A 115,343-nucleotide genomic window follows, 5' to 3' on the forward strand; every position below is an offset into this window, starting at 1 on the left:
TCTGGAAATTCTTGCGGGCAGAAGTGCCGGTGACGCGAGTGTGGAGTATCCGTCGATGGATAAACTTGTGTCGTGACCATGCACAAATACCGTGAAGTCGATGTCTTTTCCCCGGCACCCAATCCGAGCTATGGCGCCAGCAAGTGATGGGCCTCTACAACGTCATCGAGAATTACAACGCCCTGTTCCGGAGTAACTAGTGCATACATTAATTGGCAACAAGGGTGCCCCGTTTTTGTCGATAGCAGCAGTAAACGTGCTGCTAGGGATACCCGGTGTGGTTTTCTATTGGATCATATATTTCCTCATGGCTACGTGGCCGCTGGCCCACCTGGGGATAACAGTCGGGGATGCAACCGAGGATGATGGCTTCCTCTCGGCGCTAGTTATTTGTAGCCCCATACTGCTAGCTTGCCTCATTCTGTGGATCCTAGTGAACAGGCACTATGTCGACAAGGAGAGCTCGCACCGTTTCTTGAAATGGGCGTGTGCGTTTGCCTGCACCTTAGTTCCGACTTTGATCCTAATTTCCTACAGTTACGTTTGCTGATTTCATGAGTTCAGGCCCGCCGCTAGGCAGAAACCAATGTCCCTTGACAAAAAAATTTGGGCCGTCTGCATCGGCAATACTTGATTGGCCAGTTGGGTGATGCCAGAAAGCACTGGTCCTGTCACAGTATTCCCGCAGAGGGTTCCGGAAACGGAACGGTCGCCGCAGGGGCTTCTTACCTGGCACTCAACTTTGCCGATCCGGCACCAACCGCAGTGCGAGTTTCGACAGCTTCACGCGGAATCACCCTTCCAGGCGTTCAATAGTTTTTCAGCCGCAAGTCTTTCCTCGATCGTGTGCACTGCTCTTAGCCTGGCGTCGAAAATATTGATCAGGCTTTGAATGAACTCGCCTTCAAGTCCTTCGGCTTCGGGGCCATAGCTGATCGTGGTACCGGACGCATCCAGTTCACAGTCGACGTCAACGGCTCGGAGGAATGCAAATAGCCTCGACATTGCTTCACGGCCGCTGACGTCTCGCAGCCTTGGAACCTTTACCGTAATTCCATCCGAAATTGGTTCTTCGCTCTGCATCCGGGCTCCTAATAAGAGACACGAGATATGGATTCGATGCCACGCCTCAAGATCAGCATACTTCTGCTCGAAATAGAGAACCTCAACGCAGCGAGCGGCGAGAAGTACCGGGATAACCACGCAGACCCCCTAGCACCACGATGGAGCAGCCGAACCGTCCCGCTGCAGGTTCCCCTTACTGACGTTTCTCTAGAAGTTCGACTACCGAAATACACCGAGTTCTGACCTGGATGGTAGAAGCTTTATGGATTCGCAGGAAAGTCGAGCGTTCCGTTAGCCCCGTCCGGTGAAGTGACCGATGCCGGGGCGTGAAACGGAACGACCTTGTCCTGCTTTGGAAGGCTAAATGCTTGGACCGAAAGCGACTCTTCGTGAGCATGAGAACTTATGGAAAATAGCCTTGGCGAATGCTGAGCTATTTTCTGAAAGAAGAGCCGGAACACTTTTAGGCGGAAAGCTAGGCGAACTATTCAAGGTCATTAAAATATACGGGTCAGAAAATGAGTACCAATAAGGTTCCTAGGATTACAGGAAGGATTAGGATCAATGAAATCAACATCGCAAACTCAGATAAACGATAGTTCCGGGGAAGTGAATCCTTGAAATCTCGTGAAACCAAAAATGATACAAGAAGTCCGATCGGGGGCATTGTGATGGCGAGGAAAAATAGAATAACAGTGCGGAATCTTACAAATTCCACTGGAACGAATGAGTCAATGACAAGCCCCTTTCATGATGAATGTTGAGCATATCTTGTAAATATGTGATAGTTCGCGACTATAGCATCAGTTCGAATTCTAGTACTTGCTCGATATTTGATCACTGGAAAGAGCAGAACTCTTGACTAAAGAAGCTAGCCAATAAAACCTAGAATACCTCCTAACACGGGATGCACGATTGATTAGGAAAGCCGCAGTTGTATCAGACGATCATAAACGATCGTTTTTGTCGTCCGCATAAGGCACCTTCACCGGGCGGGGCATACGGGACGCTCGCCTTGCCCGTGAATATAGGAATCGATTGCAAGCTATGTCAGTAGCGCGAATGTCCTGGCGAGCGACCGGCTTACGGGACACCAGTAGGTAAAAAGTTTCTTCTAGCGGGTGGGCCGCTGCAAAATACGTTCAACGATTTGCTCGGGAGTTTCATCAGCAACAATTCGCATCTCTGATACGAACGGAAGAGGCTGCCATCCGTGGTACCAACCTCGCATATCTTTGTCGCTGAATTCAGTGGCTTGCGGTCTCGTCGAATGTCGATTGACAGTCTCTTCGAAAGCGAGATCGAATGAATAAAATCTGGCATCAGCAGTATGCGCTGCCACGCGCTCTAACATCCCCCCGTATCTGGAGGCGTTAAAGATCCCTTCCAGGATTACGTTGTGTCCACGGTTTAGACAATGCATGGCAGCAATTTCGAGTAGGTCTGCGTGAGCTAGGCTTTCCTGCTCTCGCTCATGGTAAATAACTCTGCGAAAGTGGTCCTGCTGAAGCACCGCTGTAAGTTTCCCGAGTTTGGTTTGCAGCATGCGCGCGATCGTGCTTTTCCCTGAGCCTGAATTTCCACGAATCACTATCAACATACACATCACCCGCATTCCTTAAGATCCAAATATCAAACCGTTACGCATCGCTGCACGCAGATGACCTCATTCTAGCTCTGGAATAGATGACGGTGACCCACAGAGCGTTCCTCTAACGGTGCCCACGCACTATCTAATTTGGGCCATGTAGCTCGCCTGCATCACGACTTGATGACGGTGGGTGCCCCGACGCTGGCGATGTGGGAGACTCTGCAAATGAGACATCGAATCGCCTTCACCGCCATCCTCATTGGGTCGATGGCAGTTTCAGGGTGTGTCGCATCGATTCCGGGAGATCAGAAGCTGCCTCAGGACCTGTTCAAAGCGGCTCGCCAGTCAGAACGAGCACCAGATGGATTCCATGACGATGTACGGCGAAAATCGTGTGGACAGGTGACGCCCGTTCAGGGCGAACAGATTCCTTCTGATGCGGTCGACTGCATGGATTCCGCCATCGGCCGTCTGGATGCTGAGCTCGCCGTCGTTTCTTTCACCATCGAAGGAGATCCGATTGTGGACTTCTATCGCACCTCGACAGGTACGCCAGGGGTAGAAGTATTCACCGATGGTGAATTTGACAGGTATGGGTCGAAGGAGTGGGTCCACCAGGATTGCCCAAAAACGACTACTCTCACGTCGCTGCAGGGCTGCCTTGAGAACTAGTTCTGCCGGCCTCGTTTCGTACGCTATTCGTGTCCCGTAGGGCGCTCCCCCTGCGGCCCCTATATGGAACAGCCAGGAATGCCACGCCGGACGAACCCTACCGGGCTTATACGGTTGTTCAGAAGTTCGCGAAGCGCTCTTACTAGTTGCCTCTCTGGCCTTTCGAGGGCATCAGCATCTAGACTCCGTTATAACAGCAAACGATGGAGGAATCGCATCTCAACGCACAGAGTATCGTCACACACTGATACGGAACCGCTGAACAAGTTCTCCGTTGTAGCCCTAGCCCTCGCGGCCTTAGCCATTTTGGGCCTGTGGTTCCTTGGCACTTCAGGTCTGGCAATCTTTGCAGTGGGCGCAGGTCATGTCGCGCTGAGCCAGATCGCTTTGCGGGGCGGACGCGGCCGCTGGCTGGCAATCGTTGCGCTCGTGATTGGATACGCCATTGCCGCTTTCGCGCTCTTCTCGATGTTAACTGCCATCCCGGCATTGATTCAGCAATACACCGCATAACACCGCATTTCACGAGTTAGGTTTCCTGACCCGCGCTGAGGCCAACCCACCGGGGTGCCGCCTCATTTTTTGAAGCGGCCTACCTCAACGTGTGCCCCAGCATTGGGGCGCTTCCCATAAGGCGGACAAGCCCGGCCGCAACATACATCTTGGGTACGATTTACACCAAGGCTGATTATCAAGGGAGTTCGTTGCAATTCACTGGTTCAACGGACTGTGATACGAATTCAGATGTTGACTACTCGCGTTCTGTGATGCCGACCGGCTGGAACGATGTAGTCAGCTCCTTCAAGTCTTACGGGCAGTGCGCCACCAAGATCTATGAAAATGGATCATTCGGTGGTGCCTCGTATGGCTACTATGTGAACTCACCGTACGTCGGCTCTGCGATGAACGATCTAACATCGTCCATCAGCTGGAACTAGAGAAACTACCCTCGCCCTGATAATAGGTCGAGGGCAGTTCTTTAATTTAAATCAGAAACCCTCTCTTGAAGCATACATATATTCACAACATTCAATCGCGATAAGATGTACGATCTTATGCATTACTATCAGCGCAAACATCCTCTAAATTCTGCAAATTAAAGGATGTTTGCGCTGAACGTTGATCAAGAATTACGGCGCGGAGATAACGACCTCACTTTCAATCACAGAGGTGCTTACCATCTCATTTTTTCCAAAGCCGGCAAACGACGTGGTGGAAAAACTTCGTCCGCCAATCACGTCACCCGTCTCAGACGAAACAATGATCTCTTGTCGTATTCCGTGCCTCAGCAACTCAGTCCGACCAATCGCGATGCCGATTTCCCCATCATGGGTTTCCACGCCTTGCTCGACGCTCACTCCCGAGACGTGGGTCAGCGCCTCGTAGAATGCAGGCCTCTTGTCTGCAGGCACGAAACCGGATTGCAGAGCATCTGTGAGCCGTACGAAATTGCTCTCAGCACGCGAGCCTGACGATCCCGAATAGGTCTCATCCACATACATATAAAGGGCTTCGCCTGACGACGCATTGTCGAAGAGATCCTGGTAGTTGGGGCGTGGCATTCCATCGAAGTTACCATCCTTCGCCCGGCTGTATCCGTTGGATAGCGGATACTTCTCGTTTTCGTTCACGAGCACCCATTCCCTTGATGGGTCACCGGGAACGTAAAGGATTCCGGAGTTCCTAGCCTCACTGTCGCATGATTCTTCACTAGTAACCAGATTGAAAGTACACTGGTCGCCCCACGTGTGATGGGAGATTTTCAAGTATTCACCGGAGTCAGGTTGATCCTGCGCTGCGTACGTCATTGGAATCGCAGCCAGCTGATTCAGTGTTTCCTTGGCCTGGGCAACTGTGGCATTCAGCTGCACCGCTGTTGCTGCGATAGCGACAGCCGCGATTCCCGACACAGCCCATGAGGTGCGCTTGAGTGCTTGATGCTTCTTAGTCGGTTGCTTCCCAGCATCAGCTTGGACCATGTGAACGAGCTGATGGTGGACTTCTTGGGATCGTCTGGGATCCATGGACCTGAAGGTCATTGTGCTCTCCGTTCGGACAACGTGGAGTGTCGTTCTTGTACGGTGCTGTCTGCGACAGAACCGTAGTGCTTCCGTAAGTTTTGCTTAGCTCGAGAGAGTCGGGACTTAATAGTTCCCTCAGAAACCCGGAGAGCCGTTGCAGCATCCTTGACACTAATATCCTCGAGTACACAAAGCGTGAGAACGTTTCGGTGCACGGGTTTCAAAAGCTCGAAAGCCACCTGAACCATAGTCTTCTCACCTTCTAAGTAATCAGCGTCGACAACGTCCTGCGCGATATCGCCAGCAAGTTCAGGCTCAGGCAGATGAGCCAGAAAAACCGCATGGCGACGTTGCTGCCGCGACACATTCTTGATGGTGTAGTTCGCCGTAATCAGGAGCCAAGCGATGATGGATCCATCAACGATGCGTATTGACCGATTCCGGCGCCAGGCTTCGTAAAAGACCATGGCGGTGATTTCATCGGCTGTATCCGGATTGCGAACCACGTGGACAACATGCCTGAAGACCCGTGCCTTATGGCGCTCAAAGAGAACTGCGAAACTCTCGCCATGCCCTCCTCGGGCCGCTTCTAGTAGTGCACTATCACTACCCAACTCAAAGCTGCTCATACTAGGTAATGTCCGCTCACCATCGAAGGTTCCATTAATTCGAGAACTTTCTTGATTTTCTTTTCAGCTCCACGCACATCGGCACATACCTTCCGCTGTCCCAGAGTAGTGTTCTGCTTTAAGGATCGGGTAGACCTGACATGCTAGCCCCAATGCTATTTACTTAACATCTTTCGGGACTTGCTTCAACAACCAATTAGACATCTTCCGCTTCACCACCCGCGGACACACCCGGTCCCGCCGCTCCGGCAATAGCTCATACAGCAGCTCCGAACAGAACACGACGAACAGCTGCCGCAGATTTTCAGGGGGAAAAACCGGGCTGCCCGGCCATGGAACGCCGCGCAGCCCGTAACGTACGAGTGAAGGAAACCCGCAGAGGATCCTCACCGAACTCCAGAGCAACCTCGCCAATCAACGTGCGCAACCCGTAGTGAGTACAAAGATATCCATAGATTTCCTGCAACACTCCCTCGGGAGTTTTCGAACGCAACACCACCGAAAAGCCTCGCTGATGGGTTTTCATTTCTTTGAAGCACAATTCGATTTCCCACCGCTTCGCGTAGGCCTCGGCAAGCTCCTGAGCACTCACTACACCGGGATCCAGCAGCGTGGTGAGCAACCGGAAGTCACTGGTATCCGCACCATTGCTGACCGAGTACTCGACCACGCGCACCGGCACCGGATCCACCCTGTTCCGGCGTTGCTTCGTCCCCTCGTATACGGCTGAGAGATACGACCCGTCCTCCAGTTCCTCCACCACCGGAAGAACCATGTTCCCGCGCACCCGCCACAGCAGCTGCGCCCCGGTTGCGGCACTGTCTTTGAAAGATCGGTAGCTGAAGAACCCGCGGTCAGCCATCAACAGCATGCTCGGATCAAGCTTGTGCTGCAATCCCAGAAACATGTCGTTTTCCGACGTGGAATAGGAGCCGGTCACCGCGCCGATGATGGCGGGCGTGCCGCACTCCACCAGCCCAAGGATCCGCGCTTGCGGGTAGGCGCTTTTGAAGCTGGTGCTCGTTCCCGGCCGCCCATAGGCCTGCTCGTTTGCGGGAGTGTCTGCGATATCCATCGTGGTCCCGTCCACGCTGACCAGGCGCAAGCCGGCGAGGAATCCTCGCCGCGCTTGAGGGCCGAAAGGCTTAGCGACCTGGCCGAACAGCTCAATCATCACTGCGGATCCCAGCCGGGTTCGCGCCTTGAAAATTGCCGCTTTGGTGGGCATGGTCCATTGGCTGGTTCGGTGCGAAATCCGCTGAAGCCCACCGAGCAGGCTGCGCATGACTTCCTCGTAGGAGGCCGCGGCATGCATGGCCAGAGCCATCACGTAGTACACCATCATCCACGAGGGCAGCAGGCGTGAGCGCTGCTCGCCGGCACCCACTTTGGTGTTCACCTCGTTAACCAGTGACGGCGGGAAAACCTTCGCGAGGACGCCTAAAGAGACGTGGTCTGAAAGTCGTTCTGGTCTTTCGGGTTTCGCCCATCCGCTCCGTGCCATGAGAAAAGTTCAACACATCAGAGTGCTAAGTAAACGGCATTGGGGCTAACCATAGCGGTCCAGCTGAAAGCCCCATCTCACTACCGCCCGCTCCGTCCCAGCTAAGGTTCCTCAATTAAAGTGCGTGGGTCTCTGATGAATGCCGGGCCACGCACGTAGAGTGCGCTCATGGGCACGAAAAACATGAAGGTTACTGGTGTTGACCCACGATATGTCAACGAGGAAGAGCACCACCCCGTATATCGGGTGGATTTCTGGGACGAAACCCGCGCCAACGACGAGAACCGTCTGGACAATGCGGAAAGCATAGACGACGTGCTTGCATGGGCAGAAGCTAACCGGCGCGGTCGCTACGTCGTGATCTGGGTCGAGTACAGCTACGAAGGCGGTACCGGTATGGCTCGGCTGCGCGGGTGGGAACCAACACAGGAGGGCTCACCCTCGGCCGAGGACCCCTACTTCCGGCAATGACTTCACAGTCATACTGACCTATGGCAAACAAAACACGTTCAGACCACTATAGCGCCCGCTCAGCGTTCCGCTTGCGGGCGCGCAACGCAGACGACATCGGGCTGTCAGCGCAATCGCTATAAAGCGAAATAACAAGTAGAAGCATTCAAGTTTCTTTGAAAAGCCCAATAATCTATCGACCCACCTGTAGATTCGGGGCATGGAAGACCTTTCGATTCGCGTTGCGAACCTTGATGATGTGCAAGCCATTCGGTCAATTGGGCTCGTTACGTGGCCAGCTACGTATCTGAGTTTCACCAGTCCGGATTTCGTCATGGAAAATCTCAATACATGGTGGTCTCACGGCTCGGTGAGCGCATCCATCACGGATGACACGACGTTCATTGCTTTTCAGGATGGTCAGGCAGTTGGCACGCTAACCTTCGGGTTGTTTGAGGGCGAACCTGTGATCTGGAAAATTTATGTCGTGCCCGAAGCCCACGGACGCGGTATTGGCACTGCTCTTATGGACGTAGCCTTTACTGCTATTGGCCCAGCCTATGATGTAAGGATCGAATTTGTGAAAGGAAACTCTGCTGCCCAGATATTTTATGAACGACGTGGCTTCGAGTTCGATTTCGAAGAAGACATGGCAGAGGGATTCACGACAGTTTGGCTTCGTAGACCTGCCGGCCCAATTATTTCAGCAACCTAAATTGTGTCCCGCAGAAGATTCTCCAAAGGACATCTGTTTGTTGCCCCTCAGCAGACGATCACCGTCTCCAATAATGCTTGGAACAGGAACGACATTGGGGATCACGGGCGCCAACGGACACCGTTATTCGTGCAGGCCGCCGTGTCGATTGCACGGCCTTCCAAACATGCTGCATCGACGAGCTCGCGTTTCCCGACCGGTTGATCCAAATGGACGGTCACTGGCACCGCGTTGTTTTCCTGGCAGTCGTGCGCACCTGGTGGCAAAGCCTCGACATCGGCCCGGATCACGATCCGATCCTGTTCGGACTTCACCAGCGGATCAAGCACAGCCCCGGTGACGCCTCCCGCACAATCCAGCCGGGTCACGCCCAGCTGGAGCATGGTGGAATTAGATGTGACCTCCGACGAGTTGCGTAGCGCCCACGTTGCGATCTCACCCGCCTCCGGCGTTATAGCTCCCCTGTCACTCGCCTTCGGAGTTTGTGGTCCGGCGCCACCGACGTCGGGTGCGGAAGCACCACAGCCGCTCAACAAAAGGACCGAGCAAGCTAGTGCTCCGATCAAGAAACGTCGTCCTGAATACGGGTGCTCCACGTCAAACCTCCATGCGAATCAGCCCGAATGAGGACAAGTCGATCAGTTGGAACCGCTGCTTCCCGAAGTATCGCATACCTGGTGTTCCTCCAACAGGGCATTCTATGTTTGCCCGAACCAGATGCCCAGTTCGCCATCTGCACACGCCTGGTTGGCGTCTACTCTCCCTCCCGCCGCGAGGCCTGTCCATGGAGGGGAAACGGGTATCCGTCTTTTCCCGTTGTGGTTCGGCTTACGCGGCGGATTTTCGAGGCCCATGAACGTTGAGCGCATCCGCGTGACTAAATGTCGCGAGAATCGAAAATGGTCCTCTTACGAGACTGGGTAACGGACAACCAGGTCCGGTGCCAGAATGACCAAACTAACCATTCGTGGTTGTTAGGCTCCGCGCAGAATTCGAGTCAAGATTCGGACCATAGAGCGCGTAAAATCCGGATAGTTTCATCTAGATCAACAGTTTCACTTTTGCTCGCCTTGACAAGGTGCGTAGCTGCCGCGAGAACTGCGCTAGGTGTGGCTGAGGCCTTTACGCTGACTCGTGTTCCACTTCCGGTACGGGTGACGAGGAAGCCTTCGCGCTCAAGGGCGGAATAAGCTTTGGCGACCGTGCCGGGTGCTACACCTAAGTCGCTGGCCAGTTGCCGGACGGAAGGGAGCTTCTGGTCTGCAGCAAGCAGACCAGAGGTGATAAGGCCAAGAATTTGGTCCTGAATCTGATCGACAAGTGGGGTGCCAGATTCAGTGAGAGTGATGATCATGCCTGTGCTACCTTGCTGGTTTCGCGTGCACGCGAGGGGAATGCTATCAGTAGAACGGACCACCACAGCACCATGCCAACGGTCAGCGAGAGGAACGCAGCTACCTGCAGTGCGGGCCCAAGTGCTGCGAAGGAGGTGCCGAATTCCGACCAGCCTGTTTGAGAGTAGCTGAGTTCGGCAGTACTGGAGAGGGTTCGCAGAGTAACGCTGAGGTGAAGAAGTATCCCTCCTGTGGCGACCGACAAGATGTTGCTAATGCGTACAGCCCTTAAGCCTGCATCCCGCTGTGGGTCGTGGGCTAATGCTGGACGTGAAATCACAGTAAGGGCGATCAGAATAATCACGGAAATTATTCCGATCAAGACTAAGCAGGGCACCGAAAACCACCAGCCGTAAATAGTGGTGCTTGCGCTTGCGTCTGAGGAAGGGCGGACCGTGTACATCACATATCTACCTTGTTCGTCAGGGCGCGAAGCTAGTCCAGCGAAAATTGCGATTACGAGTGCGCCAGCCGTTACACCTGCCGTGCAAGCAAGTCTGGCACGAGAAGTGAAAGTCATGGAAGTTCGCGGGGTGAGCGCGGCGGAGCCACTTGGGCCGGATATAGGCACAGGGAAAACCATGAAGATCAGCGCAACAACAGTCAACAGCAGTGGGGCTAGATAACGAACCAACTGCGGTATTAGGAATGAGTCTTCATTGAAGTTTGGAAACGACCATAGGTAAAAGGGCCAAATTGTTAATGCGATCAGGCTTCCAAGCGCGAGAACCATCCCGACCATAGTGCATCGACTTACGACCTTTGGCAGGGTCAGGCGCGTTCTCCGACCAGAAAAAGCCATGCCTAACGCAATAAGCAGAGCGACAACAGTAGGTCCGAACGTGTACAGAAACATGATCATTGGATTTTCCCTCCGAAAGTGTACCAATGGTGTGACACATAGTGTGTCATATGATTAGTACACTTGCTAGGGCTACTTCTAACTTGTTCCGGGTATACCTGCCCTATTGAAAGTCTTCCGCTTACGGTACTTCGCGCTAGGCTCATGCATAAACACGAACCGAATACGGAGACACGGAGGAACATAATGCCTACCGATGAGGAAGCGCTTCATGCAGAGGTGGAGAGTCTAAACAAGCTATCGGTGGCGTCCTTAGTGTTGGCCGTGGTGGCTCTCGTAGGCCTTCGGTTCTTTGGACTTTCAGGATTGGCGATCTTCGCGGTCGGTGCTGGGCATATTGCGTTGAACCAGATTGCGCAATCCGGTGGGCAGGGGCGCTGGCTGGCGATCGTCGCATTGGTAATCGGGTATGGGATTGGTGTACTCGCGTTGGTCTCTGCCGTGACCGCAATTCCGGCCATGAGCCAGTCTTACGTAGCTTAGCGTCGCTGCCTATCCAGAGGTTGCGGGACAGGATCGAAGTAGCCTTTCATACGTACCTGTGCCAGCCATTTTACTTTGTTGACCTGCCTCAAGAATTATCCTTAACCCCTGTTTGTCTTAGTTCCAGGTGAACAGGTTGGGGAAGTGGAATCCGGCATGTTGAAGGTTCTCGGCATTGCGCTCGTTATCTTAGCTATCATTGACACGTTTACCAGTTGGTCAGCGATGCAGATTGGTGATGAGTGTTATGCGTGCATCATCGCAATTGCCTTCTTGGTCGTAGGGGAACAATTTCACTATTCCTCGGGTGACTGAGCGAGCGGTTACAAAATAATCGCACGATGAACGATTGACTTGAACGATTCATATCGGGGAACACTGATCTAAGGCTCGGTGTCCCGTAGAGGGTTCCCGTGCGGTCACGTAATCGCAATGCATTCGACTTCTGATATTCAGTGCAGTCCGCTTGTTCAAATGACACCGGTGAGAGATCGACTTAGGGACAGCGAATGATGTCCATCAAAAATGATGAATTTCAGCTCGCTACTTGAGCTGCCGTGCTTCGTATTTTCTGCTTGACCCAACCTCGTAAAGTCATAGCCCCAATCACGGCGCCCAGAACGGCCCAAATGACATCGTCGACGCTACTAATTCTGTCAATTCCTAGGGTAAACTGCCCCGTTTCAACGAGTACTGCGAATAAGCCAAGATGGAGAACGGCACATCCCACCGTAGGCTTCAGCGCGAGCATGTAGATCGCTCCGCCGACCGCAAACAATAAGATGTTCGCGAGGCCTTCTTTGATAACTGCGTAGCCAATTCCGGGCCCATTCAAAATGAGCTCTTGGAAAGGCACTAGTGACAGAGTGCTTTTAGGTTCATTGCCAAACGATGCAGGCATCAGAGTAATCAAACCTGTGCCAAGAACCCACCCGAGGAGTATCCAGAGTAGGAACAATTTTGAGAGCTGTGTTTGTCCTGACTTGACCCGCTTCCAATTAGTGATGATGAGGACTACCGCAATGAGCACAACACCAATGAGGAAGAACGGAATAAGGTAACTGAGAAGTCTGTAGTACATATCGTGCTTTCGTGTCTGAATAAGGTGTACATCAAGATTCACCGGCATCGCGCTCAGGGCGGCTGAAATACGCGATACTGAAAGGTACCGATCTTGGATGTGACCTGCCCCTTTGCTGTTTCGATTGTATCGTCCCGTAGAACGTTCCACTTATGGGAAACAAAACAGCCATCCATAACTGCAGCTAACGCCGGATTAAATAACAGCCACACGCCGGAGTCCTGGTAAGCATGTCAGCCATTTCAAAACGACCAATTAAACAGAACATGCAGTTCCAAATTCCCATGGAACTGCACACTTCACCATCCGAGGTAACTCTTAGCTATGACTTCCGATCGACAGAAAGTATGGCTCAAACCCTTCTGCCTCATGATGTCTACTCGTGATAGTTGCCCTTGAGCCCTAGCGAATGGCGCTGGTCGTGATGTGGTTTTTTAGAACTGAACATAGCTGGATCTAACATAAACAGCCCTCCGGCCACTGGTAGGAACATCAATGCCGGTAACCAATTTGCGAAAACCAGCAAACCGAGAGCAGCCAGTAGGACCACTAGTGCGGAGATCTTAGTTAGGTCCTTCATCTGTCTGTGCTCCCAACAATGCATAGCCTGGGGAATTCTCGAACCATATTCTTTATGGTTCGGAGTCTAACTCGACAGCTAGTGGGAAGCAATAGTTAGTAAATTGGCCTACCAAATTGAGCCAGTCAATTTTCATAGATACAACCAAGCTCCGAATCGGTGACCGACAGTAGTACCTCGGGCTATGGACAAGCATAATCCCCGCTCTATCTCCATCGAATCCCCTTCGGAGAAGTCGACGCGCTGCAGCGGTTACACACGAAAGCGCAATGTCGTCCCGCATAGAGTTCCTCCAACGGGCAGGCTTATAGTCGATCGGCCTGCGGGACAAGTAGGTTCCAAGGCCTACTTGCTAGAGAGCTTGTGGTTATCTTACGCTGCCCACACGTAGGTCGAGAGTGAATCCAGGGCATTCCGGGAAATCTCCGACGAAATCAGCTTCGAATCCCAATGATTCATAGAAGGAGACAGACTGAGGCGTTGCCTGCCAATCCAAAATCATTGGAGAAGGACATTCTTTTGCCCATGCGAAGGCTGATTCCACAAGTGAACGACCGGTTCCACTCCGGCGGGCACTCTGAGTGACAAACAGGTCATGTATTCGTCCAACCGAAAACGAACCTCGTAGCGCACGTCCGTAGTCTTGAGCTGCGACATATCCGGTTGGAGAGTTGTGTTCAATAGCAACAGCCACGAACCAATTTGGGTCCTGTAGCAGGGCACGCAAGTGAACTTCGAATTCCTGAAAACTTGTTTCCAGCCCCGGTGTAAACATGTTCGTCAGCTCGTAAAGGCTAGCTGCGTCCGCCTCTGTAGCTGCTCTAACCCGAGTGTTGTTAGTTGTCATCTTCGTAGCCTACTGCTTTGTTCTCGTTGATTCCTGGAATGAAATTTCTGAACCTATGGTCAGTTTTCTCCGTTAATACCGGACTCCGTTTAACGACCGAAGCTCGCTGTGCCGTAGAACGTTCGGCATACGGGCGTCTGAGAATTTAGCGTTGCTGCGTTCAAATGAATCGTGAAAGCTTCCATGAACACTGTTTACATGACGTTGGGACTCCTGCTGACTATTGCAGGACCGCTGTTCTGGTTGATCTATGAGCTATACAATGACTTGAAATGAAACCGTTGAACATGAACCGTGCGGAAATTGGAGCCAATTCGAAGACATCGAATTTGGGTACACGTTTATTTGCGTGGGTGACTACAGCAATTTTAACAGTTCTACTGTTTTTTGTACCAGTAGTAGTATCTGGCAACCGCATTGGCAGCCTGGAATGGGCTATTTGGGTAAGCTCACTCGTAATCGCATCGACTCTCTTCTGCGCGATTCTTCCTACTTGGATCACGAGGAAGAAATCACTGCTTCGCGAAACATCACTGTTATTCATCGGACTTAGCATTTTCGAGCTTTGCTGGAATTTTCTGGACGGTACGGACTTGCCTGCTACGAATGAACTTCTGCTGGGCTGGCTTGTTTTGACAGTCCCTTTTTTCTTTATCTATGCATTGGTTGGGGCTGGAGTTACAGCATTAGCTGAATTCTGCATAGGTCGCTTTTTTGCTTCGCCTAACCGGGCGAAATCATAAATGTCGAAAAGTTAAGGTTGCGGCCAGAATTGACTATGCAAGTCATGCTCAGCAGTCCTGCCCAGTAGAGGGTTCCCCTACTGGGACTGTACGAACCGCCATTTAAAGCTGCAACTTAACCGCCAAATAAAGTTAAGAATCACACCCGGAGATTTTCATCTGAGGCAACGAATCATAACTCCCGGAAGCGGCGGCAAGTCATTGCGGGGCGCAGCGTGGAAACCGGCGAGCGCTAATCATTGGTCTTCAGCGTCGCGGTCCAGCGCGCCAGTGCCTGGGCGAAAATCTCTGGCTGGTCAATATGCGCGTTGTGCCCGGCACGGTCCAATTCGAGAAATGATGCATTGGGATAGCGGACCAGCAGCGCCTTGGCATCCTCGAACCCGACAATATGGTCTTGCCGCCCGCAGGCGATGAGCACCGGAATCTGCGAGATCCGTTCGCGGTCCACCGGCAGCGTCTCCAGGAAGTAGCGGGTGGAAAGGTGCGCCATGGCTCGCAGGTCAGCGGCGAGCACCCCCGGAAGCACATGGCGCTCGAATTGTTCCCAATTCGCACGGGTCTGGATCACCGACATCTGCGCATAGTGCCCCGCATTGACCGGACCCAGCTCTTCGAGCAGCAGTTCGTCCTCGTGCACTACGCTGCGCGCTGGCACGGTGCGTTCCTCGGCCACCGGGCGGGTCACCGGCGCCAGCAGCACCATGCCGCGCACCTGGGATTCAAAGCGGTCAGCCATCTCCTGAGCCAGCAGACCGCCGAGGGAATTGCCGATCAGGGCGAATGGCCGTGCCCCCAAGTGGCTCTGCAACAGGCTCTCGAGCCAGGCGGCGAATTCGGGCAGACCCGCGCGGCCCTCCAACGCTGGAGTCCCGCCGAATCCGGGCAGGTCGATGTAGATGCGCTGCAGGTTGCCCGCGGCTTCCAATTGCTCGTCAAGCGCGAAGAGGATCCGGTGGTCCACCCCGTTGCCGTGCACCAGGACTACCGGAAATCCGGTGCCGTGGACCGCGGCGATGCCCTCGGGCAGCGGTTGGGCCGGCTGTTGCTCTCTCACGATGATTCCTTGCCTTTGCTGATTGACGCCGATGGAGTCGAGACTAATCGCTCGTGCCGTGCCGGGCAATGAAGACGAACTGCCGCCCGGGCCTGTCGGGGGCCTCCTGCACCGACTGCACCATGAACCCCGCAGTTTCCAGGGAGCGTGTCAGCTCCTCGCGGGTGCGATAGCGCAAGGTGGAATGCGAAACCAGCTCGCTGCCGTCCTGCTCGAAGTGAAAGGTTTCACGGAAGCTGAGCAGCTCATCGGCATAGTCCAGCACTTCAATCCAGGTGGTGACCGGCCCCAGTTGGTCGATCACGGTTCTTTCGCGGGTCAGCTCCGGCGTCCAACTCAGCCAGGCACGAGCCTCGGGCCGGCGCGCCTCGAAAATCAGCCGCCCACCAGGTTTCAGCAGCTGCGCGATGCGCTCAAGGGTCCGCTGCCACTGCGCGTCGTCGGTGAAGACCATCGCGACGTTTGCGGTCATCACCGCCGCGTCAAAATCCCCTGTCGGCACGTCTTCCACCGTCCCATGGATCCATTGCACCCCCGCTGCCTGCAGCTTGGCGCCGGCCACCGCCAGACTGGCGCGCGCAGGATCGACCCCGGTGACCTGCAGTCCGCGCGCGGCCAGCAGGCAGGCGAAGGTTCCGGTTCCGCATCCCACGTCCAAGATCTTGCGTGCACCTACCGAATCGATGATCTGCGCATAGGGCTCCAGGTCGCTGCGGTCGGGATCAAGCGGGTCATAGAGTTCGGCCAGACGCGCATCGGCGAAGCAAGCGTCTGCTTCGAGCTCCTGGCTCATAGTTCGTTTCCCGGAGCTGGCAGGACGCAGAATTCGTTGCCCGACGGGTCCTGATAGACGCGCCAAGGCAATTCGCCCCAGTTCGGATGCAGTTCCGTGCCACCGCGGCGAACGATCTCTTTTGCGATCGCGTCGGCATCATCCGAGGCTTCCAGACGGATGTCCAGGTGCACACGATTCTTTTCCTGCCCCTTGGCTTCCGGTTCGGCGCACACTTCCAGCACCGGCCCGCGATGGCTTGGATGGCGCAGCGTTCCGGGCCGGCCAAGGGCTGTCTGCTCCCATCCGGTGAGCCAGGCCCAGAAGGCGGCATCGCGGAACACGTCGGCAGAGTCCAAGGGCAGACCCGCGATGGGACCGGTATTGCTATAGCTCGCGCGGCCCTCCATCACGCAGAAGGCGTTGCCTTCCGGATCTCCGAGCACCACCCAGGGAACGTCGCGCTGCCCGATGTCCTTGGGCCGTGCGCCCAACGCGAGCGCGTGAGCGACCACCTCGTCTTGCTCCTCGCCTCCGAGCAGGTCCAGATGCAGCCGGACCGGATCGCGTGGCGCTTCGGGAACTCGTTGAAAGCACAGGTCCAGGGCTGGCCCGTCGGGGATCTGAAGACGCGTTTCGAATCCGCTGGAGTCCTCACTCAAAAATTCGCAGCCGAGCAGATCTTGCCAGAAGCGACCGAGACGTTGTGGATCGACCGAATCAAAAACGATGTTTTCCAGGTACATGGGCTCAGCCTATCCTGCCATGAGCCGCTGGATAGTGCGCCCCGAAATCCACCGCGGGACCTGACGCTGGTATTGGCCATAACGCTGGCCGAAGGCCTTTGCGAGGGCCGCTTCTTCGGCAGGAATCTGCACCTTGTCCAGCAGCAGCACAAATCCCGCGGCCGGAAGCAAGGCCAGCGCGCTGCGCCGCCACAGGGCATGCGCTATGAGCAATCCGGCCAAGCTCAGATACATCGGATTGCGGGTCAGGGCGTTCGCCGAGTCCGTTACCAGCTCGCTCACCGAATCCAACCGGATCGGGTTGATGGTCGTTTGCTGACGGCCAAATGCCCGGATGCTGGAAAAATCCAGGGCCAGGCAGATCGGCACGAGTAATCCCGCGAGGAATCGTGAGCCGGGCGAGCTGTGGCGGCTGTGCGACAGAAGCACCTGCAGCGCTCCGGCACCAAGCGCTAATACCGGCGGTGGAATGCGCGGCACGGACATAGCTCCTCCATTTCGCGGCGCGATCTAATGCTTCAGATGCTACGCGCGCACCGACTACTTCGCGACCCCTCACCGCCTGATCTGGCATCTGCAGAACGCGGGACAAGCACAACCCGCTAGCCTGAACCATCGGTGGATCCCGCCTCAGGCTCGAGGACGGATACTAGCGGTTCGGCAGCCATCCCTAGCCAGCCACCGGCAACAGAATTAGGCTAAGAGCCACCGGGCCACGATTCGGACTCCGAACCGGCTCAACTCGCCGCACCTTGAGGATACGAGCATGTCGAGTTCCAACATCCCGACCGCCGATTCCACCGCATCGGATTCACCGCCGCGGGCCAAGCGCAAGATCCTCGCTTGGGATCCAGGCCGCGACACCGTCATTGCTTTGGGCACGCTGTTGGCGTTCTGGGGCTTCTACTGGGCTGGCAGCGCTTTCAGTGGCTGGTTCTTGATTGTCGGCATCCTGCTTGTCGGCACATTCATTCCGGCGCATACTGTGCTCAGGCAGCGCCGGGAAGGCTGGGCCGGGCTCGGCATAACCCGCCGATTCCTGATTTGGTCCCTCATCATCTCCGCGGTTTTAGGGGCCGGCTCCGCCTATCAGCTCATCATCACGGCCGCCGCGCAGCAGGTCGAGCTCCTGCCCCACCTGCTTGCCAACCTATTGGTGTTTTGGGAGCCATTCTTCGTCTTCGGATGGCTCTATCTACGTTGGGAACGCGCCTTCGGCTGGCTGCCTGCAATCCTGCTCACCGGGCTGGGTTTCGCCCTGCAGCATGTGGGATCTGTTCCGCTGCCGGTGGCGCTGAGCTTCGGACTGTTCGCTCTTGCCTTCGCCATAGTCTTTGCCTGGGTGCGCAACCTCGCGATCCTCTGGCCGCTGTTCTACCCCGTCGCCAGCGGCATCGGAACCCTGCAGTCGGGTTTGGCGATGAGTTGGGACAGTGTCAGCTCCGGTGCGTTCCTGCTTGCCGCGCAGGCAGTGATCCTCTTCTTCGTGGCCCGCGGCCTCCGCACGAAACTCACCTTCTAGAGCTCGAAGTGTCCAGCACGGGGCAACCACGGAGTCTGGCCTCCGCGCAATGCCGAGCTTGCGAGTGGCTTACCCGCTCCAATGGCCCGATCAGAGACAGTGCGCCGAATTTTGACCGGCTGTCCCACGTTCGCACCGAAACCCGCTAAGCGAGGCTGAAGATGATCAAAGGGACCCAACAAATACTCATCGAGCGCATTCGCGAGAAATTAGCCGGCGAGCCGGTCCTGCGCGAGGTATCGATGTTCGGTGGCTACTCGTTTATGGTCAATGAGAAACTACTGGTCGTCGCGCTCAAGGACGGGGCGTTATTGGTTCATGTTGCGCCGGCGAATCACGCCGAGCTGTTGCTGCGCCCCGGAGCCGCCCACGCGGAAATGGACACCGGGCGGCGCATGGGGCCGGGCTGGATCCAGGTCGTCGCCTCGAGTATCGAGAAGGATGCAGCTTTGGCCTACTGGATGCGCACAGCTCTGGAATACAACCGTGCGGCAACCGGTGACGGCCACTGAACCCAGCGATCGGCTACTCCTGCGGAACGGTGCCCACCTGCTTGGCAGGTACCCCCACGACGATGACCCCGGCCGGTACATCCTTGGTCACCACCGCTCCGGCACCTACCACCGCGCCATCGCCAATGCGCACCCCGGGCAGCACCGTCACATTCGCGCCAAACCAGACTCCCTTGCCAATCACCACTCGCGCCGGGTGCATATCCGCGCGTCGACTCGGCACGATGTCACGGTTCAACGTGGTGATCACCGCGTTGTGTCCGATCAGCGATCCAGCGCCGATCTCAATCCCACCCTGGTCTTGGAATCTGGCGCCGCTGTTGACGAACACGTTCTCGCCGAAGTGGATATTCTTGCCGAAGTCGGCGGTAAATGGCGGAAACAGCGCGAAGGTTTCCGGCACCTTTGTCCCGGTCAGCTCGCTGATCAGCTCACGGACCTCCGCGGGCGTGTGGTAGCTTCCATTCAGTTCCGCGGCGATGCGCAACGCCTCCTGGCTGGCGGCGTGCATGGCCAGGTGATGTTCGGATCCTCCGATGATGCTCTGCCCCGCGTTCAGTGCGGCTAATAGTTCTTCGAGTCCGGCAATTTCGCTCATGGTTTTACGCTAGCGCACCGCACCCGAATTTGCGCCGCAGAATTCCGTCGAGGGTTCTATGCTGGGTTGACGAAACGTCGTCAGGAGCCGCCCGTGCTGATCACCGATCCGAACGCACCAATTCCCGTCGAGTTGCGCAACAAGGAATTCCTGCTGCGCCCGCTCACCGCCGACGATGCCGCCTTGGATTATGCGGCGGTGATGGAAACCCGTGAGTCCTTACGGCTCTGGGAGCAGGATTCATGGCCGGCCGATGACTTCACCGTGGAGGAAAACCGCCAAGACCTCATCGATCATGAGCGCTATCATCACGAACGCCGGGCCTACACCTACACGATGCTCGATCCCGCCGAAACCGAATGCCTGGGCTGCGTGTACGTCTACCCGCCCGGCGCCGCGTTCTTAGCGAAATCCACGGTGAGCGCCGTGGGCCCCGGGAAATGGGCTGACCTGCAAGCTGTCATCTATTTCTGGGTTCGTGAATCGCGGCTGGGCTCCGGACTCGATGAAAGGCTTTTGGGTGCACTGCGCCAATGGTTCAGCGAACAATGGCAGCTGAGCGACACCGTCTACGTCGTCAGCGAGCCCTACGCGCATCAGCTGCGACTGATCAACCAGAGCGGCCTGAAACTGCGCTTCACGGTGCGCGAGCCTGCTAAGTCCGCTCCCTATCTCGCATTCGGCTAGGAGCCTGCGCGGCCTTTTCAAGGAGGAGGGTACTAGAGAGCCCCGGTCATGCGTATGCGTATTTCGCCGGTGTTAAGCGAGGTTGAGATTCGTCCTTGTTTTTGGAATGGTGGCACCCACGTGCCCTGATCTTGGCATGTCCGCAACCGGAAGGAGAGCCTCGTGCTCACACTGACCGACCAGGCAGACACGATCGTTACCGCGATCGTCACCAACCAGTCCGAGGCAGCCGATGCCGGACTCCGAATCCATCAGTCCGAAGGTGCCGGAGCGCCGAACGAAGCAGCCTTCGCGGTGCAGATCGTTCCCGCACCGGAACCAGCCGACGTGGTAGTTCGCGGCGAAGGCAGCCCTGTCTACCTCGACGAGCTGATCACCGATGAGCTCGACGACAAGGTGCTCGACGCCGCCGTAGACGAACAAGGCGCCGTCAGCTTCCAGATCCTCCCCCAAAGCTAACCCCCGGTTGGCTCCTTGAAGCTTCCCGCGAGGGCCTCCCATCCGGGTGGCCCTCGCAGGCTTTTTGGGCATCCATCCCAGCGAACTCTGCTGGATCTCCGCCCGCGGAATTCACAGATCCCGGCGATGCGGTAAACAATGGCACTATGCCTTTCGCTGATCAACTCATCGGTACCGACGTCGCCGAGCAGCTCGTCCACGAGATCCAGGCCGTCGTCCCCGAGCACCCATTGCAATTCCTGCCGGCAGCCAGTGCCGCGCTGGCACCGCTGAGCCTGCGCGAACGCGCCGATGCCTTGCGCGACGCCCTCCTGGCTGAATTCCCCGAGGACTACTCCCAGCTGGCCACGGTCATTCGAGGAGCCAGCGAGCAATCCGCAGCCTTCACCGGCTGGATGATCTGGCCGGTGACCAGCGCGTTGGCAACCCGGGCGGTGCAGGAGAATACCGCCGCGGCATTCAACGACGCCATGACGCTGCTGGCTTCGCTCACCCCGAGGTTGACCTCGGAATTTGCCATTCGGCTGCTACTCAAGCACGATCTGGACAACGCCCTGTCCATCGCCGAAGAATGGACCCGATCCACCGACGAACACGTTCGCAGGCTGGCCAGCGAAGGCACCCGCTCCTACCTGCCATGGGCGGTGCGCGTTCCGCAGATCATCGCCACCCCCGGCTGCACCATTCCAATTCTTGATGCCCTGTACCGCGATGAAAGCCAGTATGTGCGCCGTTCCGTCGCGAACCACCTGAACGACCTGAGCCGCGACGCACCGCAGCTGGTCACCCAGACCGCTCGGCGCTGGCTGCAGGCTCCGGAAGTAACCACGCTGCCGCTGGTGAAGCACGCGCTGCGCACCTTGATCAAGCGCGGGGATCCCGAGGCCTTGGCGGTACTCGGCTTCGGTCCCCCGACGGTGGAGATCGACGGACCGCAGGTGGCTCAGCGGCAGGTGCCATTCGGTGGAAGCGTGAATTTCACCGCGGCCATCCGCAATACCGGCACCGAACCGACGCCGCTGGCCATCGATTACCTCGTCCACCATCTCAAGGCCAACGGGACCACCAGCGCCAAGGTCTTCAAACTCGCCACGCGCACCTTGGCACCGGGCGAAGTCATGGATATCGACCGTTCGCATTCGTTCCGGGCGATCACCACCCGCCGGTACTATCCGGGGATCCATGGGATCGCACTGCAAATCAATGGTGTTCCCACGGACACCGTGCACTTTGAGCTCTTGGCCGAGCCCAGGCTGCGCGCTGACTAACCTATTCGCACGACGGGTGCGGGGCGTGTGCCCCGTGGCTGGTTCGTGGTGGCCCTGCTGACATAACGCGGTGAGCGGGGCACAATGTGAGATATGGACTCCAAAGAGATTCTCATCCGGCTCGCTTCGCTGCCGCTATCTGCCGCCCAAAACCTTCCAGCGCTGAGCGCAGAACAGCTCAATGCGCACCCTGCGGGTCACCCAAATTCAATTGCATGGCTGCTGTGGCATAGCGCCCGGGAAATCGATGTGCAGCTGGCCCAGCTCAACGGCCAGCACCAGCTCTGGGAAGAGTTCAGCGAGCGATTTGATCTCGGGGAAATCGGGATGGACCTCGGCTACGGGCATAGCGCCGAGCAAGCCCACCTCATCATTGTTGACGATCAGCAGCTGCTGCTGGATTACCTCGAGGCAACGCTCTCCGCGCTGAGCACGTACGCAGGAACCCTGAGCGAAGCTGAGCTCGATGACATCGTTGATCGTTCTTGGGAACCTCCGGTGACGCGCGGAGTCCGGTTGATCTCCATCCTCGACGATGCAATCCAACATGTCGGGCAGGCAGCCTACGCGGCCGGCACCCTGGCCTAGTCCTTGGAGCTGAGCCTCGAATTTTCGGAACTGATGACACAGAGGACGTGCATCCTCGATCGGGAAGCTATCCGTCCCGATCGAGGACTGCACGCCAACGCAAATTAGTTTCCGCGACCGGCTACTTGACCCATTTGGCGAGTTCCGTTGCGGAGAGCTCTGCCAACCACATTTGCCATAGCGGGCCGAAAGTCACGCGGCGCACCCCGAGCGAGCCGAGCTCCGCAAGGTTCCCTGCTGCGTGGGCTTTGACCGGATGGGCGGTGACGTTGACCGGGATCTGCACGGCATCGACAAAGCGCCGGACCTGTTCAGCATTGCTGAGCCCCACCGGGTATACGGACCGGGCGCCGGCTTGTTCCATGAGTTTCACCCGCGTGATCGCTTCTTCTACGGGATCCGCGAAAACATCGCTGCCGAACTTCAGGGCGTCGGTACGCCCGTTGATGACGAAGGAGACACCCGCTTCATCGGCGCTCTGCCGCGCGGCGGCAATATAGTCTGCATGCTCTTGGCTCTCGCGCACGCGCTTGCCTTCGGAGTGCACAACATCTTCGATGTTCGCACCGGCGGCGCCTACATCGAGGAGCCGTCCGATAAGTTCTGCTGGTTCGAGTCCGTAGCCGGATTCAACATCTACGCTGACGGGGATGCTGACCGAATCCATAATTACCTGGCAGTGGCGCAAGTACTCTTTGAAGTCCATCTTTTCGCCATCGGCACTTCCCGTGGCATCCGCTACGGGGTGGCTTCCGATGCTGAGACCTTCAAATCCTGCGCTGACCGCGACATTTGCGCTCCAGGTATCCCAAACGGTGGGAAGGACCAGAATACGGCCAGATTCGTGTAGATCGGTGAGCTGCTGAGCAAGCTGGGTGACATCAGACATGTGGGTTCTCCTTCGGAGTCGCTGAACAAGGCTCAGCGTACCAGTGACAGTATCTGCGCTCTAGGAGGGGAACCCACCAGAGGATTTTAAACCGTGCGGAGCTTGCCGAGCTCTTGTAATTTTCTCCACAGTAAGCAATCGTTCAACGTAGGAGAAAAGGAGAAAGCGGTGTCTATGCAATCGGCACGTAAACATGAGTGGGCTACGATCCCCAACGCCATTACGGTGCTCCGCTTCCTGCTGGTCCTGCCCATCTGCGGCTACCTGATAACAGACACTCGACCGGTAGTCACTGCCATCCTGCTGCTGGCATTCGGCCTGAGCGATTGGATCGACGGTTTCATCGCACGCAGGTTCAACCAGATTTCACGGCTGGGAGTCTTGCTCGATCCCATCGCCGATCGCCTCGGAATCGTAGCCATCGCGGTCGCATTCGTCCTCAACGGCTCGGTACCGTTGTGGATCGGCTTGGCCATCTTCATCACCGATCTGATCTTGCTGTGCACCTACTTCTTCTTGCGCCTGTCTTCCCCGCCGGATTCAACATGGCTTGGAAAGATCAGAACTGCGATCATGATGCTGGGCTTGGCCTGCGTTGCCCTTGGACGCATTGACCAGCTTTCGGCGCTCTTCACCCCGGGAATCTACATCCTGGCCGCCGGTGCCCTGCTTCACCTTTTTGTCGGTTTCGGCTACCTGCGCATCATGCGAAACGTCGCCAAAGGACAGCACAAGACGCTGTAATTACTCCCCTGGCTTCGCTTGGGTTTTACGTTTCCTTAAGCCCGTCTCTTAGAACAGCCAGCCTCGGAGTGCACCCCTCTAGGGCAGAATAGAAACATGGGTTTCCTTAATCGACGCACACCAAAGACAGTTGAGCGAAATTCAGAGAGCTCCGATGGCGCTTCGACTAAGCCGCCGAGCTGGACTTCGGTTCTGCGTACGATGTTCTACAAAGCGATCTTCGTCGCAGTATTGGGAACCGTCTTGGTACTGCTATCGGCGACCGGGATGCTGACCACAAACAGCACCAATGAAATCCAACGAGATGGCGCATGGTCCGGCAGTACCGTCGCCATCTGCGCAATGCTCTGGACCATCCTGAACATCGACTTCAAGCGCACGGATTCAGGCTTACCTGCCAAGTCCCTGCCCCAACTGTTATTGCTCTCCACGCTGGTTGCGATCATCCTCATGCTGGTCTTCATGATCAGTTGGCCAATTGCCGTTGACCAGAACATCTCTGGCACTAGCGTTGCCGCTTGGTATCTCTCAGACCCATTGGCTTTTGGGCTGTCGGCACTATTTACCGTCGCTGCGTTCTTCTGGTCGTCGTTCGCTTTCCTGGGGCTGACGGCCGGCAATATGGTGCGTAAACTTTGCGGCTTTGTGTACCTCTTTGCCATAGCCGGACTCTGCATCTGGCTCGGTTCCGGCATGTTCATGTCTCCGCCTTCGGAGGCGAATCTGTCCCTGTGGATCGTGCTCGCGGTTCTCGGCTTCGCGTTGCAACCGATCGTGGGATTCTTCACCGGACGCCAGATCCAGCGGCAGCTAGAGTCCGATTAGCGTTAGTAGCGATTTGGCAGGGCCGCTTCCCCAAGAAGTGACTGCTGCTGCACTGAACTACCAATGGCTATTCTCGTCGCGGGCGAACTCCCCACTGGGGTGAACGCCATCCGGCGCCGACAATGACTGCGGCTCGAGATCGGAAACCGGTGCCAGACCGGTTTGAGCGGGACGATTATATAAACCCAGCCGAGCAATGAAACGCATTGTGTCAATGACGCCAAACGTTACATCTGAGATCCAGTGCCTTAACTCGGCTACCAGCATCGACTATCTGCTTAGCGCAAGTCAGCCAGCCCAATCTCTTTTCAACAAGCCGTATACCCAAGAATCGGACACCACACCATTGACGATGCAGTCCTCGCGCAAGGTCCCCTCCAGGATGAAGCCCAGCTTTTCGAGCACACGAGCCGATGCAACATTGCGCGTATCAGCCTCGGACTGAACCCTGTTGAGGTCTAGCGCGCCGAACGCCCAACGCAGCAGGACATCCGCAGCTTCCGTCGCGTAACCGTTGCCCCAAGCCGCCTCGTTGAGGCAATACCCCAGAGATGCACTTCGAAAGTCAGGATTCCAGCTATTAAGCGTGCACCAGCCGATGAATGCCTGATCCGCGGCGCGTTCAATGGCCACTCGGGCTCCGCTGCCTTCCTCCGCCATTTTCCGACACTCCTCCATGAATCTCTTGATCGACGAACGATCTGTCCACGGCGGGGAATCCCAATAGCACAGCACCTCAGCGTTGCTTTGCAATGCGAAAAGGTCTTCCGCGTCGGCATCCGCGAAAGGACGTAGCCGGAGACGTTCGGTGTCCAATGTCGGGGTCGGCAGAATCATGAAATCATTCTGGCACAATCTCAAAGCGGTGGGCCGGGAGCCTATTGTCAAAGACCTAGACGCCGATGCAAAGGATCTACCCCGGGATCAACGCGAACCTGCCCCGCAACTCTGCGGCGAGATACGAGGGCCGCAACACTCACCGACGTGGTCTACGAATTCCAGTTGCTGAGTGATCAGCCAAGAACTCCGGATAGCCCGGCTGGAATTCCGAAAAGCAACGCAACTGCCCATGTATAGTTTCAGACATGTCGAGTCCTGAGTCAGACAAGTCAGGGACTGCCGGTCACACCGCCAGTCCCCTGAACCGCTAAGCACGACGTCCGTAGCCTGTGCGCACGCGCGTCTGACATATCCGGGCCACTGGCCGTGGTGACGAGAAGGAACCCCTTTTTGATCTCTCACCTCGGAGTCCTCGATGCCTTTTGCTCTCTACATTCTTGCCCTGGCGGTTTTCGTCATGGGTACCTCAGAATTCATGCTCGCGGGTCTGCTGCCCGCTATCGCAACCGAACTTGACGTCCCCCTCGGCACTGCCGGGTTGCTGACCTCTGCCTTCGCGATCGGCATGGTCCTCGGCGCGCCAATTATGGCGGCTTTCGCCCGCCGCTGGCCACCGCGGCTCACGCTGCTGATCTGTCTTTTACTCTTTGCCGGAAGCCACGTCATCGGAGCTATGACACCCCAATTCTCGATCTTGCTCATCACCCGCGTGCTCAGTGCCCTCGCCAACGCCGGATTCCTCGCCGTCGCGTTAAGCGCTGCCACCACGCTCGTGCCAGCGAATCAAAAGGGACGCGCGCTGTCGATCCTGCTCTCTGGAACGACGCTCGCAACCATCGCGGGCGTCCCAGCGGGGGCGCTGCTTGGCAGTGCTCTGGGCTGGCGCGCGACCTTCTGGGCAATCGTCCTCCTTTGCGTTCCAGCGCTCCTTGGCGTCCTGCGCGGTTTCACGCCCGTTACCGGGCGGTTGGTGCCCGGTTCGAGTGCTCCGAGGCTGCGCGTCGAACTCGGCGAGTTGGCCAAGCCGCGGCTTATCCTCGCCATGGCGCTCGGCGCCCTTGTCAATGGCGGCACTTTTACCGCGTTCACCTTTCTGGCACCGGTCGTGACCGAAAGCGCGGGCCTGGCCGACGGGTGGATATCCGTCGCCCTGGTGACGTTCGGCATTGGATCGTTCCTCGGCGTCACGGTCGCAGGACGGCTATCGGATCAGCATTCGGGTCTTGTGCTCGGCGTTGGCGGGCCGCTGCTGCTTGCAGGCTGGATTGCTTTGTCCTTGGTCGCGTCCCATCCACTTGCCCTCATGATCTTGGTTTTCATTCAGGGAGTCTTGTCGTTCGGCGTGGGCAGCACCTTGATAACGCGTGTGCTGTATGCAGCTTCGAGAGCGCCGACGATAGGTGGTTCGTACGCAACGGCGGCGCTGAACGTCGGGGCCGCTGCCGGTCCTGCAATTGGTGGGTACGGTCTTGCAACCAGCGTGGGTCTGCTCGCGCCTATCTGGGTCGCGTCCGTGCTGGCGGCTATCGCCCTGCTCATCATGCTTTTAGCGGGGCGCACTCATGCGGAGAGTCCCTCGACTGCTCCGAGCCGAAAACATCGACGGTCAGCCCTTCGAAACGGTTGAGCATTGCACCCTAGGTCTGAAATCCATAGAATGAACATCAGTTCATTCTATGGAGGTGTTCGTGCGTGTAGCAGAACAGAATCAGGCTTTGCGCGAGACTACGCGCCAGGCGATCGAGCGGGCCGCCATCCGCATTTTTGCACGGCATGGATTCGCCGCGTCGAGCATCCGGCACATCGCGGAAGAAGCTGGGCTCAGCATCGGATCCATCTACCGGCATTATGCGAGCAAGGAAGCCCTCTTCGACGACCTGCTCAAGCAAGCCGCGGCCGGCCTAGAAGCGGCCTCCGATACTCTTTCGGGCGACGGCGATCCGCTCGCCTTAGCGCGCCGCTTCACAGATGACTTTCTCTCCGACCTTGCGGATGATCAAGAGGCAGCCGAGTTCTATCTCGTGATCAACCAAGGATTCCTGAGCGACACCCCGGCAGGAACGGCGGCACGACTCGCGGCCGATCAGGGCTCGCTCTGGGCAGCCTTCGCCGAGCTCATCCGTCGGGGACAAACCTCCGGAGCATTCGCAGAAGGCGATCCGGAGCAGCTGACCGCCTATTATTTCGCAATGCTATCGGGTATAGCGAGCATGCGCCTGGTCATCCAGGACGCGTTGACCGACTCAGGCGCAGACGTTGTGCTTCGTCTACTTACCGGAAAGGGAAACCCATGATCGAGATCAAACGTGGCAACGAGCTTGGCGAGAACTTCCGCCGGGACATCACCGCGGTGCTAATCCACGGATTTGCCGACGACTTCGAGTACTTCTCGAAAGACCCGCAGGTTCTGGCGGACGCCTTCGAACACATGATCATCCTAGAGCGCTTCTATGTTGCACTGGTCGATGGGGAACCGGCGGCGGTTGCGACCCTGACGGAAGGAGATCAGGAGTGCTTCAAGCCCAGTGGACGTGAATTTCGGCGTGCGTTGGGAAACTGGCACGGAGCGATCAGCTACTTTATCGTTCGGAGCCAGTTCCTCGGGGCCTACGCCGGGGCACGGCCTGATCTGGCCGAGATCGGCTTCGTGACCACCGCGCCCCATCATCAAGGCCAGGGCGTCGCAACCGCTCTAATGAAGCATTTGCTGCGATTGCCATACCAGGAATTCGTGCTCCGCGATATCAAGAATACGAACACCGCCGCGTTGACGCTATACCGCAAGCTCGGATTCCGTGAATCGCACTCGCGCCCGGTGAAGTTTTCCAAGCGTGCCGGCTTCACGACCTATCTGTCGATGAGAATCCGGAGCCCTGAATAACGCGGAGAACAATGGACTTGATGGAACCACAGCTTTGCGACTTTTCAAGTTGCTACACCATTGCCACCGTGCTCCGTAGCAATTGAATGGCCCGTTGGATCCTGTGCTGAAGCCCCCGAGCTCGTCTCGAATTGAGCGTGCTCGCAATTTTTGTGGATACCGCTATTCCCGTACGGTGTAGCTGCTTGCAATAAGTCATCCGATCCCAACAGAAACATTCAATAGCCACGGGCGGGGCACCGCAGCCATCGGCGACCCGGCCCGGGATTTCGTCTTCCACCAGGCAAGCGTTTCTCCGCAGGCGTTCGATGCCACCGTTGCCCGGTACGTAGCTCAAGGAGGGGTGATTGGTCACCTTTTGGCGGAGCACTGCGCCGAACTTTTCAGTATCACCGCCGTTGACTATGGCCTCTTCGCATTTCAGACCGGAGCCGACGAACACCTCAAGGCCGCAGCGGCCCAGCTCAATTCCTAGGCCGACTGCCCAGAGAGTCGCACATATCCATCCGCGGCGGCTCGGTGCAGGAATCCCGCTGGCCAGAAACCTTGCAGCTGCGCTGCATACTGGACTTCGCCCATGGCTACCCCGCCGGCATAAGCGACATCCAGCGTTAGGGCCAACTGCGCGAACTTAGCCCGTTGCCCGATGGCAATCGACCGATCCATCCGTTGGCCAACCGCGGGATCTACCATGCGGGACGGTCCCAACAGCGTGGGCTAGGACCGCAGCACGCCAGGCCACCCCGTGGGAAAGGCCGGACTCGATTATCAGCGGGCCCGATTCGTTCGCTAGGTACTTGTGCAACCGAAGCGGACTAGCCCGCTCAGGTTCTTGTCTCGTGAGAGTTGCTCGCGTCGGCAAGTACGGTGAGCTCACCGCTGAGTGGTTTCCACAGTGCCGCCCGAATAGCGGTGAGCCGCTCCAAATGTCGTGGAGTCAGCTCATCCAACGCACGAATATAGTCCGGGACGACCTCTCGTGGCAGCCGCAGGCCCATCGTCAGATGCGGAGTCCACTTCGCTCCTCGACCATCCGGGTTCAGCGCGCTAATCTTGCGTGCAGCGGATTCCAGCTCTTCGGAGGTTTCAAGCAACCAAGCGACGGTTTGCTTTCGCTTCGTTCCAAAAACAACGGTGCCCACGCGTTCCAGCCGTGCCGGGATCAGCGCGGGAAGCAACCGCGCAGCGCTTTGCGCGACCTCATCGGCCATTGCAGGCGAAAAGGTGATGGTGATATGCGGTGTCTGCTGTTGCGCCGGAAACCCACGCTCGGAAAGACGCGCGAACACCTCGCGGATCTGTTGCTCCTCGGCATCCGCCAAGCGCAGCAAGATGTTTTCTGGCGAGTTTCTCATCAGCGACTCCTTATCCTGCGCTTCATGACTTGATGGCGTCAGTTTACCGAGTGGGCATCCACACCATATCGCTCATCGAGCAGGTCGATGAACAAGTCAGGCTCCGCTGGCGGGCCGCACGTCGAACGAGGCAAACGCATTTCCCATTAAGGCCAGGGAGATCGCGCCCACTGAAATGCTCCAGCGGATTGCAACCGCCGTACCGCTCACCCCAATTACCTAGCATGAGCGGGTTGACCGCGCTACGCGCCAAGTCTGCGGCCTGGTGCAGGTCCCGAATGATGAATTAGTAAAAAGTGCTTTTCGCTCAAAGGAAGTTCGGTACGGGTCACGACCGCGGGCAGCTGCGAGCTGAGCTCCCAGTCGAGGTCCACGCCTTGCGGGCCGGAATACTGTCATCGTGCTTGCCGAGTCGGTCCTTAAATTTCCGGGAACCCCGGATTGCAGTGCAGTGCGGATCTGACTCGAGAATATTCGGTTCAGCCGCGACGCCTAGTCGCAAGGTTCGGGCACAGCGGCTTCACCATAATCAGACAAGGCGTATCTTCGCCCCACATCCTGGTCTCTTCCAATGCAAGGAAACCGCACTTTTCATAAAAGTGGCGCGTGCGTCGATATCCTTCGTCCGGATGCGATGCTCCGAGCGTCTTCACTTCCAGCATCTTGACCCCGCTGTCGATCGCCTCGGCTTCGAGCGCCTCAACCATCGCACTACCCACGCCGGATCCGTGGAATTCACGATCGACAACTGTCAGATGGATTTCCGCGACGTGCGGGAAGTGCCGGTCAACCAGCGTGAGTCCGATGACTTTCCCCGCGTTGTCCCGAACCGTCCAGGTTTCTTTGGTGCGCGCGGCATCGATGTACTCCTCGTTGGATTCAGGCTGCCCAAACCATTCGGGAACGGTTGACAACAATCGTGCGGTGTCTTCCGGGAGCTGAGCATCGCGTCCCGCCGTCCAAGGAGCACTAGTCTTCGTCACGACCACATCGACCTTTCGCAAAGCGCGCTAACCGTTCTATCTGAGCGTAGTCCAGCACATGGATTGGCAGATCAACAGCCGCCGCAAACTTCGTGGTTCAAATATCTAGATACAAGTTATACTTAGATACATGAACGACGATGAGGTGAAGCCGGGATGGCCAGCAACGTGGACCCGCGCCGCCCTGGGAACGGCTGTTCTCGCCAGTCTTGAGTACGGGCCATTGCACGGGTATGGAATCGCGCAAGCAGTTGACGAGCTTGGCTTCGGGCGCCCGAAAGGCGGATCCCTCTACCCGCTGCTCACCGGCTTGGAAAACGATGGCGCCGTGATCGCGCAATGGGAACAAGGGCAGAGTGGACCCGGAAAACGCAACTATGCACTGACTCCGCACGGGTATACAAGGCTCCAAGAAGAACGCCGAGCCTGGCATGCTCTAGCCGAATCGCTAGGCGCGCCAATACCAAATACTGATAACGACTCGGACCCCAAAGGAAAGAAGCCATGACTCAGCATTCACCTCAATCACTCACCGAGCTTGATCTCACCGGGCTCATTGAAGAATTCCGTGGGGCCCGCGGAGCGGAAAGCGACGTCAAATGGCTGCGAGCCGTTGCAGGCCGGCTCATGATCGACGGCGTCAAGCTCTCCACCGCGAAAGAAGCATTCAGCGAGCTTCTGCCGGTACTCAGAGATGCGCAGGAACCGGCGGAAGACCTGTTTGGGGATCCAAAGGTCTGGGCCAAGGAACAGCAGGAGCGCTGGCAGCAGTCCGGAACCCCCGCCTACGGCCGGCACGAAATGCTCTCGACCGCGCAGTTCGCCCAAGCCGTCTGCTTCAGTGCGGCTTTGCTCGCCGTAGCAGTAACCATTGTTGCGCTGATCGACGATGGGTTGACTACGCGCTTGAGCTGGATGATGTTCGCCCTTCCCTTCTTCTTGGCCGCAGCAACCATAGGCCTAGTGCAGGTTTGGAATCTGGCGGTGCGCAAATTTACGCGCCTGATGGCGATGGTCTGGACCGCCGTGACTTTAATCGTTGGCACTCTCGCCCTCAGCGGTCTCACCGTACTTATGCAAGGTTCGGCTGGGACAGGAAGCACTTTTTGGTATCTGGCACCGGCACCGCTGTACGTGCTCTTTCACTACGCAATCGGCGTCGTCCTGAAACGCAAGCCAAAGACCGTTATGCACCTCGCACCAGTAGCAGTAGCAACTCAAGACGAATGGGTGGGTGAGCTTCAGGCGAATCTCCGGCTTCGTGGTGATCTCAGTGACCGGCGGATTCGCGTGATCGTGAACGAAACCCGCGCCTACGCTGCCGAGGCCGAGGCCTCTCTGCACGAGGAATTCGGTACTCCTGCCAGTTACGCGGCCAGCTTCACACCGAATGCGTCCTATCGCGCACGCCGTGCGGCGTGGGCTTGGACAGCCGGCAGCACGCTCATCGCGGCACTCATCCTAGTTTCGATCCTCAACGCGCAATCATTCTTGACCTGGCAGACAGCGATTTTCGCAGCATTGCTGATCGGCACTGCCTGCTATGCAGTTCAGAGCTGGCGGGCATCTTTCAAGAATCATTAGCCTCGAGCAATGAAGCGGAGTTCGCATTCGACATAGAAGCTCAGCTTTCGCCAATCCTTGCAGTTACATGATTTCGTCCCGGGCAACAACGGAACGGTCGCTGTGTTTGCCAACGGCAAATGGATAGGCTGGGTGGATGGCAACAGTTCTTCTCGTGCGGCACGGCCGCACCACCGCCAACGCCACGGGCCTGTTGGCCGGCCGGGCGTCCGGCGTCAATCTGGATCAGACCGGGATGGATCAGGCGGCACTGGCCGGGGAGCGGCTCGCCCGAGTGCCCTTAGCCGGGTTGGTCTCAAGCCCTCTTGAGCGTTGTCAGCAAACCGCACGGTACATTCTGGACCGCCAGGCTGGCGCTCCCTACGCGCCCACCGAGCTTGATCTCATCGAATGCGACTACGGCCAGTGGCAAGGCCGCACGCTCAGCGAGCTGGCAACCGAAGACCTCTGGCCCGTGGTGCAGTCGCAACCCTCAGCAGTCACCTTTCCCGGCGGTGAATCCATGGCACAGATGCAGGCGCGATCAGTCGCGGCGATCCGGCGCCACGATGCGGCTTTTGAAGCTGAGCACGGGCCTGAGGCCGTGTGGGCGGCGGTCAGCCACGGGGATATCATCAAGTCAGTTCTCGCTGACGCGCTCGGCATGCACCTCGACCTGTTCCAGCGCATCAACGTGGGCCCCGCCTCCATATCGATCGTGCGCTACGGCGCTGGTCGGCCAAGCGTCTACGCGATGAACACCGATGCGGGTGATCTGTCGTGGCTGGCCAAGGGCATCCATTCGGCCGATGCCCCGGTGGGCGGCGGCGCAGGGCAACAGACACCACGGACTTCAGGAGCCTAGAATATTCATATGCCTACACGTATTCACGAATTTTCCTGGCCCGATCGGGTCGTCGTTGGCGTCACCGGCCTTCCAGGGTCGCGTACGTTCTACCTTCAGGTGCGCGCGGGCAAGCAGCTTGTGAGCATCGTACTGGAAAAGCAGCAGTCGGCTCAGCTCGCGGAGAATATCGATGACATTCTCGACCAGCTCCTCACCGTAGACGGCAACCCCTTCAGCATACCCACCGGCACTCCCCCTGAACTTGTCGACAATGACCCGATTGAAGAGGACCAAGAGCAGTTCCGCGCTGGCGCAATGAGCCTGGGCTGGGACCCATCCACGTCCCAGATCGTGATCGAGGCCCATCCCCTCCCCGATGAAGATCCCGATGCGCAGATCGGCGAGGAGTCGCTTCACCCCGACGAGGCTGAGGAGACCGAAATGCTGCGCGTCCGGATGCCGGTGGGCACAGCCCGCGCATTCGCCAAGCGCACCCGCGAGATCGTCGATGCCGGGCGTCCGATGTGCCTGCTGTGCGGCTATCCGGTGGATGCCGATGGACACACCTGCACCCTTCCCGAGAACTAATGCCAATTCCAGACCTTAAGACCACCGAGCTGACGCTCACCGGCCGGATCACCACCGCGTCAAACGCGACTTTTCTTGGCAACATCGGCGAGACGGTGGTCGTTTATAAGCCGATCGCCGGCGAAAGCCCGCTGTGGGATTTCCCCGACGGAGCACTGGCTCACCGAGAGGTCGCCTCCTATCTGGTCTCCGAAGCCTTGGGGTGGAATATCGTGCCCCACACCTGGCTGCGTGATGGTCAGTTCGGAGAAGGAATGGTGCAACTTTGGCAGGAGCAAGATCGCGATGAAAACGCTATTGATCTGGTTCCTGCCGGTAGTGGTCCCCAGTCTGGTTGGAAGCAGGTTTTTCAAGGACGCGGCGAGAATGGAGAACTGCTCGCCCTCGTTCATGAGGACTCCCCCGCGTTGCGACGCATGGCGGTATTCGATGTCATCATTAACAACGCCGACCGCAAAGGCAACCACATCCTGGCGATGACCGGTGGCCACCGGTACGGAGTGGACCATGGACTCACCTTTCACCGCGAGCACAAGTTGCGCACGGTGTTGTGGGGCTGGATAGGCGAAGCACTTACCGACGAGGAGCACGAGGGCGTCACTCGCATTAGCGAAGGACTACACGGTGAGCTAGGGCAAAAGCTGGGGGAACTACTCACCGCCAACGAACTCACATCACTTGCGCAGCGCTGCGAAAAGTTGCTTTCCGCAGGTCAGTTCCCGCGTCCGAGCGGCGAGATGCCAGCAGTGCCTTGGCCGTTGTTCTAAACGAACTAGGCTAAGCGAACAACTGTTCCGACTTCGCAAGTTCACGCTTCGTATCGTTGTTGTGGCACCCGCGGCCGATGCCCTCGGAGACCCCCGGACTCAGGGCGTAGGGCAGTTACATTATGACCAAGTAGATGTCAGCGGCTAGCAGTTCAACATCAGTCGTTCGAAGCCAAACAACTGATGTTAAAAATTCTCCGCCACGATCGCTGAGTTACCAACTGGTGAGCCTGTCGCGGCAATTTTTGCAGGTCTAGGTGTCGGCGTATTTGCCGTGCAATTGCACCATGACATAGCCTGCCCATATGCGCCCCCGTACTAGCCGCAGCAACGGCGAAGAACTCAGCCAAGCCGAACGCGGCATCCTCGCATTGCTCTGCAGTGGCACCGACGCTGAATCAGCAAAAGCACGTCAACAGTTGCAGTTTGCCCGCTGGGACGGGTTCCAATTCGATGAGTGCGAATGCTTCCTTATCGCAGTCACCAATAGGACCAATTGCAGCCGTATCAGCCACGTCGGCGGACCGTTCTCCTCTGCAACCGTGATGCAAAACGAAATAGCTTTGGGACACTTAGATCTTTGGATTGTCGACGGTTACCTTCAGTCCCTGGACTACATGCCATTCGAAAATCACCCCGGCTACATGCCGTTGACTACTGAGTACACCTTCAATTTCATCGGCAGACAGTAACAACTAATTCCCGCTGCTTAATGCCATCGGTCCGCGCTCTGTCGTCAGTTTCGCCCACCCCTGTAGAGCTATAAAAAATCACCGCTTCACTCGCTGCTTGTTTCTTGAGAACTAACGGTGCACTCGTCCCTCTGATCGCGCAACGCAGTCACCACAGCCGTTCCGAAAGCGATCAACAATGCAATCCAAAGATTCCCTAAAGCTTCTAGCGGCGTTCTGCCCGATATCAAGCAATAGACCCCAACCAGCAAGGCCATGCCAAAAACGGAGATAGCGAGATATAGCGCCACGCGTTGTATGGCAACCCGTGAAATTTTTCTCACCAAGAATTCCTCCCAAATATAGAACCGTTGAGTACCTCAACAACGGTAGGGGTGTTCCTTAGCGGAGCAAGGACTACGACTTTCTTCTGTCGGAACGTCCTTTGCGATTCAGCTGATGAAGCGGAAGCAGACCGAAGGCATTGAGCTAAGAATATCTAGACTTTGAATATGAGCTCCATCTGGTTACAGCACAGACCACCATGAGGATGGTCGCTGCCCTCCACCGCGTAGATCGACCTCACCTTTGGTACTTAGTCAATAATTCCGTGTCCAGATGGCAGGAATCCTCAGGGAAACGCGCGAGCCGATCCTGATGCTCTTCGGCGCTTCGCACATGATTGGCAAGTGGCAGCACCTCGACGGCGATGCGCTCAGCATCATCCCTTGCCGCGATGAAGGCCCGAGCCTTTTCGAGGTGGACCGGCGTAGTGGAATACACGCCAGTGCGATACTTCTGGCCGAGGTCCGGTCCCTGTTTGTTCACACTGTAGGGGTCGATGATCTCGAAGAGGTAGGCCATCAGCTGCTCGACACTCACAACCATTGGATCGAATCTTGTTCGTACGCATTCGGCATACCCGTCGTAGTCGCTGTCGATGCGCTGGCTGGTGCCGTTGGCCCTTCCAGCCTCGGTGAACGTCACGCCGGTCAGCGTCGTGATAAATGCCTGCACACCCCAGAGGCAGCCGCCCGCGAGATAAAGCTCCTCAACCTCATGCTCCACATCCATATACCGATCCTACTGCCGCCAGCGCACTGGTCCGGCAGAAGTTGAAACGCAACTCGATGAGACCTCGGATCGGAACTCAGCCATGGTTCGGCTCCCTTGACCAGCGCTCCTCCACGCACAAGTCGGCGCGCCCGCTACCGCCGTGTACTCCACGCGTGCAGATGCGGTACACCACCTTAGAAATGCAAAACAGAAACCTCTGCGACCGTAGCTCTGGTCACACGGGCTCTTGAATGATTCGGTTCTGTTCTTGACGACCATCACCGGCTATTTCGAAGTGCTGGCCTTCGTGTCGATTCGATAATTGCTGATCGCAAGCACAAGTGCCCCTATCAGCAGTGCTCCTCCAACAGCCCAGCCGACCACGGTGTAGTCGACGAGTTGAGGGACGCGAGGCAGGTTGATCGCGGCCACTGCCAGGAAGAGAAACATCACGACGGCCCTCTTCCTTGCGGTGGACGACTTGTTCCGATTCGTTGTCATTTAATCGACCCTTTCTCGTAACTAGCTGATACCACTCAAACACCGTCCGACGGATCTGCCGGCAACAGCAGTGAAGCCAGCCACGCAGATGATGCAATCTGTTCTCACGGTAACAGTGCAGAAGGCTGCACTGGTGGAGATCATGATCATGGCAGCCATAGGCGTGATTCCAAGTGCGTTGAGAAACTTGATCACGCCGCCATCCGCGGCGGGCTGCGCTACAGACCGGCGTTGGTCGTCGAGATATCGTTCATCGCTTTGGCAGCCTGTGACACGGTCTCAGGAGTCGCTTCGACGGTCCATTGCTTGACGAGGCCCCCGTCGACCCATTGGTTCACGTCAGCTGTGGTGTCGCTGGTGTAGGTGGCCTGCACTTGCGCGAAGTTCTGGACGCTCCCCCTCGGAAGGACAATCAGATGCTCAACAACCCCGCCCTCGTACCGGGAGACGACATGAAACCCATGTGGAGCTCAATCATTACGCGAGCCCAGATACCGACCCTCATAGCGCGCAAGCAGTATATTGTTTGGATCACACGATGCACTCGGCAAGGAGCTGCCATGACTCAATACATGATTTACTTCAACCAGCAGTGGGTCGGAAACCACAGCGAGAAATGGTTTGCTTCGCGTGGACCCTTGGCCAACGATGTGGTGAACGAGATCAAAGACGCAGGTGCGTACGTGTTCGCCGCCGGCGTGGATGAAGACATCAACGCCGCGTTCAGTGCCGACGCGACGAGCGGAACATTGTTGATCACCGACGGCCCAGTTGCCCCCACCGAGGCGTACATCGGCGGTTTAACAATCATCGATGTCGCCGACGATGCTGTTGCAAAAATGTGGGCCGGGAAGATCGCCGCGGCTTGCGGCTGGCCCCAGGAGGTTCGGCGGGTCTATTAACCGGGCTTCCCCTCATTTATCAGCATTCTCCGCGAAGAACTGAGCTTAACGTGACGGATTGCGTCGCACAGGATGCGCTTAGTGCCCAATGAGCCGGCACAATCTTTGATCCATCGACAAGAAATGCCGCCCTCATTCGTTTTCACGGAGGGCGGCACTTCCACTGAGTGCAGGCGAAGAATCTAGACGTTGAAGCGGAACTCCACCAAGTTCCGGTACGTAGCAACCTCTGAAATGTAACTAGTCAGAGAGCCCGGATTCTTTGAGCTACCGCGTGCGCACGCTGACTCCGGCGGGCAGAAGCATCTGGCGACTACGCGTAACTCGGACGCGATCATAAGTCACACAATGAAGCGGGGCGGCTCGACTCTGATGAACGCGAAAGTACGGAGTCCTGCGGAAAACGGGCGCGGTTCAAAAGCTCTAGATGCGAGGCTACCGTCGCGGCCACATACTGTCGTACAAATGCGTCACAATAAGGTTGTTTGAGTTGCGATAACTGGAGTGAGGTCAGCAAGTGAGTGAAGAGAACACAGCCCCGCGGCGAGTTAAGTTCTATGGTGTACATGATATGGCAGCGGGATTCCATATGCCACGTCTGGCTGAGATCGTCGAGCGGTTCGACTCTAAGGATGTCCCAACGAGCACTGAGGACATCCTAGAACTCCACAACGTGCAGCAGTACCTCGAACATGGGCTCTTGCCGATCGCTTACAACGACGAGGAGCGAAACAAGGCAAAGAACCAGATTCCCCAGATGCGAAGCACGATAGCGCGGTTCTTCTCGGCGGTCAACAACACGAATTTTGCATCCGTAGTGGTTGGTATCGGCCTCGAATATCACGCAGACTTTCTGGACTTACTAGGTAGAAACAAAGCCTTCGCACGTAGCGACGCCAAGACAGTTCTTCCCGTGTTGGCCACGGCAGGCATAGGTCTAGGCAAATTGCTCACCAGCAAAAGACTGGTTGAAGCCTACGACGCCGAAATGCGAAAGGAAATACTTGAATCACCTCGAAATGCCGAGCACCTTGTACGAAAGTATCTGCAAGCGGACGTTCGAGAAGAAATACATCTTCCACGAAGCCTCACGTCGGTCGACGCTCGAAAACTGCTGCAGCGTTATGTCGACAGCACAGACGTGAACTCAAACTATCTAGGTCTGATTGCAACCGCCAAAGAAAACACCCGGGCAGGAATCAACGCCAAACTCAAGCTGCGAGCGAAGCGGCGCAACGATGAGATGACGGCGAAGTTCTTCCGTGAGAACAAAGGACTAAGGACTGGATGCGAAATGAGCATCTCCGAAACCCAAGATGAACCGGTCGTGTTCGAGATGGACGACTCAGAGGGCTTGGTTTCCCGGTACACATTCAGCAGACAGTGGCTGGAAAACACCAGCGACAATCCGAGTATCCTCAACAACTTTCAACATCTGTTCGAATTTGTGAACCATCAAGTTCTGCTGACTCTTCCTGCATACCCGGCGAATCTGGGTGTCATGGAACGGATCATGGGTACCACGGGAAAGACCGAGTACAAGATCGGTGCTGCGTTTCAATCTATCGACGTGAGGACGCTACTCCAGACTCGTCTGTATCTCCATTTCCTGGAGTCGAAGGACATTGACCTCGAACAGATCATTTCCTGGTTCTTCGGGGAGTACCTTGTCGAAGAGTTCGGGGCCCCGAACTTCTCATTCATGCCGTCAGCTAAAGTGACCTCTTACCTTCAGAAGGCGAGGCACCTGTTCATTGAAATGGAAAGCATCGCAAACCAGTTCGATCTGTTCGTCCAAGACGGTGAGCTCGACCGAGATCTCCTCACTATGGGGTCCGAACTGGTCCGATACAAGGAGCTACCAAGCCTACTCGACGGCAAGTACCTGTATCCATCCGACGGAGATGAGATTACAGGTATCCTTCATCTTTTGTTCTCTGACCAGTCGCCACTGAACTACATCAACGAGAACCTAAACGCAGACAACGTAGCTAGACTTCTCGTGGAAAATCGGGTCAAGTACAGCGACTTCGAAGATCATCAGAGGCCACGCGTCGACTTCCTCATCAAGCAGGGAATTCTTGAGGACACTGGAATGGAGGTTCAGCTCATGAATATGGAGCAATTCCTGATCCTCAAGGCGCTGTTCGACACCCAAGCAGCCAGCTATTACCACCTCTCTGGAGCCGGGCGATCAGAGGCGGACGCTATGGTCGCAAAGGGCTGGGCAACTAGGTCTTCCTCATTGTTGACAAATGCCGAAGCGATGTACTTCAACTACTTTCTCAACGAGGTGGAGTTCGGCAATGGGCCCAAACTGCGAAACAAGTACCTACACGGGTCGCAGTCCAACGCGGACGGTGAGGATGCTCACTTTCACACTTATATCATCGCGCTGCGTCTGAGCGTGGCTCTCGTCATCAAGATAAACGACGACTTTTGTCTCTCAGCACGAGAATCACACCCGGAGTCCAACGCCTAGATAGAAAACGCTTCGTCCATGCTTGTTCCGCGTATGCCCAAGACGCGCGCAAAAAGCGCTGCATAGAAACTAGGAAAAATCCGAACGGAAATGGTCGACGCACTTACGCTTCAGAAAGCGTAGTAAGAAGCGCCTCTAGATTTGTGAGCGCCTGTCGCAGTAGCTCGCATTGGAGATGGCAACTCGTCGTCCCGGTGACGCTGACAGCAGTCACCCGCCGCATATACAGTGATGACATGAGTGGCAGAAGATCGAAGAAAGACCGACGGGCACAGCATGCGCGCCCCAAGTACCTGATAAATGCCGACTTCGCGCTTCGTTCAGCGGATGCCGTTCTTGCGGTTGACCTCAGTGAGGTGCCACTGTCCCGTGTCAACCAATTCGCGGTCGGGTGGATGCGTGCGGCCTTTGAACAGAGCAGGGTCATCGCTATCCTTACGAAAGGGGGGATGGGGCACGCCACTGCTCCGAACCGGCGCGCGTTCTGGGAACTGGCTGTGCGGTTGCTCTGGTTGGCGGGCATAGATCGGTCAGAACGCGCGAAGGCTGCAGACACGATGCTTGCCAATGGACGCTCGACGGAAAAGACGACGCACACCCATATGCAATCGATGGGCATCCCCTCGGACATTGACATCGCCGCGATGGAGGAATTCGTTCTGGACACTTCAAGTGAGAAGGCCATGCGAGAGCAGGCGAAGAATCTGACTGAAGCCGTCAAGGCCACGGAACTAAACCTCGGGGTGATTTACCGTTTGTGGCGTGAAGACTCGACTTGGGCACACGCATCGGGGTTCTTGGCAGGTCGCTACGCCCCCGCCGAGAGTGATGACACGATGGGCGTGGGCAAGCCTCCTCACATCGACAATGACTTGGAGGCACACCGTCTCGCCACCATGGCCATTGTGTTCTGCGCTGGCTATATTCTCACTGACGAGGGGGTCCCGAGCGAGTTGGCCAGCGCTTCCACAGTGGCCTTCTACCAAGCGCGCTAGTTCGGATCCAGATCCCTCAGCCAGCGTACCGCCGACGACTCAGATGCTTTCGCGAGCAGTGCTGCGCGTCATGGTTCTACGATCCTTCAACTTCTGTGAGAACGCATCCATTCTTCCGTCAATGTTGAGGGCTCAAGTTGCATGCAGAAGCATCTCGTCCTCAACAGCCCACGGCTTCTGGTTCTCCACCCATGCCAGACGAGCGTTGGCGTTGATCCAATCAGTCAGCCGAGCTTCGCCATCCCTCCCCTAGTTCAAGCGTCCATCGTGAAGACCGAGAGAAAGGTCTAGTTCCTCGGCCAGCAGGACGACGAGGGTGAGCCGCAATGTAGACCAAGATGCGTCGTCTCTGGAAAGATTCCTTTGGCGGGAGCGAAGCCGACTGGCGCTTTCCTACCCCTTGGTGCTTGGCTCTCTTGGAGCAATGCCGATACACAAAAGCTCGTACCCGCAGGTACAAGCGTATGGCGCGTCCGGGACCGGAAGGCTACCAGGCGAAAACAGCCAACCGTAGATTCCTTTCTCGGACGGCACCTGATTCACGGCCATTGGGCTATGGATAGAACGAGGATGCGAAACGAGGTCCGTTGCAGGTGAGAAGTCGTATATGGTGTCATGGTATCGAGAGGATGATTGTGGTCGTGGAACCGGACCCCTGGATCTTCGGGTGTAGCTGGCCCAACCGTCAGGAGACCTTGATCTGTCAACTTATGATGACCGAATTTCGCATTTCGAACCAAGTTGCATAGCAGGGCTGGGAGCCGTAACTGCAAGCGGCCACGCTCGTCGTCAGAAGGAGAACGCAGTCAGGATTCCAGATGGAATTCAAGCCGGTACACCATGAACCGGATGTTCCGGGCGATGGACAGGTCCCTATGGATTTTCAGGTCGTCCTCCTGGGCGATGATGACATCCACAACGCTCTGTCCGGCTTCGAGCAAGGCTTCCGGTTCGAACCCCATGTAGCGCTGCATCTGGCCGAAGACGTCGTCGCTGGACCTTCCCTGTTTCAGTTCGACGAGGAGGAGTCAGATCTTGTCCTTGCTGATGGCGAGGGCGTCCATGGGCCGAGTGTCGGTCGGGTACTGCTGGCCGACCGGCTGGCCGTACTCCTCGTAGAGGTCGCATTCCCGGCCTAGGACGGTGCCGTGCCTATTGTGGACTAGGAAGTCTACGAGCTGCTTCTCCAAATGGAACACGACCTGGTCCTCGACCTGGGCGGAGATCACTTGGGCGATCGGTTGATCACCTAGTATGCCAGCTGCGCGAGGGCGGCCAGCTCGGCGGGGTGCGCGGTCAATTGGAATACCGTCTTCAGCGAACCGGCCGGAGAGGCCAAGGCGAAGCTCATTTCTTCCCTGTTCAGGGATCCCTTCCAGTTGACGCGGCGACGGTGGGTAAGTTCAGTACCAATGTGGTATTTATAGTCCCCGGTGATAATCCTAAACTGGTAAGTTCGGCCCGGTTACGGAGCACCGTAGCAGTCGAATAGTCGAGTTTGATCACGGCTGCTGAGCGTTGAGCTTCGTCCCCCGCCAATCCTGTCAACGACGGCTATGACGGCATGTCTGGTTGCGAGCCATATGGCGAAGCCCACGTGGTGTTCGGGTTCCATCCTCAAATGATTGTCGCGCCAGTACCAAGACGCACGAATCGATCGCGCCCTAATGACGTTGAACTAGGCCTCAGCCAGCCACGCGGGCGTGAAGATCTCACGGTTGTCCGTCACGCGCCGCTTCGGCCAGATAAGCGACCCAGTCTATTTAATCTCAGCATCACTCTTCCCGCTTCTTCGGAATGGCGAAGCCGACGCTACCTTCTTCTAGACACCACGACCGCCCCTAAGTTCGGCATTGGACTCCATTGATGCCTCGCTACGGCGACGGAGCTCGCGAACAGGTTCACCGTTGATTCGCTCCCAATAACGCCCATTCGCGTCTCGGAAATGGAGACGCACTCGCATGTGGCCGGAGATTTCTCCTGGATAAAAGTAGTTAGTAGAGTTTTTCTCCTCATGCGGCACAACCGCGCTAAAACTTAGGGAGAATTTGACTTCAAACCCATCTTCGAGGATAAGCGCGGCACGTAAGTCCGAGAATGTTTCGTCGCTCGCTGAAACCAGTCGCACTTTAGCCATGTAGGCTTCGGAAGTCACGACTGCCCGTCGATCGGTACCCACACCAAGGAGGCCCACCGGCCCACTACATTCTTTCTCCACCGGTGCTCCTGGTAGCACTTGAACCGGTACTGCGCCTCCAACCGGAGCGACAAGGCGCGCCTGCGCTTGCCTGCGGTCCCTAAGGCTACCCGAATAGAGAAAAACGGCGCAGAAGACTGCCCCGAGAGTACCGATGGCACCAATCCACGTCGGCACATCTCCCCACGCGATTGTCCAGCTATACATATCGGTTTAGTAGGCCACAGCTGCGCAGTGACCATGCGAGAATAACTCGATCAGACATTAAATCTAAACTCCACGACGTCGCCGCGGTTAGCAACCTTTGCGTGCGGTATTGCGAGTGGTTGTCGTTAGCGTCCTCGCTTACCCTTCTTCTTCGGCTTCCGTCTCGGATTCAGCCTGGCGGTCGCACTTCGCGCCGATGGTGGGATCGGACGCCTCATGTCGGCCAGAGGGATGAGGCCCATTTCCGCAATTAAGCCGTCAAGCTGTTTGTTCTCCACCGGAGGCGAGTTTTCATAACGGATCGATCCGATGCGCTGCTCCTCATCGAAGACCACCATGAGCGCACGATCCGACTGAATCTGGTGCTTCTTCGCGAATCCGTAGGCCGCGAGCCGGGTGCTGGCCTCTTGGATAGACATCTTTCGAGGTTTCGAGCCCATGAACAACGTCGGGTAGCCCCACGCTCCGGCGAACGCCATCATCGAGTTATGGTGGAGACCGTCATGCCGAGTCATCAATGCCAAGCGTTCGACCATGTCCCCCAGCGACTCCTGCGACTCCTCCGCAAGGTTCAACAGGTCAGCGCTGAAGCGGAACCACCCTGGCTTGTGCCCATCCTGAAGGAAGTCTACAATCCGGGCGATGCCCGGCAGAACGTCGAAGGAAGGCTTCTCGGCTTCTACATCGCTCGAGCCTTCCTGAAAGTAGACCCAAGCGTCCAGCTCATCGGTTTGAGTCATCACTCGCGTCGGAACAGCCGACTCCTGATACCGGCGACGCTTTTTGCCCGTAGAAGGCGCGACGCCAAGGAACTCTTCGCTTACCCGATCAGGGTCCGGTTCAACCCACAAGCCGCCCGAAAGAAACAGCATAAAGAGATCGAGCTCGTCGACGGCTGAGAACTTCAGCGACACTTCTGACTCTGTGCGACGTCGCAGATAGAGCAGGAACTCCGCGGGCCTATCGATGACCTCGGCAATGACGCTCAGGTCGTGCAACGTCACGAGCCAAGGGAAACGGTCACTTCCCACCACCTTGGCACGCACGAGTTCGTCCAAGGCAGTGGAAAGCGGGCCGAAGTCGTCGAGGAAGACGGTCACCGAGCGAATCTCGCGGATTTCCGAGAGATCCAGCCATTCGCGATTCTCAAGCCACAGCCCGTGATTGGTTCGGATATGGTTCTCAAGCCTGAGCGCCTGGTCGGTCGCGCTCCCGACCGTTTCCCGCAGGTCAGCAGACAACCTCTGGACATGCCCACGCCGCGCGTGACTGGAGATGCTCTTTGCCTTCACTTCTACGCAAATCGCGACATCCTCGATGATGAACAGCCCGTCTGCTTCAGTCTGCTCGGCGATCGAATTGATGTCCTGCGCATCGGGTCCGAGCTCAGAAATGTCGATGCCCGGATTGGCGCGGAAGTATTTGAGGTTCGCGTGGGCTGCGTCTGAGCCCAGAAGGGCGGCCAGGCGCTTCAGAGCGAGCCCCTCGCTCACGAACATGCGGCGCTTCTCATAACGGCGAAACTTTGCGGGGACCGCCTTGAGCGCCTGTTCGACGACCTGACGGAAGCAGTCGGTGCCGATCGGCTTGCCTGTCAGGATGTAGTTACCGTCGGCGTCCTTGACCAACGACGCGGAGCGGAACGGGTTATCGCCGCCCAGAAACTTCGTCACTACGGCAAGCGCATCGTCAGCGCCGTTGAACGACAGGCTGAACCGATCCAGAACGGACTGGGTCCGATTTGCCGGCACGCACGACGCTTCGGCAATCTCTTGAACAGTGAGGGTTGCGCGCTCTCCAGGGAGCTCCAGCATGCTCACCAGAGCGGAGCGCGCGTCCGTTTCAAACGCAGGATCGTTCTTCTTCTCGGCACGCTGCTCGAACATCTCGCCGACGGTGTCGCGGATGGCGAAGAACTTCTCCCCGTGGACGCGAACGATTGCCTCACGCACAGCGCAGAGGTCCTCGTAGCTGAACCCAAGCGTCTCGAGGAGCAATTCACCGAGGTGGCGCGATGAGAACAGCTCTTCGTTGATCTCGTCATGGATATGCGCGTACTGCATGAACTGCACTGTCAGATCGTGGCTGACGAATTGGGCGGACAACATGGTCAGTGGCCCGAATTCGTTTCGCTCACCCGAACTGAATAGGGCGAAGGAGCCCAAAGTCAGCATTTCCCGCGCCCGTTCGTGCAGGTCGGGAATGAATCCCGCAGGGCGGGTCTTGCTCGTCGGCGTCGACAAAGGCGCGCGCTGCCCCCTGGCGAGCAGAATGAGCGCAACGAGTTCGACCGCTGTCGGCATCTGATCAGCAAGGCTTTCGCGGTAGCCCTCGAGGATCATCGGCATCTCGCGCATCCGCATGAGCTCGATCACGTCGAAGGCGTCAGCGTCCTTCAACGACTCCGCGATCATTTGGGCATGCTCGGCGATTATCGCCGGGCCACGAAGCACGTAATCCCTCGGGTTCTCCCCCTCGTTCATTCGACCAAGTATCTCCCCTATGCGCTCAGAAGCCACGGCAAGGCCCTCATCATCGGCCGTGACCATCCGTCTCGAAGGCAAATCGCGACCCTGCTTCTTCTCCATGGCACTCCCCTTCTGTCCATACAAACCGCAGCTATTGGATTTCTACCCCACTACGCGACCCTCCGGGCCGCCTGGGAGTTCTATTCCTCTGCCAGGAGGGTGTGGTGTTGAGTGGCGCAGGAGGTAAATGTGAAGGCACGCTCGGGGTGACCCTTTACCGCCTCACACAGGATCTCATCACTCAACGGTCCTGTCAGCGTACACAACCAGGCCTAGAGTATCCAGCCGCCCATACCAGTACCTGTCAGAGTCTTCACCATGGCAGACACGCCAGGACCGATCTGGCCGTCCTTGATAAACGTCATGGACGGGCTGAACACCTCCCATCACCGCAGGACTCCTTCACCGCGCGCTCAGCAACAGAATAGGATCGAGACTGTTCCTCTGTCGATGGGCACAGCACTTCCGATTGATCAAATCATTGATCCTGAATCTGAAGACGAGTCACGGATTCAATACCCCGATTGCGGAGACAAATGCGCCGGACCCGACAATCGGATCCGACGCATTCGCAAGAGGTTCAAGAGGACGGGTGCTAAACGTTGAAGCGGAACTCCACCACGTCGCCGTCCTTCATGATGTATTCCTTGCCTTCGATGCGCGCCTTGCCCGCAGACTTGGCGTTGGCGATCGAGCCGACCTCAACCAGGTCCTCGAAGCCGACAACCTCGGCCTTGATGAAGCCGCGCTGGAAGTCGGTGTGGATGACGCCGGCAGCCTCGGGAGCGGTAGCGCCCTTGTTGATGGTCCAGGCGCGGGTTTCCTTCGGGCCAGCGGTCAGGTAGGTCTGCAGACCCAGGGTGTCGAAGCCGACGCGAGCCAGCTTGCCCAGACCGGACTCGACGATGCCCGCATCTTCCATCATCTCTGCCGCTTCGTCTTCTTCCAGCTCGGCGAGTTCGGATTCGAACTGCGCGTCCAGGAAGATCGCCTCGGCCGGTGCAACCAGCGCCGAGAGCTTAGCCTGCATCTCGGTGTCGGCCAGGCCAGCCTCATCGGTGTTGAACACGTAGATGAATGGCTTGGTGGTCATCAGCTGCATTGGTGCGAGCTCTTCGAGGTCCACCCCGTCGGTCTTGGCCGCGGAGTACAGGGTCTTGCCCTCTTCGAGGATCTTCTGCGCGTTGAGCACCGCGTCCACGAAGGACTTCTCGATCTTCTTGGTACGCAGCTCCTTCTCCAGGCGCGGCAGCTGGTTCTCGATGGTCTGCATGTCGGCGAGGATCAGCTCGGTGGCGATCGTCTCGATATCCGAGGCTGGATCAACCTTGCCGTTCACGTGGATCACGTCGTCGTTGACGAACGCGCGGGTGACCTGGCAGATCGCGTCGGCTTCGCGGATGGTGGCGAGGAACTTATTGCCCAGGCCTTCACCTTCCGAAGCGCCCTTCACGATGCCGGCGATGTCCACGAAGGACACCGTAGCTGGCAGGATGCGCTCGGAACCGAAGATTCCGGAGAGCACCTTCAGCCGCGCGTCCGGCAGCGGGACGACGCCCACGTTAGGTTCGATGGTCGCGAACGGGTAGTTGGCCGCCAGTACCTGGGCACGAGTCAGCGCGTTGAACATGGTGGACTTGCCGACATTGGGCAGTCCGACGATTCCGATAGTAAGAGCCACGGGAGGAAATTCTACCTTTGCTTAGAAGATGCGAGAAATGAAGTGCTTAGCGGGTTTCTGTGGAGGAGCGCCGGCCGCCCAGGGCCCGGGCGTCATCGCCGGATTCCTTGAGCTTGCCGCGGATTTCCTTAGGCAGCGAGAAGATGATGTCTTCCTGGGCGGTGGTGATCTCCTCGACGTCGGTGAAACCGTAGTCGGCGAGCAGGGCCAGCACCTCCTGGACGAGCACATCTGGCACCGAAGCGCCGGAGGTCACGCCCACGCTGGAGACGCCTTCGAACCAGGTCTCGTCCACCTCGTTGGCGAAGTCCACCCGGTAGGCCGCCTTCGCTCCGTGGTCCAGCGCAACCTCGACCAGGCGCACCGAGTTCGACGAGTTGGCCGAACCAACCACGATCACAAGTTCCGAGCTCGGGGCGATCTCCTTGATCGCCGCCTGCCGGTTGGTGGTCGCGTAGCAGATGTCATCGCTGGGCGGATCCTGCAGGTTCGGGAAGCGCTTGCGCAGGCGGCGCACGATCTCCATGGTCTCGTCCACGCTCAGCGTGGTCTGCGAGAGCCAGATGAGCTTGTCCGGGTCCTTCACCTGCACGGTGTCGGCTTCTTCCGGGTTGTTCACGATGGTGGTGACTTCCGGCGCTTCGCCGTAGGTGCCCTCGACCTCTTCGTGCCCTTCGTGGCCGATCAGCAGGATTTCGTAGTCGTTCTTCGCGAAGCGCACGGCCTCGCGGTGCACCTTGGTGACCAGCGGGCAGGTCGCGTCGATGGTGCGCAGGCCGCGGTCCTCGGCGGACTGCACTACCGCCGGGGAGACGCCGTGGGCGGAGAACACCACGAGCGCGCCGGTGGGCACCTCTTCGTTCTCCTCCACGAAGATCGCGCCGCGGGATTCAAGTTCGGAGACCACATGCACGTTGTGCACGATCTGCTTGCGCACGTACACCGGGGCACCGTAGTGCTCCAGGGCTTTCTCGACCGCGATGACCGCGCGGTCTACGCCGGCGCAGTAGCCGCGCGGGGCGGCGAGCAGAACCTTGCGTTCGGTGACCTGCGAGGAGGCGGCTGCGATCTGCTCGGGAGTGCGGCGAATACGCGGAATCCGAGGGATCGGCAACGAGACCGGGACAGAAGTGGAAGTAGCCATACCTCTAGTCTACGAACCCGGCGCAAGTTAGCGCATGCTCATATGATGCGTGCCACCCCGTGAGGGCTGTGAGTTTAGCCTCCACGTGCTCTTTTCGCGCTAGCACGGCAGCGAACTGGGCAGCTTTACCGGGGTCCGCACCACGGCACCCACGCCATCGGTGCCGTGATAGGCCCGGCACACATTCACCCCGCGTTGCGCCAGCTTGGCCTTGATCTGCTTCAACGCATCGGCTGAGAATCCGTACCATTGCATATGCATCAACACCGTGTCCCCGGGATTGGCCGCCGCGGCCCGCGCCACGGTGATCGACTTGGATTTCACTTCCCAATCTCTGGTGTCTCTGGACCAGGTCCAAATTTTCATGCCGCGGCTGTCGTAGCCGCAGCGCACGCTGGAATCTATGGCACCGTAGGGTGGCCGGCCGAAGTTCGTATGCACTCCGCTGCCGCCCAACTGGGCGCCCACCTGCAGGCAGCTGAGCGGACGCAGATCAGGATGGCTGATCGAATGGTTGATGACCCACTGGCCCTTGGCCCGGGCCAAGGCCGCGAGATCCACTCCAGCGCTGGACTTGTACGAGTTGAGGCAATTACCCGTTGGGGCGAGCACTAAACCGAAGTTATTGGTTGCAGCGTAGGCGATGACCGATTTGAAGGAGCTCAAACTGCTCGGGCAATCGTCGAAGGTCAGCACCACCCGCCCGGTTCGATTCGGGCCGGTGGATTGCGGGGCCGATGGGGGTTTCGGGTAGGTCGTGACGTAGCTGCCACTGACCCAACCGGTTCGCCCTGCATAGCTGACCTTGTACCACCCGTTGCTCGCTCTCGCATAAGCGGCAACGGTGGTTCCGCTCGGAATTGTCACCAAAATATTGTATGAGGCCGATGCGCCGCTGCGCATGTTCAAGCTGTCCAAGGTGCGCACGGTGGCAGCGACCACGTATGAGCCGCTGACGTAACCCGTATGCCCTGCGTAACTGACCTTGTACCAACCGTTGGAGGCTCGACCGGACACCGGTACGGCGGTGCCTTTGGGAATCGAAACCAGGACCCGATAGGCCGTGGAGGAACCGGAGCGCAGATTGAGATTGTCTGTGGTGCGGACCTTGGCGGGAAGGTCAATTGATAGCTCTGCAGCTACCGCTATCGCCGAGTTCACGGTAACCGGAGCCGCGGCGGCTAAGGGCGCCGCGCCCACCATCACGCCCAAGGCCAAACAGGCCACGGCGGAGGAACCTACGAGATTTTTCTTCCCCAATTGCCACCGCATGATCATGCATCCTTCTATGAAACTTTCCCCAGTTAACGCACACTGTCCTCCCCTGTCCCCTTGCGCACAACGGCTTCACTCAGGATTATCCCAATCGTTAGAAAACACGCCGCACTCCCCTAACTGCCCACGAAACTTGGACAATTTTCACCCGAAACGAGATCTGCACTTCAACCGTCACGCACTGCGCCCGGCGACCGGCAATCCGGCGAACGGTCTGTAATATGCGATAGTCTCTCTTGAGCCACCGGCACGTTTAATCACAGCCGTGCCCCGGCTTTGCAGGAGAGGACCCATGTCACCAGAAGCGCCGCGCACCATGCCGGCAACGGCCGCGGAGACCAGTGCCGAAAACCCCTGGCCGCTGCGCATACTGACCGAAAAACTGAAAATCCACATCGAGAACTCTCCCTTCACCTGGGTCGAGGGTCAGCTGTTGGAAGCGAATGTGCGCAATGGCCACGGCTACCTGACGCTGCGCGATGTGGACGTGGACAACTCCTTCTCGGTAACCGTCTGGTCCTCGGTGATGCGCAAGCTGGAGACCACTCCGGAAGTCGGCTCGCGCGTGGTCGCCCGGGTCAAGCCGAGCCTCTACGCGAAAACCGGGCGGCTCTCGCTGAACGCCACGGACCTGCGACCGGTGGGCTTGGGCGAGCTGCTTCTGCGCCTGGAACGCCTGCGCCAGGCGCTGGGCGCAGAGGGTCTTTTTGATCCCGAGCATAAAATGCCGCTTCCGGTCCTGCCGCGCACCATCGGATTGATCACCGGCCGCGACTCGGACGCCGAAAAAGACGTGGTGCGCAACGCGACGCTGCGCTGGCCGGCCGTGCGCTTTCGCATTATCAACACCGCGGTGCAGGGAAACGACGCGGTCCCCCAGGTGCGTGCAGCACTATCCGCCCTGGATGCAGACCCGGATGTCGATGTCATCGTGATCGCCCGCGGCGGCGGCGCACTGGAAGACCTGCTGCCTTTTTCCAACGAGGAACTCATTCGCGATGTCTTCGCCGCCACTACCCCGGTGGTTTCGGCCATCGGGCACGAGGCGGACCGGCCCATCCTCGACGACGTGGCCGATCTGCGCGCTTCGACGCCGACGGACGCAGCCAAGCGCATCGTCCCGGATTTGAATGAGGAGTTCGCCGGCATCGAGCTCTCACGCCAGCGACTGGACCGGGCGATCAACAACTTGCTGCAACGCGAGGCGCAGACGATTACGGCGTTGCGCCAGCGTCCGGTGCTGGCCAACCCGCAGGCAATGATCGACGCGCGGGCCGAGGATCTGGGGCGCTGGCGGGAACGCTCGATGGCGCTGATCCGGCATCGCGTGCAACGCGCCCACGATGAAATCGGCCATCTGCGCGCGCAGATGCGCACCCTCTCCCCGCAGCAGACGCTGGACCGCGGATATTCAGTCACCCAGCGCGAGGATGGCACGGTGGTGCGCACCGCCGATCAACTGCACCCCGGCGAGCCGCTGCGCATCCGCGTGGCTTCCGGCAAGCTGAGCGCCACCGTCGACGAAATTTTCCCGGCCGCACAGGCCACCGAGGCACTTTAAGGAATGACCATGACCGAGCAAATCCCCGAAGATATCGCAAAGCTCTCCTACGAGCAGGCCCGTGAGGAACTGATGACGGTGGTCAATCAGCTGGAAACCGGCGGCGTCCCGCTGGAAGCCTCGCTGGCCCTGTGGGAACGCGGCGAAGCGCTGGCCGCGCATTGCGAAAATTGGCTCAACGGCGTCTCCGAACGCCTGGACCAGGCCCGTCGCCGAGTGGAGAACTCAGCCGACTAGTACTCTCACCCTGCCCAGCAGCCAGCTTCTTGGCTACGCTGGGCACTATGGGCATGGCATGGTGGGCACTGATCTGGGGTCTGGTTTCCGGGGCCTCGCTGCTACTGGGCGCCGCGGCAGGCTGGTGGCTGAAACTTCCGCGGGTTGCCGTTGCCGGGATCATGGCCTTCGGCGCGGGCGTCTTGATCTGCGCGCTGGCCTTCGAGCTGGTCGCCGAGTCCTTCGAGACCGGCGGGCTGCTGATTACTGCCCTCGGGCTGATCTGCGGCGCGTTGCTCTACTTTTTCGCGAACCGGATCGTGGCCAAGCGTTCCCGCACTCCGGGTTCGGATTCGGGCAATTCGCTGGCCGTCGGCGCCTTGATCGACGGGATCCCCGAATCGGTGGCGCTGGGCGTCGGGCTGGTCGCCGGCGGCGCGGTGAATCCGGCCATGCTCGTCGCCATCTTCATCTCCAACATTCCCGAGGCGCTGGCCAGCACCGCCGCGCAAAAGCAGTCGGGCAAGAAGGCCGGCGGCATCTTCCTGCTTTGGGGCTCGGTGACGGTAGTCGCAGGGGTGGCCTCCTGGGCTGGTTTCGCGTTGCTTTCGCTCACCGATCCGGGGTGGACCGCTTTCGCGATCGCGCTGGCCGCCGGCGGCATCCTGACCATGGTGGCCGATACGATGATTCCCGAGGCCTGGGCCGTGGAGCACGACTTCACCGGCTTGATCGCCACCGCCGGCTTCCTCACCGCCTTTGCGGTGCACACCATCGCCTGAGCTCCTACTTGGTCGCGTCCAAGCGCTTGCGTTCGGCCGCGACGTCGAAGCCGGCCTTCGGCCACTGCGGATCGATGCCGCGCAGCGTGTGCAGCAACAGTTCGGCCACGCACAATCGCGCCCGCCATTTCTGATCCGCCGGAATCACGTACCACGGCGCACTTTCGCTCGCGGTGCGTGAGATCGCCACCTCATAGGCACGCTGATACTCGTCGAACAGCAACCTGTCATCCACATCGCTCGGCGCGTACTTCCAATGCTTATCGACCCGCTCCAGCCGTTCGCGCAGCCGTTCGTACTGTTCGTCGCGGCTAATATGCAGCATCACCTTGTGCAGGTGGATGGAGCGTGCCTGCAGCCGGCGCTCAAAATCGAGAATCTGCGGGTAGCGCCCGTTTATCTCCTGTGCGCTGCTGAGCTTCTGCACCTTATGGATCAGCACGTCCTCATAGTGCGAACGGTCAAATACACCGATGACCCCGTGCGCTGGCAGTTGCTTCTCGACCCGCCACAAGAAGTCGTGGGCCAGCTCATCGGCGGTGGGCGTCTTGAACGCGTGGTGCTGAACTCCTTGCGGGTCGAACATGCCCATCACATGGCGTACGATCCCGCCTTTGCCGGAGGTATCCATCCCCTGCAAGACCAGCAGCAGGGAATCGGTCAGTTCCTCGTGCAGCGCGCCGGCGAAGAGCTTCTCCTGCAGTTCGCCCGCCTCGTCGGCCATCTGGGCCATCCGCTGCGCGGCAGTCGTTTTATCTTGCGGTGCATCCTTCGGCCACCAGTCCGGCTGTTTGGTGGCGCGGGTGGATAAGTCCACCTCACCCACCACGCGCAAGGCGTCAACGAGGTTCTGCGGGTAATCGCTCATTAGGTTCCCAACTCACGGCACGGTCGTTGGTTGTTAGCCTACTGGGCTGCTGTGCCCATTGAGAAGCATTTTGTCTGGACTGGGCCAACTCGTGGCGTCGGACAGTTCACTGGGTAGAAAGTCAACTATCGCTGACTATGGCCACCGCGCGCCGAAGGTACTCTTCGCGGTCGTACTCACCACATATGAAGTCCGTAAAATTCTCGACGTCTTCGCGATTTGCTTCCCAGCCTTCATGCCACGAAGAGGCCAATACTTGGACGATGGCATTGCGGATTCTACTGTCGAGACCTTCGAACAACTCGGGCCACCATAGTTGAAGATCAAGTATTTTGGACATTTCTGCACTCCCTCTGCCTGCGGTTCAATTTTACCGTCTTTACGCAGGTGAATGGTGGTTTTACAGCTGGTCAACCGGTCCGCGGAGGTGAAAAATTTGCGGAACCAACGTAAAAACCCGTGCACCACAGGTTTGCGGCACACGGGTTGTGAACGACGTCGGTTAAGCGCGGGCACGCCAATCTTCAAGGAACGTCGAAATGCGGCCCACCGCGTCTTTCAAGTCCCGCACCGCCGGCAGGGTAACCAGCCGGAAGTGGTCCGGGGCCGGCCAGTTGAAGGCGGTGCCCTGGGTGATCAGAATCTTCTGCGCCTTGAGCAATTCCAGCGCGAACTTCTCATCGTCGTGCATTGGGTAGACCTCGGGGTCCAGCTTCGGGAACATGTACAGCGCGCCCTTGGCCTTCTGCACACTCACCCCGGGGATGGCTTGGAGCAGGTCGTAGGCGGCGTCGCGCTGTTCGCGCAGCCGGCCGCCGGGCAGGATCAGGTCCTCGATCGACTGGTAGCCGCCCAGAGCGGTCTGGATCGCGTGCTGCCCGGGCACATTGGCGCACAGGCGCATATTGGTGAGCAGGTTGATGCCCTCGATATAGTCCTTCGCCTTATGCTTGGGACCGGAGATGGCCATCCAGCCGGCGCGGAAGCCGCAGACCCGGTAGGCCTTGGACAGCCCGGAGAAGGTCAGCACCAGCACGTCGTCGGCCAGCGCCGCGGTGTTGATATGCACCGCATCGTCGTAGAGGATCTTCTCGTAGATCTCGTCGGAGAACACGATCAGCCCGTGCTTGCGCGCCAGCTCCAGGATCCCGTCCAAGGTCTGCTTCGGGTAGACCGCGCCGGTGGGGTTGTTCGGGTTGATGATCACGATGCCCTTGGTGCGATCGGTGATCTTCGCTTCCATGTCTGCCAGGTCCGGCAGCCAGCCCTCCTCCTCGGTGTTGAGGTAGTGCACCGGGGTGCCGCCGGCCAGCGAGACCGAGGCGGTCCACAGCGGGTAGTCCGGCGCCGGGATCAGCACCTCGTCGCCGTTGTTCAGCAGCGCGTTCAGGCTGAGCGTGATCAGCTCGGAGACGCCGTTGCCCAGGTAGACGTCGTCCACCCCGATGGTCTGGATGCCGCGGGTCTGGTAGTACTGCGAGACGGCGGTGCGCGCCGAGAGGATGCCGCGCGAATCGGAGTAGCCCTGCGCATTGGGCAGGTTGCGGATCATGTCTACCAGCACCGCGTCGGGCGCTTCGAAGCCGAAGGGCGCCGGGTTGCCGATATTCAGCTTCAGGATGCGGTGCCCCTCGGACTCCATCCGCTGGGCGTGCTCAAGAAGTGGCCCGCGAATGTCGTAGAGGACGTTGTGGAGCTTCGAGGACTGCTTGAATTCTGCCATGGGTCAACTTTCTCATAATTGGGGCGCCCGAGGCGCCTTCTGGTCCGCTCGTGAACGGCAGCCGCTGCTTAGTTGTTCAGCAGCTTGTACCGGGTGGCGGCGGTTTCCGGGTCCAGCGCGTCGGCGCCGCTGACCATCCGGTTGATGCCGATCAGCGCCTCTTGGTCCAGCTGATCGCTCACCTCGTCGACGATCTTCTGCGCCTGCTCATCCAGGTTCTCCCCGGCCAGCGGCACCACCGGCTCGTCTTCGAAGATCTCGCCGCTTCCCGGGACGGTGTAGAACCCTTCGTCGCCGATGATCGCCTCGGCGGAGCCGAGCACCAGCACCCGATCCAGCGAGGCGCGCAGCTGCCCGACTAGCTGCTGTTCATCCACGGTCTTGACCTCGGGCTTGGCGCATCCGGCATCGGCCAGGGAAACCAGCAGGGCTTGGCTTGGCTCCTGCGTTCCGATGAAGCTCAGCTCTGCGCACGCCGCGGCGAGGCTGTCCACCGAATCCACCGAGTGGTGCTTCGCCTCGGCGGCGCTCATCACCAGCACCGCGGAGCCATTGGCGCCGCTGGGGGCCAGGCTGCGCGCGTTGGCTCCCGCGTTGTCCGCGGCCTCGACCTCTGCGGCGGTGGATTCCGCGATAGCCACATCGGCCGCCCCGTCGAGCACCTGCTGGTAGGGATCTTCGCTTCCCTGGAGCTCGGTGACCTGGTAGCCGGCGGCACGCAGCTGATCGGCATAAATTTTGCCCAGCGCACGCTGGGTGGGATTCGTCCCGGCGGCCAGGGAAAGCTCGATGCCCTTGGACTCTTCCGCGGGCGCCGGAGTTTGGCTCGTGCAGGAGGCCAAGGCCAGCGTTGCGGCGAGGGCCAGCGCGCCGGCGGCGGTGATTTTAGGTAAGTTCATCTCCCCTAGATTCTAGGCCAGCGGGCACCGGATTCGCGCTAGCGCACGCCGGAAGAGGTCAAACGCAGGATGCTGTCCACGCGCTCGATGCGGTTCAGCCCCAGGATTTCCTCCCGGGTGAACCAGGCCGCTTCACTGGTGGATCCGCCGAGCTCGTGGCGCAGTTCCCCGCCGGCCAGCCGCGCCCGATAGGTCACGGCCACGGTCTGCATCGGGTGCGCATCCCCGGAGTAGCGCTTCGCGGCCGGGATGATTCCGGTGCTGACATCGAGCAGGCTGAGCTGCCCCACGTGGTAGCCGGTCTCTTCGTAAACCTCGCGGATCACCCCGTCGGTGACTTGTTCGCCGAGGTCGATCCCGCCGCCGGGCAACGACCAGCGCGGGGTGAATTTGGCATCGCGATGACGCATGTCCCACAGCGTGAGCAAAACCTTGGACTCGTGCTCCACCAGGGCGTAGGCCGCCAGTCGGGTGTCGTAGGGTTCACCGGTGGTTTCGGAACGTCGTGTCATATGCCCCAATATATCGGCCGGCGGGGCCCGGTGCGGGATCCGCGGCCTGAGGCAGCGAAGAAAACCGCCAAACATTTCAACGAACGGCAACGGGTATGGTGAAATATTCTTATGTCATCGCACGCAGAGTCTCCCTTCGGAACCGATCTCGACGAGATTGATCGAATCATCATCGACGAGCTGGTCAGCAATGCCCGCATCTCCAATGCGACCTTGGCGCAGCGCGCGGGCATCGCCCCGTCCACCGCCTTGCTGCGCACCCGCTCGCTGGTGGACCGCGGGATCCTCACCGGCTACCACGCGGAAGTTTCGCTGGCCGCGGTGGGACGCACCGTGCAGGCGCTGATCTCGGTCAAGCTGCGCGCCCACGACCGGGAGAAGATCGACACCTTCCGACAGCGCATCCCCGAATTGCCCGAGGTGCTCTCGATGTTCCACGTCTCCGGCGGCACCGACTACCTGCTGCATATCGCGGTGGGCTCCACCGAGGAACTGCGCGACTGGGTGCTGGACAACCTGGCCACCGACGAATCGGTCGGGCACACCGAAACCACGCTCGTCTTCGACCACCAGCTTGGAAACCGCGGGCCGCTGCCCTTCGGCGACCGCTAGGCCCGCAGGTACGCCAAAGGCCCGCATCCAGCTTGGATGCGGGCCTTTGCTGTCTTTGTGCTTAGGCGCGGCGGCGCTGCATGACCGCGTCCAGATTCAGCTTCGGCTTAGCCGCTGGCGCCGGGGCTTCAACTGGCTTTTCCACCGGAGCCGGAGCCGGGGCTTCGGTCTTGGCAACGACGCTGGCGATCGAGGCGCGCTCTTCGGCGGAAACCTCGGCGGCCAGGCGCTTGGCGCCTTCGGAGGCCTTGAGGCTGATCTGCTTGGTGGGGCGCAGCGGCTCGGAAATCGGGATCGGCTCCGGACGCACCCGGGCGACGATTTCACGCTGCGTCGCCTCGCGCACCTCCACGTAGGTTGGCTTGGGCACGTTGGTCGGCTCCCAGGTGGCCGGCTGCTTCACGCCGCCGTCGCCACGGGCCACGCGGACCGCTTCGTCGCGCAATTCCTCGGCGGTGATCGCCGGGGCGCGGCGGGCGGAACCCGGGCGTGCGTCGAAAACCTCATCCGCGGCCAGCTTGCGGGCGATGACCTGGTTGGCCTCGTCGGCGAAGGCAGGAGTCTGCATGGCTTGCTCGCGGGTGGCCTGCAGATGCGCCAGCAGCTTGCGGTTGCGATCACGCACCGCCAAGGCGCGCAGCGTGGCCACGGCGCTCAGGCCGATGATGAAGAAGATGCCCACGGTGGAGAAGCTCAGCGCGGTGAATGGCGCCAGCACCAGGCCCAGAAGCGTGGCCAGCACGGCCAGCAGGCCGAGCATCGCCACCGCCAACCGCCCGTAGCGCACACGAATTTTGAGTCCTGTCGCGGCAGACTGCGCTCGCGATACGCTCTGTGACGTGCCAGCCATAGGGGGTCCTCCAACACCGTTTGAACGGTCAAATCAGGTGGAAGCCGAATAGTTAGCTTCCTCCGTCAACACTATGCAACGCCGGACACATCGACGGGCAGATTTCTCGGTGTGTCCGCAAGAATTCGCAAGTGATTGGCACTTCTTGGCCCGCGGCGGGGTTTCGGCCTGCGGGCGGAGCGCTTTATTAGCAAATGCGTTCTAACATGCTGGAGTGAAGCTCCTCGCGGTTTAGTGCAAATGTTCGATGATCGCGCCACTGCCCGTCGATATGCAGAAAGCCCTTGCGCAGCCCCTCGTCGCGGAAACCGAGCTTTTCCACCACGCGCAGGCTCGCGGCGTTCTCCGGACGGATGTTGATCTCCAGCCGATGCAGCGCCAGGGATTGGAAGCAGTGGTCGATCACCAGCGCGCAGGCCTCCGGGACCAGGCCGAAACCCGCATGCGCGCCATCCACCCAATAGCCGATCGAGGCGGTGCGCGCCGCCCCATACTGGATCCCGCTGACCGAAATCTGCCCGATGATCGGCGGATGGGAGCGGTTCAGCAGCGGCAAGGTCATAATCCAGGAGTAGCCGCTGCCCTCATGGGCCGCCGCCCGCTTGCCGATGAGCATCTGCCGGAAGCTCATCGGCTCCGGGGCGCCCAAGGGATTGGTCGGATCCCAGGGTTTGAGCCAGATCGCGTTCGCCGAACGCAATTCAAGCCATTCGCTCTGATCGCGCAGCGCCAGCTCGCGCAGCACCAATCGCGAGGAGGACAACTCGGGCAACGCAGCTTTTCCGCGCAGAAAACTCACCATGGACATATCGTATCCCCGCGGAGCTCACCTGCACTTTTGCGACCCACGCCCGGGGCGCAACGTAGAGTTGAAACCATGAACCCCGCCACTTCCCCGACGCCGGGCGAGAACAAGAAGGCACGGCGCGCCAGCGTACGGGCCGCCCGCCGGATGATCGAGCCGCGCAGCTCGGCGCTGCTGGCCGAGCTGCTCGCGGACCGCGTGCTCGACTACCTGGATTCCTCCACCGACACCGTCACCAGGGTCGGGCTCTACCTCTCCATGCCCGATGAACCGGACACCACGGTGCTCATGCACAAGCTGGTGCAGGGCGGCATCGAGGTGTACCTGCCGGTGTGCGAACCGCAGTACGCGCTTTCCTGGACCCAATGGACCCCCGAGGTCCAGCTGGTGCCCAGCGCGCTGGCCCCGGTGCGCGAACCGGTTGGCGAACGCCACGACGCGCGGCTCTTCGAGACGGTGCACACGCTGTTCATCCCCGCGCTGCTGGTCGATGAGCACGGCATCAGGCTCGGCCAGGGCGGCGGCTACTACGACCGGTTCCTGCCGCAGGTTGCGCAGCTGGCCACCCGGATCGCCGCGCTGGTGTACCCGGGCGAATTCGTGCCCGCCGGGCATTTCCCGATCGACGCGCACGACCGCCCGGTGGATCTGGTGATCACCCCGGAGATGGTGCACACCATCGAGCCCTAGCCGGTTTCCCACAGTTCGCTGCTTCGGGGCCTGCACGGGTGGCGGGCGGGGCTTTGCTGGGGGTATGAGCAACTTATCTCGACGCCGCACCCCGGTGATTCCGCGGCCCCGGATCCGTGCGGCGCGCAACCGCAGCGACCTGTTCCGGCGCTATCGCAGACCGCTGGCACTGGGCTTCGCGCTGCTGGCGCTGGCCGCGGCGCTCAATGTGCTGTCCGCCGGGCAGCTGGCCCAGCGGCAGGTGGTGATTTCGCTGGCGGATATCGCCGCCGGGCGCACGGTGAGCGCGAATCAGATCGAAGTGGCCAGCGTTCCGGTAGCTCCCGATGACCATCAGGTGATCACCGATCCGGCCGCGGTGCTCGGCCAGCGCCTGGCGGTGGCGGTGCCCGCGGGCACTGTGCTGCGCGAGCATCTGCTGGTGGGGCCGAATCTGCTCACCGGTTCGGCCGCCGGAACCGTGGCGGTCCCCCTGCGGCTCAGCGATCCGGCGACGGTGACGCTCATCCACCCGGGGCAGCTGGTGGATATCGTCTTGACCACCGGGGACGGCTTCGAGCAGCAAATCAGCTCGCGCACCATCGCCCGCGCGGTGCCGGTGCTCTGGGTGCCCAGCAGTTCCGCGGGCGGCGAGCTGGGGATGTTCAGCGCCGCGGGCACCCCGGGTGAAGGGATCATCGTGGTGGCCGCCTCGAATCAAGGCTCCGATGAGCTGGCCGGGGCGGTCTCGCGGGGCAAGGTGTCGGCGGTGCTGGTGAACTAGCCCCAGTGCGGCGGCTTTTCCCGCTTCATCGCTTCGGCCAGATCCTCGGCCGCCTCTCCCCACATCCGCGGGTCATCCTCTTTCGCGCGCAGCTCCTCCAGCGGGTTGCGCGGCTCTTTGGCCGCTGGCGCGCCGCCGCGGCTTGCAGCCAGGGCACGATCCACCGATTCCCCGGCAGGAACCGGGGCATAGCTGCCGGTCAGCTCGGCTTTGACGCTCAGCTGCTGGGGAGGTGCGACCACGCGCGGGCGCTTCACCCGGCCGGCGGGTTTCGCGCCTGCCGCCGGGTTGGTGCCTCGTTGCTCGCTCACTTGCCTTCGGGCTTCGACTCTGCACCCTCGGTGCGCGCCGGGATCGGTGCGGGAGTGGGCACGGCTTCCTCGGTGGCAGGCTTGGCCGCTGGCTTTTCCGCTGGCTTAGCCGCCGGTTTCGCGGCGGCCGGTTGATCTGCGGTGACGGAGCTTGCAGAGACCGGCGGGGCCATCGGCACGCGGGTGCGCGGTCCGGTGTGCATCCGCTCGGATTCGGCGGGGCGCAATTCCAGGCTGCGGGCCAGCCGGTCGGTGACCGACGCTGGGTCGGTGAACACGTCGATGGTCCACAATGGCACGTAGCGCCAGCCGTGGTTCTCGAAGAATTCAGGGCGCAGCCGGCTGCGTTCGCGCACGGTCAGCCCGGCGTAGTGCTCGGTTCCGTCGTACACCACTGCGAGCGGACGCACGGCGCCCTCGCCATCCATGTCCAGCGCGTGAGCCGAGAGATCGAGCACCCCGCGGTAGTCTTCGGCCACGATCGCGCCGCGTTCGCGCAGCCGTCGAGCCAAATCGGAGACGAGCGCATCAAAACGCGGACTGCGCATGGAGCTGACCCCGGAATCTCCGGCCTGCACGCGGCCGAAGAGCCCGAAGAACTGCCGCGCCCCGCGGTAGACCCGGTCCAGATCCACATCGGTGGGCAGCAGCCCGGAAACCAGGGTCATCCGCTTGCGCGAACGGGTCATCGCGGAGACGAACAGCTGCTCCCCGCCCGGGCGGGAAAGCGCGCCGAATTCATGCAGCGTCTTGCCATGCGGCGTCCGTCCGTAGCCCCAGGCGAAGATGACAGCGTCGCGGCGCACCCCGATCAGCCGGTCCATGGTGGTCACCACGAAGGGTTCGATCTTGGAGCGCAGCGCGTTCATCGCGTACTTGTGGTTGGGCAGCTGCACGCGGATGGCCTCGGCGATGGCGGCCGCATGGGCGCGGTTCGAGGCGATCACCGCGAGCGACTCGGTGGAGTGCGCGGCGAAGTGCCCGAAGACCAGGTCCACGACCTTGGCCACTTCCGCGGCGGTGGTCTGCACGCCCTCTTCGCTGCTGGTCAGCGTTCCGGTGGCATCGGGCACGTACACCCCGGTGAGCAGCGGGCTGCTTCCGGTGATCGTCACGGCCACCGGCAGGCGCGAAATGGCCGAATCGTAGTAGGTGTTCGACAGCTGTTCGACCAGGCCCTCGTCAATGCCGCGGTACACGGTGGACAGGGTGCCGGTGACCAGCACCTTGTTCAGCGCGGTGAGCGCGGAGAGCCCGGGCTTGCGTTCCTTCAGCCGGGCGGTGGGGTCCACCGACACCTCGAAGGTCTTCGGCCCGCCGAGCATTTCGTCGCCGATCGCGATGACCTGCTTGGAGCGGCGCACCGCATCGAGCACCTCGCGCAGCGTCAGGTAGTTGGCCTCCAGCAGGATCACCGCATCAAATTCGGTGTCCGCCGGCAGCGCGCTGCCCAGCAGCAGCGGAGCCGAAACGAAGACCGGGGTCAGCGAGCTGACCAGCGCCGGACCGAATTCGAGCAGGCCCGCAACGGTGGGGGTGCCGTCCTTCAGGATGCCGCGCAGCTGGCGCGAAGCGGCGCGGTGGTCCGCCAGCGCTGCCTTCCAGTTGCGGGACAGCGCCCAGCGGATCCGGGAGGGGCCCGAGGCGATATGCGCGCCATCGGACAGGCGGTAGTCCGCCTCGATCTTTTCCAGCTTGGCGCCGTCGTTCATCGCCAGGAAGTCGTCCCCGGAGATCATTGCCTCCAGCGCGGACTGCCACCAGGCGAGTTCGAGCTCGGCGTCCACCGCGTCCGCGTCGATTTCCCGTTCGGCGAAGTCGGCCAGCAGATCCGCGAGTCCGCCTTCGGCCAGCTGCTCGGCAATCAGCGTGCGTTCGGGCAGCTCGGCCAGGTCTTCCTTGCGGTCAACCAGCGCAGCTATGGTGTCCAGCAGCGTGGCGATCGGCATTTCACGCAGGCGCGAACCGAGGTGAGCTGGCAGCACCGCTGCAAGCTTGTCGATGCGCGCGCCGGCGTCGTGGTATCCGGCTTCCACATCCAGCAGCCCGCCGGGAACCGCGGGGTTGCGCTGGCTGGTGGCGTAGATCCGCCACGCGTCGCGCTGGATGGATACCGCCTGCAGGGCAGCCTGCAGATCGGAGACATGCATGCCGGGGCGCACATACTCCTTGGCGATCTTGCGCAGCCGGGAGCGGACGATGGAGCCCATCTCCACCCCGTGTTCGCGGCGCCACTGGCTGGAGGCGGTTGCGGCGATCAGATCGTCGATCTCGCCTTCGAAGATGTCTGCCTCGAATTTGTCCAGCGAACCGCGCACGGCGACCAGCAGCTGCAGCTGGTCCCCCCACTTGTCGTAGCTGTCTTCCAGGCGGATCTGCGACTGCCCGGCGATCTTCTGCATGTGCTCGTGCAGGATCGGCAGGTCGCGGCCCAGCCCTCCGGCCAGGGTCAGTGCCTGCTCGGTCTGCTCCTGGTTGCGCAGCGGCGCGCCGAACCAGGGGCTGGTGGTGTGCGCCTTGGAGAAGGCGCCGAGCTGCGCGGCGCGCTTGAGCTGCGCGGCGACATGTCCGCGCTGGCCCATGGAATCGAGCACCGAGCGCTTGAGCCGCACGGTGGTGGAGGGGGCCGGATCCAGCGAGGTGAGCCGGGCCAGCTCCTGCATCGCCTGGTAGGGCGAGCAGCCCCAGCGGCTGCGCACCGAATGCAGCGACTTGACGTGCTCGTGCAATGCGTTGCGGCTTTCGCGCAGCTTCGCCAGCAGGCTGCCCAGCTGCGGTTCGGTGGCCCGCTCATTGCGCAGGATCGCGCGGATCAGCAGATTGCGCAGTGCTTCGGGATCTTCGTTCGGCTCCAGCAGCAGGCTGCCGGCGTCGAGCTGTTCGTTGAAGCGGCGCACGAATTCTTCGGCGGCCGAACGCTGCTCGGCGACCACCAGCACGCGCTTGCCCTGGGCTGCGAGCAGGCCGGCGGCGTTCAGCGCGGTCTGCGTGGCCCCGGTGCCCGCGGCGGCGTTGATGCTCACCGATTCGCCCGAGGAGATGTAGTCCAGCATGCGCGCCTGGGATTCGTCGGCGTCCAGCAGGTAGAGCTCGTCCGCAGGATCGCGTTCGTCGCTGTTTTTGGCCAGCACGCTGGTGCCGGTGTGCACCTTGCGGGTGGAGCCCCCGGGTGCCGGGACGCTCGGTTCACCGGAGCGGCGGGTTTTGGAGGAGTCTTTGATCAAGCTGGCAACGCGGCGCAGACGCGAGCCCGATGGCTCTTCGGCTTTGCCTTCGCCCTGCTCCTCGGCTGGGGCCTCGGAGGGCGCCTCGGCCGGCGCAGCTGGCTTCGTTTCGGCCGGCTTCGTTTCGGCTGACGCGCTGGCGTTTTCTTCGGCGCGGATCAGCGCCTCGATCACCGGGTGCGAGCCGGTGAGCTTCGCCGGGTCAGCGGGGTCGATCAGGTCGGAGAAGGTGGAGACCAGCAGGCGGTGGCCGACAACCACCCCGGGGACCTCGGAGAGCTGCTGGCGCAGTGCGTCCATGCCGCGGACCGGGTCGAAGCGCGCGATGGAGTAGGCAGCGGCGTCCACCGCTTCCACATCGATCCGGGCATCGTGGTCGGACTCGAATTGCCGCACGAAGGCCGGGGAGATTTCGGCGCGGCCTACCAGCTGCACGTCGTAGTCGTCGTGGTCCATATGCTTGGTCAGGGTGATCCGGCCGAGCATGATCGGGGCGGAGACCGGTTCGCTTTTGCCCTCGTGCACGGCACGCCAATTGGCGACACCTGCGGCCAGGTAACCCACGTCGATGCCGCGCTCTTCCCACAATTCGGCGGTTTTGGCGCTCAGCGCCCGCGCGGTGCGACGCGCGGCGGCAAACTGCTCCGCGTCGTGCAGCAAGGTGGACAGGCGGGTGCGCCGACCTGCAAGAAACTGGGCCAAACCAGATGGATTTGCGTGAGTGATGTCGATGCTGTTCGACATCGACGGTGCAAATCGCAAGGTGGTGTCGGCGCCGGCACTCTGGCCCAGGGATTTCACCCAGGCGGCGACGCGCTCGGCAGCAGCATTTTGGCCACTAGTCACGACAGTTATTCCCTTCACTGAACCGACCATCACGGCGCGCCACAATGACAGCGCGCCTCCTTCCTAACGTAGTGCACTCAGGGCTTGGAACCGGGGCGCGAAACACGTTTTAAACCCGACAAGCGGAACCGTCCCTCACCCAAGCTCCGCCGGAGGGGCGCTGTAGGTGAGGTGGTTCCGCTTGGCGGCCACGGGCGAGCCCGTGCCAGCTAGTGCTGTGGGATTACTCCCACTCAATGGTTCCCGGTGGCTTGGAGGTGACATCGAGCACCACGCGGTTGACCCCGTCCACCTCGTTGGTGATGCGGTTCGAGATCTTCGCGAGCAGATCGTAAGGCAGGCGCGACCAGTCTGCGGTCATCGCATCCTCGGAAGAAACCGGACGCAGCACGATCGGGTGGCCGTAGGTACGGTGATCGCCCTGCACACCCACCGAGCGCACGTCGGCAAGCAGCACCACAGGCATCTGCCATACTTCTTCGTCCAGGCCGGCTGCGGTCAGCTCGGCGCGGGCGATGGCGTCGGCCTTGCGCAGCAGCGTCAGGCGCTCCTCGTTGACCGCACCGATGATGCGGATGCCAAGGCCCGGGCCGGGGAACGGCTGGCGTCCCACGATTTCCTCGGGCAGGCCGAGCTCGCGGCCTACGGCGCGGACCTCGTCCTTGAACAGGGTGCGTAGTGGCTCGACCAGCTCGAAGTCCAGGTCCTCGGGCAGGCCGCCGACGTTGTGGTGGCTCTTGATGTTGCTCGCGCCCTCACCGCCGCCGGATTCCACGACGTCCGGGTACAGGGTGCCCTGGACGAGGAACTTGACCGGTTCGCCCTTGCCGGCTTCCTGCTTCAGGATCGCGATCTCCGCGGCCTCGAAGGCGCGGATGAATTCGCGGCCGATGATCTTGCGCTTGGTCTCCGGGTCGGTGACCCCGTCCAGCGCGGTCAAGAAGCGTTCGCGTTCATCGGCGATGTAGAGCTTCGCGCCGGTGGCGGCGACGAAGTCCTTCTCCACCTGTTCCGCTTCGCCTTCGCGCAGCAGACCGTGGTTGACGAAAACGCAGGTGAGGTTGTCCCCGATGGCGCGCTGCACGAGGGCTGCGGCCACTGCCGAGTCAACGCCGCCGGAGAGGCCGCAGATGGCCTTGCCGTCGCCGACCTGGTTGCGGATGAGCTCGATCTGCTCCTCGGCGATATTGCCGGCGGTCCAGTCGGCTTTCAGGCCTGCACCGTTGTAGAGGAAGTTCTCCAGGATGTCCTGGCCGAACTCGCAGTGCTTGACCTCCGGGTGCCACTGCACGCCGTAGAGGCGCTTGGCCTCGTTGGCGAAGGCGGCGACGGGGGCGCCTGCCGTGGTGGCGAGCACCTCGAAGCCTGCAGGTGCCTCGGAGACGGAGTCGCCGTGGCTCATCCACACGTTCGGTGCCTTTTCGGCACCGGCGAGCAGCGAACGGGCATCGCCGTTGAAAGTTGATTGAGTCGAACCGTATTCGCGCAGGCCGGTCTCCGCGACGGTGCCGCCCAAAGCGTTTGCCATGGCCTGGAAGCCATAGCAAATACCGAGGACCGGGATACCGGCTTCGAAGAGGTCTGCACCAACACTTGGCGCACCCTCGGCGTAAACGCTGGAGGGACCACCGGAGAGGATGATCGCTGCAGGGTTCTTGGCCAGGATGGCTTCGGTGGACAGGGTGTGCGGAACGATCTCCGAGTACACACGGGCCTCACGTACGCGGCGAGCGATGAGCTGCGCGTATTGGGCCCCGTAGTCGACGACCAGAACCGGCTTATGTTCTGGGGTGAGGGGAGCAGTAGTCACGAGCTCTAGTCTACGCGGTTCGCCGGGCGCGAAATAGCGCATGACGTGTCATCAGCGTCACCCGGGGCGCGGTGCGGCGCGCATCCGTCGGGGGCGGGAGGCAAAAATCCCCGCCACGATGATGCGTGGCGGGGATGATGCGGTCTCTAGTACCGCTTGGCGGCCTTGGGGTGGGCTGCCAGCTCGGCGTCCACTTCGGCGTGCACCGTGCGTTCGGTGAAGAAGGAGAGGAACGGGATGACCCCGCCCAGGGCGATGGTGATGAAGCGGCTAAATGGCCAGCGCATCAGCGACCAGAGGCGGAAGTCGGCGAACAGGTAGACCACGTACATCCAGCCGTGCACGATCAGGATGCCCAGCGAGATGTTCACTCCCCCGCTGATTTCGGCGCGGTTGAGCATCGAAATGGTGTTGGCGGTACCGTCCAGCAGTTCGCCGCCGACAAACAGCTCCAGCTGCCAGAAATACTTGAAGATCATTTCCGCCACCAGCAGCAGCAGCATCACGCCGGTGGCGTAGGCGAACACCTTGTAGAAGGTAGCGGCCGAGCGGATCTGGGCCGGGGTGCCGCCGAATTTGCGGGGGCGGGCGGCGGGAGTGGTGCTGGACATCTGCGGGAAGTCCTTTCCGAAGGTGGGAGGTGGGTGCTAGTTCTCTAGGTGCTTGTCGCGGGCGGCTGAGTGCGCGGCGGCCTCGGCGATCTCGTCCATGCCGCGCTGGTAATCATCGCGCACCAGCCGGTACCAGAGGAAGAATGCGAAGCCGGCGAAGACTACCCATTCGATGCCGTAGAAGACGTTGAGCCAGTTGATCTGCGCCTCTTGGGGCTGCGGGCCGACGTAGATCGCATCGATGCCCGGCTGGGCGGCAGGTTGGCCGTCGAGGGTTAATGCATGCGCGGTGACGAACCCGGAGTACAGGTCCTGGTCCCAGGTGTTGGCCAGCTGCGCTGTGGAGAGAGTGGCCAGTGCCGGGTTGCGCACATCGTAGTTCAGCTCCGGGCCTTCCGGCGGCAGCAAGCGGCCGGTGATCTCGATTGTGCCTTCGGGAGCCGCGGAGGGGGTGCTGGTTTCCGGCTGCCAACCACGGACCACGGCCATGGCTTCTTCATTGGGTGCGCCGTCGACGGCGAAGGCCGAAACAACCCAGGCGCCGAGGCGGTCATCGTCGACGCGATCCTTGATCAACACGTCGGTGCCGGTGATGAATTCACCGGAGAAAGTGACGATCTGATCCGATTTGGTGCCCAGCATCTCCACACCCGGGGTGTAGTGCTCGGTCAGCGGGACCGATACCTCAGTTTGGTCGATCTTGACGGCCGGTTCGGTGGAGGAAGCACCAAATTGCCAGCCCGACAGGGCCACAAATCCGGTGGCCACAAGCAACGCACCGAGCAATGCGGCGATCCATTTAGGTTTGAGAGCGGTTTTCAGCACACTCTAACCGTACTTCGATTGCTTGTAGAAGTTCCACTGCGCGCAGGGTGAGATTGGCCTAAGCCGATAGCTTGCGCACTTTGGGAACCATCTGTGTGCCCCGATCGTTAAGCGCCGGGTTAAACGCAGCAGTCCCGCCGCACCAGTGACTGGTGCGGCGGGACTGCGGTGCAGCTATTTAGAAGCGGTCCGACTCGTAGGGCGAGAGAACCACGTCGACGCGCTGGAATTCCTTGAGCGTCGAGTAACCGGTGGTGGCCATCGAGCGGCGCAGCGCACCGACCAGGTTGGAGGTGCCGTTGGTCTCGTGGGACGGGCCGAAGAGCACGTTCTCCAACGTGCCGACGGTGCCGATCTGGGCGCGGTCGCCACGCGGGCTGGCCTCGTGCACGGCCTCCATGCCCCAGTGGAATCCTGCGCCGGGAGCTTCCTCGGCCCGGGCCAGGGCGGTGCCGAGCATTACCGCGTCGGCGCCCATGGCGACAGCCTTGACGATATCCCCGGAGTTGCCCAGGCCACCGTCGGCGATGACGTGGACGTAGCGTCCACCGGTCTCTTCGATGTAGTCGCGGCGGGCCGCTGCCACATCGGCGATGGCGGTGGCCATCGGCGCGTGGATGCCCAGAGTGCGGCGGGTGGTCGAGGAGGCGCCGCCGCCGAAGCCGACAAGTACGCCGGCCGCGCCGGTGCGCATAAGGTGCATCGCAGGGGTGTAGCCGGCCGCGCCGCCAACGATGACCGGGACGTCGAGCTCGTAGATGAACTGCTTGAGGTTCAGCGGTTCGGTGGTCTGCGAGACATGCTCGGCGGAGACCGTGGTGCCGCGGATGACGAAGATGTCAACGCCTGCATCGAGCACGGTCTTGTAGTGCTCTTGGGTGCGCTGCGGGGTCAGCGAGCCTGCCACGACCACGCCGGCGTCGCGGATCTCCGAGATCCGGGAGCTGATTAGCTCGGGCTGGATCGGTGCCGCGTAGAGCTCCTGCAGCTTTGCGGTGATTTTCGAATCGTTGCGGACCGCTGCCTCGGACTTCAGTCCCGCGATTTCGGCGAGCACCGATTCGGGGTTTTCGTAGCGTGTCCACAGCCCTTCGAGGTTCAGCACGCCCAGGCCGCCGAGCTTGCCCAACGCGATGGCGGTGGCCGGGGAGGTCACCGAGTCCATCGGTGCGCCCAGGATGGGGGTCTTGAACTGGAAGGCGTCGATCTGCCAGGACACCGAAACGTCCTTGGGATCACGGGTGCGGCGATTCGGTACGATCGCTACGTCGTCCAGGGAATATGCCTTCGTGGCCCGCTTGCCACGGCCGATCTCAATCTCGTTACTCACCAGACAAGGTTACCAAGTTCCGCGCAGATTCCCGCTTTGTCTCACGCGGCACGCCCCGCACCAATACAGGTACGGGGCGTGATTCCGCGAAATACCGGTGAGCAAGCTCACCGCGATCCGCGCGCCGGGTCCGGCGGATTCTGCCTTAGACCGCCGGTTTAAGCGTGGCCAGGGTGCTGGCAAGGGCGGTGGCGGCGCGTTCTTCGGAGTTCGCGATGCGTTCCATCTGATCGGCCATGCGCGCAAAGAGCTCACTGCGCTTTTCCGGATCCACGTCCGGATCCACCATTTCACTGAGGTCGATCCAGTCGGCGCTGAGCTGCAAGTAATCCGCGGCGTGTTCAGCCAGCGGTTCCAAACCGGGAAGTTCCGCGCATTCGTCGAGGAAGTCCGCGTAGAGCCCGCGCAGGCCGCCGAATCCGCCGAAGCGGGTGTCGGTCATGAAACCGTGCAGCTGGGCCAGCCCCGCGCTCAAGCGCTGCGGATCTGCGAAGATCTGCGTCCAGCCCTTTTTGGTGCTGGTGTCGCGCAGGCGTTCGGCCCAGGCGTGCATGCCGGCGATGCCGAAGCGGTTGGCGAAATGCACCGGAATCCCCTTCAGCTCGGTGGTGCCCAGCAGGCGGCCGTTGGTTTCGGTGATCGCCTCGAGCACGTTGGCGGTGAGGGTTTCCAGCGACGGTGAAATACGCGAAGGAATCCACGCTTGCCAGTGCTTTTCCTTCTTGCGCTTGGCACGGGCTGCGGCCAGATCGCTCGGGCTGATCGGCATCAGCGAACCTGATCCGTCATCGACCAGCAGGTCATCCTCGTGTTCGCCGACGACGACCAGGTCGATGGTTTCGGCCTCGTCAACCTCGCTGGATTCGATCCATGGCAGAGCTCCGACGGCCACGCGCACGACTACCGCACGTCCGGCGTCCAGCGCGGCATCCAGGTATTCTGCCGCGCGCTCGGCCGAACCGGTGGTGCGTTCGTTGACCTTCGCCCCGCAGCGGGTGAGCAGGTTCTGCGTGTACGGTTCCGGGTGCGCTCGGGTCACGATCGTTGCGGTGGTCACCTCTTCGTACTCGAAGGTGAAGACCATGAAGCCGATGCCTCCGGCAAGCCCTGCCAGCAGGGCCTCGCTCATCGGTTCGCCGGTGGCAGGATTGGTCACTCCGGCCTGGGTGAGGACTCGATGCCAGAGGCCCGCGTCGTACTGCACGACCTCGGTCGGGGCCGGGTATTCGGGAAGATCATCGGCCGGGCTCGGCGCTGGTGCTGGCGCCGGCTTAGGCTTAGGCTTCTTGCCAGGTGTCTTGGCTGCTTCGCGAGCGTCCCGTGCTTCCTTGGCGTAATTTCGAGCGGCAGCAGCTCGCACAGCCTTGGGACCTTCGGGCTTGTCGATCAGGATGTTCTTGCGCGCGGTCGTGTAGCTCTCCCCGGTTCGTTCCATACGTTCGCGGGCGAGCTTCTTCAGATTCGCGGGTTGTGCCAAGATCATGTCCTTTGCTGCCGGTGACGCGCACCGTTGCGTGGCGTCGTGCCTTCATTCTACGTGGGGCAAGCACGCGGTTTCTTCTCCCCGGGCGCAGCGCACTGGCTAAACTATGACGGTCCTGACACATGCAGCCGGGCGTAGCTGGTCATTTTTCGAGATTCGCTCTCCAAAGATCGCGCTGGCTATCTCATTTCGGCTCTTTGCCCGTGACCTCTAGCCGTTGCCTGCGCTGAAACTATTCGGACCGACCTGCAGTGCGTTATGGCCAAACCCGGTGGACAGCTCTGTACGGGGCACCTTGGATACCTTGCTGGACTGGTTGCATGTGCTGGGTGTGCCAAGCTTTGTTCGCTACGACTTTGTGCAGTTCAGTGCGAGCCAAGCCCTATTTACTCCCCCAGCTGTTTGCGTCAAGTATCGATATTCTCGCGAATTCCTTGGGCGCGGTGCTTGGAACACTGGGTTGGTCGTTCTTGATCCGCAGGCGGCATGGCGGACACAGTGATGCCCCGGGCGGAACTCAATTCCAGTACGTATTTCGCCGCGGCAACTGCAGCGGATCGATATGCTTGGGCATGATCACGTGCGGCAACCCGTCGACCATCACGACCTTGATCCGCCCCGAATCAGCATCCATATGCGCACCACGGCAGAGGCCACCCAGATTGATCAACTTCGTTTCCCCGCCCAACCACCACGGATCAATATGATGGAACTCAATCTTCTCCGGCGGCTCGGTGCATCCAGGCACAATACACCCCCGATCACGCGCCAGCACGGCGCGTTTAAGTTTCTCCGGGACCAGCCGTTGAGCTCGGCCGTAATCGAGCAGTTCGCTCTTCGAATTGAACACCGCCGGAATGATGTCCGCTTGGCATAAGAGCCGTCTCAAATCCCCGGGTGGCAAATGCACCCCGTGCGCGGTGCGGGCATCGCCTGCGGCGAGATCTTGCAAGTCCTCGAGCTTCAAATACACCAGAATCTCGGGTCTGATCCGCTGGCTGCCCTCCCCGGTGCCGTTGGGGATCATCGTGAGGATGTCCAGCAGGGCGTTCAGTGCGCGTTCGGGGACGGTGGCCACGGCTTCTGGGGTTTCTGGTTCCCATTTCGCTTCGTTGCCCACTCCATCGGGTAGGAAGTCCGGGAACCCCGGCTCGGGTGTTGCAGTCTGTTCAGGTGCTTGCGCTTCGGTTTCTGGTTCGGCTGCAAGCTCGGGTTCATTGGATGCAGAATCCGGGCTGGCAGCCTGCTCGGGGGCCGTAGTGTCTACCGGTGGCCGGTTGAGCCGAGCCTGCGCGCCGGCCCGTGTGCGTGAATTATTGGACTTGGCAATCAACGAATCAAATACTTCACCTTCCACGGTGGATACCCGGAGCAAGTATTCGCGGCTCAACGAGTTTTTCACCGGCAACGCAAAGAACCCACGCTGCAGTGAGGAGGCGGTCGAGGTGCCATTAGATGTGCTCGCGCTGACGATCAGGTCGTTGACATGCTTATTCGTTTCAGCGACGTTTTGCCCTGCGGAGAGCAGGTTGGCTGCGTGTTCTTCGACCGCCCGCCCATCGGCATGGAACAGAGTCGGTTCGGTGGCCGCCCCGTCAAAGGTCAGGTCCTTGGGCTCGCGTCTCGCGAGTTTCTGGCTGGTCTCCCGGATCGTGGCCGGATGCAAAGTTGGGGACTGAGCGGGGTCTGGAGTGGTGAACAGGGCAGCGAGGTGCGCAAAGCGCGGTGGGACTTGGTTGCCGGCCATATCGCGACGGCCGATCAAATCGCTGGCATCCTGGACGAGCTTATTAGCCTCACCGAACGGAATATGCGTCCACGAAGCCAGCAACGCAGCAGGGGTTTGGAAGCTCGCTTTCCCTGAGCAACGGTGCGCTTCGAAAGTGGTGTCCGGTGGCGTGCTGCGCAAGGCGTCGAGTTCAGCTTCATCCAGGGTGTGCGCGTTGGTGGCAGCCAGCCGGTCGGCACCGGTGACTTTGATCCGCGCTGCTTCATCCTCTAATGCCTGGCCCGCAGTGGCTAGTTCCAGAGCGAGGCGTGGATCGGTGGTGGAGCAGAGGTATTCGCGCAAGGTAGGTCAAGATGGCGGTGCCACCGGTGGCAAGCGTGCGCAATTCTTCGCCGGTGAGGTCGATGGGCTCACCGGCGGCTGCGGTGACCTTAGTCAGCGTCGCATGCAGCTCGGTGAGGGGTACCTCGGTGGCGGTGGTGTTCATGCCATCGAGTATGCGCTCAGTTATGGGCTGTGCCAGTGGGGTGGGACCAAATGTGGATAAGTGCGCAGCAATTTTTTGGCGGGTATGGAAAACGCCCCGTTCCTGGCAGAAACGGGGCGTTTGCCGGTGAAGCGTTTAGCGTGAACGGTAGTTCGGCGCTTCGACGGTCATCATGATGTCGTGCGGGTGCGACTCCTTCAGACCAGCTGCGGTGATGCGCACGAACTTGCCGCGGGCCTTCAGCTCGGGGATGGTGCGCCCCCCGACGTAGAACATCGTCTGGCGCAAGCCGCCGGCGAGCTGGTGGACCACTGCGGAGAGCGGGCCGCGGTATGGAACCTGGCCCTCGATGCCCTCGGGGATCAGCTTCTCGTTCGAGGGTGCGTCGGCCTGGAAGTAGCGGTCCTTGGAGTAGGAGGTGTTCTTGCCGCGGGTTTCCATCGCGCCCATCGAACCCATGCCGCGGTAGGCCTTGAACTGCTTGCCGCCCATGAAGACCAGGTCGCCCGGGGATTCAGCGGTGCCTGCAAGCAGCGAGCCGAGCATCACCGAGTCGGCGCCGGCAACCAGGGCCTTGCCGATGTCACCGGAGTGCTGCAGGCCGCCGTCGGCGATCAGCGGCACGCCGGCCGGGATGGCTGCCTTGGCTGCCTCGTAGATGGCGGTGACCTGTGGCACGCCCACGCCGGCGACGATGCGGGTGGTGCAGATGGAGCCCGGGCCAACCCCGACCTTGATGGCGTCGGCGCCCGCGTCGATGAGCGCCTGAGCGCCCTCGCGGGTGGCTGCCTGGCCGCCGATGATGTCAACGTGCGCGGCGGCCGGGTCGCGCTTGAGCCGGGCGATCATATCCAGCACGCCTTGGGAGTGGCCGTTGGCGGTGTCGACCACCAGCGCGTCCACGCCGGCGTCGATCAGCGTCATCGCGCGGTCATAGCCTTCGCCGAAGAAGCCCACGGCAGCCGCGACGCGCAGCCGGCCATCGTCGTCCTTGGTGGCCAGCGGGTACTGCTCGGCCTTGTCGAAGTCCTTGACGGTGATCAGCCCGGTGAGCACGCCGGAGTCGTCGACCAGCGGAAGCTTCTCGATGCGGTTCTTGGAAAGCAGCTCGATCACGGTGTCCCGGGCGACGCCTTCCTTGGCGGTCACCAGCGGCATGCCGGTCATCACTTCGTAGACCTTGGTGGTCATGTAGTTCTCGCGCGGCACAAAACGGGTGTCGCGGTTGGTGATGATGCCCAGCAGCTTGCGGTTCTCATCGATGACCGGAAGGCCGGAGACGCGGTACTGGGCGCACAGGTCATCCCATTCGGCCAGGGTGGCCCCGGGGTGCACGGTGACCGGGTCGGTGATCATGCCCGACTCGCTGCGCTTGACCTGGTCCACCTGCTTGGCCTGGTTCTCGATGGACAGGTTGCGGTGGATCACGCCGATGCCGCCCTGGCGAGCCAACGCGATTGCCATGGAAGCCTCGGTTACGGTGTCCATCGCCGCCGAGCTGATCGGGGTCTGGATATTGATGCGCTTGGTGAAGCGGGTGGTGGTGTCCGCGTCGGAGGGGATCACATCCGTCGGGCCAGGCAACAACAAGACGTCGTCGTAGGTGAGTCCTTCAAAGGCAAAGGGGTTGAACTCAGTCACGTAAGAACCTTTCGGAGCGAAAGCGGAGGTTGCTTAAATGGTAGATCTCTTTTGGGGTGCTGACGATTCCCGTCGAAGATCTGTGTCTAAGCTAACGTCATTCAGGCGCTTATTTATTCCTTATTCCAGCCGGTGGCCTGCGTGAAGTACTTTGCGAAGCGATCCGCGGCGCTGTTCACAAAAGTCTTGGACAGATGCGAATCATCCAGATACACCAGCACGTTGCCGATCACCGCCTTGCAGGTGCCCGCCGGGCAGAGCAGCTCGCTCATGTCCAGGGAGACCACCCGGGATCCGTAGTCGTGCGTGTCAAGGAACTGGTCCACCGGGTTGGCCTCGGCCAGTTTGCTGCCACGCGGCGCATCGCAGGCCTCGGGCGCTGCCCGGTTGCGGTCCACGCATTCGGGGATTGAATATTCATAGCGCGGGGTGTCGCGCATCGCGATGACCTGGCTGCCTGCCTGCACAAAGGGCTCGATGGCGTCGGCGTAGTCCTCGACCATGGTTTCCTGGGCTCCGGCGCTGCGCCCTTGCGCGTCGGCGCCGGGCACGGTGTGCGTGGCGACGGTGAGCACCATTTGCGGGGCCAGCTGCTCCACGTAGTCCCGGGCGGCGGGCTGGAAGGCGGCGCATTCGGGGTCAGCCAGGTTGTCGCTGGAGCCGTAGCGGCAGCCTGGCTGGTAGATCATCACCCAGCTGCCGCCGGCCTCTTCGATGGCCCGCGCTGCGGCCTCGGACCAGTGCTGCACATGGGAGTCGCCGAGCAGCACCAGATCGGGTTTGCGCCAGATGTCCCCGCCCTGGTTGCAGAACAGGATCGCCGGATCCTGCGGGGTGTATTCGGTATCGCAGCTCTGGCCCGGGGTCTGCCATTCGGTGTCCAGCTCGGTGCGCAGCGGCAGGGTGAGCGCGGCCGGGGACGGATCCCAGGCATCGGGAGCTTGGGCTCCGGGGTTCTCCTCGGGTGCCTGCGCGGCGGCTTGGGCGCGGCGCTTTTCGACATTTGATTCCCAAGCGGCGATCGGCACGGAGGCCACCGAGAGGGCCACCACGATCACCAGCGCCTGGCTGACCAATTGTGGTTTGCCCAAGAAGCGCAGGACCGGCAGCACCTCGGCCCGCTGCACCGCCAGCAGCGGTTTCTCCACCCAGCGGGTGCTCGCCCAGGACAGCGCGATGGAGGCACCGATCAGCAATGCTCCGGCCAGCGGCGAGGCATGGTCCACCGGTGCCAAGTGCAGGTAGAACACCAGCAGCGGCCAGTGCCACAGGTACATGCCGTAGGACAGCGCGCCGAGCTTCACCAGCACCGCGGCGCCCAGCCAGCCTGCGGGGTTGATCCGGCGCTTGGTTCCCGGGGAAATGACCAGCAGGGCGGCGCCCAGGGTGGGTACCAGCGCGAGGTAGCCGGGGAACTGGCCCTGTACGTCGAGCAGCGCGCCGCAGCCGATGATGACCACCAGTCCGGCCCAGCCTCCAGCCCGGCGCAGCGCCTCGGGCAGCCGGGACAAAGCGGGCAGACCCAAGGCCAGCAGCGAGCCGAGCGCGAACTCCCACAGCCGGGCGCCGGTGTGGAAGTAGGCCAGCCGCTGGTTGGCCTCGGTGAGGTAGATGGAGTAGCTCAGCGAACCGGCGAAGATGGCGGCGAACATGATGGACGCGACAAGCGCGAAGCTCTGCCGGGAGAAATAGCGCCGCCAGAGCAGCGCGCAGCCGATGAGCAGCAGTGGCCAGAGCAGGAAGATCTGCCCTTGAACCGAAAGCGACCAGAAGTGCTGCAGCGGGCTGGCGGCGGAGGTGTTGAACGCGTAGTAGTCCACCTCGGCGGTGGCCAGCGTCCAGTTCTGCGTGAAGAACAGGGAGGAGAAGGCCTCCCGGATGAGCGCCAGCCAGCGCGTTCCAGGCAGCACCAGCCAGGCGGTGAGCGCGGTGGCCACGATGATCAGCGCCGCCTGCGGCAGCAATCGGGAGAAGCGGTGCAGCCAGTTGCCTAGCAGCGAGGGTTTGTCCCCCGCCTGGAGCTTGCGCACCAGCGAGCCGGTGAGGAAAAAGGCCGAGAGCATCAAGAAGATGTCCACGCCGCCGGAGACGCGTTGGAACCAGATGTGATAGCACATCACCAATAGCACGGCGAGCGCCCGCAGTCCCTGCAAATCGGCACGGAATTCCGCGCGCTGCACGGTGCTCCGTGGGCTGGGGATCGCTGGTGACACTTGGCGCGGCTCTCCTCGTCGTTTGGCGGGCGGTTGTCCAAGATGGCAGGGATCGGCACCGGACAACCAAAGATTCTACCAAGGGCAGTTGGCCATCTGCTTTGCCTAAGCTGTGCGACCGGGCCATTGAACGGATATGAGCATCGAGGTAACCGTTCTGACTTGCATAATTTACGTGCCCCGCAAGGGCGAACTGCTTAGGTCACAGCGGGCGTGCCTTGAGCGGCGTCCGGGGTCGGGATGGAGGCGAGTCCACGCGCTATTGACTAGACTCATGACTGACTCTATTCGTGTTTGGCCCAGGAGATTGCCCGATGCCACCAACAGCCCCACCGCCAGGGCGGCGTGAACGCAACAAGCAAGCAAAGCTTGAACGGATCATCGCCGCGGCCAGCGAGCTATTTGCCGCGCGCGGTGTTGACGAGGTCACCACCCAGCAGATCGCCGAAGCGGCGGACATCGGCACCGGCACCCTCTTCCTCTATGCCAGGACGAAGGGCGAGCTGCTGCTGCTTGTGCAGAACCACCACTATGCAAGCTCCCTGGAGCGGGGCATCGCTGCGGCAGCTGCGTCCTCGAATGCACTGGACGGCATCATGGAGCTGCTGCTGCCCATCATCGAGTGCAACCGGGTGCAGGTTGAGAACGGGCGCACCTACCTGCGCGAGATGCTCTTTGGCGATCCCACCGAACCGCATCATGGCGAAGCGCTGAAAATCGTCGGGCAGACCGAGCACGCCATCGCAGAAATACTCATCAAGCATCGCAGCCTGGACGCAGCGAAGGCCGAAACGCTGGCGCGAGCCATCTCCTCGATCCAGTTCGTGGCCATGGCTTCAGCAATCAGCCCGGAGATCTCCAATGCGCAGCTAGCGGCGGGCATGCGCGCCCAGATCGACGCCATCCTCCCGGACTAGCCGAAGCAAGGGGAGGACGAGATTTCCGGTTGCGTCTTTCCTCACGCTACGGCACGGTGATGACGACCTTTCCCCGCAGGCCGCCTTCGGCCAGAGCACCAAGGGCTTCGGAAGTCTGCTCAAAGGCATAGGTCTTGCCGACTACGGGTTTGATGGCTCCGGCGTCCACCAGTTCGGCGATGCGGCGCAGCTGGCTGCCACTGGGCTTCATGAAGAGGAACTCGTATTCCACGCCCAGGATTTTGGCTTGCTTGCGTATTTTTGAGCTGAGCGCTCGGGTCACCAGCCCCATGACGGGGTTCAAGCCGTTCTCTGCGGCAAATTCCGGGGTGGGAGGACCGGTTATTCCAATGGCCTTGCCTCCGGCGCGAAGGACCGTCAACGACTTGGACAGGTTCTCACCACCCAGGCTGTCCAGCACCAGGTCGAAATCAGATAGCTCAGCCGCGAAGTCCTGGGTCCGGTAGTCGATAACTTGGTCGGCGCCGAGCCCACGCAGGAATTCGGCGTTCTTTGCGGAGGCAGTGGTCGCCACATGGGCTCCCAAGTGCTTGGCCAGCTGGATGGCAATGGTGCCTACGCCGCCGGCGCCGGCATGGATGAGGACCTTTTGCCCCGCCTGCAGGTTTCCACGCTCGACCAGCGCTTGCCAGGCGGTGAGTGCAACCAAGGGAAGGGATGCGGCTTGCGCCAGGTCGATCGTCTTCGGCGCCAGGGCAACCTCCGACTCGTCGACGGCGATGCGCTGGGCAAAGGTTCCGATCCGGTGATCGCGCGGGCGGGCATAGACCCGGTCCCCGAGGGCGAAGCCCTGGACGCCCGACCCGACACCAATGACGGTTCCGGCGACATCGTGGCCAAGAGCCAGCGGCAGCTTGTAGGGCAGGATCGCCTTGAATTCACCGGCGCGGATCTTCGCATCCAGCTGGTTTGCGCCGGCCGCCGCGACCTCGATGAGCACATCCCGCTCCCCCACGCTAGGCTCCGGGACTTCAGCTTCGCGCAGGACGCCCTTGTATTTCTCAATAATGAATGCGCGCATTGGTGAACTCCTGATGCAAGGTGGCTGGCAACCGCCAATTAATTGATTCAAATCAATTATGAGCGCACTCATTAATCATGTCAACGGTGCCGATAATCACAAAAGGGCAGCAAAAAGCCGCCACCTCCCCACAAGACTTAAGGGGAAGCGGCGGCCTTAGGTACTGCTAGTGTGCGTGAGCCTGTTCCTCGGGAGCCTTCTCGGCAACCAAGGTTTCGGTGGTCAGCACCAGGGCCGCGATCGAGGCTGCGTTATGCAGCGCCGAACGGGTGACCTTGACCGGGTCGATGACACCTGCGTTGAGCAGGTTCTCGTAGACGCCGGTCTTGGCGTTGAAGCCCTCGTTCGGACCGGTTTCGGCCACCTTGGAAGCTACTACAGCGCCGTCGTAGCCGGCGTTGGTAGCGATCCAGAACAGTGGCTGAACCAGTGCGCGGCGCACAATGCCCACGCCGGCTGCCAGATCGCCGGTCGCAGCGGCGACGCGTGCGTCTTCGTCCAGTGCCGAGAGCGCGTCAACCAGTGCGGTACCGCCACCGGCGACAATGCCCTCTTCGAGCGCCGCACGGGTCGAGGACACTGCGTCCTCGATGCGGTGCTTGCGTTCCTTGAGCTCAACCTCGGTGGAGGCGCCGACCTTGATGACACCGATGCCACCGGAGAGCTTGGCCAGGCGTTCGGCAAGCTTTTCGCGGTCCCATTCGGAGTCGGTGCGGGCGTGCTCTGCACGCAGCTGGGCTACGCGCTCGGCGACATCTTCCTCGGTTCCGGCGCCATCAACGATGGTGGTCGAATCCTTGGTGATGGTCACGCGGCGGGCGGAACCGAGAACCTCGGTTCCGACCTGGTCCAGCTGCAGGCCGAGTTCGGCCGAGACAACCTGGGCGCCGGTGAGGATCGCGAGATCCTGCATCATTGCCTTGCGGCGGTCGCCGAAGCCCGGAGCCTTGACTGCAACCACGTTCAGCAGGCCGCGCAGCTTGTTGACCACCAGCGTGGACAGGGCTTCGCCCTCGACGTCCTCGGCGATGATCAGCAGTGGCTTCTTGGTCTCCAGCACCTTTTCCAGCAGTGGCAGGAATTCTGCCACGGTGGAGATCTTGGATGGGTTGATCAGGACGACGGCGTCTTCGAGGACGACTTCCTGACGTTCCTGATCGGTGATGAACTGCGGGGACAGGTAGCCCTTGTCGAACTGCATGCCCTCGGTAAGGACCAATTCGGTGGCGGTGGTCGAGGACTCTTCGATGGTGATTACACCATCGGTGCCCACGGTCTTGAAGGCCTCGGCGAGCAGTGCGCCGATTTCCTCATCCTGTGCCGAGATGGCTGCCACGTTGGCGACCTTGTCTTCGACTGCCACGGCGTTAGCCTTCAGGCGTTCGGCGACAATCTCCACTGCCAGTTCGATGCCCTTGCGGATATCGCCTGGTGCGGCGCCGGCCGCTACGTTCTTCAGACCTTCCTTGACCAGTGCCTGTGCCAGCACGGTCGCGGTGGTGGTGCCGTCGCCGGCAACATCATTGGTCTTGGTAGCGACTTCCTTGGCCAGCTGCGCGCCGAGGTTCTCGTATGGGTCTTCCAGATCGATCTCACGCGCAATGGTGACACCGTCGTTGGTGATGGTCGGGGCGCCCCAGCTCTTGGCGAGCACCACGTTACGGCCTAGTGGGCCGAGGGTGACCTTCACCGTGTTTGCGAGCTTATCGATGCCCGCTTCGAGGGCGCGTCGCGCTTCCTCGTTGAATGCTAGCTGCTTAGCCATGCATTAACTCCTGAAATAGCATCGGTCGCAGTTCGGCCCCGAACCCCGTCAAACGCGTTCGCGCACAAGGGGTTGGGACCGGAGAACTACGAGGTTGGCGTTACTTTACGACGACAGCCAGGACGTCGCGAGCCGAGAGCACCAGGTACTCTTCGTTGCCGACCTTGACCTCGGTTCCGCCGTACTTCGAGTACAGCACCACGTCGCCTTCGGCAACGTCCAGAGGAATGCGGTTGCCGTTGTCGTCAACGCGGCCTAGGCCTACTGCAACAACGGTGCCTTCCTGTGGCTTTTCCTTGGCGGAGTCAGGGATGACCAGACCGGAAGCGGTGGTGGTTACGGCCTCGACCTGCTTGATGACGATACGGTCTTCGAGTGGCTTGATGGAGACAGACATGGTCTCTCCTTTTCGTGTATGAACCAATGAATGTAGGGTTTCGCCCTATGGCATTGGACCAACCGTCGTCGCGGTGCCAGTTGGTGTGATCCAGTCAGGCGGTGTGTCCCATTGAACGGGATAAAAATCCTGTTCAAATGGACACCCACAGATGACTTTAGGCCGTGGATTAGCACTCGGTCAAGGCGAGTGCTAACGATTGACCGAGTTCGTCACACTGGTTCGCCCAGAGCGCACAGCGGCCGACTCCTCAATGTCCTGTGGAGCGGAGAGATCCATCTCGGAAAGCTTAACCACCTTGGACTTAGTGACCATCCGGTGCGCCAGCCACAGACCCAGGAACAGCGGCAGCCCAATGTAGGCCGAAAGCACTTCCAGCCCGTGACCGGCAATCACCGCCTGGTAGTTCTGCCCGACAATCACCGCAATGAGCATCACGAAGGCCACGATGGGTCCCAACGGGAACAGTGGCGCGAGATACGGCAGGTCTTTGACGCTATATCCCTGCGCCAGATAGCCGCGGCGGAAGCGGTAGTGCGAGACGGCGATACCCACCCAGACGATGAATCCGCACAGTCCGGAGACGTTCAGCAGCCAGGTGTAGGCGGCGCCTTGGCCCACCAGTGCGGTCAAGAAGCCGAAGAGACCCACGGCCGAGGTGGCCAGCAAAGCCATGATCGGCACTCCACGGGAGTTGGTGCGTCCGAAGATCTTAGGCGCCTTGCCGTCGTGCGCCATGGAGTAGAGCATGCGGGTCGAGGCGTAGAGTCCCGAGTTTCCCGCGGAGAGGATCGCGGTGAGGATGACTGCGTTCATTGCGGCGGCGGCAAATGCGATGCCAGCGCGCTCGAAGACCAGAGTGAACGGCGAGGAAGCCACATCGGCTTCGCCGCTAGCCAGCAGGCTGGGGTCGGCAAAGGGAATCAGGCAGCCAATGACGAAGATGGCACCAATGTAGAAAAGCATGATGCGCCAGAACACCCGGCGGATGGCCTTGGGAACTTCGCGGCGTGGATCCTTGGCCTCGCCGGCGGCCACACCCACCAGCTCGGTACCCTGGAAAGAGAAACCTGCAATCATGAAGACCGAGACGATGGATAACCAGCCGCCGTGGAAGACGTCCTTGTCTTCGCGCCAATTGGCCAGCGGGTCGGTTTGCGCTCCGAGCACTCCGAAGATCATCAGTATGCCGGCGGCCAGGAATGCGACTACGGTGACGACCTTGATCATGGCCAGCCAGAACTCACCTTCGCCGAAAGCCTTGGCAGACAGGGCATTCAGCGCCGTGAGCGCCACCAGGAATGCCCCGGCCCAGATCCAGCCCGGAACGTCGGGGAGCCAGAAGCTCATGACGATGCCGGCGGCGACAAGTTCTGCCGCGACGGTGATGGCCCAGTTGAACCAGTAGTTCCAGCCGATGGCAAAGCCGAAGGAAGGCGAGACGAAGCGGGTGGCGAAGGTCTGGAAGGATCCAGCCACCGGGATCTTGGCGGTCATCTCCCCCAGTGACTGCATCAAGAGGTAGACCATGAGGCCCACCGCGGCGTAGGCCAGCAGTGCTCCGCCCGGTCCGGCTTGGGCGATGGTGCCGCCGGAAGCCACGAACAGCCCTGTGCCTATCGAGCCGCCAATGGCGATCATCTGCAAGTGGCGGCTGCTGAGCCCGCGCTTGAGCTGGTGCTGGCCTGGATCCGTTCCCGTTGTTGAATTCTCCGCCGCGGTGCCACGCTGCACCGTTGCGGGTTGACTCGTGCTCTGCCTAAGTTTGTTCACAGGTGACATACAACACGGCAAGACGGGCATGATGCGACGTGCGCCACAGCTGACAGGGAGTCAGTGCATCTCTCACTCCACCGTCAAAGGCACCGATTTCGGTTCCGTAAGCTCAAGCCGCTTCGCCTCGCGAGTCGGAGAAGACTAAAGCATGGCCGCTAGTGCAGCGACCGAGATGAAAGGTGCCCTATCCAAGAATCATGCTTTGCTTGGTCTTGACCCATGCGAGAGTTAGTACCTCTTGCCCTAAGAATGGGCCACTCGCGCCTTCCTCTGCACTCAGCTCGCACACAAAAGCCTCGGAATGACGCTCCTCCCGCTACATTTCGCAGGGCTTGATAACTCGGGACAACCGATTTAAATATGACGCACATTTGTCACATTGTGCCCTTCGCACGTACCCCGAGGCCTCGAAAGCCCGAACGTCGGGAAGGGTGCCGGATGACGATAGGCTTGTTCCATGGCCCAGGCTTCAAATGATTCAGCACTCAACGACCAGTTCGCAGCTCTCCTCTCCCCCGAGGGGTGGGCTCTGTTGGCGACCGTCGATCCGTCCATGGTGGCAACCAAAGATGCCGCGTGGTCGTTGAACGAAAAACTGCGCAAGGAAGGCCATGACGCCCAAGTAGTGCGTGCCGTGATCTCCCAAGCCGAGCTGCGCTTCCGTGGCCGGGTCAAGTTTGGCCCCTTTGCCGACACTTTGATCTTCACTCCCGCCGGGCTTGAGCAAGCCACCCGCCTGACTATCGCGGGGCTGCACGCCCGCCGCTTCGTCCAGGCTGGCAGCACGCACGTGGCTGACTTGGGTTGTGGCATCGGTGCCGATTCCATCGCCCTGGCCAGCGCCGGACTGCAAGTCACTGCAGTGGAACAGGATGAAACCACCGCCGCGGCCACCACCCTGAACTTGATGCCCTTCGAAAATGCCCGCGTAGTCCACGGCAGCGCTGAGACCGTGGACCTCACCGGCATTGATGGCGTGTGGCTGGATCCAGCCCGACGCACCGACGTCACAGGCAGCACCCGCCGGCTCTTCGACCCGGAAGCCTTCTCCCCTCCCCTGTCCTTCGTGGAAAAACTCGTAGACTCCGGACTGGACGTCGGCGTCAAGCTAGGCCCGGGTTTACCCCACGAAGCGATTCCGGCAGGTGCCGAAGCTGTGTGGATTTCAGATCATGGCTCGGTAATCGAAGCCGGGTTGTGGTTCGGCAAGCTGAAACGTCCGGACGTAGCGCGTGCGGCCCTGGTCATCGACAAAACCGGTGCTCACGAACTGACCAGCGAGCTCACCGTGGAGCAGGATCCGCTGGCTCCCGTAGGCAAACTCCAAGCACATCTCTATGAACCCGATGGTGCGGTGATTCGTTCGCACCTGATTTCCACACTGCTCGAATCCACCGGCGGACACTTGCTGGATGAGCACATTGCCTACTTCACGCACGCAGATAAGCTGCAGACCCCATTCGCCCGCGGGTTCAAGGTGTTAGAAGTCCACGACTACAACGTGAAGAAGTTGAAGTCCTGGGTGAAGGCCAACGGCATTGGCAGCTTGGATATCAAAAAGCGCGGAGTGGATGTGTTGCCCGAGGAGCTGCGCCGCATCCTGCTGGCTGGTGCCCCGAAGTCGGCGAAGAAGCACGCAACGCTCATTCTTGCCCGTATCGGCCAGAATCGTGTGGCCGTCGAGGCGGAACCGCACTAATCTATAGTGATGCACCTCCCACCGGATGAATGTCATGGCAGGGGTGACGCAAAACTTACAATAAGAATGGAATGCCTTCGAATAATTCGATGGTTTAACCGTCTAGTTTTATTCGGCTCCGGAGCCTTCCGTCCGAGACGTCAGCATTAGGAGCGCCGTGCAGAAAATCGAGTTCGCCAAGTCTTCTCAGTCCACCATTGGTGTTGAATGGGAAATCGCCTTGGTCAATCGCGAAAGTGCGGACTTGTGCTCGGTCGCCGAAAAAATCCTTGATCAGCTCAAGGAAGATGCAGGGCTAAGCAGCGAGGATGAGCACCCCACGGTGAAGCCCGAGCTGCTGATGAACACCGTAGAGATAGTTACCGGAGTCCACACTACTGTCGCCGACGCGGCAGAAGAGCTACGTACCAACGTGCGCATGCTCAATCAGGTGGCTGCGAAGCACGGCGTGGACCTGTATTCCGCTGGTTCGCATCCCTTCGCCGCCCCGATCTCACAGCCAGTCACCGACAAAGAGCGTTATGCAAACCTGATTGACCGTACCCAATGGTGGGGACGGCAAATGGTCATCTACGGCATTCACGTACACGTAGGACTTGATGACCGTGATAAGGCTCTGCCAATCACCGATGGTCTAATCAACTACCAGCCGCATTTCCAAGCACTCAGCGCCTCCAGTCCATACTGGGGCGGAGAAGACACCGGCTATGCCTCGCAGCGTGCACTAATGTTCCAGCAGCTGCCAACCGCAGGGATTCCTTTCCACTTTGATTCATGGTCGGAGTACGAAGCCTACGTGGCCGATATGCTCCACACCGGTGTTATCGATGACATCTCAGAGATTCGTTGGGATGTCCGTCCGGTCAATCGTCTAGGTACCGTGGAAATGCGTATCTGTGACGGAATGAGTTCCTTAGAAGATATCTCAGCCATTACTGCTTTGACCCAGTGCTTGGTCCACGACATGTCCATGGCGATTGAGGCTGGGTACAAGGTTCCAGTCATGCCGGCTTGGTACCGGGTGGAGAACAAATGGCGGGCAGCCCGTTACGGGCTAGATGCCATCATCATCCTCAACGCCCAAGGCGATGAGATGCTGGTGACCGATCACCTGCGAGCCGAAGTGAAGCGACTGGCACCGGTCGCCGAGCAGCTCGGCTGCACCGACGAACTTCAGGGCATCATCCGATTGATTGAACGGGGCGCCGAATACCAATTGCAGCGCAATACCTTTGTGGCGTCCGGTGGCGATTTCAAGGCAGTGGTGCAGGAGAACGTGGCCCGCATGAAGGCTGTGTAGAACTCTTCTGTTTTGAGTGGATCTTCACCACGTAGCGACCGTTGGATTCACAAATTTCTTGATTCCAACGGTCGTCCGCATCCGACCTCGTTCTTCCGTGTGGCCCCGTATTACAGCATCGAGTTTCGACTCGAAGAATTCGAGCGCCTTTAGGCACCTACGTGGTGCCCCGAATCTCCAAACCGGTTTGCAATCTAATCTCTTCGTGGACAGCTCTAAAGCACTTCATAGTATCGCTGGATAGCCCGCGCCATGAGTAAACGACGTTCGCTCAGAAAATCAAAGTAGCTAACGGAATCTACACTTTCTAAGCTCGCCGGTAACGCATTTTCCATCAAATTTTGTTCAAGATCAACGTCATCGACGATTTCCCCAAGGTCTAGAACTTGCTTCTCAATTTGTTGCTTTACACGTGCCAAGTAAACCGCTGGGGGCGCATCATTAATTGCGATATTAACGGCAGTCTCTGTCAAAGCGTAATTCGCAACCTGATTATACTCAGCCCTATCTTTGAGACCGGCCTTGATCAAGTAGTTTTTGGGCACGACGTGGTGAATGTCGCCAGAGTGCTGTTGCATCGTTGCAACTGTAATGTGCCTAGACAGGAAACCACGCGCACCGCCCGCGACTTGCGAGGCGATAAACGTTTGGAAGTAGGGGCTATTTGTACTCGTTGTCTCGAGATTCTGCGGCAGAGCCACCGACCAGAAGCTTTCACTCAGTTCAGAATTTTCGATCTGTGCTAAATATTCACCGGCTCCATGCTGGGTAATTCTGCGCATATCTTGTTCCCAAGTAGATTCAAAGCTACCGGAATGTCGGCCGGTAAGTGCAGACATCACGAACCAACGACGGGTTATACGTTTACGCTCCCCCTCACTCATTGATTTGTCTTGCCGCAGCTTCAGGTAAAGCGCGTACGCAAAGTTCAGTGCGTTTTTGGAATTGATAAGTTTTGACGATATAAAACCGGCAGACTTGATTAGCATGACGAAATTCTCGAACTGATATTTCGATGTAATTTCGAGCAGTGCCGCTTCGAGTTTGTCGTAAGCCATCGGAATGCGGGATTCATCAACCTTACGGCTTTCTGGGTCACGTCCTGAAAGTTCACTAACGATTGATGATGCTTTGCCCCGATTGAACCCTACTAATCCGGCAACGCGTACGATGTCGTTGTAACTTGGATCGTACAAATCTTCTGCATCGTCCTTAAGCCATTTAATTTTCGGCAGGTATTCAGACTGAGCGAACTCTGTATCATTTTCTGCAATGTCTTCATATGCATGTGGTGCCACCGACAGATGACAGAAGTAGTCGATCAACTTGCGAAGATTCCGGCCACGATCGCCATAAGTTGCAATCTTGCTCATCGCAAAATCCGCACTAGAAAGTGGTACTCCTTTTGAGTTAATACGAATGAAAATTTCAGAGACCGTCTCGACGTCTAGATCATCGCTTAGTGCAATAACCCCGATCTGGGCATTCTTGATCTCAGCAAGGCGACCGATGTTCTCGGCTGCAATGTCCTGGTCGACGCTCGGATTCTGATGAAGGTAGTTCCCCACGAATTTAAATGCGGCAGCACTCTTGAAGATCTCGCTTATATCCGGGATCCATTGAGGATCTTTCCTAATCACCGGCGTCAGGGTGGCGAATTCTTCCGTGACCGGGTTGAACGCAATAATAATGCGCTTCTTACTGTATTTCTTTGTCACTACTGGCATGCCCGCGACGGCCGCCTGAATTGCTGTCACCCGTTGTTGCCCATCAATCAAGATCTGTTGATGCGCAGCTGTTTTCCCACCTTTTAAATGTGCGCCAATAGATTGCCACGTGATTAGATAACCAACCGGATAACCGCAATAAAGCGAGTCCATGAGATCGCGAACTTTTACGCTGTCCCAGACAAAGGGGCGCTGTAGCTCAGGGATAGCAATTTGTTCGCTTTGCACCTGCGAAAGCAAGGTGCTCACGGGTAATTGATTAACGGTGTACTTTGCCAAAACGCGTCCTAATTTTTCGTGCTATCTTGCCTACCATTGATCTAATCTACAACGAGTGTGAACAGAATTTCGTCGCTTTCGCTGGTGAAAGCAACCTTCATCAAGGAAAGTGACGGGCAGCTGCGGTTATCCGTCAATTCCAGAGAATCATATTCTTCGGTACAGGGTAGTCTGCTTTGAGGCGATCGTGGACTCGATTGATCGAGCCAACGCGGCGTCCTTGATCAGAATCCCAAGTTCGACGTTTCGTTGTTCAGCGCTGTACGAGAAGTTCGCGCTGGTAAGTAAGATGATTTCACCATCGATAACGATGAACTTGGCGTGGCTGACAACACGTTTACCATCCAACACTGCAGACTCGTACACTGCAGCGTTTGGAAGCTGTCTCTTGACCTTGGCTCCATCAGCTTTATCGCCGTCGACATAGACCGTCACTCGAACTCCAGGCTGTTCTGATGCTTCCTTTAGCACTCCCCACATTTGTGAAGTCTCCTGAAAATTATATGTAGCGCACACCACGGATACTCGTGCAGCGCTGACAACACGATGAAACTCCCCCGTCAGATGGCCAACTTGGGCTTCGTTACCGGGCATAGTCCACACCGGAGTGAGATCTTTGGAGAGTGACTTTGCTCCAGCAATGGCGCGAAGAACGGCCACAAAACGATCACGATCTCCCTGGTTCAATCCGGCTTCAGTGAGCAAACGTCGCACTTCTGGTCTTCTCGTCGAGTTAACGGCTCCCAACGCACGCTGTGCGTGTAGTCCGCTGGCAAGTTGAGCCGCAAGCCCTTCAGCTTCGCTAGCCGTAAGAAACCGACCCAACTCCGCGAAAGAGTCAGATGGCATCAGCCCTCCCGAAGAAGCCAGACACGTTGTCACTATTTGCAGAAGGAAGATCAAGCAGGAAGCGTCGATCAAGGAACCGATTTGCTCGTTCGCAAGAGGTTTCAGAGGCGAACGAACAGCAGTGACACGCGGCCCCATGGAGGAAGTCTTCGGGATCGCTAGGTAAGCGAACAGCGCAAATGGGGTCAGAGGAACACCGGCTGGCACGTCTCAATGCGGACACTACTAAAGCGTGTAGACGTTCTGGAGCTGAGAGCGCGACCAAGCCACCGAGTGTTCCTTCGCTGTCCGAGGCCGTCGTGCAGATAAGCAGGCCAGCGGCAGCATCGCGATCGGGTCCTGCTGTCCAACCGTAAATGCGTTCCGTGAGACTTGCTGCACCATAACCACTCGACATTGCCATCTCGCGAATAAGCACGTGAGCAAGAGTATGAAGCAACCAGTACCGAGGAGCTGGAAGGCGCAGATCAGGATCGATCTGTTCGGCGGTCTCAGAGAATCTACGTGCGAAATTTCGACGGTGTGATTGCCGATGTGCTTTCCAAACCGAAGATCGAATGATCTCTTGTTCCCACAGTTCAACTGCATCGAGATCGAGTTGAAGGAATATCCCTTCGCCTCGGTCTTCGGTTGCTGGTATCCAGGTCGGCCGAGCGTTTCTTGTAAGTTTGACCAAACGCCCCGGAAGATCATTGACTCGATCCATCTCGTCCAGTCGAGTGAATCCCAAGACAGCGTTGACTTTCTTCATCTGGTTGACCGCCACGACTCGTTTAATTTGTGGATGCAACTCCGTCGAAAGTGGTACCTCAGTGACCATGAGGCCGTTGAGGTCTTCCTGTTGAGGGAAAAGCGTCGGCTTCTGAAGGTACCGCCATTCTGGTACCAAGAGATCAGTCGGGTCCCAATTGTCCCGTTTGTTCTCACGTACCTCATCGGGCTCGGCCGGGGCCAGCGCCTCTTTAACAGCTGCCGAAAGTTCGACGTCGTCAAGCTGCGTAAGATCTACCTTGCCCTCGGCTACGTCACGCAAGGTTTCCAGGTCGTCGGCATACCGAGTCAGCCGCTTTTCTCCCAGTTCGGCCCTTAGCTTTGCTGCGAGAATTTCCTTTACTTCTTTCTCGCTGCGTGGCATAACGATGATCGACTGAGTCGAAGCGAACCACAAATTAGACGCACCCATCATGATGAAGGCTGGACGAGCGTCGCATTCGCTATCGAAGTCTTCAAGATGCGGATGTCGCCCACGGCATAGTGAGGGTAGTTTTTCGCGACCTGCGGAACCTTGCGCCTCTGCCATGCCTCGTGTTTCTCTGCAGGCGACGCATGTGATGATCGATCCGACGCTCTTGCCCAAATTAGGGTCGCGCATCTGGAGGTCTGGGTTCTCAGCCTTGACACATTTCTGACCGCGATGAACCCAAAGATCATATGGGAACTCATCGAGGTGACCATTTGCGCAGGTCAGTAGGTGTGGAGCAGGAACTGCAGGTCGTCCTTGTTTCGAGCCTTTGTTATTGCCTCGTAGCCCTGGGCATCGTTCGTGGGTAAACTGAGCCTGATCAGGACGGAACGGTTGCGTGTTCTTGTAATTAAAACGTGTCAACGGCGCAAGAAGATTGCAACCAGTGCATCGCATCCACTGCGGGAATACGCGGGCAGGGATCCCAAGGTCTGTGCCTTCGATCGACGTCCCCATCTTCTTCGGCTGCCACGGGAACGGCCGTAATGCGGTGACCTGCGGCCCAAGATGCAAACGAACAACGTCTAGCAGACGAGGTTCGATAATGTTAGGGATATTCTCACGGCGTTTCCAGATCGGTTCCCAATCTCCGAGACCAGCAGGCATCACGGAGAAGTTGGGGAGATCCATGATGGCGCCTGGACCGTAGGTGTAAAGCAATGATGACGGTCGGGCAGACCCTACTTTGGCACGGTTCCTCCCACCTAGTCCCTCCTCTGCGTCACGCAGCGGATCGAGGGAAACTTCGCCGTTGTGCGGCATCTCGGCTTCTGGGTGCGGATCGATAAGTTCACTCATCAGTCTTCATCTCCTATCGGAAGCACCCAAGGTGTGACATTATCAGGCACACGGGCGTAGAGTCGATCCGCGACCGGACTAACTAAAACATTGATCTCAGGCTGTACTTCCCGCATCGAATTCGCTATGACGAACGGTGCGTCCTGAGCATTACTTCCCGAGGCAGTAACATTCTCAGGACTAATGATCAACGGCATGTACTTACCGTCGTTGCCAGTTCTCTCATACGCTAAGCCCTGGCGTTTACCTCGAGCGATTTTTGCACGGGCACTCCACCGTTCGATGCGGTTGGCAAGCAGATCATGAGCCTGCTTCGTCGCGTACTCGTCTTGTGATGCTGCGGCGATACGGTGCTTAAGTTTCTCTCCAAGGGCTTGCACCATTGCGAATTGGGAATCAATATTCCCAGCCGCTTTCTCCGGCGACAGGCCATTACTCACAGTCGCCTGTAGGACTCGGGCGACGCTTACAAGAAGACCGTCTATCCCCCGTCGCAGGGAAGTTGGAGAGTATGGGGTCACTGAAAGCGCTTCAACCTGGGCATAGAAAGTCTCATGATAGTGCTTGAACTGCTCGAAGTGTGCCAGATCGCGTGGACGGGCCCAATTACCGAGGGATACAACGAGTCCAGGGCGCTCACTGGAATCTCGACCGACACGGGATGATGCTTGAATGTACTCCGCCGTGTTCTTAGGCTGCCCAACAACGAGCATCAGCCCAAGTCGCTGTACGTCAACGCCAACTTGCAACATCGAGGTTGCGAGAACTACGTCGTAGGGCGCAATTTTTCGACCAGACTTCTTTTTCTCGCTGATACGTTTCTGAACGGCATCGGATGAGTCGTAGTCAGAATCGAATCCCAGCCCGAGCTGGTCGAGGGTCCGGCCAATTTGAGCCGAGGCGATACGCGAGGTCAGTTCGCCTACGTTCAAAGCACCGTAAGAACCCCAGCGTCGAGGAAAACCCGAGTCTTTACTAGGCTGGAAAACTCGGCTCTGCACGTCATCGGCAACGTACCGTGCCATACCCGCAAGCTCACGCGTCGCATTGAAGTACCCAACAAGAGTCATATACGGATCAGCAGCAGCAGCACCGGCTCGGTCCAGAAGCAGCTGTCCCGCTGATAGAAGCACCTGAGCAACACGGATCTCGGCGCTCGACAATCGGACGCCCTGGGCACTTACTCCGATGTAGCGACGGCCAGGGTTCTCTTCACTGATTTTGACCTCTTGCGAGAAGAATGTGTCTGCGACGTCGAGAACCTGCGGTGGGAATATCTCGACCATTCGCCCATAGAGCCCTCGTACTTGGTCTTGCGCATTACGCACCGTTGCAGTAGATGCAACGATCAACGGTTTCACCGGTGAATCGTCGGGCTTAGCCCATGACGAAAGTGTCTCGACCGCAACTTCAAACAGACCGACTGCGGTACCGAGCGCCCCGGTAATCAGGTGTAGCTCGTCTTGGATGATGAGGTCCGGAGGACGCAGTCGGCCTACCGGTATTACAGTCGTAGCAGGCAGCCTGCCCTTGATAGCGTTATGAGAGTCGCCCGTGCAGTGCCTGTAGTCGGCGTGGACATAGCCATGTCGTCCACACTTGCGGCTCACATAACCAAACAAAGAGGCTGCCTCACCTTCGCGAGCAAGCCGAGCGAATTTATCTACCGTTGCAATAACGAATGCCGGAGTTAGACGGTAGATTTCTTCGTCAACTGTGAGTACTGGCAATCCTTCTTCCACGCCACCTCCCTTGGAAAATGGACAGCGGGCTAAGTCCTCTCCGCAGTACACGAATATACGACGCTTGGTCTTGTCCGCGATGACGTTTGCGCCAGTAATCGGGGTACCGCACCACGGACAACGCTGAATCTGCAGTACCGTAAGCCTGTGGCCGTAGCCCTCGTTCACCCTCTTGAGTTGTTCGTCTGCCTCTTCAAAACGCTTTGGGCTTACGTCTGTACCGACCCAGAGTCCAATGCGGAAAGGCGTGGTACCCCATGTTGATACGTCTTCTAACCGAGCAAGTTCTGCTGCACAAACGAGTGTCGTTGCACGCTGAAATTGCTGCGAAGTAAGGAGCCGGAGCGTGTACCGCATTAGGACTGCAATACCGTCTCGACCGTCCAGTGGGCCATCGCTTGATTCAACGATGCCTTGTATACGCCGAATTGCGAACGTATATGCAGCGAGACCCAGATAGGCTTCAGTCTTACCGCCACCTGTCGGGAAGAATAGCAATTCAACGCGAGACAGATGTGGAGCGCTTCGAATCGGCTCGGACGGATCAGTAAGGGCTCCGAGCTGCATCAAGATGAACGCGAGCTGGAATGGACGCCAGGACGCAGCGTTCCGTCCACGTGCCTGAATTTTCTCTTGAGCGGCAGCAATGCTCAATGTTGCATCGACGGCGCGGGCAGCAGCAATTTGGGACTGAAGACGCTGATCACGCATCACCTTGTTCATAAATTGGAAACAGAGTAGAGCATCAGCATTCGTAGCAATGTGTTCAAGTCCTATTTGAAGGCGCTTATGTGCTTGTCTCGCATCACTCAGCGTTACGTCAGCAGCCTCTTGAAGGTGACTCGGAAGGCTCGTGGCGGTCACTGTTTGTTCCTCGATCCACTCACCGTATCCGGCGACCAAGGGCTCAAGGCCTAACCGCAGCGCCTTTGAAGTGGCCTTCGAAAGAACATCCATCGATAGCTCAGCTGCATCGACCGATCGTGCCTTTGTTTGAGGAGTCTCGCTTATCGGCAACCATGTCGTCTGGACCGACGTTGCGCGCCGCGAACCATCCTTGACGACCCAGTCAGCCGAGCAAGTGCGCCCGATGGCGTACTCCAAACGATTGCGGTACTGGAGATTGAGTCGTTTGAGTTCCTCGTCGTGCTCAGGCCATTCTTGCTCAACCATGTCCTGAACAGGGAGGAACACTTCGGCACCGCCACTATCGACGGTGAGCTTGGTTTGGAATAACCACATGTTCGAGGGGATAGGCATCGGGGTTTCACGGTCATTGCATAGCGCGATCTCGATCAACGTTCGTTCGTAGGCGGGGTCGTCGTAGCGGTCGATACGAAGAACGATCGACTCACGCAGTTCAATACTGGACGTCTTTCCGGGCTCAACAGTAGAAAGGTGGATCAAGCGGACTTCCTCAACTGGCGTGCGCTGGTATTCCCGGATTGGGAGGCCGCTCTTGGAGGTCTTGTCAGTTTCGACGGTTTCGTAGGTACCCCATGAAGCGGTAACGGAGATCGTTTTTTGATCCGTCGGGACTTGGAAGCGAAGCCCCATAGATGCCGGGATCATCAAACCTTGTTTGGGTGCACGGTCCTCAACGTCATCGTCGTCCGCATCAACTTCACTATCGTCAGCGGAGGGCGCAGGAACACCTCGTCCTTCCGAGACGGCTTCGTCGTTCGTGCGAACTTCTATAAGGTCATTCCCGTCATCGCCATCGGCCGCTACAATCGAACCGGTGAGTTTGACGGGTGCGATGTGCCCCACGAGGTAATGGGATCGTGGACTGAACGGGAGTCGCTCTTGTGACCCGTGGATCGGACCTAGCAACTCCCGTTCTAAGATGTCTACGAGATTTTCACGAACAGCGTATGAAGATCCATCAAGCTCTTGTGCCAGTTCATACTTTGCCGGCGACTGTTCTGCTGTCTGCTTTATGTTCTGCCCCATAAATATCAATTCTGGCATTAACTACCGGCAATTATGGATGTACCTCGTCTGATCCGTTCGAAACGACGTTCCATTCGAGCAGAATTCGTTCTTCATCGAATCGTCGTCCTACGACGCCGCGACGTAGCCGCAGCTTGGCAATCTGCGAGGCAAGGATGATTCGCCGCTCGAGGTCGTTGCTGCCTGCGACTGCCCAGTATGCGGCCACTGTTGATCCTCGATAGGGCTTATCTCCACGCTCGCTGAGCAATCGTTCGGCCAGATATGGATCGAGTCGAGAGCGCCCGATGACTTGCCGGCATTTAGGGCAATAAAGCACTGGTTTTTGCTGGTTCGAGCCTCGACACATGAGCACGTCACAGCCGTCGCAAGTGACCAACCTTGAAAGCCACGGACTTGTCTCGATACGTTCACTTCGCTTCTTAGCTTGCGGCGATATACGAGTATCAAGTTGAACTTGTAGGTTAGCGAACTCGGTGTAACTCAGCACCGCTAGACGTTCGCTGATCACTGGATTCCCCAAATCGTCACGGTAGACAGCGAACGGATCGACGCGTCTACCGCTTTTGCCACGTCCAGGATTATGAGGTGTCATACCTCCTATCGCTGGGTTCCTAAGAATACCGTCAACTGTTTGGCGGTTCCACGCCGTGCTTTGGGAGCGTCTGCGTTCCATTGATCCATTTGGCAGGGGTGCCTTCTCCCGTGTTAGCCAGGTGGAAATAGAGTTCACCGTGTCGCCGGCCTGCGCTTTGGCGATAATTTTCTCTAGCCAAGGGAACCTAATCGAATCTATACCTAGGACCCAACCCGCTCCACTATCATTCTCCACCGCTTTGTAACCGTACGGTGTGCCCCCTCCTCCCCAACGACCTTCACGTAGAAGTTGGAGACGGGCGGCACGAACACGCGCTCGGATGGCTTCGGCCTCCATCTCGCCGAAGACTGCCAACATGACTGCGAAAGCCCTTCCCTGTGGACTGGTCATGTCGATGGGATCATCAACCGCTACTAGACCAGCGCCCTTGGCTTGGAGGGCTTCATCGGCGTGTAGAAAATCGAGAACTCGCCGAGCGAGGCGGTCAACTTTCCATATAATCACGGCATCGAAGTCACCTAATTCGAGGAGTGCAGACCACCCCTTGCGATCTTCGGGCCGATTAACTGTGGCCGAAACTCCATCATCAATAAACTCGCCGCGTACCTCCCACCCTCGGGCTTCGGCGTAACTTCGACATGACTGAAGCTGGCGGGCGATCGAGACAGATTCTTCTTTGGTGATGCTGAGCCGGGCATAGATTACGCACCGTCGTTCTTGATTTGTATTCACAACTACAATCTCATCGAATGTACATGTCCTTTGGTATCTGCGTGACGGCACTGTTGCAGGCAAATGGGACTCTTGGACTAATTGCGACCAATACGGTTGCGCAAGGAGATACTCGAGAAGTCGGGCTGCAAGCGATGGTTGACAACGGATTCACAATTACACGTGCAATCCAATCACGTCCTTGGCCAGCGGCAAGTGCCAATCTGGAATACGCTGCAGTCTGGGGTACTCGTGGAGAAGTGCCAGACGAGGTACCGCGCACTGCCGACAACAATGTGGTCCGTCGGATCAGTACCTTGCTCGAACCAGTTGGACGGGTTGAAGGAAACCCACTTCGTCTTGAAGAGAACAAAGGAGTCGGCTTCCAAGGTTGCATTGTTCTTGGAAAAGGATTTGTTTTAGATGAATTGCAGGCGCAAGAGTGGATTGCCTCCGATACGCGCAATGCTGAGGTACTGTTTCCGTATCTCAATGGCGAAGACTTGAACTCGCGACCCGACAGCTCTGCTTCTCGTTGGGTCGTGGATTTTAACGACAGATCCGAGCATGAATCGGCGATCTTTGTGCTGCCTTTTGCTCGCCTCGAAGACCTTGTAAGACCAGAACGCAGGAGATTAAAAGGGGATGGTTCATTCGCGCTTAGGCGCCCGCTTCCAGAACGGTGGTGGCAATACGGTGAAAAACGTCCAGCATTGCGCAAAGCGATCGCAGGCTTTTCTGAGGTGCTGGTCATCGCACGTGTCAGCAAGACTGTTATGCCAATTCGAGTAGCCACTGGTCAAGTGATGAGTGAAGCATGTGTAGTTTTTGCCACGGATAATTACGGTGACCAAGCTGTCTTGTCGTCAAGTTTGCACCAAATTTGGGCGATTACCTACGGATCGGGATTACGTAACGATCCACGATATACGCCGTCTGATGTATTTGAAACATTCCCGCGACCAAACATCACCGAAGCATTAGTGGGGGTGGGACGTGTACTTGAGGAGGAGCGTAGAGCCATTATGCTTCGTCGCAACCTTGGGATGACGAAAATCTACAACTTAGTAAATGACCCTGCAGTCAACGATGCCGTGGATGATGACATAGCTCGACTACGTCACCTTCATGCTGAGCTTGACCAGACTGTCCTCCACGCATATGGCTGGCACAACATCGACCTCGAACATGGTTTTCACGAATATAGGAAAATGGAACGCTGGACGATCAGTCCCAGTGCTCGCATAGAAATTCTTGACCGATTGTTGGAAGAAAATCATAGACGCGCACAAACAGGAGTTATAAATCCCGATAGTCACCACGTGCAGCGGATGACTGATAATACAGAGGCTACGGCGCTCTTCGACTGACAGAAACCACTTTCTAAATCTGTGGTCAATCAAACAGTCTAGCAACTACGACTTTCTTTCCGTCCGCCCTGGATTGTCGTTGATCCGTATTTAGAGCAAGAGAATGCCTTCTGTGATTTTCGCTTAATAGTCGGTCTAACAGCTCTGTACGTATTTCCGTACTGGGCATCCAGCGCTCCATCTTTCTATAGGAGTGAAAATCATGAGTCACCTCCAGATCAAGCCAACCGAATGCGTTTACCACAGCCGCATCAATTTCTGCGTGTATCTCGCGCATCCGACCAATATCTGAATCTTCGGTAACGGTCGAATCATTTACCAAGTTGTACAACTTGGTCAGACCAAGTTTACGACGAAGCATTATTTCTCGCCTTTCTTGATCTAGTACATGGCCAATTGTTGACAGGCGATTTGTTGGCTCAGGGAGCGGGAATGTCTCGAAGGCATCGGATGGCGCGTAGTTGACACGTGACTCGAGCGTCGAACTATATTTCACAGACCATGCCCAATGCAATGATGACGACAAGACTGCTTGAGTCGCGAAGGATGAAGTCGCGAACACTGCCAGCCTGTGTGCGAAGACCTGACTGGTTGATACACGCATTGGCATAACAGTCTTGCTGACAAGCGCGATGACAAGCACTTCAGATAAACCTGCGATCGCCATTCGCATCGCCGGTCGTGTCCTGAGAAACATCCACCACGGCATTTCCCGAACAGCTTTGGGCTTCGACAAACGTTCTTGTTTAACCCTCGCTTCGAGACGTTCAAACGGAAGTTTATACATCGAAGCTGCCGATTCGGTTTTGTTGTTGAAATCAATCACCCAACGTGTTGCTGACGAGTCGGGTTCCGAGTTCAAGTCTTCGCCATTGAGATACGGAAACAGTACCTCAGCATTGCGCGCATCGGAGGCAATCCACTCTTGCGCCGTTTCTTTGTCGATGACAAAACCCATGCCGAGTACATAGCAACCGATGAATCCTATGCCTGTATTTTCAGTTAGTTTCAGTGGGTTTCCTTCAACCCGTCCAACTGGTTCGAGCAAGGTACTGATCCGACGGACCACATTGTTGTCGGCAGTGCGCGGTACCTCGTCTGGCACTTCTCCACGAGTACCCCAGACTGCAGCGTATTCCAGATTGGCACTTGCCGCTGGCCAAGGACGTGATTGGATTGCACGTGTAATTGTGAATCCGTTGTCAACCATCGCTTGCAGCCCGACTTCTCGAGTATCTCCTTGCGCAACCGTATTGGTCGCAATTAGTCCAAGAGTCCCATTTGCCTGCAACAGTGCCGTCGCACGGAGGAAGAAGTAGGCTACAAGGTCCGCGCTACCTCGTCGACCATCTGCGATGATGTTTACGAACCAGTCCCTGATATTCGTGCCCATCGCTCCTGTGAGTTTCTGGCCGCCAAGGAAGGGCGGATTTCCAATAATGGCGTCAAATCCGCCATTGTTAATAACATCCGGAGCTTCGACTATCCAGTGCAAGGGCTGCCATCTGGCGTAGTCAGTCTCTACAGTCGGGGTGAGCCCGGATTCGATAATTTTACCTAGGAAACTGCTGTCACCATGGTTAGTTGATGGGTACGCCCGGCGCACTGCCTCGTGGAGGTTCGCATACGCAGCATCGCGGGGTTTTCCGGGTTTGCCTCCCAATTCGAGACCTGCGGCAATGATTCCGTCCGCAATCCGACGCAAGTCTGCCGTAACCTGCTGGAAATTGGAGAGTTGACGTCGCTTCGCAGCGCTACTGCGAGCAGGATCGCTGTCCATAATTTCACCAAGCAGCTGGCGACGAAGCTCTGTAGCTCGCTGGATGATCGAGTCAACATCGACTTCGAAGACACTTAACATGGGTGCGACCGAATATTTGGGGTCGATGTTGAGTTGACGGAGCTGTCGGAGATCAGTGACGCCGAGGAGCGAGTTTCCATGAAATATCTTGTCGTCAACGAAAGAGAAAGGCATATCGCGATCGAGTGAAACGAGCCAAAGAGAAAGTTTGCACATCTCGACTGCCATGTCGTTGATATCAGCACCGTAAAGACAATTCGCGACAACTTTGCGCATCGCGATGTTATAGAGATCTTTGCGACCCCCAAACTCAGATCCTTCACTCGTCCAAGCCTCAACGACTCGTTCCGCAAGATAGCGTGCGGCAGCAACAAGGAACGCTCCCGACCCACAAGCGATATCAACAATCTTAAGTGACAGCAACTCGGCGGAGTTCTTGATTATCCACTCTGTCTCGTTAGCTGTTTGATGCGGCCCTGGCGAGTAGCATAGCGGTTGCAAAGCATGACGAACGACTTCCTCGGCAAGCGGTTTAGGCGTGTAGTGGGCACCAGCATTCTTTCGCGACGGCGTTTCAGTCACAAGTAGCCCTTGCGCAAGCACAACAAAAGGTCGACTGCGTAGATCAAGCCGGATCAAACCGAGCCATGGCTTTACCCGGTCACGAAGTTCGTGGTTGTCTCTCACGGCCTGAGTGAGAGCGCTAATGATATGCGGCTCTACCCGAGTTGCCAATGCTTTTGCAATTGCAGCCACAGTCTGCGGGGTCGCCGATGGTTGATCCTCTGTGACGAACTTACGGATTTCAGCAGCAAGCTTTTTTGGTTCCGGATTCTCGGCTGCAAGTGCTTCGAGTTTGGCGAGCGGGATCTCGGGTTCCTCACCTAGTTTACCTTTCAGACCCACAATGAACTCGGTAGCGATCGTCGCCGTATAACCGATTAAGCCCTCGTAAATGTACCCAATCTGCTCAACGTCTATATCGCGGAAAGAAATTTGTCGAGCTTGTCCTTTGATATCAGCAACCTGCACTGATCGGAGCACATGAAGCATGACTCGGTCGGATACAGTGAGCGCGAGAGTTCCCTGTTCAGTAGTCATGGTGAGAAACGGGAATCGATCTGCATCGAAAAGCGATCCACCATAGGCCGGCATCCGAAGGTTTTCGAAGCTAGCACCTTGATACAAGGTCTGGCTCGTGGCGAGAAGTCTATGCCAAGTGAAGGAGGTAGAGTCAAGACTTTCTTCGCCCTCCTCGCTCTTTCGATTTTGGAGTCGCTCCATCTCCTGCGCGATTCCATAGCCCTGCGAGAAAAGTTCGCCGGCTGGCAACAATCCACGCTCCTCAGCGAAGAGGAGGAAGACCGACCGCATCATTACAGTGACGGCAGCTTCGTATGCATCGTGGGTGTCCTGCGGCAGCGGACTATCAAGACCTCTGGACCGAGCCTCCGCATCAGACTCGGAAAATGACTGGATCAGCAGTTCTACTGCTCGACGTACCTGAGCACCTAGTGCCTCAGTAATTTCTTCTGCGGCCGCAATAGACTCCTCAAATAACGCTGGAAGTCGTTCTTCCTTGATCCCACCGATGAGGTACTGGCGGTCAAGTAAGGTGAAGAATGCGTCTCGAGTTCGTGCCTCTTCGGTCCAGGTCAAGGCATCGACGATGCCCGAAGCAGTCATAGCCCCATCACGAGCTGAAACTAGTCCCCACCAACGTCCATCCGTTACGAAACCGATTTCGATACGGTTGGCACGGAGCATAGCCTCAAGGCGGTCGATGGGAGTTGCAGCCCACAAATCTCCGGGAGTTTGACGCAACGAGTCTGTCGGATCGACAATATGCACAATTGCGCCAATTCCATCTGGTCCAACCAGCGCGGCCTGCGCCTTGACTGTCACGCCCCGGTTCGGTGACGTCGCTTGGATATCGGTCGAAGTACCCCAGTTGAGCGTCTCTGCCCATCCCGCGACATCGCGGAAAACGGTGTGCACCCATTTATCACGCGCCACACGGTAGGCATCCAACGCCCCATCAGCCGCGGGGTCAAGGTCAAAACGCTCCCATGCAGTCTCGAACGGCTTGCGTGCGTCGTTGAGTGCCTCACGGCGATCAGCGGCAAGTTCGGGCATCCCCTGTGGCCAAACTCGTTTCAGCGGTGGAATTGCGATGAACGGACCATCCGTGTCGACTAGTTCGAGCCATGCACGATGCTGATCGGCGGCGTTGATCGGGTTGGTGCCTAGCGTCGTCGTACGTGCCATTACTCGGTCCATCCTTTTGCATCTGCGTGGGTCAGCGCAAAGACGACTGCAGCTGCCGTCGTGTGCGGTTTGATGTCGGAGTATCTATCTGTGATTGCTTCGATCTCTCGAGCCTCTTCGTCATCGAGTTCTTCGAGACGGTTGCTCATCGCTTCCAAGTCCCGACGCCACTGACGCTGTTGGTCGTGATCGGTGAAGAGCTGGTTCTGGGCTTCTGATTCGTCGGCGCGGAGTCGGTTGAGCGAGTCGCGGAGGTTAGCGCGAAACGCCGCGAAGATCTCACGAGCGCGCTGGATATCAGCCGCCTGACGCTTGGACAGCTGTTCTGTAACGGCCTCTTGACGACGCTGAGCACGAACTTGAATGGACTCTTCGAGGCGCTGACGAAGCGGGGCCTCGGGTACATTCCATAGTTCACACAACTGGGTTCGCACCTGGACATCTGCCTGCGAAAGCCTGTTTTGATCGAGCGCAGCGTCGAGCGCGTCTTCAGCTTTGGACTCAGCCATGGCTCTGCGGCCCTTTAGACGGACCCCTGCTAGGAAAACTTCCTCGTGCAGACGGACTCCGCCACGACCAACAAGAACCATTCGAGTGACGGCTGAGACGAAAGACTCTTCAAGTTCATCAACGACAACGGCGGTGACGCGGTTAATTGAAGAGTCTAAGCTCCAGAGCGAACGCCGTAATAAGCGCTGGGCTTTCTGGACTATGGGGTGGCCAAGGTGGACATAGACGAGATCTGAACGGTTTTCGGCGGCAGTGGCGTCGAATGTTATCGGACGCTTCACCTCGGGGTTGAGCCGGGTCGGAAGACCACGAAGTGCATCTTGCCAGCCTGCAGTGAGCACAGGCACAGTGAAAACTTCCGCGTCGGTGTCTTGGGCGAACTCGTGGTTCACGATTAATTCGGCCTGATGGTTGATCTTCAAAGCGGTGTCGACGACGCGACGTAGGTTCGCCGGGTCCAAGTGCATCTCGGATCGTGATTCGTCGTATCCCTGCTCAAGCTGAGTGAGGCGAGCGTTAAGTTCTATGCCGCCCGCTAAGGCGTTGGTAATCATCTGGTTGGGGTCGTTCCGTTTTGCTTTACTCTGGATCTGACGCTGTCCAAAGTGTTCTTGAATTTCCTCGCCTACGACTTGGTTTGCGGATCCGAGATCGTATTGAACTTGAGCAATCTTTCGAGCGATACGCTCCATGAAGCTAAGGTCAGCTGCATAGGTGGAAGAATCAGCGTCAGGAACGAAGTGGAAGATCTCTGGTTCTTCCTGCTGGCCGTAACGGTCGATGCGGCCAATACGTTGCTCTAGGCGTGACGGGTTGAACGGGATATCGAAGTTGATCAGTCGGTGGCAATACGTTTGGAGGTCGATACCTTCGCCTGCCGCGTCCGTGGCGAGTAGTACTCGGACCGGCTCTTTGGATGGATTCTCAGTAAATTGTGAACGGATATACTCTCGCTCTTCGGGCTTTGTGGCTCCTTGGATCACTGCCAGCCGGTGACGGTCATAGCCTCGCTGATTTAATACACGAGTAATCCAGTCGATCGTGTCGGCATACTCAGTAAAGACGACGACGCGTTCATTAGTCCACGTCTTGCCATCGGGTCGGCAGATCGCATCGAGGAATTGGATGAGCGAATCCAACCGCGAGTCTGCGCGACTTTCGTAGCTCAACCCCCAGGTCGCGAGCCGATCGAGTTGCTCTGGCGCAGCCGCGACCAGTGGATCTGATCCCTTGGAGTCACGGAGTTTGCCTGACTCCTCTTGTTCCCAGAGGCCTTCCTCTTCATCAGACTGCCCTTCGCCGAAAATATCGTCGTAGTCTTCTGCGTTTAGCCCACGGCCGGACTTTGAACTGATGTAATTTCTAAGCGTTGTGCCAAAGGCAAAGGGACTAGAGAGAAAGCGTTTCTTCAGCAACATGGTGACAATGTCACCATTGGATCGAGTGCCGTTTTGTTTTGCGCTCTTTTTCACGATTTTATCAAGCAACAAGAACATTTCTTGCTCATCGTTTTTCGTCGTGACTGGGAGAGAACTCACAGAGCGATTCTTGAATCCCTTGCCTTTAATATCGGTCTTGAGCCTACGTACAGTGACATCTTTTAGCGCCGTCGGATCAAGATTGGCACCACGAGCGAAACGACGAGGGTCAATCATCTCCATAAGCGCGGTAAACGACTCGGGATGACCGTTGTGAGGGGTGGCGCTTAGGAACAGCCTGTGTTCGCACTTCTCCGCAAGCTGTCGCACCGCGACGGTTCGCTGGGTATCGACGGCATACCCGCGACCACCGGCGATCACGGAGGGACTCGATGGCGCAATGTGGTGAGCCTCATCGACCACAAGGATATCGAAGGCGTAGCGATTTCCGACCTTCGGGTTGTTTGCTTGAGAGTAGATGTCGCGCAGGAGTCGCTGCGCACGAACCTGCGGAAGCCAGGCCATACTCACGATGACTCGAGGGAAGATCTGGAAAGGGTTCGCGTGTAGACCGTGTGATCGGCGAAGTTCAGTCATTAAGTCCGAGTTCACAATTGTGAACTCCAGACCGAATTTCTCTCGCATTTCATCCTGCCATTTAAGCGACAGGCTCGGCGGACAGACAATCACCGCGGTACGAGCACGGTGACGTAAAAATAACTCTTGAATAACGAGGCCAGCCTCAATGGTCTTGCCAAGACCAACGTCATCGGCGAGCAAGAGGTTCGTACGCGGCGCTCCAAGCGCCCGGCGCAGCGGCTCCAACTGATAGGCTTCTACGTTCGCTCCTGACCAGAACGGCGCTTGGTATCGATTTGGGTCGGCACTCGTGACTGCCCCCCAACGCATGGCATCGATGAACCCGGCAAGCGTCACCGGATCATCAAAAGCATCCGGCGACACGACTTCTGGCAGCCCTTGGTCAGGGGCAACGATTTGACCGACTTCAAGCTCCCAGACAACTGAGAGCTTGTCGCCGAGTCGATCCTCATCAAGCGACTGCAGATCTACAACATGCGAGAGCAGTGCTTTGTTGTCATCAGCAGGGCTTCGTGGCAGGCCCTGAGCCTGAACGTTGGTCACGGCCCATGTGGAGCCCCGAACTTCGACGATTTGTCCACTTTCCGGAATATGGGGACGACCAGCAGTCAGGCCGGACGTAGCAGTAGCGCTCTCACTCATATTCATTGTGCTCTTTTCAAAAAAATTAGTGGACAACGGTTTTCAGGATGCAGTGCGCACTGAGGATCACTGATTTCAAAGTCTTCAATCCCCCTGCCGGTCGTCAATCGATGTTCCCAGCATTGCCGGAGGAAACGCATGCAAAGCCGGTGTCAATGGTGATGACTAGTCGCGGCGATGTCATCAACTGGCAACCAAGTTTCACTCACGCTGGGCTGCAACATACTCGACGCTCAACGATGGCTAAGTTATCTTGTCCGATCCTACCGAAGGCGACCCCGATAAGCAGGGATTCCAGCTGAGGGCCGAATATTGCTTTCGAGGAAAACAAATCAAAGCAAGCGGTACACGCAATCCACACTGAAATTGGCACGACGGCATATCAGTCCGCCTAGTCTCTCGTAGTTCGTCGGCGGCTATACACGGAAGTGCAGATCACGCGTGACTCGCGTCTAATGCGTCCTAATCAATGAAAGCGCGAATTACTCCTGCCTGCCAGTTGTGAAGCCTGCTGGCAGGAGTAATTCCGAAGGTTAATAGCGCGGTGATCACGTACTAGAAGACGCTTTGTAGTTATCGGTTGTACATGTCTACCCCGGCTACCTCTCCGAGCACATGTTGTGGGAGCATCGAGAAGGTCGTTTCGACCATATTTGTAGAGAATTTGTCGCCCGCTTGGGGCATCTGATTGTCTAGCGCATTTCCATTTAGTGTCAATGCGACACCGAGATTCAATTGATTTTTCGGTTGCCGGGTCTCGGAAAGAAAATGATAACCTACCAAAATTAGAATGTATTTCCTTTGGTAGGTATGCGCATAGAGATCTGCGTTTACCATTGTCCTTGAGGTTTGCCTGCTGGCCTGAAACACTCCAAAACAAAAAGCACTACGACGAATAACCCGTTACGGATAAGCTATTGCATCTGGTGCACGAATCTAGCACCAGCAGAATCAAATCGCCAAAGTTGACTTAAACATTGTGAGTCCTGATTGAGCGAGTTTTTTGTTTCAAAGTGTTGCTTCGAAGTTGGAAGGCCAACCTGCCGAAGTAGATTACAAGAATCAGATTACCCCTCCAAATAGAGATATGTTTATCTAGATCATTGTCGATCAACTGATATGTAAAAAGCTTTGAAAAATGTTCCCGATTAACCAGTTTATAGGGCACATCGTTCGCAGCTAGGGTAAGCCCTAACTGCGCGGTTCAAGAACGATATCGGTTACTGGCTGCGAGGAGTCGGTTGCGAAATCCAGGCCCGAAGGCTTGGCTCCGGCGGCCACTAACTGAGCTCCAATCGCGGCAACCATTCCCCCGTTATCCGTGCACAGCGAGAACGGCGGAACCACTAACGTGATGCCAGCCGATGCGCAACGTGCCGCAATCAGTTCCCGAAGACGGGTATTCGCCGCAACTCCCCCACCCAACAGCAAAGTCTTCAATCCATGCTCATGCATAGGGCGCACCGCCTTGGAGGTAATCACGTCCACCACCGCTTCCTGGAAAGATGCGGAAATATCCGCTACCGTGATCGGTTCCCCCGCTGCTTCAAAGTGCTCCACGCAGCGAGCCACGGCAGTCTTCAAACCGGAAAAGGAGAAGTTGTTCCGGTGCTTCCCCGGTTCCTCGGCGGAGCCCACAAACTTCGGCAGCGACAGCCCGCGCGGGAAACGGAACGCCTTTTTGTCTCCGTCTTTGGCGGCCTTGTCGATGGCTGGGCCACCCGGATAGCCTAGGCCCAGCAAGCGGGCGGTCTTGTCGTAAGCTTCGCCGGCTGCGTCATCGATGGTCGCACCGAGCAGCTGCACATCGTTGGTTAGCGAGGTTACTTTGAGAATTTCGGTGTGGCCACCGGAGACCAGCAGCGCGCCGAAGGTCGGTGGAAGCACGGTGCCCTCCAGTTCACCGACACCCACGTGCGCCACCAAGTGGTTGATGCCGTACAGCGATTTGCCAGTAGCCAGCTCTGGACTATTTTCGGTTCCGCGTTCTCCACGCCAGCTGCTATCAAAATCGATGCCGCCCTTGCCTGCTAGGAAATCAGCATTGTCCATAACGGAGAACCACTAGTTCCTGCAACAACCAAGGATTTAGGTTGTGCTGTGGACGCGATCTTGGTGCATCTCAGGTGTTCATGGCCCTGCAACCCGGCGATGTCATTCTGATTGCCTCCCCGCACAATGCCGTCGGCTCACCCATGGTGACAAATTCAGTTGCCGAGTGCGGGGCAAGGGTAAACGGTAGAATCCGGTAATTGCATCGAAAAAGCTTGTCTCGCTAATGATCAGCTGGCCATAGAATGGCTAGTTCCTCTCGAACTATCCTGTTCAGGACTTCACCGAACTTAGTGGGACTCAGTTGAACCGCGACCTGATGCCAGCATTCATCATGGCTTACAAATTCCTCAGCGAAATCCATAAACCCCCCGTCGCAGGTGATCGCAAGACCGGCCGGATACTCCACCTTTGCGCCACGAACGGAAGGATGGCCCGGGCAAGCGAACTTCCCCGAGCCAACACCGAGTTTCAAGAACCGGCCTAGCGCCATACCAGTCTTGACCGAGCCCTCGACTAACTTCTATACGAAGGCCAGCTTGCGCACGATGAGGTTCTTGTACGTTGCCGTCCCGCCCGAAACGAACAATTTGATCCCGGAATCCGAGGCCAGAGGGAATACCCGGTGCGAGTGGACGATCCTGCCGTCCCCCAAGAACACCTCAACGCTGGAGCGGTCCACCAGGATGCGTACTTTAAGTCTTCCGCTTGGTACCGCTAATGGGCTCTTGGTTTCGCTCTTATCCCCGGGGTGGAAGCTTGGCTTGCGGTTCACATAGGCGAACCCTCCGGCCAGATAGATTCCAGTGGCCACGTGACGCGTGCCGGCTTTTGCCCTGCACAGCTCAAATCCCACGTTCTCCGGCGGGTTGGCCGGATCCCAGCTCAATTCGCATTCCAGCTCATAGGCGCTGCTCGAGAAATCCAGGATTAGCTCCCCGGATACTGCCGGGCTGCCCAAGCTTTTCGCAGGACCGGCCAGCTTGTCCAACTGTTGTACAGGAATCGAGGCGAGGTAGTAGCCTTCAGCGCCCGCGATCATCCGCACCTCGCGCACAATCATGTCATCACCGTTGTAACCATCCGTGGCCATGCTTGGGGCATTGTGTGGGTAATCCCAGAAGTTGTTCCACCCAATGACACGGCGCAGTTTGGGATTTTCACTCCCGTCGGCACGATGGTCCGGGTAGGTCACCGCACCATAGAAGTCAAAGCCCCAGTCAAGCCACTGCGGATCATCTTCCTTGGTGGTGAAGGCCTTTCCATCAAAGTCGCCCACCCAGTATGCGTAGGTGGCGGGCAGATCATGTGGCTTGCCATTGGCGCTAGTGCCAAGCACCCATTGTTTGGTTCCGTCAGAAGCCTGGATCTGGAACAGGTCCGGGCATTCGAGGGTGCCCAAGGTGGTGCGCACAAATTCGCTGGTTCTTTTCCACCGCTTCAGATTCACCGAGGTATACAACCCGATGCGGTCCCCCTCAGCATTAAGCATGACCCACTGTGAGCTTGGCTCATGCCAGATGATCTTCGGGTCTCGGAAGGCTTCCACGCCTGGGTTAGCCAGCACCGGCTTGGTTCCACCGGGTTTGAAGGTGCGTCCTTTATCGGTGGAGTACCAGAGGTACTGGGCTTGCACCCCGCGCGGTGCCTGGGTGACCAGAGCAATCAACGCGCCTTCCCCGTAGCCCGCGGTGTTCTTTTCGTCGATGACAATCGAGCCGGACCAGCAATCCCCGTTACCGCTTTCATGCTTGCTGATCGCTACGCCGTGGTCGGTGAAGTTCACGTGGTCAGTGGTGGTCGCCAATCGCCAGCTCGTACCGCTGCCTCCGAGAATGTAGTCCTCGTTGTAAAGGTAGTAGTACAGGTATTCACCGTCCAGATACACCGGACGTTGCGGGTCATTTTTCCAATTATCCGGAACGCTGAAGTGATAACTGGGACGGTAGCTCATCGCAGCAGAAGCCTTCTTCTCATTTTTCCCCCGTTTTGCAGGGGCCGCAACGGCCGCCCCAGCGCCTAGTCCGGTCACGGTCAATGCAGCGGCCGAGGTCAGAGTGGCAACGATGCTTCGTCTGGACGGTCCGCCATGGGTCATGTCTTTGTTCCGGCTCATGTCATTTCGCTTTCGTCCGCCAGCACCCAGTGCTGGCTTGATTCATCGATAATGTGCTTTTGCAGGTTGGCGCTGGTAGACCAACGCTGGATTTGTTCGCGTAGGGCCGCGCGCTTTGGTGCGTCTAAGCTACTGTCTCGGTCAGGCACCGCACCCACTAGCAGCTGAGTATATGGATGGCTCGGGTTATCCAGCAGTTGCACGGATTCTCCTGATTCCACGATTCGACCCTCGTTGAGCACAGCAATTCGGTCCGAGAGGTAACGGGCCGAAGCCAGATCGTGGGTGACGTACAAGATGGTGATCCCATGCTCGTCACGCAGCTTATGCAGCAGGTTCAACACACCAATGCGCACCGAGACATCCAGCATTGAGGTCGGTTCGTCGGCCAGAATGATGCTCGGCTTGGCCGCCAGCACTCGGGCAATCGCGATGCGCTGGCGCTGTCCGCCAGAGAGCTCATGAGGGAAAGAGGAGAGCACATCCGGGCTGAGGCCCACGGTACTCACCAGCTTTGCCATTTCACTGCGCTTTGACTTAATTTCTGGCTGGTGCAAAGTCAATGCACGTTCTAAGATATGCTCCACGCGAAAGGTAGGATTCAGCGAACCGAAGGGGTCTTGGAAGACCATCTGGACTTCGCTGCGGTACTTGCGCACCGCTGCTCCCTTCAGCCCCGCAATATCTTTTCCATTAACTAGAACCTCACCGGAATCCGGAGTTTCAAGCAGAGCAAGACAACGGGCCAGCGTTGACTTGCCGGATCCCGACTCCCCCACCAGTGCCACGATTTCCCCGCGTTGCATCTCCAGATCGATATCCCGCAAGGCAGGAATTTTCTTTCGACTAAACAGCGCGGAGCTGGTGAACGATTTGCTCAGCGAACGGATTCGCACGGCCGGACCCACTGCGGTCCGCAGGGTAGCAGTTGAAGTCATAGCAGTTCTCCTTGCGACAGCACAGGCTGATCCGAGGGAGCCACCCAATGGCCCTCACCGGTGTCTTCCAGATCCTGGATATTGGTGAATTTGGTGCCTTCGGCCAGCCCTGTGAGCTTAACCCGTGGGCCATGCAGAGGTGGGAAAGCTCCCAGCAGCGCTTGAGTATAGGGGTGCCTGGAACCATAGCGCAGCGTTGTCGCCGGAGCCAGCTCCACAATGCGACCGCCGTACATGATGCCAATACGGTCAGAGAGTTCAAGCATCAACGACATGTCGTGGGTGATGAACAAAATCGCGAAGCCGAGTTCTTTTTGCAGTTCACGGATCTGCTCCAAGATCTCCTGCTGAACCACCACATCTAGCGCAGTAGTAGGTTCGTCAAGGATCAACAGCCGAGGGTTCAAAGCACAGGCCATGGCGATGACAATGCGTTGGCGCTGGCCTCCCGAAAGCTGGTGCGGGTAAGCGCGTAACCGTACCGGATCAATGCGCACCATCTTAAGCAGTTCGCGGGCACGATGCAGCGCGGCCGCCCGGGTACCGCCACGGTGGGTGCGGATCACGTCGATGAATTGCTCACCGATACGGGTGACCGGGTTCAGTGAGTTCATGGCCGATTGGAACACCATGGCCACGTTATTCCAACGCCAGGCACGCAACGCTGCTTCATCCATGGCCAGCACGTCCGTGCCGTCAAAGAGGACCTTTCCGTTGCTGATCCGCGCAGGATCCTTGAGCAGACGCATGATCGAGTTCGCGATCGTGGACTTGCCGCATCCGGACTCGCCCGCGAGCCCAAAGATCTCACCGGAATGGATGGTGAAGCTGACCCGGTCCGCACCGCGGACCGCACGCTCGTCACTGACGTATTCGACGGTCAGGTCCTGAACTTCCAATACCGGGACGCTCATTTTTCTTCCTTTCGAGCCACTGTGGTCGCCGCGGTGCTCTTCGTTGCATGCTTAGGCCGGCGCAGGCGCGGGTTGGTAATCTCATCTACCGCGTAGTTGCACAACGCCAAGGCGAAGGCCACTAACGCAATAGCCAGACCCGATGGAACAAAAATCCACCACTGGCCGAGCATCAGCGAACCATCGCTGGTAGCCCAGAACAGGTTGGTGCCCCAGGAGAGCGTGTTTACGTCTCCCAGACCCAGGAATTCGAGTCCGGCTTGGGCACCAATGGAACCGATGATGCAGCCCAGCAAGGTGGTCATGACCACCGAGGCCATATTCGGCAAGATCTCGCGCACCATAATGCGCAGTGGACGTTCACCGGAGACCTGAGCGGCCGCCACATAATCCTTGCCCCGAATGGACATGGCTTGAGAACGCATGACGCGGGCGCTACCGGCCCAACCGGTAATCACCAGCACCACGATGACCGTTCCAAGGCCCGGCGGCATGAATGCTGCCAGGATGACCAACAACGGCAGACCCGGAACCAGCAGGAACACGTTGGTCACCAGCGAGAGCGCTTCGTCCAGACCACGGCCGAAGTAGGCACCGCTCAAACCGATCAGCACGCCGATCACGGTGGACAAGATACCAGCGGCAAAGCCTACAAATAGCGAGGAGCGCGCGCCCCACAAGGTCAAACCGAGGACGTCTTGGCCTTTGGTGGTGGTGCCCAGCCAGTGTTCCAAACTCGGAGCGGCGGCACCGGCCGAGGTGATGCGCGCCGGATCTCCCGGGAAGAACACCGGGGCCAGCAGAGCCAGCGCAATGAACACTAAAATGATGCTCAGTCCAGCCACCGCCTTGCCGTTGCGCAGCAGGGTTCGCAGCAGGCGTGTGGCGCCCAGCCGAGCGCGATCCGTGGCGCTTTCTGCCGCCGGGTCCTCGGGAATCAAGGTCAGGGAATCTGTGGTTATCTGGCTCATGAGGTTCAGCCCTTCCGCACACGAGGGTCGAGTCGGACGTAGACCAGGTCTACAAGGAAGTTCGCGATCAGCACCGCGGCGGTAATGGTCAGGAACATGCCCTGCATCAATGGGTAGTCAAGGCCTTGGACTGCAGCGAGCAGCTGGTAGCCAACGCCCGGGTAGGCGAACACTACTTCGGTGAGCAAGGCTCCACCGACGATAAACCCGATGCTCATGCCCATGCTTGTCACTGAGGGCAGCATTGCATTGCGTGCCGCATAGTTCAGCATGATGCGGTGCGGGCGCAGGCCCTTGGCCTCGGCCATCAGGATGTAATCCTCGGAGTTGGTTGCGATCATGGTGTTGCGCATGCCCAGCATCCAGCCGCCCAAGGACACCAGCACAATGGTTAGTGCCGGCAGGAACAGGTGAGCTGCCACATCCAAAATGAATTCAAGGTTGAATCCGGGGACCAGACCCACGGAGAAGGCGTGGCGCATCGGGGCAACACCCATATTGATGCCAAAGATGTACAGTGCTCCCATGGCGAGCCAGAAGTACGGGAAGGAACCGATGAATACCAGCAGTGGCGGAGCCACCGAGTCCAGGAAACCGCCACGGCGCCAGGCCGCAAAGATACCGAGCAGGTTGCCGAGGATCACCGCGATCACCAATGAGGTGATGCCGAGCAGCAGGGTCCATGGCAGTTGAGAGGCGATAACTTCGGCGACTGGCGTGGGGAAACGGGAAATCGACATACCGAAATCGCCGGTGAGGATGCGGCCAAGGTAGCTGAAGTATTCGGGGATGAGCGGGCCGCCGTCTACGCCCATCATGGTGCGTAGCGCGTCGACCTGCTGTGGTTCGAGGCGTTGCTGCGAGCGGGAAAGCATGCGGGTGACCGGGTCACCGGGCATCAGCCGCGGCAGCAGAAAGTTTAGGGTGATGGACGCCCAGAAGGCTAGCAGGTAAAAGCCCAGACGCCGGAAGAGGAAGCTCATAATATGTGTCCTTCACGAAAGTTCGCGTCATGGTGGGCAGCTAGAGGCTGCCCACCACGTGGGAGCTTGATGCTATTTCGCGGGTTCTAGGTTGGTGAGCACTAGCACGGTGGTCGGTGCGCGGTTGCTCAGAGTCGCGTAAGGGTTTTCCTCGGTGGGCCAACCAACAAAGTTCTCGGTGGTGTAGGCACCCCACTCCGGGCCAGGGAACAACGGCACAACCGGAGCTAGTTCGCTATACAGCGACTGCAAGTCATTGATGACCTGCTTTTGCTCGCCTTCATCACTGGTGGCAACAAACTTGTTCAGCAGGTCATCTGCTTTTTTGTCGCTGAAGCGGTGGTAGTTGTCAAAGGTCTGCTTGCCGACCGGCTTGACGTTTTGGCTTCCCATGAGGTTCAGGTAGTACTGATACGGTGTCGGAGCGTTAGCAGTCCAGACGATGCCGGTATCAAATTCACCGGACTCATAGGCTGCGGTCACCGCGGCCCAGTCAGGGGAATCAACGGTGGCCTTGATGCCCACGTCCTGAAGGTTCTGCGCGATAATGTTTGCTACCGACAGCCAGTCAGTGGAGCTTGAACCCACGGAGATGTCGAAGTCGAATGGTTTACCGTCTGGGGTGGTGCGCTGTCCTTGGGCGTTTTCCTTGTAGCCAGCTTCATCCAGCAACTTCTTGGCGCCTTCAAGATCGCGCTTGGTCCAGTCGCACTTCTCCACGATCGAGGCATCACGCCACTTGTCGTAGTTGCCCGACAGTCCGGTGCAGTCGGCTGGAACGGTGTAGTCGGTCATGCCGACCTTGACAACCTGCTCACGGTCCACGGCCATGCTCAACGCCTTGCGCACCCGGACGTCGGAGAATTCTTCCTTGGTGGTATTCAGCTGCCAGTTGATCTCTGCCCCGGTGGTTGGGAACCAGTAGTGGCGGTGTTCTGGATCTTTGTCCACATAGGTGGTCTGGATATCTGGCATGTAGGTCTGAGTCCAGTCGACATCGCCGGAGATGGCGGCCAGATTGGCACCGTCGTTGCCGGCGAAGGCGAGCATCCGGATGCCGCCTAGCTTCTGCTTCTCGGGCTGCCAGTAGTTCGGGTTCTTTTGCAGCTCGAAGGACTGGGCCTGGAAGTTGGCGATCTCGGTGTACGGGCCGGTGCCGACCGGGGTCGGGTTCTCTTCGTTGCCCGGCTTGTCGAACTTGGACCAGATGTGCGCAGGCACGATGACCTGCTGCCCCAATTCGTACAGTGCCGGAGCGAAGGCCTTCTTGAAGGTGAACTCCACGGTGGTCTTATCCGGGGTCTTAATGGACTTGACGTAGTCGTAGCCGCCGAGCAGTTCCTTCTGCAGTTCCACCGAGAGCTTCACGTCCTTGGAGGTCAGCTCGGTGCCGTCGGAGAACTTGACTCCTGGACGCAGGGTGAAGGTCAGCGACTTACCGTCGCTGCCAGCTTCCCAGTCGGTGGCCAGCCAGGGCACCGTGTCGCCGCCGGCAGGGTTGTAAACCAGCATGGACTCGTAGATGGACTGGCCGGTCATTGGCGCGGCGTTGGGCGAGAACGGATTGAAATTCTTGGAGAAGGTACCCATGTCTTCACGCGGGATGGTGAGGAACGCTGAGCTGGTTGTTGCTCCGTCAGCTTCGGTTCCGCCTGGGTTTGATGCAACGCATCCGGTCAGCGCGAGCGCGCCGACCACTGCGGTCGCAGCCACGGCAAGGTGCGCGCGGCGTAAGTATTTGACTATCATGGAAGTTCCTCATCCATTCATGTGATGTGTAGCGGAGGGGAAGCTCATCTTTGGCCGTGCATGGCCACAGATGAACGAATGCGTGGAGGGCAGCCGATGGTAATTTGGCGATTCTCAATCGGTGAGCCCTCTACCATTTGATTCAGTAATGACACCCCTGCCATACCCATTTCTTCAAAGGGCAAGGCGATGGTTGTCAGTTTTGGTCGCATATGTGGTGCCAGAATCTCTTGATCATCAAAACCGACGATTGAGATGTCTTCCCCCACTCGCAAACCGAGTTCCTTGATTGCGTCATAGGCGCCCATGGCGATCCGGTCATTACCGCAAAAGATCGCGGTTGGCGGATCTGGCTGAGCCAGTAACTCTTGAGTTCCGTGATATCCGCTATCGGCGGTACCGTCACCGGCAACAATCTTTGACTCTTCCTGGCTAATTCCATGATCCCGCAGAGCCTGCTTCATGCCGGTTTGGCGCCCGATCTGAGCAGGGATTCCTTGGGCAACAGTGATATGGCCAATGTTGGTATGTCCGGCCCGTGCGAGGATTTCGGCTGCGGCGTAACCGCCTGCCACTTCGTCCGGGACGATTGATGGAAATTCTCCCTCGGCGTCGAAGCAGTTGACCAAGACGCAGGGAACCGATTTTGCATTCTCC

At 58.7% G+C, this 115,343-nt stretch carries 104 protein-coding genes and 1 pseudogene (1 of these 105 running past the window's edge); 37 read left to right on the top strand and 68 right to left on the bottom strand.

All coding sequences use genetic code 11. The features are described 5' to 3' along the window. Window positions 1-783 precede the first annotated feature (783 nt). Both LG294_RS11855 and LG294_RS11860 read right to left on the bottom strand, forming a co-directional pair. A complete protein-coding gene (locus tag LG294_RS11855) occupies window positions 784-1,083 on the bottom strand; it encodes a hypothetical protein (protein WP_404285955.1) in 300 nt (99 codons plus the stop codon). A gap of 1,096 nt (window positions 1,084-2,179) precedes the next feature. Continuing rightward, window positions 2,180-2,611, bottom strand: a complete 432-nt coding sequence (locus LG294_RS11860; protein WP_404285957.1) for a hypothetical protein — start codon at window positions 2,609-2,611, stop codon at window positions 2,180-2,182. A 270-nt stretch (window positions 2,612-2,881) separates the two neighbouring features. On the opposite strand from LG294_RS11860, the gene LG294_RS11865 reads away from it, so the two are divergent. Together LG294_RS11865 and LG294_RS11870 are read left to right on the top strand one after the other, a co-directional pair. Beyond that, a complete protein-coding gene (locus LG294_RS11865) occupies window positions 2,882-3,328 on the top strand; it encodes a hypothetical protein (protein ID WP_404285959.1) in 447 nt (148 codons plus the stop codon). Window positions 3,329-3,679: 351 nt separating this feature from the next. Further along, window positions 3,680-3,841 carry a hypothetical protein gene (locus tag LG294_RS11870; protein ID WP_404285961.1) on the top strand — a complete coding sequence of 54 codons (162 nt, stop codon included), beginning with the start codon at window positions 3,680-3,682 and terminating at the stop codon, window positions 3,839-3,841. Between the two features lie 617 nt (window positions 3,842-4,458). Here LG294_RS11870 and LG294_RS11875 read toward each other — a convergent pair. From LG294_RS11875 to LG294_RS11885, 3 genes are all read right to left on the bottom strand, one after another. Next, complete coding sequence (locus LG294_RS11875; protein WP_404285963.1) at window positions 4,459-5,307, bottom strand: hypothetical protein; 849 nt, start codon at window positions 5,305-5,307, stop codon at window positions 4,459-4,461. 56 nt (window positions 5,308-5,363) lie between these two features. Next, entirely contained in the window at window positions 5,364-5,978 is a 615-nt protein-coding gene (locus tag LG294_RS11880; protein WP_404285965.1) for an RNA polymerase sigma factor, read from the bottom strand. A gap of 304 nt (window positions 5,979-6,282) precedes the next feature. Further along, on the bottom strand, window positions 6,283-7,482 hold the full coding sequence (locus LG294_RS11885) for an IS4 family transposase (RefSeq protein WP_404285967.1): 1,200 nt from the start codon (window positions 7,480-7,482) through the stop codon (window positions 6,283-6,285). 168 nt (window positions 7,483-7,650) lie between these two features. Between LG294_RS11885 and LG294_RS11890 the strand changes: the two genes are divergently transcribed. Next, on the top strand, window positions 7,651-7,953 hold the full coding sequence (locus tag LG294_RS11890; RefSeq protein WP_404285969.1) for a hypothetical protein: 303 nt from the start codon (window positions 7,651-7,653) through the stop codon (window positions 7,951-7,953). 199 nt (window positions 7,954-8,152) lie between these two features. Further along, entirely contained in the window at window positions 8,153-8,647 is a 495-nt protein-coding gene (locus tag LG294_RS11895) for a GNAT family N-acetyltransferase (RefSeq protein WP_404285971.1), read from the top strand. A 101-nt stretch (window positions 8,648-8,748) separates the two neighbouring features. Here the strand turns inward: LG294_RS11895 and LG294_RS11900 are convergent, their stop codons facing one another. From LG294_RS11900 to LG294_RS11910, 3 genes are all read right to left on the bottom strand, one after another. Further along, entirely contained in the window at window positions 8,749-9,030 is a 282-nt protein-coding gene (locus LG294_RS11900; RefSeq protein ID WP_404285973.1) for a hypothetical protein, read from the bottom strand. Between the two features lie 614 nt (window positions 9,031-9,644). Further along, window positions 9,645-10,001, bottom strand: a complete 357-nt coding sequence (locus tag LG294_RS11905; RefSeq protein ID WP_404285975.1) for a GntR family transcriptional regulator — start codon at window positions 9,999-10,001, stop codon at window positions 9,645-9,647. After that, on the bottom strand, window positions 9,998-10,345 hold the full coding sequence (locus LG294_RS11910) for a hypothetical protein (protein WP_404285977.1): 348 nt from the start codon (window positions 10,343-10,345) through the stop codon (window positions 9,998-10,000). The genes LG294_RS11905 and LG294_RS11910 overlap by 4 nt, the downstream gene beginning before the upstream one ends. A gap of 744 nt (window positions 10,346-11,089) precedes the next feature. Here LG294_RS11910 and LG294_RS11915 point away from each other — a divergent pair. Continuing rightward, window positions 11,090-11,386, top strand: coding sequence for a DUF4190 domain-containing protein (locus tag LG294_RS11915; RefSeq protein ID WP_404285980.1), 297 nt, complete (start codon window positions 11,090-11,092; stop codon window positions 11,384-11,386). A gap of 535 nt (window positions 11,387-11,921) precedes the next feature. Here the strand turns inward: LG294_RS11915 and LG294_RS11920 are convergent. After that, window positions 11,922-12,467, bottom strand: coding sequence for a VanZ family protein (locus LG294_RS11920; RefSeq protein WP_404285982.1), 546 nt, complete (start codon window positions 12,465-12,467; stop codon window positions 11,922-11,924). A 947-nt stretch (window positions 12,468-13,414) separates the two neighbouring features. Next, the gene (locus LG294_RS11925) at window positions 13,415-13,894 is read right to left on the bottom strand and encodes a GNAT family N-acetyltransferase (RefSeq protein ID WP_404285984.1); all 480 of its coding nucleotides are present in this window, start codon (window positions 13,892-13,894) and stop codon (window positions 13,415-13,417) included. 272 nt (window positions 13,895-14,166) lie between these two features. On the opposite strand from LG294_RS11925, the gene LG294_RS11930 reads away from it, so the two are divergent. After that, on the top strand, window positions 14,167-14,637 hold the full coding sequence (locus LG294_RS11930; protein ID WP_404285986.1) for a hypothetical protein: 471 nt from the start codon (window positions 14,167-14,169) through the stop codon (window positions 14,635-14,637). Between the two features lie 232 nt (window positions 14,638-14,869). Here LG294_RS11930 and LG294_RS11935 read toward each other — a convergent pair whose 3' ends face one another. The 4 genes from LG294_RS11935 to LG294_RS11950 are packed head-to-tail and all read right to left on the bottom strand — an operon-like array spanning window position 14,870 to window position 17,692. After that, window positions 14,870-15,694: an alpha/beta fold hydrolase gene (locus LG294_RS11935; protein ID WP_404285988.1), complete on the bottom strand. Its 825-nt coding sequence runs from the start codon at window positions 15,692-15,694 to the stop codon at window positions 14,870-14,872. Between the two features lie 43 nt (window positions 15,695-15,737). Beyond that, the gene (locus tag LG294_RS11940) at window positions 15,738-16,553 is read right to left on the bottom strand and encodes a class I SAM-dependent methyltransferase (protein WP_404285990.1); all 816 of its coding nucleotides are present in this window, start codon (window positions 16,551-16,553) and stop codon (window positions 15,738-15,740) included. Beyond that, window positions 16,484-17,212, bottom strand: a complete 729-nt coding sequence (locus LG294_RS11945; protein ID WP_404285992.1) for a VOC family protein — start codon at window positions 17,210-17,212, stop codon at window positions 16,484-16,486. Before LG294_RS11945 ends, LG294_RS11940 begins: the two co-directional genes overlap by 70 nt. 9 nt (window positions 17,213-17,221) lie before the next feature. Further along, on the bottom strand, window positions 17,222-17,692 hold the full coding sequence (locus LG294_RS11950) for a methyltransferase family protein (RefSeq protein ID WP_404285994.1): 471 nt from the start codon (window positions 17,690-17,692) through the stop codon (window positions 17,222-17,224). 286 nt (window positions 17,693-17,978) lie between these two features. Between LG294_RS11950 and LG294_RS11955 the strand changes: the two genes are divergently transcribed. Further along, window positions 17,979-18,734 (top strand): hypothetical protein, encoded by a 756-nt coding sequence (locus LG294_RS11955; protein ID WP_404285996.1) that lies wholly within the window; start codon window positions 17,979-17,981, stop codon window positions 18,732-18,734. Window positions 18,735-18,895: 161 nt separating this feature from the next. Then, a complete protein-coding gene (locus LG294_RS11960) occupies window positions 18,896-19,246 on the top strand; it encodes a TfoX/Sxy family protein (RefSeq protein ID WP_404285998.1) in 351 nt (116 codons plus the stop codon). Window positions 19,247-19,259: 13 nt separating this feature from the next. Here the strand turns inward: LG294_RS11960 and LG294_RS11965 are convergent, their stop codons facing one another. Beyond that, the gene (locus tag LG294_RS11965; RefSeq protein WP_404286000.1) at window positions 19,260-19,844 is read right to left on the bottom strand and encodes a DapH/DapD/GlmU-related protein; all 585 of its coding nucleotides are present in this window, start codon (window positions 19,842-19,844) and stop codon (window positions 19,260-19,262) included. Between the two features lie 93 nt (window positions 19,845-19,937). Here LG294_RS11965 and LG294_RS11970 point away from each other — a divergent pair, with 93 nt between their 5' ends. From LG294_RS11970 to LG294_RS11985, 4 genes are all read left to right on the top strand, one after another. Further along, window positions 19,938-20,531, top strand: a complete 594-nt coding sequence (locus tag LG294_RS11970) for an N-acetyltransferase (protein WP_404286002.1) — start codon at window positions 19,938-19,940, stop codon at window positions 20,529-20,531. A gap of 162 nt (window positions 20,532-20,693) precedes the next feature. Then, complete coding sequence (locus LG294_RS11975; protein WP_404286004.1) at window positions 20,694-20,990, top strand: Fe-S cluster assembly protein HesB; 297 nt, start codon at window positions 20,694-20,696, stop codon at window positions 20,988-20,990. A gap of 146 nt (window positions 20,991-21,136) precedes the next feature. After that, on the top strand, window positions 21,137-22,258 hold the full coding sequence (locus LG294_RS11980) for a DNA alkylation repair protein (RefSeq protein WP_404286006.1): 1,122 nt from the start codon (window positions 21,137-21,139) through the stop codon (window positions 22,256-22,258). 93 nt (window positions 22,259-22,351) lie between these two features. Beyond that, on the top strand, window positions 22,352-22,846 hold the full coding sequence (locus LG294_RS11985; protein ID WP_404286008.1) for a DinB family protein: 495 nt from the start codon (window positions 22,352-22,354) through the stop codon (window positions 22,844-22,846). Between the two features lie 121 nt (window positions 22,847-22,967). Here the strand turns inward: LG294_RS11985 and LG294_RS11990 are convergent, their stop codons facing one another. After that, the gene (locus LG294_RS11990) at window positions 22,968-23,735 is read right to left on the bottom strand and encodes an isocitrate lyase/phosphoenolpyruvate mutase family protein (RefSeq protein WP_404286010.1); all 768 of its coding nucleotides are present in this window, start codon (window positions 23,733-23,735) and stop codon (window positions 22,968-22,970) included. A 174-nt stretch (window positions 23,736-23,909) separates the two neighbouring features. On the opposite strand from LG294_RS11990, the gene LG294_RS11995 reads away from it, so the two are divergent. Both LG294_RS11995 and LG294_RS12000 read left to right on the top strand, forming a co-directional pair. Continuing rightward, entirely contained in the window at window positions 23,910-24,479 is a 570-nt protein-coding gene (locus LG294_RS11995; RefSeq protein WP_404291744.1) for a CDP-alcohol phosphatidyltransferase family protein, read from the top strand. A 96-nt stretch (window positions 24,480-24,575) separates the two neighbouring features. Further along, window positions 24,576-25,304, top strand: a complete 729-nt coding sequence (locus LG294_RS12000) for a hypothetical protein (protein ID WP_404286012.1) — start codon at window positions 24,576-24,578, stop codon at window positions 25,302-25,304. Window positions 25,305-25,592: 288 nt separating this feature from the next. On the opposite strand, the gene LG294_RS12005 is transcribed toward LG294_RS12000, so the two are convergent. Continuing rightward, window positions 25,593-26,141 carry a GNAT family N-acetyltransferase gene (locus LG294_RS12005; RefSeq protein WP_404286014.1) on the bottom strand — a complete coding sequence of 183 codons (549 nt, stop codon included), beginning with the start codon at window positions 26,139-26,141 and terminating at the stop codon, window positions 25,593-25,595. Window positions 26,142-26,559: 418 nt separating this feature from the next. Here LG294_RS12005 and LG294_RS12010 point away from each other — a divergent pair, with 418 nt between their 5' ends. The 4 genes from LG294_RS12010 (at window position 26,560) to LG294_RS12025 (ending at window position 29,500) form a co-directional block, all read left to right on the top strand. Then, window positions 26,560-27,771: a Cmx/CmrA family chloramphenicol efflux MFS transporter gene (locus LG294_RS12010; RefSeq protein WP_404286016.1), complete on the top strand. Its 1,212-nt coding sequence runs from the start codon at window positions 26,560-26,562 to the stop codon at window positions 27,769-27,771. Between the two features lie 61 nt (window positions 27,772-27,832). Beyond that, window positions 27,833-28,438, top strand: a complete 606-nt coding sequence (locus LG294_RS12015) for a TetR/AcrR family transcriptional regulator (RefSeq protein ID WP_404286018.1) — start codon at window positions 27,833-27,835, stop codon at window positions 28,436-28,438. Then, window positions 28,435-29,025, top strand: a complete 591-nt coding sequence (locus tag LG294_RS12020) for a GNAT family N-acetyltransferase (protein ID WP_404286020.1) — start codon at window positions 28,435-28,437, stop codon at window positions 29,023-29,025. The genes LG294_RS12015 and LG294_RS12020 overlap by 4 nt, the downstream gene beginning before the upstream one ends. A gap of 343 nt (window positions 29,026-29,368) precedes the next feature. After that, entirely contained in the window at window positions 29,369-29,500 is a 132-nt protein-coding gene (locus tag LG294_RS12025) for a hypothetical protein (RefSeq protein WP_404286022.1), read from the top strand. Here the strand turns inward: LG294_RS12025 and LG294_RS12030 are convergent. The 3 genes from LG294_RS12030 to LG294_RS12040 all read right to left on the bottom strand — a co-directional run bounded on the left by LG294_RS12030 (window position 29,497) and on the right by LG294_RS12040 (window position 31,363). Next, window positions 29,497-29,718, bottom strand: coding sequence for a hypothetical protein (locus LG294_RS12030; protein WP_404286023.1), 222 nt, complete (start codon window positions 29,716-29,718; stop codon window positions 29,497-29,499). The genes LG294_RS12025 and LG294_RS12030 overlap by 4 nt on opposite strands. 131 nt (window positions 29,719-29,849) lie before the next feature. Next, entirely contained in the window at window positions 29,850-30,380 is a 531-nt protein-coding gene (locus LG294_RS12035; RefSeq protein WP_404286025.1) for a 2'-5' RNA ligase family protein, read from the bottom strand. A gap of 479 nt (window positions 30,381-30,859) precedes the next feature. Continuing rightward, window positions 30,860-31,363 carry a GNAT family N-acetyltransferase gene (locus LG294_RS12040; RefSeq protein WP_404286027.1) on the bottom strand — a complete coding sequence of 168 codons (504 nt, stop codon included), beginning with the start codon at window positions 31,361-31,363 and terminating at the stop codon, window positions 30,860-30,862. 130 nt (window positions 31,364-31,493) lie between these two features. Here LG294_RS12040 and LG294_RS12045 point away from each other — a divergent pair, with 130 nt between their 5' ends. From LG294_RS12045 to LG294_RS12070, 6 genes are all read left to right on the top strand, one after another. Further along, window positions 31,494-31,871, top strand: a complete 378-nt coding sequence (locus LG294_RS12045) for a PadR family transcriptional regulator (RefSeq protein ID WP_404286029.1) — start codon at window positions 31,494-31,496, stop codon at window positions 31,869-31,871. Continuing rightward, a complete protein-coding gene (locus LG294_RS12050) occupies window positions 31,868-32,947 on the top strand; it encodes a hypothetical protein (protein ID WP_404286031.1) in 1,080 nt (359 codons plus the stop codon). Before LG294_RS12045 ends, LG294_RS12050 begins: the two co-directional genes overlap by 4 nt. A gap of 136 nt (window positions 32,948-33,083) precedes the next feature. Further along, entirely contained in the window at window positions 33,084-33,791 is a 708-nt protein-coding gene (locus LG294_RS12055; RefSeq protein ID WP_404286033.1) for a histidine phosphatase family protein, read from the top strand. 9 nt (window positions 33,792-33,800) lie between these two features. Continuing rightward, on the top strand, window positions 33,801-34,361 hold the full coding sequence (locus LG294_RS12060; RefSeq protein WP_404286035.1) for a DUF3090 domain-containing protein: 561 nt from the start codon (window positions 33,801-33,803) through the stop codon (window positions 34,359-34,361). Then, window positions 34,361-35,128, top strand: a complete 768-nt coding sequence (locus tag LG294_RS12065; RefSeq protein WP_404286037.1) for an SCO1664 family protein — start codon at window positions 34,361-34,363, stop codon at window positions 35,126-35,128. Before LG294_RS12060 ends, LG294_RS12065 begins: the two co-directional genes overlap by 1 nt. A gap of 305 nt (window positions 35,129-35,433) precedes the next feature. Next, entirely contained in the window at window positions 35,434-35,820 is a 387-nt protein-coding gene (locus tag LG294_RS12070; RefSeq protein WP_404286039.1) for a hypothetical protein, read from the top strand. Window positions 35,821-36,381: 561 nt separating this feature from the next. On the opposite strand, the gene LG294_RS12075 is transcribed toward LG294_RS12070, so the two are convergent. Beyond that, window positions 36,382-36,873 carry a peptide-methionine (S)-S-oxide reductase gene (locus LG294_RS12075; protein WP_404286040.1) on the bottom strand — a complete coding sequence of 164 codons (492 nt, stop codon included), beginning with the start codon at window positions 36,871-36,873 and terminating at the stop codon, window positions 36,382-36,384. Between the two features lie 267 nt (window positions 36,874-37,140). Then, complete coding sequence (locus LG294_RS12080; RefSeq protein ID WP_404286042.1) at window positions 37,141-37,308, bottom strand: hypothetical protein; 168 nt, start codon at window positions 37,306-37,308, stop codon at window positions 37,141-37,143. A 608-nt stretch (window positions 37,309-37,916) separates the two neighbouring features. On the opposite strand from LG294_RS12080, the gene LG294_RS12085 reads away from it, so the two are divergent. From LG294_RS12085 to LG294_RS12095, 3 genes are all read left to right on the top strand, one after another. Further along, window positions 37,917-38,258 (top strand): YciI family protein, encoded by a 342-nt coding sequence (locus LG294_RS12085; protein ID WP_404286044.1) that lies wholly within the window; start codon window positions 37,917-37,919, stop codon window positions 38,256-38,258. A gap of 517 nt (window positions 38,259-38,775) precedes the next feature. After that, entirely contained in the window at window positions 38,776-40,740 is a 1,965-nt protein-coding gene (locus LG294_RS12090) for a hypothetical protein (RefSeq protein WP_404286046.1), read from the top strand. 236 nt (window positions 40,741-40,976) lie between these two features. After that, entirely contained in the window at window positions 40,977-41,735 is a 759-nt protein-coding gene (locus tag LG294_RS12095; protein WP_404286048.1) for a hypothetical protein, read from the top strand. Window positions 41,736-41,867: 132 nt separating this feature from the next. Here LG294_RS12095 and LG294_RS12100 read toward each other — a convergent pair whose 3' ends face one another. The 8 genes from LG294_RS12100 to LG294_RS12135 form a co-directional block, all read right to left on the bottom strand. Continuing rightward, window positions 41,868-41,963 carry a hypothetical protein gene (locus LG294_RS12100; protein WP_404291746.1) on the bottom strand — a complete coding sequence of 32 codons (96 nt, stop codon included), beginning with the start codon at window positions 41,961-41,963 and terminating at the stop codon, window positions 41,868-41,870. A gap of 578 nt (window positions 41,964-42,541) precedes the next feature. Then, window positions 42,542-42,697, bottom strand: a complete 156-nt coding sequence (locus LG294_RS12105) for a hypothetical protein (RefSeq protein ID WP_404286050.1) — start codon at window positions 42,695-42,697, stop codon at window positions 42,542-42,544. 66 nt (window positions 42,698-42,763) lie between these two features. Continuing rightward, window positions 42,764-42,964 (bottom strand): hypothetical protein, encoded by a 201-nt coding sequence (locus LG294_RS12110; RefSeq protein ID WP_404286052.1) that lies wholly within the window; start codon window positions 42,962-42,964, stop codon window positions 42,764-42,766. A 593-nt stretch (window positions 42,965-43,557) separates the two neighbouring features. Continuing rightward, window positions 43,558-43,890 carry a hypothetical protein gene (locus LG294_RS12115; protein ID WP_404286054.1) on the bottom strand — a complete coding sequence of 111 codons (333 nt, stop codon included), beginning with the start codon at window positions 43,888-43,890 and terminating at the stop codon, window positions 43,558-43,560. 374 nt (window positions 43,891-44,264) lie between these two features. Further along, window positions 44,265-46,727: a hypothetical protein gene (locus LG294_RS12120; RefSeq protein ID WP_404286056.1), complete on the bottom strand. Its 2,463-nt coding sequence runs from the start codon at window positions 46,725-46,727 to the stop codon at window positions 44,265-44,267. Window positions 46,728-47,262: 535 nt separating this feature from the next. Then, a complete protein-coding gene (gene ychF / locus LG294_RS12125; RefSeq protein WP_404286058.1) occupies window positions 47,263-48,348 on the bottom strand; it encodes a redox-regulated ATPase YchF in 1,086 nt (361 codons plus the stop codon). A 46-nt stretch (window positions 48,349-48,394) separates the two neighbouring features. Continuing rightward, window positions 48,395-49,492: a 4-hydroxy-3-methylbut-2-enyl diphosphate reductase gene (locus LG294_RS12130; RefSeq protein WP_404286060.1), complete on the bottom strand. Its 1,098-nt coding sequence runs from the start codon at window positions 49,490-49,492 to the stop codon at window positions 48,395-48,397. A 99-nt stretch (window positions 49,493-49,591) separates the two neighbouring features. After that, the gene (locus LG294_RS12135; RefSeq protein WP_404286062.1) at window positions 49,592-50,764 is read right to left on the bottom strand and encodes an SH3 domain-containing protein; all 1,173 of its coding nucleotides are present in this window, start codon (window positions 50,762-50,764) and stop codon (window positions 49,592-49,594) included. Between the two features lie 295 nt (window positions 50,765-51,059). On the opposite strand from LG294_RS12135, the gene xseA reads away from it, so the two are divergent. From xseA to LG294_RS12150, 3 genes are read left to right on the top strand one after another with little or no spacing between them, the layout of a single operon-like run. Beyond that, window positions 51,060-52,328, top strand: a complete 1,269-nt coding sequence (gene xseA, locus LG294_RS12140; protein WP_404286064.1) for an exodeoxyribonuclease VII large subunit — start codon at window positions 51,060-51,062, stop codon at window positions 52,326-52,328. 9 nt (window positions 52,329-52,337) lie between these two features. Continuing rightward, entirely contained in the window at window positions 52,338-52,565 is a 228-nt protein-coding gene (locus LG294_RS12145) for an exodeoxyribonuclease VII small subunit (RefSeq protein WP_404286066.1), read from the top strand. A 53-nt stretch (window positions 52,566-52,618) separates the two neighbouring features. Further along, window positions 52,619-53,326 carry a ZIP family metal transporter gene (locus tag LG294_RS12150; protein WP_404286068.1) on the top strand — a complete coding sequence of 236 codons (708 nt, stop codon included), beginning with the start codon at window positions 52,619-52,621 and terminating at the stop codon, window positions 53,324-53,326. Window positions 53,327-53,330: 4 nt separating this feature from the next. On the opposite strand, the gene LG294_RS12155 is transcribed toward LG294_RS12150, so the two are convergent. From LG294_RS12155 to LG294_RS12175, 5 genes are all read right to left on the bottom strand, one after another. Next, window positions 53,331-54,194 carry a PPK2 family polyphosphate kinase gene (locus LG294_RS12155; protein WP_404286070.1) on the bottom strand — a complete coding sequence of 288 codons (864 nt, stop codon included), beginning with the start codon at window positions 54,192-54,194 and terminating at the stop codon, window positions 53,331-53,333. Between the two features lie 121 nt (window positions 54,195-54,315). Further along, the gene (locus LG294_RS12160; RefSeq protein WP_404286072.1) at window positions 54,316-54,534 is read right to left on the bottom strand and encodes a hypothetical protein; all 219 of its coding nucleotides are present in this window, start codon (window positions 54,532-54,534) and stop codon (window positions 54,316-54,318) included. A gap of 162 nt (window positions 54,535-54,696) precedes the next feature. Next, window positions 54,697-55,917: a pyridoxal phosphate-dependent aminotransferase gene (locus LG294_RS12165; protein ID WP_404286074.1), complete on the bottom strand. Its 1,221-nt coding sequence runs from the start codon at window positions 55,915-55,917 to the stop codon at window positions 54,697-54,699. A 68-nt stretch (window positions 55,918-55,985) separates the two neighbouring features. Continuing rightward, a complete protein-coding gene (locus tag LG294_RS12170) occupies window positions 55,986-56,816 on the bottom strand; it encodes a glycine betaine ABC transporter substrate-binding protein (protein WP_404286076.1) in 831 nt (276 codons plus the stop codon). 38 nt (window positions 56,817-56,854) lie between these two features. After that, window positions 56,855-57,328 carry an NUDIX hydrolase gene (locus LG294_RS12175; RefSeq protein ID WP_404286078.1) on the bottom strand — a complete coding sequence of 158 codons (474 nt, stop codon included), beginning with the start codon at window positions 57,326-57,328 and terminating at the stop codon, window positions 56,855-56,857. Between the two features lie 111 nt (window positions 57,329-57,439). On the opposite strand from LG294_RS12175, the gene LG294_RS12180 reads away from it, so the two are divergent. Further along, the gene (locus LG294_RS12180) at window positions 57,440-57,940 is read left to right on the top strand and encodes an Lrp/AsnC family transcriptional regulator (protein WP_404286080.1); all 501 of its coding nucleotides are present in this window, start codon (window positions 57,440-57,442) and stop codon (window positions 57,938-57,940) included. Window positions 57,941-58,001: 61 nt separating this feature from the next. Here the strand turns inward: LG294_RS12180 and LG294_RS12185 are convergent, their stop codons facing one another. Next, window positions 58,002-58,790 carry a hypothetical protein gene (locus tag LG294_RS12185; protein ID WP_404286082.1) on the bottom strand — a complete coding sequence of 263 codons (789 nt, stop codon included), beginning with the start codon at window positions 58,788-58,790 and terminating at the stop codon, window positions 58,002-58,004. Between the two features lie 187 nt (window positions 58,791-58,977). Continuing rightward, on the bottom strand, window positions 58,978-59,592 hold the full coding sequence (locus LG294_RS12190; protein WP_404286084.1) for a GNAT family N-acetyltransferase: 615 nt from the start codon (window positions 59,590-59,592) through the stop codon (window positions 58,978-58,980). Between the two features lie 75 nt (window positions 59,593-59,667). On the opposite strand from LG294_RS12190, the gene LG294_RS12195 reads away from it, so the two are divergent. Both LG294_RS12195 and LG294_RS12200 read left to right on the top strand, forming a co-directional pair. Further along, window positions 59,668-60,285, top strand: coding sequence for a 5-formyltetrahydrofolate cyclo-ligase (locus tag LG294_RS12195; protein ID WP_404286086.1), 618 nt, complete (start codon window positions 59,668-59,670; stop codon window positions 60,283-60,285). 64 nt (window positions 60,286-60,349) lie between these two features. Further along, window positions 60,350-61,048 (top strand): RcpC/CpaB family pilus assembly protein, encoded by a 699-nt coding sequence (locus tag LG294_RS12200; protein WP_404286088.1) that lies wholly within the window; start codon window positions 60,350-60,352, stop codon window positions 61,046-61,048. On the opposite strand, the gene LG294_RS12205 is transcribed toward LG294_RS12200, so the two are convergent. The 11 genes from LG294_RS12205 to LG294_RS12255 all read right to left on the bottom strand — a co-directional run bounded on the left by LG294_RS12205 (window position 61,045) and on the right by LG294_RS12255 (window position 77,558). Next, the gene (locus LG294_RS12205; protein ID WP_404286090.1) at window positions 61,045-61,290 is read right to left on the bottom strand and encodes a hypothetical protein; all 246 of its coding nucleotides are present in this window, start codon (window positions 61,288-61,290) and stop codon (window positions 61,045-61,047) included. The two genes, LG294_RS12200 and LG294_RS12205, sit on opposite strands and share 4 nt — an antisense overlap. A 65-nt stretch (window positions 61,291-61,355) precedes the next feature. After that, on the bottom strand, window positions 61,356-65,429 hold the full coding sequence (locus LG294_RS12210; protein WP_404286092.1) for a DNA helicase: 4,074 nt from the start codon (window positions 65,427-65,429) through the stop codon (window positions 61,356-61,358). A gap of 223 nt (window positions 65,430-65,652) precedes the next feature. Continuing rightward, on the bottom strand, window positions 65,653-67,281 hold the full coding sequence (gene guaA / locus LG294_RS12215) for a glutamine-hydrolyzing GMP synthase (RefSeq protein WP_404286094.1): 1,629 nt from the start codon (window positions 67,279-67,281) through the stop codon (window positions 65,653-65,655). A 104-nt stretch (window positions 67,282-67,385) separates the two neighbouring features. After that, a complete protein-coding gene (locus LG294_RS12220) occupies window positions 67,386-67,850 on the bottom strand; it encodes a DUF3817 domain-containing protein (protein ID WP_404286096.1) in 465 nt (154 codons plus the stop codon). Between the two features lie 36 nt (window positions 67,851-67,886). Further along, entirely contained in the window at window positions 67,887-68,675 is a 789-nt protein-coding gene (locus LG294_RS12225; RefSeq protein ID WP_404286097.1) for an SURF1 family protein, read from the bottom strand. Window positions 68,676-68,853: 178 nt separating this feature from the next. Next, a complete protein-coding gene (locus tag LG294_RS12230) occupies window positions 68,854-70,005 on the bottom strand; it encodes a GuaB3 family IMP dehydrogenase-related protein (RefSeq protein ID WP_404286099.1) in 1,152 nt (383 codons plus the stop codon). A gap of 145 nt (window positions 70,006-70,150) precedes the next feature. Continuing rightward, the gene (locus LG294_RS12235) at window positions 70,151-71,482 is read right to left on the bottom strand and encodes a DUF4872 domain-containing protein (protein WP_404286101.1); all 1,332 of its coding nucleotides are present in this window, start codon (window positions 71,480-71,482) and stop codon (window positions 70,151-70,153) included. A 523-nt stretch (window positions 71,483-72,005) separates the two neighbouring features. Next, window positions 72,006-73,559: an HNH endonuclease signature motif containing protein gene (locus tag LG294_RS12240; protein ID WP_404286103.1), complete on the bottom strand. Its 1,554-nt coding sequence runs from the start codon at window positions 73,557-73,559 to the stop codon at window positions 72,006-72,008. Beyond that, entirely contained in the window at window positions 73,480-73,704 is a 225-nt protein-coding gene (locus tag LG294_RS12245; RefSeq protein WP_404286105.1) for a hypothetical protein, read from the bottom strand. Before LG294_RS12245 ends, LG294_RS12240 begins: the two co-directional genes overlap by 80 nt. Before the next feature lie 135 nt (window positions 73,705-73,839). Beyond that, window positions 73,840-75,345: an IMP dehydrogenase gene (gene guaB / locus LG294_RS12250; RefSeq protein WP_404286107.1), complete on the bottom strand. Its 1,506-nt coding sequence runs from the start codon at window positions 75,343-75,345 to the stop codon at window positions 73,840-73,842. A gap of 113 nt (window positions 75,346-75,458) precedes the next feature. Next, window positions 75,459-77,558 carry an acyltransferase family protein gene (locus LG294_RS12255; RefSeq protein WP_404286109.1) on the bottom strand — a complete coding sequence of 700 codons (2,100 nt, stop codon included), beginning with the start codon at window positions 77,556-77,558 and terminating at the stop codon, window positions 75,459-75,461. A gap of 314 nt (window positions 77,559-77,872) precedes the next feature. Here LG294_RS12255 and LG294_RS12260 point away from each other — a divergent pair, with 314 nt between their 5' ends. Beyond that, window positions 77,873-78,475 carry a TetR/AcrR family transcriptional regulator gene (locus LG294_RS12260; RefSeq protein ID WP_404286111.1) on the top strand — a complete coding sequence of 201 codons (603 nt, stop codon included), beginning with the start codon at window positions 77,873-77,875 and terminating at the stop codon, window positions 78,473-78,475. A 46-nt stretch (window positions 78,476-78,521) separates the two neighbouring features. Here the strand turns inward: LG294_RS12260 and LG294_RS12265 are convergent, their stop codons facing one another. The 4 genes from LG294_RS12265 to LG294_RS12280 form a co-directional block, all read right to left on the bottom strand. Further along, complete coding sequence (locus LG294_RS12265; protein ID WP_404286113.1) at window positions 78,522-79,517, bottom strand: NADP-dependent oxidoreductase; 996 nt, start codon at window positions 79,515-79,517, stop codon at window positions 78,522-78,524. Between the two features lie 166 nt (window positions 79,518-79,683). Next, window positions 79,684-81,282 carry a chaperonin GroEL gene (groL, locus tag LG294_RS12270; RefSeq protein WP_404286115.1) on the bottom strand — a complete coding sequence of 533 codons (1,599 nt, stop codon included), beginning with the start codon at window positions 81,280-81,282 and terminating at the stop codon, window positions 79,684-79,686. A 100-nt stretch (window positions 81,283-81,382) separates the two neighbouring features. Next, complete coding sequence (gene groES / locus LG294_RS12275) at window positions 81,383-81,679, bottom strand: co-chaperone GroES (RefSeq protein WP_096283020.1); 297 nt, start codon at window positions 81,677-81,679, stop codon at window positions 81,383-81,385. Between the two features lie 192 nt (window positions 81,680-81,871). Next, on the bottom strand, window positions 81,872-83,413 hold the full coding sequence (locus LG294_RS12280; RefSeq protein WP_404291748.1) for an amino acid permease: 1,542 nt from the start codon (window positions 83,411-83,413) through the stop codon (window positions 81,872-81,874). 499 nt (window positions 83,414-83,912) lie between these two features. Between LG294_RS12280 and LG294_RS12285 the strand changes: the two genes are divergently transcribed. Beyond that, window positions 83,913-85,154: an SAM-dependent methyltransferase gene (locus LG294_RS12285; RefSeq protein ID WP_404286117.1), complete on the top strand. Its 1,242-nt coding sequence runs from the start codon at window positions 83,913-83,915 to the stop codon at window positions 85,152-85,154. A gap of 157 nt (window positions 85,155-85,311) precedes the next feature. Further along, window positions 85,312-86,454, top strand: a complete 1,143-nt coding sequence (locus LG294_RS12290; RefSeq protein ID WP_404286119.1) for a glutamate--cysteine ligase — start codon at window positions 85,312-85,314, stop codon at window positions 86,452-86,454. 215 nt (window positions 86,455-86,669) lie between these two features. Here the strand turns inward: LG294_RS12290 and LG294_RS12295 are convergent, their stop codons facing one another. The 6 genes and pseudogenes from LG294_RS12295 to LG294_RS12320 form a co-directional block, all read right to left on the bottom strand. Then, complete coding sequence (locus LG294_RS12295) at window positions 86,670-88,460, bottom strand: DUF262 domain-containing protein (protein ID WP_404286121.1); 1,791 nt, start codon at window positions 88,458-88,460, stop codon at window positions 86,670-86,672. A gap of 147 nt (window positions 88,461-88,607) precedes the next feature. Next, window positions 88,608-89,309: a DISARM system phospholipase D-like protein DrmC gene (gene drmC, locus LG294_RS12300; protein WP_404286123.1), complete on the bottom strand. Its 702-nt coding sequence runs from the start codon at window positions 89,307-89,309 to the stop codon at window positions 88,608-88,610. Then, window positions 89,299-91,350, bottom strand: coding sequence for a DrmB family protein (gene drmB, locus LG294_RS12305; RefSeq protein WP_404286125.1), 2,052 nt, complete (start codon window positions 91,348-91,350; stop codon window positions 89,299-89,301). Before drmB ends, drmC begins: the two co-directional genes overlap by 11 nt. After that, complete coding sequence (drmA, locus tag LG294_RS12310; protein ID WP_404286127.1) at window positions 91,350-95,045, bottom strand: DISARM system helicase DrmA; 3,696 nt, start codon at window positions 95,043-95,045, stop codon at window positions 91,350-91,352. The genes drmB and drmA overlap by 1 nt, the downstream gene beginning before the upstream one ends. A 31-nt stretch (window positions 95,046-95,076) precedes the next feature. Then, entirely contained in the window at window positions 95,077-95,253 is a 177-nt protein-coding gene (locus LG294_RS12315) for a hypothetical protein (RefSeq protein ID WP_404291834.1), read from the bottom strand. Window positions 95,254-95,649: 396 nt separating this feature from the next. Further along, window positions 95,650-96,426, bottom strand: a pseudogene (locus tag LG294_RS12320) (recombinase family protein); the annotation flags it as partial. Here LG294_RS12320 and LG294_RS12325 point away from each other — a divergent pair. After that, window positions 96,399-97,724, top strand: a complete 1,326-nt coding sequence (locus LG294_RS12325; protein ID WP_404286129.1) for a type IIL restriction-modification enzyme MmeI — start codon at window positions 96,399-96,401, stop codon at window positions 97,722-97,724. The pseudogene LG294_RS12320 and the gene LG294_RS12325 sit on opposite strands and share 28 nt — an antisense overlap. Before the next feature lie 25 nt (window positions 97,725-97,749). On the opposite strand, the gene LG294_RS12330 is transcribed toward LG294_RS12325, so the two are convergent. The 10 genes from LG294_RS12330 to LG294_RS12375 form a co-directional block, all read right to left on the bottom strand. Continuing rightward, window positions 97,750-101,793 (bottom strand): Eco57I restriction-modification methylase domain-containing protein, encoded by a 4,044-nt coding sequence (locus tag LG294_RS12330; protein WP_404286131.1) that lies wholly within the window; start codon window positions 101,791-101,793, stop codon window positions 97,750-97,752. Beyond that, entirely contained in the window at window positions 101,793-104,999 is a 3,207-nt protein-coding gene (gene drmD / locus LG294_RS12335) for a DISARM system SNF2-like helicase DrmD (protein ID WP_404286133.1), read from the bottom strand. Before drmD ends, LG294_RS12330 begins: the two co-directional genes overlap by 1 nt. A 1,155-nt stretch (window positions 105,000-106,154) precedes the next feature. Beyond that, entirely contained in the window at window positions 106,155-107,015 is an 861-nt protein-coding gene (locus LG294_RS12340) for a tRNA (adenosine(37)-N6)-threonylcarbamoyltransferase complex transferase subunit TsaD (protein ID WP_404286135.1), read from the bottom strand. Between the two features lie 523 nt (window positions 107,016-107,538). Continuing rightward, entirely contained in the window at window positions 107,539-109,131 is a 1,593-nt protein-coding gene (locus tag LG294_RS12345; RefSeq protein ID WP_404286137.1) for a glycoside hydrolase family 32 protein, read from the bottom strand. Continuing rightward, complete coding sequence (locus tag LG294_RS12350; protein ID WP_404286139.1) at window positions 109,128-110,069, bottom strand: ABC transporter ATP-binding protein; 942 nt, start codon at window positions 110,067-110,069, stop codon at window positions 109,128-109,130. Before LG294_RS12350 ends, LG294_RS12345 begins: the two co-directional genes overlap by 4 nt. After that, window positions 110,066-110,983 (bottom strand): ABC transporter ATP-binding protein, encoded by a 918-nt coding sequence (locus tag LG294_RS12355; RefSeq protein WP_404286141.1) that lies wholly within the window; start codon window positions 110,981-110,983, stop codon window positions 110,066-110,068. Before LG294_RS12355 ends, LG294_RS12350 begins: the two co-directional genes overlap by 4 nt. Next, window positions 110,980-111,954, bottom strand: a complete 975-nt coding sequence (locus LG294_RS12360) for an ABC transporter permease (protein ID WP_404286143.1) — start codon at window positions 111,952-111,954, stop codon at window positions 110,980-110,982. The genes LG294_RS12355 and LG294_RS12360 overlap by 4 nt, the downstream gene beginning before the upstream one ends. A 5-nt stretch (window positions 111,955-111,959) precedes the next feature. Beyond that, on the bottom strand, window positions 111,960-112,937 hold the full coding sequence (locus tag LG294_RS12365; protein WP_404286145.1) for an ABC transporter permease: 978 nt from the start codon (window positions 112,935-112,937) through the stop codon (window positions 111,960-111,962). Window positions 112,938-113,009: 72 nt separating this feature from the next. Next, window positions 113,010-114,686 (bottom strand): ABC transporter substrate-binding protein, encoded by a 1,677-nt coding sequence (locus LG294_RS12370; RefSeq protein WP_404286147.1) that lies wholly within the window; start codon window positions 114,684-114,686, stop codon window positions 113,010-113,012. Between the two features lie 44 nt (window positions 114,687-114,730). Further along, window positions 114,731-115,343, bottom strand: the 3' portion of a protein-coding gene (locus tag LG294_RS12375; protein WP_404286149.1) for a LacI family DNA-binding transcriptional regulator. It continues 413 nt past the right edge of the window; only the last 613 of its 1,026 coding nucleotides appear in the window; its start codon lies off the right edge, out of view; its stop codon occupies window positions 114,731-114,733.

The sequence above is a fragment of the Glutamicibacter arilaitensis genome (genome assembly GCF_044793945.1).
GTDB classification, from domain to species: Bacteria; Actinomycetota; Actinomycetes; order Actinomycetales; family Micrococcaceae; genus Glutamicibacter; species Glutamicibacter arilaitensis_B.

Bases quoted from the DNA above. Each gene is read 5' to 3' on its own strand.
- LG294_RS11855 (WP_404285955.1), bottom strand. From the start codon at position 1,083: ATGCAGAGCGAAGAACCAATTTCGGATGGAATTACGGTAAAGGTTCCA.
- LG294_RS11860 (WP_404285957.1), bottom strand. From the start codon at position 2,611: ATGCTGCAAACCAAACTCGGGAAACTTACAGCGGTGCTTCAGCAGGAC.
- LG294_RS11865 (WP_404285959.1), top strand. From the start codon at position 2,882: ATGAGACATCGAATCGCCTTCACCGCCATCCTCATTGGGTCGATGGCA.
- LG294_RS11875 (WP_404285963.1), bottom strand. From the start codon at position 5,307: ATGGTCCAAGCTGATGCTGGGAAGCAACCGACTAAGAAGCATCAAGCA.
- LG294_RS11880 (WP_404285965.1), bottom strand. From the start codon at position 5,978: ATGAGCAGCTTTGAGTTGGGTAGTGATAGTGCACTACTAGAAGCGGCC.
- LG294_RS11885 (WP_404285967.1), bottom strand. From the start codon at position 7,482: ATGGCACGGAGCGGATGGGCGAAACCCGAAAGACCAGAACGACTTTCA.
- LG294_RS11890 (WP_404285969.1), top strand. From the start codon at position 7,651: ATGGGCACGAAAAACATGAAGGTTACTGGTGTTGACCCACGATATGTC.
- LG294_RS11895 (WP_404285971.1), top strand. From the start codon at position 8,153: ATGGAAGACCTTTCGATTCGCGTTGCGAACCTTGATGATGTGCAAGCC.
- LG294_RS11900 (WP_404285973.1), bottom strand. From the start codon at position 9,030: ATGCTCCAGCTGGGCGTGACCCGGCTGGATTGTGCGGGAGGCGTCACC.
- LG294_RS11905 (WP_404285975.1), bottom strand. From the start codon at position 10,001: ATGATCATCACTCTCACTGAATCTGGCACCCCACTTGTCGATCAGATT.
- LG294_RS11915 (WP_404285980.1), top strand. From the start codon at position 11,090: ATGCCTACCGATGAGGAAGCGCTTCATGCAGAGGTGGAGAGTCTAAAC.
- LG294_RS11920 (WP_404285982.1), bottom strand. From the start codon at position 12,467: ATGTACTACAGACTTCTCAGTTACCTTATTCCGTTCTTCCTCATTGGT.
- LG294_RS11925 (WP_404285984.1), bottom strand. From the start codon at position 13,894: ATGACAACTAACAACACTCGGGTTAGAGCAGCTACAGAGGCGGACGCA.
- LG294_RS11930 (WP_404285986.1), top strand. From the start codon at position 14,167: ATGAAACCGTTGAACATGAACCGTGCGGAAATTGGAGCCAATTCGAAG.
- LG294_RS11945 (WP_404285992.1), bottom strand. From the start codon at position 17,212: ATGTACCTGGAAAACATCGTTTTTGATTCGGTCGATCCACAACGTCTC.
- LG294_RS11955 (WP_404285996.1), top strand. From the start codon at position 17,979: ATGTCGAGTTCCAACATCCCGACCGCCGATTCCACCGCATCGGATTCA.
- LG294_RS11960 (WP_404285998.1), top strand. From the start codon at position 18,896: ATGATCAAAGGGACCCAACAAATACTCATCGAGCGCATTCGCGAGAAA.
- LG294_RS11965 (WP_404286000.1), bottom strand. From the start codon at position 19,844: ATGAGCGAAATTGCCGGACTCGAAGAACTATTAGCCGCACTGAACGCG.
- LG294_RS11980 (WP_404286006.1), top strand. From the start codon at position 21,137: ATGCCTTTCGCTGATCAACTCATCGGTACCGACGTCGCCGAGCAGCTC.
- LG294_RS11985 (WP_404286008.1), top strand. From the start codon at position 22,352: ATGGACTCCAAAGAGATTCTCATCCGGCTCGCTTCGCTGCCGCTATCT.
- LG294_RS11990 (WP_404286010.1), bottom strand. From the start codon at position 23,735: ATGTCTGATGTCACCCAGCTTGCTCAGCAGCTCACCGATCTACACGAA.
- LG294_RS11995 (WP_404291744.1), top strand. From the start codon at position 23,910: ATGCAATCGGCACGTAAACATGAGTGGGCTACGATCCCCAACGCCATT.
- LG294_RS12000 (WP_404286012.1), top strand. From the start codon at position 24,576: ATGGGTTTCCTTAATCGACGCACACCAAAGACAGTTGAGCGAAATTCA.
- LG294_RS12005 (WP_404286014.1), bottom strand. From the start codon at position 26,141: ATGATTCTGCCGACCCCGACATTGGACACCGAACGTCTCCGGCTACGT.
- LG294_RS12010 (WP_404286016.1), top strand. From the start codon at position 26,560: ATGCCTTTTGCTCTCTACATTCTTGCCCTGGCGGTTTTCGTCATGGGT.
- LG294_RS12020 (WP_404286020.1), top strand. From the start codon at position 28,435: ATGATCGAGATCAAACGTGGCAACGAGCTTGGCGAGAACTTCCGCCGG.
- LG294_RS12030 (WP_404286023.1), bottom strand. From the start codon at position 29,718: ATGGTAGATCCCGCGGTTGGCCAACGGATGGATCGGTCGATTGCCATC.
- LG294_RS12035 (WP_404286025.1), bottom strand. From the start codon at position 30,380: ATGAGAAACTCGCCAGAAAACATCTTGCTGCGCTTGGCGGATGCCGAG.
- LG294_RS12045 (WP_404286029.1), top strand. From the start codon at position 31,494: ATGAACGACGATGAGGTGAAGCCGGGATGGCCAGCAACGTGGACCCGC.
- LG294_RS12050 (WP_404286031.1), top strand. From the start codon at position 31,868: ATGACTCAGCATTCACCTCAATCACTCACCGAGCTTGATCTCACCGGG.
- LG294_RS12055 (WP_404286033.1), top strand. From the start codon at position 33,084: ATGGCAACAGTTCTTCTCGTGCGGCACGGCCGCACCACCGCCAACGCC.
- LG294_RS12060 (WP_404286035.1), top strand. From the start codon at position 33,801: ATGCCTACACGTATTCACGAATTTTCCTGGCCCGATCGGGTCGTCGTT.
- LG294_RS12065 (WP_404286037.1), top strand. From the start codon at position 34,361: ATGCCAATTCCAGACCTTAAGACCACCGAGCTGACGCTCACCGGCCGG.
- LG294_RS12070 (WP_404286039.1), top strand. From the start codon at position 35,434: ATGCGCCCCCGTACTAGCCGCAGCAACGGCGAAGAACTCAGCCAAGCC.
- LG294_RS12075 (WP_404286040.1), bottom strand. From the start codon at position 36,873: ATGGATGTGGAGCATGAGGTTGAGGAGCTTTATCTCGCGGGCGGCTGC.
- LG294_RS12085 (WP_404286044.1), top strand. From the start codon at position 37,917: ATGACTCAATACATGATTTACTTCAACCAGCAGTGGGTCGGAAACCAC.
- LG294_RS12095 (WP_404286048.1), top strand. From the start codon at position 40,977: ATGAGTGGCAGAAGATCGAAGAAAGACCGACGGGCACAGCATGCGCGC.
- LG294_RS12105 (WP_404286050.1), bottom strand. From the start codon at position 42,697: ATGGGGTTCGAACCGGAAGCCTTGCTCGAAGCCGGACAGAGCGTTGTG.
- LG294_RS12120 (WP_404286056.1), bottom strand. From the start codon at position 46,727: ATGGAGAAGAAGCAGGGTCGCGATTTGCCTTCGAGACGGATGGTCACG.
- LG294_RS12130 (WP_404286060.1), bottom strand. From the start codon at position 49,492: ATGGCTACTTCCACTTCTGTCCCGGTCTCGTTGCCGATCCCTCGGATT.
- LG294_RS12135 (WP_404286062.1), bottom strand. From the start codon at position 50,764: ATGCGGTGGCAATTGGGGAAGAAAAATCTCGTAGGTTCCTCCGCCGTG.
- xseA (WP_404286064.1), top strand. From the start codon at position 51,060: ATGTCACCAGAAGCGCCGCGCACCATGCCGGCAACGGCCGCGGAGACC.
- LG294_RS12145 (WP_404286066.1), top strand. From the start codon at position 52,338: ATGACCGAGCAAATCCCCGAAGATATCGCAAAGCTCTCCTACGAGCAG.
- LG294_RS12150 (WP_404286068.1), top strand. From the start codon at position 52,619: ATGGCATGGTGGGCACTGATCTGGGGTCTGGTTTCCGGGGCCTCGCTG.
- LG294_RS12155 (WP_404286070.1), bottom strand. From the start codon at position 54,194: ATGAGCGATTACCCGCAGAACCTCGTTGACGCCTTGCGCGTGGTGGGT.
- LG294_RS12160 (WP_404286072.1), bottom strand. From the start codon at position 54,534: ATGTCCAAAATACTTGATCTTCAACTATGGTGGCCCGAGTTGTTCGAA.
- LG294_RS12165 (WP_404286074.1), bottom strand. From the start codon at position 55,917: ATGGCAGAATTCAAGCAGTCCTCGAAGCTCCACAACGTCCTCTACGAC.
- LG294_RS12170 (WP_404286076.1), bottom strand. From the start codon at position 56,816: ATGAACTTACCTAAAATCACCGCCGCCGGCGCGCTGGCCCTCGCCGCA.
- LG294_RS12175 (WP_404286078.1), bottom strand. From the start codon at position 57,328: ATGACACGACGTTCCGAAACCACCGGTGAACCCTACGACACCCGACTG.
- LG294_RS12180 (WP_404286080.1), top strand. From the start codon at position 57,440: ATGTCATCGCACGCAGAGTCTCCCTTCGGAACCGATCTCGACGAGATT.
- LG294_RS12185 (WP_404286082.1), bottom strand. From the start codon at position 58,790: ATGGCTGGCACGTCACAGAGCGTATCGCGAGCGCAGTCTGCCGCGACA.
- LG294_RS12190 (WP_404286084.1), bottom strand. From the start codon at position 59,592: ATGGTGAGTTTTCTGCGCGGAAAAGCTGCGTTGCCCGAGTTGTCCTCC.
- LG294_RS12195 (WP_404286086.1), top strand. From the start codon at position 59,668: ATGAACCCCGCCACTTCCCCGACGCCGGGCGAGAACAAGAAGGCACGG.
- LG294_RS12200 (WP_404286088.1), top strand. From the start codon at position 60,350: ATGAGCAACTTATCTCGACGCCGCACCCCGGTGATTCCGCGGCCCCGG.
- guaA (WP_404286094.1), bottom strand. From the start codon at position 67,281: ATGCGCTATTTCGCGCCCGGCGAACCGCGTAGACTAGAGCTCGTGACT.
- LG294_RS12220 (WP_404286096.1), bottom strand. From the start codon at position 67,850: ATGTCCAGCACCACTCCCGCCGCCCGCCCCCGCAAATTCGGCGGCACC.
- LG294_RS12245 (WP_404286105.1), bottom strand. From the start codon at position 73,704: ATGAACACCACCGCCACCGAGGTACCCCTCACCGAGCTGCATGCGACG.
- LG294_RS12260 (WP_404286111.1), top strand. From the start codon at position 77,873: ATGCCACCAACAGCCCCACCGCCAGGGCGGCGTGAACGCAACAAGCAA.
- LG294_RS12265 (WP_404286113.1), bottom strand. From the start codon at position 79,517: ATGCGCGCATTCATTATTGAGAAATACAAGGGCGTCCTGCGCGAAGCT.
- groL (WP_404286115.1), bottom strand. From the start codon at position 81,282: ATGGCTAAGCAGCTAGCATTCAACGAGGAAGCGCGACGCGCCCTCGAA.
- groES (WP_096283020.1), bottom strand. From the start codon at position 81,679: ATGTCTGTCTCCATCAAGCCACTCGAAGACCGTATCGTCATCAAGCAG.
- LG294_RS12285 (WP_404286117.1), top strand. From the start codon at position 83,913: ATGGCCCAGGCTTCAAATGATTCAGCACTCAACGACCAGTTCGCAGCT.
- drmC (WP_404286123.1), bottom strand. From the start codon at position 89,309: ATGCCATCTGACTCTTTCGCGGAGTTGGGTCGGTTTCTTACGGCTAGC.
- drmB (WP_404286125.1), bottom strand. From the start codon at position 91,350: ATGAGTGAACTTATCGATCCGCACCCAGAAGCCGAGATGCCGCACAAC.
- drmA (WP_404286127.1), bottom strand. From the start codon at position 95,045: ATGGGGCAGAACATAAAGCAGACAGCAGAACAGTCGCCGGCAAAGTAT.
- LG294_RS12325 (WP_404286129.1), top strand. From the start codon at position 96,399: ATGTCCTTTGGTATCTGCGTGACGGCACTGTTGCAGGCAAATGGGACT.
- LG294_RS12330 (WP_404286131.1), bottom strand. From the start codon at position 101,793: ATGGCACGTACGACGACGCTAGGCACCAACCCGATCAACGCCGCCGAT.
- LG294_RS12340 (WP_404286135.1), bottom strand. From the start codon at position 107,015: ATGGACAATGCTGATTTCCTAGCAGGCAAGGGCGGCATCGATTTTGAT.
- LG294_RS12345 (WP_404286137.1), bottom strand. From the start codon at position 109,131: ATGAGCCGGAACAAAGACATGACCCATGGCGGACCGTCCAGACGAAGC.
- LG294_RS12350 (WP_404286139.1), bottom strand. From the start codon at position 110,069: ATGACTTCAACTGCTACCCTGCGGACCGCAGTGGGTCCGGCCGTGCGA.
- LG294_RS12355 (WP_404286141.1), bottom strand. From the start codon at position 110,983: ATGAGCGTCCCGGTATTGGAAGTTCAGGACCTGACCGTCGAATACGTC.
- LG294_RS12360 (WP_404286143.1), bottom strand. From the start codon at position 111,954: ATGAGCCAGATAACCACAGATTCCCTGACCTTGATTCCCGAGGACCCG.
- LG294_RS12365 (WP_404286145.1), bottom strand. From the start codon at position 112,937: ATGAGCTTCCTCTTCCGGCGTCTGGGCTTTTACCTGCTAGCCTTCTGG.
- LG294_RS12370 (WP_404286147.1), bottom strand. From the start codon at position 114,686: ATGATAGTCAAATACTTACGCCGCGCGCACCTTGCCGTGGCTGCGACC.